Here is a 115,343-nt window from a genome sequence, read left to right on the forward strand (position 1 = left end):
GAATTCATTTATTTTTACAACGAAGACCGGGCACAACGTAAACTAAACAAGCTGACTCCGGTTGAGTACCGAAGCCAGCTTGTTGCCTGAGGCTTTTTCTGATGTCCACTAAAAGGGGTCTTGACCACATGGATTGAGGCAGGAGTTTTTCCTCGATAAGTTGCTTCTAATAAGATCAACTTCTTAAAGTTTTATTTTCCCAATCTCACAGTGAATCGTTTTGCTTCTCTGCCAAAAAGCTTACATATTTCTTCATACACAACTCTTTTAACTTTAACTTCTGAACCAATCACATAAGGAACTCGATAACTGCCTGTATCAACATCATCAAAACATACTTCCCACTTTGAATACTTCACCACGACTTCACCTTTGCTATCTATACCCACTATTCCTTCACCATTATCTGTAATATTAATTCCGAGAATATTCAGAACTTCTCCCCTAATACTTAGATAATCATATGGTCTAAATGTTAAATAAATATCCTCCTGAAACTTAAGATCGGTAGCGATTAATAGTGGTACTCTCCTCAGATCATCAAATTGTCCAAGTACATAGTTCTCATCATATAGCCTGTACTCTTTATTGAGTTTCAGTAAAGGAACAACATCCTCTTCATCTGTAAATCCTACACCTGAAATGATGATTGTTGAATCTGTATTCTCTCCATAATTATTCTTATGCCTTTCTCTTTTACTATACCAACGTTCATAGTATGCTAATGTAACCCACTCTTGGGGATTTACATCATTTATCGAGTCGTTAATTTCTTCAGGCGTAGCAATATCCGATGGACGAGGAATAATTGAATTGCAATTGGCAATTATATACTCTATATCATCAATCAATATTTCATACATTTCTTCTTCAATCATACTATAGAATGGATGTCCTACGAATCCATTGATAAACGCTTCTATTTCACGACTAATATGTTTCATGAATATATCGTAAAAATATACATTTGGCACAAGAACGCTATATGAACTGTCGTATATGATATCTTGAAGGTTTTCTTGTGTATACTTATCGGTTATTTCAAGAAAATAATTCTTAGCAATATTACCAATATCAACGCCTCTATCTCTTATCAAAGCAAACCTATTATCCGACTTAATTAATAATCCTATGAAATAATTAATTTTGTCTTCTCCACCATCATATGAGTGAACATACTCTTCATAATTTCTTTCACTTTTCAGACCAGTAATATTCCTAATCAAGTAGTCTACAGTGCCATTATCAGTGGGGTAAACACTTAGTATTTCATCTAGTAAAGTGTTTTCATGCAACTCTTCTTTAGTAAACCACTTTCTAATAAGCCACAATAAAACAATTAATGAGTAGTCAATAAACAGATCCTTTTTTTCAATATAATGCTTGAAAGATTTTATAAAACATATACGATACTCTGGCTGCTCTAACAATTTGTCTATTGAAGAAATAATCCACTTATAACGATTTGCCTCGCCATATTTTAGTCGAGTAAGTAATAGGAACATTACTTTTTCTTTAGAGGAGAGTTCTTTAGACTTTTTAACTATTTCCTCAGAGTTATAATCATATTGTCCTGAAAGTCTAAAATTTATTATCTCAAACAACGACTCCCAATACTGAATTATCAATTCACCATCATATCCAATTGCCGTTAATGCATTTATTATTTTATCTCCTACTGTCAGATTATAGTCAACCGAATAAAGATTATTATAGAAATACTCAAAAAAATGCTCTTCAGTAACTTCTCTATCATATTCTACTGCTTTAATATAAAACGCTGTTTCTGTCAATCTATGATACCACCCATCTTTGTGATTCAGAAACATCGATACATAAATATAAGCCATAACTCCTGAATCTAAAGATAAAGCATCAATAACTCTAAGTATTCTTTCTCTATTTTTATCATCGCTCCTTCTATCATATGTGTGCTTTATTAGATTACTAATAAACATTTTTGAGTCTTTGTTTAACTCATGAATCGACTGCATGTATAAATAAAGTCCTTGAATTTCACTTTCCTTTAATCCAAAGTTAACAATATACTCAAGTATTTCCTCAAGAGACATTACATCAAAACTTGAATACCTCACATGTTTATCGTAACTAATTTTATTTATTTTACCTTTATCATAATTTATATTTGTACGACCTAATTTAACTTTAGAATTAAATTCTACATTTAAATCATCGCAAAGTCTTTCTATTTCCTCATAATCATCTTCATAGATTCCATTTGGATATCTATTCAGTAATTCCCTTATGGAAAGTCTAGCCATTTCCATTTGAGAATTGGTAATTAGAACACGTATGTTGTTTAAGTAACTACGAATAGTACTCGAGCTCACTTCATTAGGTCTCGTCCTGAAAAGAGCATTTTCTATCATTGGGTCTACTTCACTATTCATAGTTTCTAAAAGGCTATCTAAACTTTCTTCCAAAATCCAATAGTTTCGAGAGTCTAATAGTTCATAACTCAGATGTGTTAGAGCAATGTCTCTGTTAGTTCTAGCTAAAACTTCGAACCACTCTTTTTGATAAGTCTTTGTACTTCTACCATCAGTATGATATACAACAGCATCGGCCAGCGGCTTAAGTCTTAAGATATTCTGAATACCAATTTCCTCATCAATTTTATAAATGCTTTCTACGCTATCGATCAGCCGACTAAGTGTACGATCCTTTCTAAATGAATAAGACAATAAATACTCTACACCTCTACGGAATTCAACTTTTGCTCTATCTAACCTTCCACTCTTCGCAAGGATAATCGCGTGTTTCAAATTATAATCAGCCAAGTATGAATAAAATCTTCGTTTATCCTCATCGCCTATTTTATCTTCAAATATTGCTGTTAGAATTTCGCAGTTTGTATCATTTGCTATTTCTAAGAACAGGTCGAAGAGTTTGTATGTTGGTAATGGACCACCAGTAGAACCATTTAGCATAGTCATAGTTTTACTTGACATCTCAGCAATTAAACCAAGTATTGTACGCCATGTAGATTCATTTGAGACTAATTCAAGCGGGGATACTATTGACTTAAATATAATTGTCTCATATTTGTACAAATCACAAGTACGGGGCTCGCCTTTGAAGCATTCCATATCCTTGGTCAACCACGAATATGCATCTATTAGTCTAGAATCATCAATCGCCTCAGTTTCCCCTATTTCAACAATTACTTTACTCACTTCATACACAAATATGAGCCAATTATAATACCAGTTTCTATTTTCAGCAGATTTAACAAACTCAATTAATTTATCTGAATGGTTTGTAATAATCCATTCAATGTTACTATAATAGTAATCTAGCGCAATTAAAGTCTCATCAGAGTATGAATCTGAGTTTAATAATTTTTCAAGTGCAGTATCAAGATATTGCTCGTCAATGACATACTCACCGAAAAATACATCTAAACTCTTTATCCAATGTTCTTGTTCTTGAAGTTGATTTACCATTTCTTTTAATTCTTCAACTAGTCCCCTTCTTGAATATTCAGTAATTATTACATCTCTGTGATCATACGCGCCTTCAACTGCAGCTTTTTCAATCTTATCAAACATGTTTCGGTCAGTATCTAAACATGCACAAATAAAGTATTTATACTCTTCTAATCGCTCATCATGACTCTTTCGTTCTACTTGATTTGATTTATTTGATTCTATGAATAACTTGATATACTCATCCCATTCAGGAATTACTTTGTTTACAGAGCAGAGATAGCAAACTTTTAATCCTTCAGTGCAACTTAGTGCGTTTCGTCCTTCATAGACTAAAATGTATTTAAGTTGTTCGAATCCATTAATAAGGCCAAGTGCATGATAATAATACTGCGAATTTTCATCAAATGAATATTCTAGACTGTAAATCATATTGCTCAATTCAGTACATATAATTACGGCACCATAGTCCTTAACCTTGCAGGAAGTCTTCATTAAAATCTCAAAATTGCCTTTTAGGGAATTAATGTTATTACCATAGATAACGCTGTCAACAACAAATTCCTTATTGCAGTATTCTAGAACTTCATCATATCGTTTCGACTCAAAGAGAAGTACAAGTAAATTAAGATACGACTTTCTATCTTCATAGAAGCCTCTATCTTTTAACCAGTCTATTAAGTATGAATAAATGGCTTTATCTATACTAACTTGATTTTTTTCTAGTAATTCAAGAATATATCTCCTAAAACTCTCATGATAAATTATGTAACCACCAGAACAACGATTGTACGATAATATACTTCTGATAACCTCTAAACTTTCAGAGACATATGCACCTAAATAAGTAATCTCTTTAAGTTCAGATTCTGTTAATGGAAATGGAGAACCAGCCAAGATTTGTGGCACCCTTTGACTTTCAGAGAGTTTTGTCATTAAAAATAAATAGTAATTTTCCAAATTGTTATTATAAGCTGGGAATCCTTCAATCAATTCTCTTGTTATCGTAACATGACTGTATTTAGATAATTCGTTCACCAAATACGTTAAATAAAGTGGATTCCCTGAACTTTTTTCAATCAATAAATCCGATAACTTGCTGTGGTAACCCAGTTCAACATCTGTTAGTCCATTATTAGTTATAAACTCTTTTACTTCACCAATATTCCATGGCTTTACAGAAAACTCCTTAAAGCCATGATCGCAAAAGTTAATAACCTCAGTAACTGGCTGAGATGCTAGAACAACTTTTACGTTGTCAGGAAATACCAAGCGTGAGATTACTTCCACAATTTCAGTGTCAATTTGTTTCATTATTTCTTTATGAAAATTATATATTCTACCAATGTGATCTAATCCATCGACAATTAATACTACTTCTTCTTGTATATGATTAATTAATACCTGTAATTCATCAAAATCCACCCCATATTTGGAAGGCTTACATGACTCCAGGTATGGAAATAGCTCAATAATGTCATTAATCAAATTTGCTAAAAATACATTTATAGTTATTCTTTCTTTTTCATATAAGTCATCAATCCCTGTATAACAATAATGCCGAACAACCTTAATGTCTTGTTCATCGAGAAAGTCTATAAAGTTTTGAATGAACCAAGACTTTCCTGATCCAGGTTCCCCAAGTAGAACTACTTTATTGTTAATTAATACGAACTGCTTGAAATCATGATAATGTGTTGAATTCAGTACATTAATTTCTCTATCAATCTTAAAACTCTGCTCGATGTTTCCGTAATTCTTCATCAGGCCGAGATCAAAAATCACTTTAGTTAGTTCAATGACTTCACCTCTCGCACGCAGTCCTTTAATGATATAGATCAAATTCATGGCCACATCAATTACTGACTTCTTGTCATTGGGAAATTTTCCAACACCAAAGAGCCTCAGACTCTTAATAACCAAATTCTCTAAATCTCCGGGATTAGCAAAATCTGTACTTGACTTCGGAAGATTCACTTCAATAGTTAAGTCATTAATAAAGTTCTCAAATTCCCTTCTATCAATCTCTGTGGATTTCCCTCTTAATCGCCGCCACGACGAATTAGGAATTCCATCTGAAGGCCATATTTTCTCAAGATTAATTTTTAGTATCTTAACATCATTACTTTGATAAATATTAATAATGTCTTGCTCTACCAAAAAATCAAGATCTTGAGAATCCTCAAGTAGTTCCCATGCTAAACAAATCCTAATATCAATATTCTTGTCTTGAGGCAACTCTTGCCATGATCTAAATAATGTATCTAGGGCTAAATCATATTTTTCAGAAGACAAATCTGCTTTCTTAAATATTTTACTTTCGCTATATTTAACCTGTCTCTTCATTATTGAATTACTTGTAATAATCGTCAGATCATCAAACTTATCATTTTCAGATTCCTTTTGATCAACCTTGAATATGGGACTATCATCAGTTAATAACATATTTATAAAATGATACGCCGTTAATAAATCTTGATATTCATATCCTTTGTGTGCATCTAATAAACTCATAATTCCACCCTCTATCAAATTTTCACATAGCAGAACCGCTCTTACTTATGATACGTCAATAATTAATTCCTATATTAATGAAATTCCTCAAAAAAAAAGATATAGTCTATTTTAAAACACTTTTTTACGCATTAATGATGAATTTTACTTTTCTAATATGCTTGGTCTCCAAAACATAACAATAGAATCGTTCATCATCAACGACCTCCATAGTACTTCTCGTCCCATCTATCAAACCCCAAACAATTTCATCAGAACAATTTTCTACATCCATTGTACCATATTTTAACATTCTCCTTTTCATATCGAATAATTCTATATAGATTCGTACAGAGCTTCATGAAAATCAGAAATTCACAACAACCATTAGTATTCGACCAGATTCTTTTAAAAAACCTATTCATACATGAAGAAGGATCTGCCTAAGCAGAGCTTGAGTACATAAAATAGTACGCATTATGTTTGACATCCAAATCGTCATAAGTTATATAATAGAGTTAGGGAAAGATTTCACCCCACATACTAGGTTTGCATAACTTAATCAAATAAATATTTATAGCAGTAGATAAATCGCGGGAGGACCGGATTATCTTGTGTGCTCTATAGCACATTGGATATCCGGTCCTTTTTTCGTTCTTGTGTTTACAGTCCATCTTCCCTAACACAATATGAAAAGGAGGGCTAAACTTGAAAACGAAGACCAACAAAGTTTCAAAATTCACAGTGAGGCAAGCTCTATATCGATGTGCGAAAAGCTGCCAAGAACACCACAACAACTAGACCTTCCTCAAGCTGATGAAAAGGCAAATTAGAAGAACAGAAGGTATAATCCCAATCTCCCCTGTCAAGTATGGTTATAAACATAAACTTGACTGGAGAGATCTAAATGTCAAAATCACGTTATAGGGAGCCTGCTTTTTCTTTAAGACCATCTGCGAGACGCACTCCACATGTGTGGAGTACGGAAACAAGATCTCGATCAATACTCTCTCTCTCCTATCAGTTATAAACTCCACAACAAAAAAACCGGCAACGCGTATAGCGTTACCGGTCTCACTAATCTTACTTCACAATAGAGTCAAGCAACATGCGGCCTGCCTCCATTTGGCTATCATACTCACGCTGGTACTCTTTCAGAATATCTGTGCTGAAGCCCTCGCTCTGCAGCGCATTCTCCGTGCTGTTCACTATATCTCTAAAGTCGGATACGCACTGAGCAAATCGTCCCGATGCTTCTTTATAAAGCGTCGACTTCTCATGGGTGGTTTGCGCCCCGGCAAACTGGAACGCATAGCCCATCAAATCTCTCTGGCAAGCGGATTTCAATGCCTGCAATTGGCGTACGGTTTCTTTATTGATGGAATCATACCGCTTATCACGATCCGCACCATTGTTGTTGCCATTGCCATTGCCGTTGTTGCCATTATTACCGTTGTTGCCGTTGCCGTTACTGTTACCGTTGCCGTTTCCGTTTCCGTTTCCATTTCCATTTCCATTTCCATTTCCATTTCCATTATTGCCTTTGTCTTTGTCCTTGTCCTGGCCATTTCCGTTATTGCCGCCGCTGTTGTGATCCTTGCCACCGGTGCCTGTGCCGCCACCCGGTTGACCACCGTTACCCGGCTGATTAGAGCCTTGTCCCGGTTCCTTATCAGGAGCAGGGGTCGGAGTCGGCTTTGTTGGTGTTGGCGTAGGTACCGGCGGCGTTGGTGTTGGTGCAGGTGTCGGCTTTGTCGGCGTCGGTGTTGGTTTCGGTGCCGGAACGGACGGACCATTCCCGTTCAGAATGGGGAATAAGAAATCATTAAAAAATCCCCATACATGATTAGCGAACTGGTCGAGATCGACACGAATCCCATAAGCTTCGACTTGCTTGGCACTGGCCTGTCCGGACGGAATCGCCGGAGACATTAGGCCCACAATCAGAACTGCCGCAAGTGCTTTATTCCGAATTTTCATCATTTCACTCTCCATTTGTGGACGATTTCAAATTATTCCTGTTTCTGCTCTTGAAGAGATTTCTGATAGCTTTTGCCCTTGCTAAGGCCATATTTGCTTGCAATGGCGATAAGCTCGTCATACTCTTCTTGAGACAGTTTGGTCAGAATAATCTCCTTCGCCTTTTTCTTTTCTTCGCGTGACACGCCATCTCTCAGCAAGTGACTTAACTGCTTCATGTCGCTTGGGTTCAGCCTTTTCACCATGACGGAGACTACTTTCGCCCGCTCGGTCCAGGAAATTTCCCCGCTCACCTTCTCCGCCTGATCGGCGGAAATGGATGCGCGGTCACTGCCGCTTCCTGCCGTTTTGCCGGAATCGCTTGAAGATGCTGACCGCCCCTTGTCCTCCTCACGGGAGGACGCCGAAGCCGGTGGGGTCTGCCCTGACGGCGCTCCATTCTGGTCCACACGATCTTTCGCCGGGCTTGCTGGATCGGCTGATGTAATCGGTGGAGCGTGTGAAGACGGCGCATCACCAGCAGCCTCAGCTCCATGCTCAGGCGGAATTTGCGAAGCGGAAGATCCCGGATCTGATGAAACGGACGACGCACCTTCCTTCTCCGCTTGCCGGGCATTTGAAGTTTCCAGCGCCTCCGAAACAGCAGAGCGCAGCACCTGCTCCGAGATCCGGTCCACGGCTATTCGCCCGGCCACTACGAGAACAAGTAAGCTAAGGCATGTCCACAGTACAATGCGGTACGTTCTGCTCATAAGTCGGCATTCCACCTCCTGGACGAGAATCGTCTGCGTACGAACCGGCTCCCCCATGGTACTACCCATACGGCTGCCCCAAGCCCCACTATGCCGCCTGCTGTATCGAGAACGACATCCTGTATTGCGCTGGTACGCATTGCTGCAGCCGATTGCACCCATTCATCGCAAAGCGCGATGGCCGTAACATACAGCAGAGAGATGATGAACATACACGGCCTCTTCATCCCATGTGGATAAAGGGCCGCATAAGCAAACAAGGCCAACACCGCGTAGACAACCAAATGCGCCGTTTTGCGGAATAAAAATTCAACGAACCGGTACGGTTCCGACTGCGAATCAATCACAGCCCGGCTATAACGAACCGTTACATCCGGTATATAAGCATGGATCTCCTCCTTTGGGACAAGTTTATGCAGAAAAGGCTGTATGCTCTGCTCGCGGAACGTTTGTTGGGACAAATCGAAGACGAGCAGCGTCCACAGCAATACAGGCAAGAGCCAGATCCCCTTATAGAGAAAGGGTTTGAGATTCCACGGCATGGATGCTTCCCACCGTAACAGCCGGACGGCCGACCGAGTAATAGTTGAAGCCTTCGTCCGCCATCTTCTGAGTCGTGAAGCAGTTGCGTCCATCGACCATGACCGGTGCTTTCAGCAGTTCTTTGACACGGGTCAGATCCATCTCTACGATTTCACTCCACTCTGTTAGAATCAGGCAGGCGTCGCAATCCTCCAACGTTTCCTCTATGCTGCCGAAATCCTCGTAATATTCCGCAATTTGATTGCGGGCGGCCTGTCTCGCGATTGGATCAAAGGCGCGCACGGATGCTCCCTGATTGACGAGTTCCGGAATGATCGTAAGAGAAGGCGCATAGCGCATATCGTCCGTGTTCGGTTTAAAAGAAAGACCCAGCACACCGATCCGCTTCCCTTGCAGGCTTCCAAGCGCTTCTCTCAGCTTGTTCACGACGACAAAACGCTGTTCGTCATTTGCCGTAATCACGGATTTCAGCAGATTGAAATCAAATCCCGCCTCCTCGGCAATGTAAGACAGCGCGAACGTATCTTTAGGGAAGCAGCTTCCCCCATAACCGATACCGGCCTGGAGGAACTTGCCCCCGATCCGGCTGTCAAGGCCCATTCCGGCGGAAACCGCGGTTACATCGGCCCCTACACGCTCACACACGTTAGCGATTCCGTTGATAAACGATATTTTGGTCGCCAGGAAGGCGTTGGCCGCATATTTGATCATTTCCGCGCTTTCGAGATTGGTCTGGAAAATACGGGTACGGAACGGCGCGTGCAGCTCCGCGATTCTTTTGGCTGCCTCGTCGCTTGTCGCACCGATTACCGCCCGCTCCATGTTCATGCAATCTTCGATAGCCGAGCCTTCCCGCAGAAATTCCGGGTTCGAAACGACGTCGAATTTCACAAACCGGTTTTTGCGGTTTTCTTTAATAATTTGTTCGACCGCTCTCCCTGTTCCTACAGGCACAGTGCTTTTGTTTACGATAATTTTGTAACGGTTCAAATGCTGACCGATGGTCCGCGCAACCTCATGCACATAGCGCATGTCGGCTTCACCGCTTTCTCCCATAGGAGTCCCGACCGCTATATAAATGATATCCGACGCTTCAATGGCATCCCCGATTTCGGAGGTGAAGAACAAGCGCTCGGCTTCGATATTTTTCTCGACCAATTCTTTGAGACCCGGCTCATAAATCGGAATTTCACCTTTGCGGAGCATGGCAATCTTGAATGGATCCACGTCACAGCAGATGACCCGGTTGCCGATATCGGCAAAACAAGTACCCGACACGAGACCGACATAACCACTACCCACAACCGTAATTTTTTCCATCTATTTCGCCACCTTATTAATCGTATTGTGAACCGCAGCATACTGCTCGTGAACGGATTGAATATAGCCAAGCAAATCCTGTTTGAGGTCTTCTCTCTGCAGGGCAAAATCCAGTGTCGCTTTGATAAAACCGAACTTGTCGCCGACATCGTACCGGACTCCGGAGAAATTATAAGCCACGACTGGCTTCTGCTCGTTAAGCTTGCGGATTGCATCGGTCAGCTGGATTTCTCCCCCCGCTCCGGGTGCCTGATTCTCCAGAATTTCAAAAATTTCCGGCGTCAGCACGTAGCGTCCCATGATCGCATGGTTCGACGGCGCCGCTTTGCGTGACGGTTTCTCCACCAGTGTCTCCAGGAAGAAGACATCCGGTTCGATCGATGAACCTCTCGGGGCAATAACACCGTACTTCGATACATCCTCATCACTGACGCGCTGCACTCCGACAACGGATGATGAATAGCGGGAATGAATGCGCAGCAGCTGCTTCAGGCACGGTTCTTCCGACTGCACGATATCGTCACCGAGAAGAACGGCAAACGGCTCATTGCCGACGAAACTGCGGGCGCACCAGATGGCGTGTCCGAGACCTTTCGGTTCTTTTTGCCGGATGTAATGAATGTTCGCCATATCGGAGATCGCCTGAATCTGTTTCAGTTCCTCATGCTTCCCTTTCTTGTCCAGCGTTTCTTCGAGTTCGAACGACTTGTCGAAATGATCTTCAATCGCACGTTTGCCGCGCCCGCTAATAATCAGAATGTCTTCAATGCCGGACGCAATCGCTTCTTCAATAATGTACTGGATGGTCGGTTTATCAACGATCGGGAGCATTTCCTTCGGTTGGGCCTTCGTAGCGGGCAAGAAACGGGTCCCGAGACCTGCCGCCGGAATTATCGCTTTACGTACTTTCATGATTCATCCCTCCTTAGTTGTCGTTACTTCTTCAAAGCGTCCTTCAGTATATCAATCACAAGATTCTGTTCCTGCTGCGTCAGGCTGGAGCCCGATGGGAGGCACAGCCCTTGAGCGAACAAACGCTCAGACACGCTTGCGCCCTCTTCGTCATGCGGATAATAATCGCAGTGACGGTACAGAGGCTGCAGGTGCATCGGCTTCCATACCGGACGGGATTCGATATTCTCGGCTGACAGCCTCGCGATGAGATCCTGCGTCGACACGCCTGCCTGGGCAAAGTCGACCGTGAGCGCCGTCAGCCAGCGGGTCGAGCGCCCGTAAGGCGCTTCCGGCATGAAGGCCACGCCTTCGATGCCGCCAAGCGCGCGCTCGTAGCGCTCGAAGACAGCCCGGCGCGCGTTCACGCGCTCATCCAGCACCCGCAGCTGGCCCCGGCCTACACCGGCGAGAATATTGCTCAGCCGGTAATTGTAGCCGAGCTCGCTGTGCTCGTAATGAGGGGCCGCGTCCCGTGCCTGGGTAGCCCAGAAGCGCGCTTTCTCCAGCGCTTCCGTATCATTGGAGACGAGCATGCCGCCTCCCGAAGTTGTAATAATCTTGTTGCCGTTGAACGAATAGACACCGAACCGGCCAAGTGTGCCGCTTGCCCTGCCATCGCAGGTGGCCCCGAGTGATTCGGCTGCATCTTCCACAACCGGCACCCCGTAGGCATCCAGCAGTTCGAGCAGGGGCAGCATGTCCGCGCTCTGTCCGTACAGGTTCACGATAATGGCCGCTTTGGGAAGGCGCCCCTCCCGCTTCATATCGGCCAAAGCCCGCTCTAATGCGGCGGAAGACATGTTCCATGTCGCTTCATCCGAGTCGATGAGTACAGGCTCCGCGCCTTGGTAGACGATCGGGTTGACGCTCGCGACGAACGTCAGCGACGAGCAGAGCACCCGGTCGCCGGGACCGACACCGAGCAGGCGCAGCGCCTGATGGATGGCGGCCGTGCCGGAGCTGAGCGCAACCGCGCCCTGCGTGCCCACATAATCCGCCAGCTCCGCCTCAAAAGCGTCGACGTTCGGTCCGAGCGGAGCGATCCAGTTCGTCTCGAACGCCTCCCGGACGAAAATTTGCTCTTCCGCTCCGATATGGGGAGGGGATAACAGGATCCGGCTGCGGATGCCTTGCGGCCTAGGCTCAGTTGGATTCGGTTGATCGAGCTCCCTGGTTACCGTACTGCTGTGCAGCGGATGTTGATTATCGAGTTGAATGGCCATGTCAAGCCTCCCTTTGTTATGTAACGAGTGTCATTTATCTGGTTTGCAGCGGCAGGCAGGAACTGCGGGATTCACCCGTTAATCCCCGTTTAAGCACGTGCTCGCTCAGTCGTATGAACAGCCTCTAATAAAATCGTTTGTTACTCGCCCTGTCACTCAGTTGCTTAGTCACTTAGTCGATTTGCCGCTCAATCGTTCCGTCCCTTGATCACCACGGCCGGCACACCTACCGCCGTGCAGCGGCCCGGGATGTCGCGCACCGCCACGGCTCCGGCGCCAAGCAGGCTCCAGGCGCCGATGGAGAGCCCCTGGATGACGGCTGCGCCGATGCCCACGTGGGCGCCTTCATACACCGTGACGCCGCCGGCGAGCGCACTGCCGGGCGACAAATGCGCATAGCTGCCCACGACGCAGTCGTGCTCCACGATGGCGCACGTATTCACAATGCCGTGCGCGCCGATGCTCGCTCCGGCATTAATGACCGCGCCCGGCATAACGACCGTGCCGGGCGCAAGTCTCGCCTCCGTGCTCACGACCGCACGGGGGTGGATCAGCAGCGCGAAGCGTTCGGGCGCTGCCTGCAGCGCCTCCGCCACCTTCCGGCGGATGGTGTTGCTGCCGATGGCGACGAAGACATCCATGCCGTCGTCTTCCCGGAGCATGTGCCGGGCCAGTTTAACCGGCCCCCGCAGCAGGCCGTCCGTACCCGGCCCGGCTTCCTCGTAGCGGTCGTCGAGGACGGCGGTCAGTTCATAGCGGTGCTCGCTAAGCGCCACATCGCGGACGACCTTGGCATGTCCGCCGTCACCGATCAGGATGAGACGCCTCATGGCGTGCTTCCGTATCCGGTACTCGCATTGCCGGTATATTTGGTCGTCGTAGCCTGACCTTCCTGGGACACGCCTTCTTTGCGGACTACCTTGACGGCCGTAAGCATCAAGATCTTCGCATACAGCTTCAGTGAGCGGTTATCTACATACCACACATCGAGTTTGAATTTCTCTTCCCACGAAATCGCATTGCGTCCGTTGACCTGCGCCCACCCCGTTATCCCGGGACGAACCCAGTGACGGCGTTTCTGCTCATCCGTATACAGCTCCAGATATTCCATCAACAGCGGGCGTGGGCCGACCAGACTCATGTCCCCTTTGATCACATTGAGCAGCTGGGGAATTTCGTCCAGGCTCAGTTTTCGCAGCAGCTTGCCGAAAGCAGTCAGCCTCACCTCATCGGGAAATAAATTTCCCGAACGGTCCCGCTTGTCTGTCATTGTCCGGAATTTGTACACATGGAAAGCTTTGCCGAGCTTACCGGGCCGCTTCTGCTTGAACAAGACGGGCGAGCCCAGCTTAAGCCGGACAAGCAGTGCGACCAGTGCATAAACCGGCAGCAGCAGAAGCGCGAGTGGAAGCGCGATGGCAAGATCTGCCGTCCGCTGCCCGGCGCGCTGCATCCAGCCCCCTAACCGCGACCTCCCGCAGCGTCCCGCACGCAGCTCGCCGTACATTCTTTGGAGACGGCCGACCACGTGCTGTTCCGTGAACTCGGCCTCTATTCTTCTGCGCCCCCCGTCACCGAGAGTTCTGCGCAGTCTGTCGTCCGCCAGAAGCGCAGCATAAGCGTCCGCCAGTGCAGCCGTACTCTTGTAAGGAACCAGCAACCCGGTTTCGTTATGCTTCACAAGTTCTCTCGTGCCGAGGACATCACTTGCCACGACTGGTTTGGAGAAGGCCATAGCTTCCATCAGAAAACGCGGGATGCCTTCTTTTTCCGAAGTGAGAGTAACGATATCCGCCATCTTGAGGAAGGAGTACAGATCCGGACGGTGCCCGATCAGAAGCACCTCTTTCTGCAAATCCAGCTCTTTAATCCGGGCCAGAATTTCCTTCTCGAGGGGTCCTTTGCCTGCCATCAGGCAGATGAAATCTTCATTTCCCCGCTTCTTGAGCAAGGCCAGTGCTTCGAGCAGGAAGTTAGGGTCCTTGACGGGCTCTAATCTGGCTCCCATCAGGAGAACCGTCTTATGCTCCGGGATACCGTAAATGCGCTTAAGCTCTAGAAGATCGGCCGGAGTCACCTTCGCAGCAGCCCCGTCCAGTTTCGCCAGGTCAACGCCGTTGCCTTCGTAATACACGACCTTATGCCGATTGAGATCCTGCAGCTTCCCGATATCTTCATGATTCTGGGAGGCAAGAGCATCGCAGAAGTAAGTTCCGATTGTCTCCAGCGTCCGGTAAATGCGGTAAACACCGGCCGCCTGTCCCTCATAGAAGGGCAGTCCGTGACTCGTGTGCATAATAACGGGCGTACCGGCAAGCCATGCGCCTATCCGGCCGATGATGCCCGCTTTGGCAGTGTGGGTATGCACGATATCGTAGCCCTCCTGCTTAATGAGGCGGCGCATGGCGAGAATCGATCTGAAATCCTGGGCCGGGCGGATCTTGCGGTTCATGTTAATAAAGCGGAGGCCGAGCCCGTAACCTTTCATCGACTGTTCATCGTATCCTTCCGGCGACGAGATGATATGGACTTCGTGACCCGCCTCTTTCAGAACCGCCATTTTATCCGCCAAAATTTTATGCGAAATTCCTGACGTGCATATATGCGCAATTTTGCTCAAAACGAAGCCCTCCTTTCTCCATCTGGATGTATGCAAGCTGGGTTCTTCGAATTTCGTCTTCCGGGATTATGAAGGACTGTCTGAGCCATAGTAGCTCACATACCAGTCCGCGAATTTGCCCAATCCTTCTTCGATGCTCGTGGATGGACGGAAGCCCACATCCCGCTGCAGATCGTCAATATTGGCGTAAGTCGCCTTCACATCACCCGGCTGCATCGGCTTGTACTCGATGTTCGCTTGGCGTCCCAGACTTTTTTCCAGCGTCTGGATAAACGTCATCAGAGGCACAGGCGAATTGTTGCCGATGTTGTAAATTTTGTAGGGAGCGTAGCTCGTTCCCGGATCCGGGTTCTCGCGGTCCCAGTCCGCATTGGCTGCCGGTGGCTTGTCCAGCAATCTGACGATGCCTTCGACGATGTCGTCGATATAGGTGAAGTCGCGCTGCATGCGTCCTTCGTTGAAGACTTGAATCGTATTGCCCTCCAGAATATTCCGGGTAAAAGAGAAGTACGCCATATCCGGACGGCCCCAAGGCCCGTATACCGTAAAGAATCTGAGGCCCGTAACCGGCAAGCCGTACAAATGACTATAGGAATGCGCCATCAGTTCATTCGCTTTCTTCGTGGCCGCATAGAGACTGACCGGATGATCCACGTTGTCTTCTGCCGCAAACGGCATCTTGGTGTTCGCACCGTACACGGAGCTCGAAGAAGCAAAAACGAGATGGTCAATTTTGTAAGTACGGCATGCTTCCAGAATGTTCAGGAAGCCCGTTAAGTTCGAATCCGCATACGCTCTCGGATTTTCCAGACTGTATCTGACACCCGCCTGCGCCGCCAGATTAACGACAATCCGGATGCCATGACCGGCAAATACTTTGTCAAGCTGCTCATGGTCGCATAGGTCGGCCGTGTAATGATGATAATTCGGATATTGTTGGAGCCGCTTTAGTCTGTCCTCTTTAAGCGTCACGTCATAATAGTCGTTCAGGTTGTCGTAACCGACCACCTCAGCCCCGCTCTCAAGCAGTCTTGCAGCCAAATGAAAACCGATAAATCCGGCAGAGCCGGTCACAAGAATGGTCATACGCTTACACTCCCCTGCTTAACATATTGGTGAAAAGACTCCCAGAACTCGCTCCGGCTCCGGTCCAGCTTCGTCTTGGTAAAGCTGCCCGCCCGGGCGAAGTTGCGGCTTGCCTGCTCCAGCATCCAGTCCCGGTTAATGATGGTGCCGGTCAGAAGCTCAGCCAGCTGCTTATCGTTGCCCGGCTTGAACAGACAGCCGGGATCAAGCAGCTCCGGGATGCCGCCTGCGGTTGAGCCGATCACTGGACAGCCCCGGCCCATCGCTTCAATCGTTGCGCGTGGCAACCCCTCCTGGAAGCTCGGCTGGATGTAAATGTCGATCTTATCGAGCCACTCGAATACGGCTTTCCCGCTGGGAAGGATTCCGCAGAATTCCACGTTCTCTTTGAGCCCGAGGCTGTCAGCCATTGCTTCCCAGCGGGACTTGTCGCCGTCTCCCAGAATGCGGAACTTAAACGGCGGTATTTGATTTTTAATTTTGGACAAGGCTTCCAAAGCTACATCTATCCCTTTGGCACGCCCGTTCAGGGAACCGATTAACCCGATCGTCACGGGTGTTGCCATGCTCCGGATTCGTTCCAGCCGGCCGGCAAGCACGTCCTCGCCCATTTCAGGCAATTCCACATTGGAACAGGATTGGGTGCGTCCGCCCGGACATGGATATCGTTTCTGAAGAAACTGCTCGGTGACATAGATCGCGTAAGGCGCTTCTTTGACATCGGTCTTCGTCTTCCAGGTGGCGATGGGCGCATACAGTTTCCCCTGCATACTTCCGTAATTCCAGAGGCCGTCCCAAGCGCAAGCCACTACTTCAACGGCGAAGGGCTTACCGAGCTTCTTGGCGATGGCAACCGCCTCGGAGCCGATCTCGCTCGGAAGCCGTGCAATAACCGCATCGGATTTCATAATGGCTTCCGTCAGAAGCCGCTCCACATACCCCTTCTTCGTAATTTTGTTCACCGGATTGCTCAGGGAAGGCAGCACGATGAAATTAACATTCTTGCCGCTCGACAAGCTCTTCTTGTCCAGGTCGCTTGCAGCGGATATTTTCTTGCCCCGGGACACGACCGTCAGGGAGTCGAACACGGACAGATACCTCTCCCACACGGCGTAAGGAAGCTTGCCGCCCGAGTAATATTTCCCCGAATCCGTAAAGTAAAACATATGATCATGAGCCCACAGAACGTTCATAAGGTCCCTCTTTTCTGATTGACTTGATGATTTTGGCCGGTACACCTGCCGCTATCGTATAGCCGGGAACCGGCTTGGTAACCACGGCCCCCGCTGCGATAATCGAGCGGCTTCCGATACTTGCGCCTGCCAAGATACGGCATCCGCAGCCGATCCAGACGTCGCTGTGCACGTGAATGCGGGCACATACAACCGGATTGTCACGGATGGGCTGCGCCTCATCTTCCCAGGAATGCTGGAAAGAAATCAGCGAACTCTGGTGCGCGATGGACACATCGTCATCGATCCGAATCTCTCCGCATGCGTCGAGATAACACTGCTTGTGAATACTTACATTGCTTCCGATATACAGCCGTTCCCAATATTTAATTTCAACCGAACGTCCGACGAATACGTTATCCCCGCAGCCGGGTATCAGACATTTCAGCAGGCAGTATCTGAGCGCTACCCCTACGATATCCGGCAGCCAATCCGTCAAGGTCCAGGCGTATTTAAGCGCCGGCTTCGGGAAGAGACGAAGGATGCGGATGGCGATGATTAGCACCGCCTTGAATTTGTGAAACCGGTCTCGGCCTCTCATGTCGACCTCTCCTTTTATTGCGAATCGTTGCCAGCCATAGTACCGTGTAACAGGCCGTATAGGCTTGAAACATGTACAGCAAAGGAAGAATCGGAAGTTTTTTGCGAACCATATTGTCTCCGATTGTTCCCAGTCCATAATCCAGATTCCGTCCGGTTACGGTCATGTAACCGACCAGTACGAGGGTGCAGGCGTAAGCCAGCAGCAGCACTATACAGAGCAGGTAGAACCGCCTCGTCTCCTTATACCGGATGTACATGAACACGGCCAGCACGAGCGCGACCAGCATGGAAACTGCTTCCAGCGAACGGTAAAATACATGAGGCTCCCAATTCTCAAAGTTGATCGGATTCGGACTCATAAACAGAAAGACCGTCAGCAGAAAAGCGTTAACAAGGCCGAGTCCGCCGATTTTGACCGCGAGCACGCCCGCCGAAACCAAGAGCATACTGAGCGCAATCTTAAACCGGCGGGTGAACAGCAGATAAAAGCAAAGCGTGTACACAATGGCGTAGTCCCGGAGGCCGGTGGCATAGAGCATCACAATCAGGAACCAGAAATACTTGCGTCTCATCAGCAGGTAGGTGCAGTAAAGGCCCAGTGCTACACAAGTGACATCTTTGGCAAAAAGGGAAGACATCATCATAAAGGACGGGCTCAGGAACAAGCCCAGAATGATCCATCCTTCGTATAGACGGCGGTTCACCAGCTCGAATCCGAAATAAGCCTTGTTCAGTGCATACAGCATGTACGCGATCCAAATCAGCATGATTGAATTGTAAGTAATGATGACAAGCGGGTCGGACACGTTCAGCAGTTTATAAAAAGGCATATACATCAGGCCGAAGATCGGATACGCCGATGAATTAAACAAATAAGTGGAAATATGCTCACCGGCGTAGCTGAGAAAATCGCCTAATCCCAAATACGACTGCACCTGCGCGTAATAGTTGTTCTCATCGGGTCCTTTTAAAGGTGTCGATGAGACGGCGTAGACGAATTTGCCGATCAGCATGGCACTGAATCCCACATACAGCAAGAAAGGCTGATCCGGCCATTTGAGCATGCAGAAGAGCGGCAGCAGTAAGATGAAAAAGAACACGATCCCGATTCGTTCGTCGATCAGAAAAGCTCCTTTGGCTGTCAGGAGCATCAGCAGGACGTAACTGATCAGAAACAGGTTCCGGAGGGGAGGCGCGCCCGCCGGCAGTCTCTTTGCGGCGGCCTTATGTCGCAGCGTACATCCGCTCCAGCCTCTGCACACTGGTGCGGATATCGTAGCCGTACTGCTGCAGCGCCTCCAGCCGTGCCGGCCAGTCCAGTCTTGCGGCTCCGGTCATGCTGCCCATCTGAGCCGCCCACTCACCCGCATCCGCCTGCAGAGGCAGCCGGCTGACCAGCCCGAGCTTCAGGTCGGCCTCTTCCGGCACCTGATCCGAGATCAGACAGGGGACCCCCGCAGCCTGGGCTTCGATCACGACAATGCCGAGTCCCTCATACAGCGAAGGCAGCAGGAACAGATCGAATGCACCGATGAGTTCCGGTATGTCCTTGCGGACCCCGAGCAGCTTCACGCTGCCTGAGATGCCAAGCTCACGGATGCGGTCTTCCATTCTGCTGCGCAGGGGGCCGTCACCAATCAGCACGAGCTGCGCTTCGGGGCGGATTCTCAAGTAGCCGGCAAAAGCATCCAGCAGGAACGGATGGTTCTTCTGCTCGCTGAACCGGCCGATGTGTCCAATAACCGGCACATCCGGGTCGGTCACACCGATTGCCCTGCGGTAATCGGTCCGGTCCGGATGCAGCTGGCTGTACGGCTGAACCTGGATCGAATTCGGGAAGACGACTACGCGTTCGTCCCGCCAGCAGTCGGCGCCGAACAGCGCCTCGCAGGCTGAACGCGAACACCCGAGCATCGATGTTGAATTGCTGCGGATAAGCCCCCGCATGTATTTGCGGTAGAGATTGCGCAGCCAGGATTCCTGCTTGCTGTCGTGTGTATTGTGACTGTGGCTGATCCGCACCGGCACGTTCATCTCTCCGGCCAGCTTCAGCACATATCCGCTGAACTGGTAAATATGACTGTGGACGGCCTGATAAGGGCCGTGTTCTTGTAAATTGTTCAAGAATGCTCTGCGGAACGCTCTCAGCCCCTTCTTCGGATGAGGCTGTCTGAAAATCCGCCCTCCCAGCTCCACGATTTCATCATCGTAGAAACCCTTCTCTTCGAACTGGACGGCAAAGTGGAATTCATACTTGTCCCGGTCAATCGTCCGGTATAGGTTCATCAGCAGGGTTTCGATACCGCCGGGATGCATTTTGCCGACGACATGAAGGATTTTGATTTTAGGCTTCATTCAAGATCCTCCCGACATAGGCAACGAGATCCCTTTTTTTATCGTTCACAATCCGGATTGCCCCTTCCTGGCTTCTGGTGTCCGGCGCCATCTGGGCCAGCACGAACCGGGGGTCACTGCGGAAATCGACGACATGCCGGGATAGTCCCAGATCTTTAAAGATACTCGCCAGTTTCTTGTCCCAGGCGATGCCGTACGTCGGTTTGCCGAACGAAATCGCCGGGATGCACGCGTGCAGGCGCTGGGCAATGACGGCATCGCAGTCCCGGATGCTGTCGACAAGGTCGCTTACATCCGCCGGATACGAAGCGAATTCCACATCCCGGACAGCTGCCAGCCTCGGCTTGATATAATGCTCGACGAAGGCGTTGTCCGTGTCAGCCCCATTCGTGAAGATACGGACGCGTCCGCCTCCTTCCACAATCCCCTGAGCCAGCTTGTACCACCAGTCGGCGCAGTCATCCCGGTCCCACAGGAAGGGAGAATGCCGCCTCATCTCATTAGGGTCCATGATCCCTAATCCGATCGTCTGCGCGGATGAATCCCCCTGCTTCGCAGCCATCCGGGATGAAACAGAGAACCGGGCGGCCGGTTCAGGGAATGCTTCCCGGGTCACCAAGGCCGGATCGGATAAGGCAACTGCTTTGCGCGCAAGGGACGCATCGAACGAAAGCAGATAAGCCAGGGAATCTTCGTCGCGTACGGAGATCGTTTTGGCATATTGAAGAATTTCGGTGAACCATTTGCGGGCCAGGAAGCTCCAGGGTCCCCTCATACCGACAAAAACGATATGCAGCGGTTTACGCTGCCTGCGGACTTCCATGACAAGCCTGCGCATGGCAATCGGAAACGACAGGTACGTGTCGATGAATAGATGTCCGCCCCCGATCAGCACCGCATCACAGTCCGCTACAAGCTGCCGGATCTGGTCATTCAGCACACGATCTTTTTTCTTGTGAACGGAATAAGACTTGACGTACCGCAGAAAATCCGGCGTCAGCTTTTTTTTCACACTGACTTCATTCAGTTTGTAGACTTTCCCCTCATTGCGGGCTGTCGTTAGTTGCGGTTCATTGTATAACCCTGCCGTAAGGTCAAAGTTAGTGATGGTATAATCTCCGCATGTGCGGATGAGCTGGTTGACCGTCATCGCGATCAGACCATCGCCCAAATTGGTTGAATGGGGCACACCCGCTAGTAAAATATGTTTCACGTTCTATCCCCCCGCTTTCTTCTGGCGCTCAGCCATGCAAACATGCCGATTGAGATCTTCAGCTTTCTTTGGATCACGACAACCATCGCCGTCTTCCAGACAATCGTACAAATTAGATTCGTGACGGCGGCTCCCACCATTCCATAAGCCGGAATCATCACCAGATTGAGAACCACATTCAGAATGGCCGATATAAGCAAAATTTTGCCGAGCGTTTGCTGCTGTCCCGTCATCGTCATTAAGGTCCCGGTCTGTCCGCTGAACGCGCTGACAAGCTGGCTTGTCGACAGAATAAGAAGCGCGAGCGATCCCTGTTTGAATTCTTCTCCGAAGAGGCCAAGGATCGGGTCATTCAGCAGCAGGAACGCTGCGTAGATCACACCGGCAAACAGGAAACCCGCCAAGTTGCTGATGCTGAGCACCTGCTGGAGCTGCCTGTCGTCTTTTCTCGCATAGCATTCCGAGATAAAGGGAGCAGCCGTCATATTAATGGCGGTCAGGCCGAAGGAAACGAGTGTCGCAATCCGCACAGCAGCGCTGTATATTCCCGCTTCCGTCGTTCCGTCCATCCAGCCGAGCATAAGTATATTCAGCTGTCCGAGCACCAGATACATGCCCGATACGAACATCAGCGACATGGAAACGTTCATCCATTCCCGTGTGTTGTAAGCTGTCCCGGCAGCTTGGACTTGTGGCGGCATTTTACGCTTCAAGACGAGTGCCCCGATAGCGTAGGAGACGGCAATGGCGGCCAGGAAGATCAGCATAGCTTCCCCTGCCCCGGCCGGGCTGCCTGCAATCCGGTTGTATCCCAGAAGCAGCCCCAGGAACAGGACGGGGCGGATGATTTTCTCGGGCAGCTGCGCGTGCAGCATTTGTTTCAGCGCCTGCAGAGAGCTCTGCCGCAGAAGCGCCAGGGCCATGACAGGAATGCCCAGCAGACCGGCCATATACGTAAAGAGCAGCTCACGGTTCATGGAATCGCTTATCAGCAGGACCACAACCATAGAAACAGCCGTTATGGCAAGAGATAACGCCATCGTAATCTGATTCGCCCGCTGAAGCAGGCCCTTCACTTCACTCCAGCGCTCATGCGCCCGGTACGAGGAGACGAAGCGGACGATCGCCGTATCGAATCCGAGCTTGGCCGGGAAGACCAGGAAGGTCACGACCGTAGTCACGAATGAGTAGTATCCGTAGCTTACGGCTCCCAGCTGCCTGGCCAGCAGTACCTGCATCAGCAGCGCCAGGCCAATACCGCCGATATTAACGGCGAACGATAAACTGCTGCTTTTCATAAGAATTCTGGATAAAGAACGTTGTGTAAGTTTGGCAGTTGTATTCATATCAGGTTCTTCCATCCCCTTGCGGCTTTACGAAACATTGCGGTATGTAGGGACCAGATGCTGCAGCAGGGCACGGATTTCCTCCGGTTCGCTGCCCAGTACGCGCTCCAGCCTGCGCATCTCGAATTCAAGCTCCGTCCGGTTAATGTTCATCGGCTTGCCGATGAAGATCCGGTCGTGCATCGTGGACGACATGCCTTCTTCACTGGTGAGAAGTTCCTCGTACAGCTTCTCTCCCTCCCGGATCCCCGAGAACTGGATATCGATATCGACATTCGGCTCATAGCCGGATAACCGGATGAGATCTGTCGCAAGATCGACAATTTTGACCGGTTTGCCCATGTCGAGAATAAATACCTCGCCCCCCTGCGCAAAAGCCCCTGCCTGGATAACAAGCTGAACGGCTTCAGGAATGGTCATGAAATATCGGACCATCTCGGGGTGAGTAACGGTTACCGGACCGCCCCGGGCAATCTGATCTTTGAATCTCGGGATTACGCTGCCCCGGCTGCCGAGCACGTTGCCGAACCGGACCGCCACAAACTTCGTTTTGCTGTGTTTGTCCAGACTTTGGATGAACATCTCGGCAATCCTCTTCGTCGTTCCCATAATGCTTGTCGGATTGACGGCTTTATCCGTCGAGATGAGTACGAAGCGCTCGGCGCCGAATTCGTCAGCACATTCCGCTACGTTGCGGCTGCCGAATACATTGTTCTTTATCGCTTCGGAAGGGTTTCGCTCCATGAGCGGAACATGTTTGTGCGCCGCCGCATGAAAGACCACCTGCGGTCCGAATTCCCGGAATACATCGGCGATCCGGGTCCGGTCCTGAACATCGGCAATGACCGTCTCGATCTGCAGTCCCGGGTGCAGGCGCCTCATTTCCATCTCAATGCCGTAAATGCTGTTCTCCCCGTGTCCGAGCAGAAGCAGCTTCCTCGGCTTGAATGGCGCTACCTGCCGGCAAAGCTCCGAGCCGATCGAGCCGCCTGCCCCGGTGACCAGGACGATTTTATTCTGCACATAGTCCGCGATATTCTCGAGGTCCGTGTCAATGGGGTCACGCCCCAGCAAATCTTCAACCTGCACATCTCTCATCTGGTTGGCTGCCATTTTTCCCTGAATGAATTCATGGATATGAGGAATGATTTTAAGACGAGCCTTTGTCGTTTTGCAAATGTTGATGATATCCGAAATTTGTGTTTTGGAAACCGAAGGCAGCGCAATGATGATGTCATCGATTTTCTGCTGTTCCACAAGCTTAGGAATATCCTGACGGGTACCCATAACGGGTATTCCGTGGAGCTGGAGCTTTTGTTTGTAAGGGTCGTCGTCAATGAACGCGACCGGCTGCATGTGGAAGCTCTCATTGTGAGCGACTTCTTTCACGAACATCACTCCGCAGCTGCCGGCACCGACAACAAGCGTCCGCTGGGCGGGTTTGCCTGCTCTCGTTTTGGAGCTTCTGGAGCTGCTCCCGTAGAATTTGTCGCAGAACACGCGCCAGATAAAGCGTGAACCTCCCAGCATCAGCAGGATGCCGTTCAGGTTCTGCAGGAACATGTACAGGGTAATTTCGCCTGCAGACAGAAACGATATAATTGCGTAAGAGATCAGACAGGAGACCACGACGGCTTTGGCAATCGCCACCATTTCACCGACGCTTGCGTACTGCCAGATCCGGTTGTACAGCTGGAAATAGAACATCGCGCAAGCCAGTGCAACTCCGGATATGAGCGTGTACAACATAATGATGCTCATAACTTCGGGCGGAATCCCGCCCCGGTAGTGCGACAGAAAAGTAAGGTAAATGCAGGCCCATACCATGATCATGTCGATCAGTACCAGCATGGGCGTCCGTTTTGAATAGCTCATCTTCTTCCCTCCTCGTAGACTTCATACAGACCGCCTGGTTACTTCAACTGCTGTAATCGTAATAAGTGTTCATCTTCGCATCTTTGCGGGCTACCTTGTTCAGTACTACACCCAGAATGCGCGCATGCACGAACTGCAGATTGTCACGCGCTTTCTGTACCAGGTCCCGCTTGACACCCCCGGCGCTTACCACAAGCAGTACACCATCGCACTGGGACGCAACTACCTGCGCATCGCTGACGGCAAGTACCGGCGGCGTGTCAATGAGAATGACATCGAACTTCTCTTTCAGCTCCAGCAGCAGATGCGCCATCCGCTGGGATCCGAGGATTTCGGATGGATTGGGCGGGAGCGTGCCGGATGTTATGACGCTGAGTCCCGGCACTTCTGTTTCTTTGAGCGCTTCGCTGATCTCGATCTGATGGGTCAGCACATCCGTCAACCCTGCACGGTTGGTAATGCCGAAAGTCCGGTGCGCCGTAGGCTTGCGCAAATCTGCGTCAATCAGCAGCACCTTCTTGTCCATCTGTGCATAAACCACCGCAAGATTATCGATCGTAGTCGACTTGCCTTCCCAGGGAGTGGCGGATGTAACCATCAGTGTACGGATGTCCCCATCGACACCGGAATATTGAATGTTGGTGCGCAGGGTCCGGTACGTTTCCGAAATAGGCGACATGGGATTGGTATGCGCAATAATAGGTCTGCCTTTATTGGACACCGGCTGCTTCACCTACCTTTCCTGAGGGTGCCCGCTTCGGTTTCATATCGCCCGGCCGGATTTCCGGCACAGCAACCAGCATGGGCAGTTCCAGGTAATGCTCAATGTCTTCTTCGCTCTTCAATGAGTCATCGAAATATTCAAGTGCGAATACGAGACCAAGGGCAAACATCAGCGAAGCAACGAAAGCGACCGCTGTATTTACGGCGACATTAGGCTCGACGGGTGCCGGTATTTTGGACGGGTCCGCCTCGTGCAGAATAAACACATTGTCGATTTTCATGATGTTCGGAATTTGCTTCTGGAACATCTGAGCGACCGTATTTACGATTACAGCGGCCTTTTCATACTTGGCATCCTGCAGGCTCAGCGTGAAGATCTGTGTATCGCTAACCGAAGTAAACTGAATGCGTTTCATGAGTTCCTCTGCAGTCAGACCGAATTCAGGATGCTGCTCCACGACCAGATTCATAATGGCCGGTGTCTTAATGATCTCTTTGTACGTGTGGATAAGACTTATATTCGTATTGATGGCGTTCATATCAAGCTGGAGCATCCCCTGGCTGTTGGCAGGAGAGTTTACGATCAGCTTAGTGGATGCCTGATACTTCGGGGTTAAATACAGGGCGCTTACCGCACCTGTAGCCGAGCATCCGACAAACACAATGAGAATGATCAGCCAGAACCTTTTACGCAGAACGGATAAATAACGTTTAATTTCAAAATCCATATTCACAACATTCAATCCCTCGCTTTCCTTGCGTTTCATCAACTAGGCGATTATTAAGGCTGTACGCACCGCATTGTTTTCACTTTGATGCATTAAAGCAAAAACCGATTACCGCTGCGTAATCTTAAAGCGCACATGGGCACGGCTCAGCGAAAAATAGCGAACAACCCTCGTGGCTTGGAAGCAACCGGCTCCCCATGCTGCAAGGGAGAGTCCTCGGCAAGCAGCCGGGCATTACTGCGGCAATATTCCGCAAAATCCCCGTCAATCCGCTCTTCTATCCGCGAATAAGCTTCCCCGAGTCTAAACGGCCTTCTTACCCGGTCATGCGCGTCCGACGCAACCAGATGAATAAGACGGCGGGAGCACAAGTCGTAGGCAAGCGTCTCAACTCTAGGGCCGAATGTGCCAAGCAGAGAGTCCGCCGTCATTTGAAAAACAGCTCCCCACTCCATAAGCTCCAGCAGCTTATCCGGATCTTCCGCCACCGCCCTATTCCGTTCCGGATGCGCAATAACCGGCACTTTCCCGAGAATAGACAGTTCGTGGCAGATCTCTGCCAGATCATCAGGGATTTCATGCGATGGGCATTCAATCAGCACATAGCGGGTTCCTCCAAGAGTAAGTAGGCCCCCGTCATACCAATCATCGATCAAGCTGCGCGTGATCCTAATCTCCTGCCCGCCTCTGACTTCAAGCGGAATTCTTTCCCCCGCAAGAGCATCGGTGAGCTTTTTTATCCCTGCTTCTATCTCCTCTGGAGAAGTGAAGTAACGGCTCGTCCTGTGATGAGGAGTGGCAAAAACCGTAGAAATTCCATTCGACACAGCCATACGCGCCATTTCGACTGAATCTTCCAGAGTCATAGGCCCATCATCCAGACCATGAAGGATGTGAGTATGCATATCAATCATTCATTTACCTCCAGATCCGAATGTTACTAAAATTATGTCACAAATCGTATGGATTGTAGGAGGGAGCTAGGTTATAAATTGGACTAGTTACTATAGCTTATTTTACCAATGGTTGTTATGAGCAGGAATTCCCGATTGGATTTTTCTGATTTTATCATTTATGTAATTTTTTGATAATCAATCAGCTTTTTCACTTGTTTTATCCTTACTTTGGAGCTCTATGCAGGTTAATAGGATGCAGACCTTTGTAACTATGCCTTTATGAAAAATTTATATCTGTTTGCCTATTAAAAAACAGGGGCAGTCTGCCCTAGGCCAGGCCCTGGGCGGTTTGAGGGGGTCGTAAGAGAATTATGAAGAGTTGATTCGAAAGACAGGTCCTAGACACGGTTATTTGGACCCGATGATTTTCGGGGTATAGGCCAGGGTAACTAGTGTAGGTCTTAGGGATGTATTTTGAGGCCATAAAATAAGTTCGACATTAAACCTATCATGTTAATCGGAATAATCAGAACAAAGACCTAGTTCTATTCAAACCCGGGACATTCAGGGTTAAAATGATCCCGGCTATCCGGGCAGATTCGTGCGATACATCAAAAAACCGTCCAAATCGGCAGTTTTTCCGGCTTCCCCTCTTCCACGGCCTTCGAATAACAAGCAAAAACCCGCTGTTTTTCATACTTTCACGGGTTTCAGAGCCCTCCGGCAGTGACCCGGGACATAATTTCAGAAAAGCCTTCCTTCTTTCAGCCCAATCTTTGCCGGACTCAAGGGCTGTTTTTGCCGCGTTTTCTCCAGGATTAACCGCTGTGTGACTCCATTTTACGCCGGACAGCACAAAAAAGAGCCGCTTAAGCAGCTCCTGGCAATAAAGAATGAATGCAGCCTTACAGGCTGACGTTATTCCCCGCTCGTTTTGGATCTCGGTATATACAGAATCTGCCCTGCATTGACATCCTGCTCTTCGAGCCGGTTGTACAGCTGCAGTTCTCTGGCGTTCACTTCATATTTTCTCGCAATCGTTTCAATCGTTTCTTCCTTCTGCACAATGCACATGGTGACTTTACGGAACTTCTGCACTTCCTGCTCCCCGTTAATAAAGAGCTTCTTCCATTCCAAAGCATCCGCTTTGGAGTCCTCCGCCACCGGAATTTCCGTTTCCCGTTCTTTACGATCCGTCCGTTCGCTTACAGCGGAGCCCGAGTAAAGGGACTGAATCCCGTTCTGGTGACTGGATGCATCATCTTCCGGCCGTCTGCTTCCGAACGCTACCTTAAGCTCCTTCGGCTCTTCCTCCGCAGCCGGTTCGGCTGAGGCTTCCGCCTGCTCTACTTCTGTATACAGCTGCGCTTCAAAGGCGAGATCGTTCTCCAGCTTCTCCTCGGTCCCCTGCGTTTCGTTCTTTTGAACATCCTGCTGCAGGGGTTCTCTGGCCGGTTTAAGCTCCGGTTGTACGTCTATCTTGGGTTCCGCCGCAGATTCCGTATCATAAGCCGGCGAAGATTCCCGTATCCGTTTGCCATCTTCTTCTTCGGATATATGGGGACCAGCCGACTCTTGGAGGCCCGGCTTCTGATCCGAGGCGACTTGACTCAGTGTCAACTCTCCGAATCTGCTGTCCGAATCGGAGAAAGACGAAGAGACCGGCTCATCCGCCGAGGTCTGCCGGCCTTTCTCTTGTACCTCCCAGGGATTAAAAGCCGTGGGTTCTGCTCTGGGCTCCTGCCGCTCTGAACGCGTCTCTCTAAGCCACGGATTATCCGCCTCAGAAGCAGCGTACAGACTGTTCCCGTAGGTCGACAGATGAGAGGCCCCGGCCGGCCCGTCCGAATATGCCGCATTTTCAGACGGGTTCCTTAGCTGATCCTGCTGCCGGTTTCCCGCGTCTTGCCGATGCTGCTGCTCCTGGCAGGCTGCCCCGGACTGGAACTGCTGCTGCTGTCGGAACGGCTGCGAATCCCCCGTATATTGGGTTTGAATAATCTGCTGGACCGGTTCTTCGTCAGCCCGGGCAGCCGGTTCGTGAACGAAGAGAACTTCTTCCTCCTCGGCCCATACCCCGCCGTCCAGAGCCGTCTCCACCCCATGCAGGGACAAGACCCCCGTTACATTTATACTGCGGGCAGACAATACATCTACGTCGAACGTCTCGATTTCCACGAGAATGTCCTCGATCCGCTGCACCCGGTTTAAAGGCAGCGTAATCTCGACCGGGATATAGTGTTCCAGCGTGCGCTTTGTTTCCTGATCATCCAGATAACTTCCATTCAGTTGCAGGTTTCCTTTAAGCAGCGCCTGTTCCTGTTGGGTAATGACCTCGATGCGCGGAACCAGTTCCACATCTTCAAGATCCCGTATGTCGGCGGCTTCGTCCGCCAAATGCACGCGTTCATAAATATCGAATCGCAGACCGTTCTGCTCTTCCGTCACGCTGCCATCCTCCCTTCGGTTGTCCCTTATTTAACATATGAATTACCGCAGGACCACCCGTTCTATCTTATATATATGGGTAGAAGGAGGACGGCATGACTGCCTTTTTAGTTTTTATACAAAAGCGATGCAAGAAGACCGTTAAAGTCATCCGGGTAAGAGGCCTCAAGATCCAGCTCTTCCCCTGTGATCGGGTGCCGGAGCAGCAGCCGCGCTCCATGCAGTGCCTGACGCCCGAACAGCTTCGGTGATCCGCCGTACAAGGTATCCCCCAGAAGCGGGTGCCCCAGGTGACTCATATGAACGCGGATCTGGTGCGTCCGTCCGGTTTCAAGACGCAGCTCCAGGAGGGCCGCATCCCGGAAAGTCTGCACCGTCCGGTAATGCGTAACGGCAGCATCTCCGCCCGGCGATACGCGCCTGCGGCTCCGGTGGTGCCTGTCCCGGCCGATCGGAGCCGCGATAGTGCCTGACGGCGGCGCAGGATGGCCTGCACATACAGCCGCGTAGATGCGCCCGACGGCTTTCTCGCGCATGGCTTCGTCCAGCAGCAGATGCGGCAGCTCGTACTTGGCGTACAGCACAGCGCCGCTCGTATCCTGGTCGAGGCGGTGGATATGCCTGACGGCGCAGCCCTGGCCTGTCGACTCGTAGTAGCCGGCGACCGCATTCGCCAGTGTGCCACCTTGACCGGGCTCCGCAGGATGCACCGCCATCCCGGCCGGCTTGTTGACGACGAGGAGATAATCATCCTCGTACACAATCTCCAGTTCCGTCCATTCAGCCGGAACGGATGGGGCTTCCTGCGGGAAGATCCGCAGCAGCAGACGAGGCCCCTGGCTCCGGATGCCTCCTTCGCGTTCCAGCTTGCGCCAGAGTTTCTGCGGGATAGGCAGAAGCGGGTACACATCCTCCCACGCCGCTTGTTCAGACGGGACCCTAAGCTCAATCCATTCTCCTTTTCGCTTGCCTGCCGCGTGCATCATGGCGTCTTCCCCCTTTCCTCATCCCGGCCGCCCAGATGGCGAGCAGCAGGACAAACACACAAACAACCGCGATTAAATCGATCGGGAAATCAAAAAAGTAATAGCGTTTCAACCGTAACTCAGCTCCGATCTTCTCTCGAAAAGTCTAGATCATTTTACCAGATTCCATTCTCAAAAGAAATGAAGCCTGCTCCTGGTCGGCTTTCTCCTCCGCAGCCTTCGCAGTCTTCACGGTCCCTATTCTTTGGCGGGTCTCTGGTTAGCCGTTTAACCGGCCATCACGGGTCCTTCACCGGCAAGTCCAGGCGGGCCAGCCGGGCCAGGCGGAATTACTGGTGTTGCCGTGGCAACAGGCAAAGAAGCGCCAACGAACCGCAATAGTTAGACAACGGTCCGCAGGCCGCAACTGACACTAAAAGACGGGGCTGTTCCAAAAGTCACTTCAAGAAAATTCAGTCCCCCACTTTTCACGTGATATTCGGTTAAAAAAGAACCTTCAGATCCACTTTTATAGTGGTTTGAAGGTTCTTTTGCACATATTATCGAGTTGTCTCAATCAGGTTTACCCTTTTGGGACAGCCCATCCATTCACGTACACGTTATAAGGATTCTAAAGCCTAACACTATTCCGTTACAGCCTTTTCAGTGCTTCACGCTGCATGTCAATTGTTTTCTCGATATCTTCGTCCGTATGAGCCGTAGACACAAACATTCCTTCGAATTGCGAAGGAGCTACAGAAATACCCAAATCAAGCAGATTGCCGAAATATCGGGTGAACACGGATAAATCCGATGTTTTGGCCGTATCGTAGTTGATGACGCGCTGCTCGGTAAAGAACGGGCATACCATCGAACCGACGCGGTTAATCGTGCTGGCAATCCCGACTTCTTTGGCATTCGCCAGGAAACCTTCCTCAAGACGGGCGGCTTTGCGCTCCAATCCCTCGTATACGCCCGGCTCTCCAAGCAGCTTGAGGGTCGTATAGCCCGCCGCCATCGCGAGCGGGTTGCCCGACAAAGTGCCTGCCTGATAAATCGGTCCGCTCGGAGCAATCTGCTCCATGATTTCTTTGCGTCCGCCATAAGCGCCGACCGGAAGTCCGCCGCCGATCACTTTCCCCATACAAGTCAGATCAGGAGTCACTCCGTATAATCCCTGCGCACAGTTCAAATGAACGCGGAATCCGGTCATAACCTCATCGAAGATCAGGACTGCGCCATATTCTGTCGTTACATCCCTGAGACCTTGCAGGAATCCGGGAAGCGGAGGCACGACGCCCATATTGCCCGCAATCGGCTCGACGATCACAGCGGCGATGTCTTCACCGTATTTCTCAAACACAAGGCGGATGGAATCAAGGTCGTTATACGGTACAGTCAATGTATTAACGGCCACCGACTCAGGTACACCTGGGCTATCCGGCAGGCCCAGAGTCGCTACGCCGGAACCGGCTTTGATGAGCAGCGCATCCGCATGGCCGTGATAGCTGCCTTCGAACTTAACGATCTTGTTGCGCTTCGTGTATCCGCGCGCCAGACGCAGCGCACTCATGGTAGCTTCCGTACCGGAGTTAACCATACGTACGATTTCGACGGACGGCACACGCTCCACTACAAGCTTGGCCATTTCCGTTTCGATTAGAGTCGGCGCACCGAAGCTCGTACCCTTCTCGGCCATGGAGCGGACAGCTTCAATCACATCCGGCTGAGCATGTCCGAGAATAAGCGGCCCCCAAGACCCGATATAATCGAGGTATTCGTTGCCATCGATATCATACACGCGAGGTCCGGCCCCGCGCTCCATATACACAGGCGTCAAGCCGACTGATTTGAAGGCGCGTACCGGACTGTTCACTCCTCCGGGAAGATACTGCTTAGCTTCGGCAAAAGCTTCCGCTGATCGGGTATCTATTCGCTTGTGGTTCATTTCCATTAGACAATAACCCCCTGGGTCATAGTTAATTCTTCTCCGTTAATATACGAGAAGACGAAAGCCGTTCTCACAAGAGAACAGCCTGGCTTCACAGCCGATACCCTTTATTATACACGGCAATCGGTTCTTGTGCTGAGCCGCGGGTTCATCCGGCAGAGATTGGTGCTTCAAGATCGCATTTCTGCTTGCATTACCGATCACATTTGATCGCATTTTGATCGCATTTGACTGCATGTTGATTGGTTTTGATTGCATGTTGATTGCATTTGATCGCATTTTGATTGCATTTGATTGCGTGCTGATTGAATTTGATCGCATTTCCGATCGTATTTCCGGTCACCTTGTGTCTTCGATTCGATCGCGCTTTGAATTCCAGCCCCGCCCTTACGATCTCGCTTGCCGCCCAGGAGCTGCTGAAGCCGCCACGCCGTCTATGCCGCCTATGGCGTCCAGGCCGTCCAGGCCGTCCACGGCAGTCGAAGCCATCAGCCGGTCTGCCGCTTCATAGGCCGTGTCGCGCCCCTGCCTGATGCAGTCCGGCAGCCCGACTCCATTGAAACCCGCGCCGGTAACGTAGACGCCCGGCATCTGTTCCGCCAGCTCGCTGCGCAGCTCGCGGATGTTGTCGAGATGGCCGACCGGGTACTGCGGCATCGAGCGGTGAAGCCGGGTCACCTCATGGAACAGAGGCTCCGCCTCTATTCCCATCAGCTCGGCGACATCTTGGCGCACCTTCGCGACCAGCTCCTCGTCGCTCAGTTCTACCCAGTCCTCCGCTCCGGAGCGGCCTACATAGCAGCGGAGCAGCACATGGCCCTCAGGAGCCGTATGAAGCCACTTCGCCGAGGTCCATGTGCAGGCTGTAATGCTGCGTCCCTCTAACCGCGGGATCAGGAACCCTGAGCCATCGAACGATACATTGGCGTCCTCCTGCCGGTAAGCAAGCACCACATTCGCAACGGATACATAGTTGATCGCTTTCAGCTTCTCTACGCCAGGCAGTTCACCCAGGAGCTCTGCCGTATGATAAGTCGGCAGCGTTACAATGACACTGTCCGCTTCTTCCGTCTGTCCGTTACCCAGCACAACCCGGTAACGTCCCCCCTGCTTTCCCATCTCCCTTACTTTCACTCCGGTACGGATATTTACTCCGCTGTCCCGCAGAACTTCCTCCAGCCGCTGCACAAGCGTACTCAGCCCGTTCTTATAAGTAAGGAACGTCGACTTCCGTCCGGGTACCGGCAAGTTTCTTGCTTCCAGCTGGGTCTGTTTGCGGTTATTCATCATTCCGTAGATGAGACTGCGATGCTCCTGCTCCAATTCCCCGAACTGCGGGAAGGTGGATTGAAGGCTCAGCGCAAATGTATCTCCCGCATAAATGCCCGCCAGCAGCGGTTCCACAACCTGCTCCAGCACTTCCTTGCCGAGCCTGCGCTCCAGGAAGTGGCCCAGGGACTCATCCCCCGGCTCCTCCTTCTTGGGGAGGATGAGATCAAGCAGCGCGCGCGCCTTACCGGCCGGAGATACGAGAGCCGTTCTCATGAACGGGCCGAGCTCCGTCGGAATGCCAAGCACGAGACCGGGAGGCATCGGATGCAGCTTGCCGTCGCGAAGGATATACGTCTTCTTCGCTTCCGGATTGGTGCCGGTCAGCTCGTCCTCAAGCCCAAGCTCCTTGCTGAGTTCAATGATCGGAAGCTTGCGCGCCAGGAAAGAATCCGGCCCCTTCTCGATCACGAAGCCGTCCTTTCTCAGCGTATTGATTCTGCCGCCCAGACTTTCCGCACCCTCAACCAGTGTGATGTCAGCCTTAAAACCGCCGGCATCCAACCTTTTTTTCAGATAGTAAGCTGCCGTCATGCCGGTGATACCTCCGCCGATAACGATCACTTTCCGTGCCTGGCTCATGGTCAACGTCCCTTTCTGCCCGGACCTCCTGGGAAATCCGGATTATAAAAATGCAAAGGGGCGCCCGAATTCAGCGCTCCCCCTGGTGATCATTCATCCTGCGATTTTAACTCGCCGTATTTGTTCCAGACCGTATCGCTGAGCGTTTCCATGTACAGAGGATCCGTATTAAGCGATTCTGTCCGTTCCAGATGCAGGCCGAGCTCTTCCGCCAATTGGCGGCATTCAATGTCGATATCGTAAAGCACTTCCAGATGATCCGAGACGAACCCGATCGGACAGATCAGGACACGCTCTACGCCCTCTTCACTTACGGAACGCAGTACATCCAGAATGTCCGGTCCGAGCCAGGGCGCAGCCGTCCGTCCGGCACTCTGCCAGGCAAACTGCCAGTTCGTTACGCCCGTCTTCTCCGCAACAGCTCTGGAAGTCTCCAGAAGCTGCTCCGGGTATGGATCGCCGAGTTCGAGAATTTTCTCCGGCAGACTGTGGGCCGAGAAAAGAATACGTACGCTGGAGCGGTCCGCATCGGCGAATTTCTCTAGTGCGCGCTCTACCCGTTCCGACAGAGCTTGAAGAAGTTTCGGATGCAGATGATAGCTGTCAACGCACGCCATCTTTATGCCATGCTCCGCTGCCTTTTCTTGCGCGCGTTTGTTGTAGCTGGCAATGCTCATGGTGGAATAGTGAGGCGCCAGAACGATTCCAACCGCTTCTTTTATCCCGCTCTCGGCCATTGAATACACACCGTCTTCAATGAAAGGTTGTGCATGCTTCAGACCTTGAAAACAAACGAACTCCACATCCGGATGTTCCTTCTGCAGCGTCTTCTGCAGACCGGAAACTTGATTATCGGTATGCTCGCGAAGAGGGAATACTCCCCCTACGATCGCTTCATAACGGCTCGCAAGCTCCCCGAGCTGCTCCGGACTCGGCTTGTTTCCGCGCCGGATGTGCGTATAATAAGCCTCCACATCATCCATGCTCTGGGGCGTACCGTAGGACATGACGAGAACGCCTACTTTTTGCTTTTCCATGTCTTAGACCCCCCTGCCCGCGTTCCGCTTTGCGATCGCTTTGGCGGAATACGAATGTATGAAATCAGTCAATTCTTTGAGTTTATCCAAAGACGCTTCCGGGAACAATCCGTGTCCGAGATTGAAAATATAACCCGGCTCTTGAATGCCGTCATCAATGATCCGCTTCGCATGCTCTTGAATGACATCCATCGGAGCCGTCAGCACAAATGGATCAAGGTTCCCTTGGACGGCGTAACGGCTGCCTAATCTGCGGCGGCCTTCCGAGATCGAAACGCGCCAGTCGAGGCCGATCACATCCGCCTGAAGGTCTGTAAGAAGCGGCAGCAGCTCGCCCGAGCTGACGCCCGGGAAGTAAATCTTGGACTGCGGCAAATCTTCTAGTCCGCGGAAAATCTTCTGGATAGTAGGAAGCACGAATACCCGGAAATCTTCCGGAGCCAGCGCCCCCACCCAGGAATCAAACAACTGGACGGCTTTTGCCCCCGCCGCAATGTGCGCCCGCAGATAAGTGATAACCATATCCCCGAGTTTATCCATCAGTGCGAACCAGATTTGCGGACTGCCGTACATCATTTCTTTGGTGCGTATGTAGTTCTTTGAAGGGCGTCCTTCGATTAAATAACTGGCAATCGTAAACGGAGCTCCTGCAAACGTAATAAGCGGTACCGTCAGCTCCCGGTCCAGAATGCGGATCGTTTCAATAACGTGGGACAAATCGGCTTCCACATCAATCGGCTTCAGACGGGCTACATCCTCGCCCGAACGAATCGGATTCTCAATGACGGGGCCAACATCTTTTACAATGTCGAAATTAATTCCCAGAGAAGCTACCGGATTCATTATATCCGAATATAAAATAGCTGCATCTACGCCAAGCTTCTTAATCGGCATCAGCGTAACCTCAGCTGCTAATTCAGGCTGCTTACAAATCTCAAGCAAAGAATACTTTTCTTTAATTTTGCGGTAATCCGGGTCGTAGCGTCCAGCTTGGCGCATATACCACACAGGCAGTTGATCCACTTCTTCCTTGCGGCTTGCTCTAATAAAACGATCGTTGTTTATCACGAGACACCTTCTCCTGATCCTGTCATGATTTGTTACCATTATGCCCTAATTATAACTCCCTCACAACCGCGCCCTGCCGGTCTTTTCCGACAAAAGTTTGACAAAGCGCCTAAATAAATGTGTTCTTATTTGTTCTTAACCCCGAGTGACGTTATACGATTATAAAAAACTCCCCGCACCACCTTGTCAGGATCATGCGGAGAGATACCATGCATACGCAAGAGGCCAGTTCTTAAGATTCTTTTAACCAGCGCGCCGCGTCTTTGGCATGGTATGTCAGAATGATATCGGCTCCGGCACGTTTGAAACCAAGCAGCGTCTCGAGCACGATTTCCTTCTCGTTAATCCATCCGTTCTGCGCGGCAGCTTTAACCATCGAATACTCGGCGCTTACATTGTAAGCCACAAGCGGGAGGTCAAAGTTCTGCTTCAGCATTTGAAGAACGTCCAGATAGGCGAGTGCTGGCTTCACCATAAGGAAGTCCGCGCCTTCGAGCACATCGCTTTCCGCTTCACGGAGTGCTTCGCGGGAGTTGGCCGGGTCCATCTGATACGTCTTGCGGTCACCGAATTGAGGAGTGGAGTGTGCCGCATCACGGAAAGGACCGTAGTACGCGGAGGAGTATTTCACCGAGTATGCCATCACAGGCACATGCTCCAGCCCCTCGGCATCAAGGCCGGTGCGAATCGCATGAACATAACCGTCCATCATATTCGAAGGGGCGATGATATCTGCCCCGGCTTTGGCCTGGGAAACTGCGGTGCGGACCAGAAGCTCCAGCGACTCGTCATTAGCGATATCGGCACAGCCGGTTTCCGGATTGTGATGAACCACTCCGCAGTGCCCCGTATCCGTAAACTGGCAGAGGCAGGTATCGGCGATCACCAGCAGATTCGGATTCCATTTTTTGATGAGACGGGTTGCCTGCTGGACGATCCCATCCTCAGCGAAAGCAGAGGAGCCTACGGCATCCTTCGTTTCAGGAACACCAAACAGCAGAATTCCTTGAATACCCAGTTCCGATATTTCATGAATTTCTTCTTCCAGGCGGTCTAGAGAAAAATGGTAAACGCCCGGCATGGACGGAATTTCACTCTTCACATTCGTTCCCGCTTCTACAAAAATCGGCTGGATAAGATCATGCACAGACAGCGCATTCTCACGCACTAAATTACGCATCGCCGCGGAACCGCGCAAACGGCGGTGTCTTACAACTGGAAAACTCATTGAAACTGCCTCCTTAGTTAAACATATGAATAGAAAGCCGCATTTGGAGAACTTTCACCCGCAACTTCCTATCCTATCGAATATTTAAAGATCCTGTCTATTTAATCGCTGTCCGGCTGTGTATAAGCCTGCAGTATCTCAGGAACCGGGAGTCTCAAGGCCCGCATAGTTTAAAGTCCTGCGTCCCGAAGCAATTGTTTCTACTAGAGAAGTAACCGTCGCTTCCGGCGGCATGTAAGCGGCAGCGATCTCATAGCGGGCCAGCGTATCTGCCGTCTTGGGACCGATACACGCGGTTTCTGTACCCTGCAGCAAAGCGCACGGGTCTTCCGCTCCAAGCCGGCTCAGCGCTTCCATCAGGTTCGTCACTGTTGACGAGCTTGTGAAGGTCGTAATGTGAATCTTCCCTTCCTGAAGAAGATTCAACACCTCTTCGCCGCCTTCCGTAGACAGCACGTTCTCGTAGACGTCTATTTCCGTCACCTCGAGTCCCAGGCTGCGCAGGCCTTCCGGCAATGCTTTGCGGGCGAGGTCTCCGGTTGCGAGCAGAGCTCGCTGCCCCGGACGAACAACTTGTCCAAGCTCTTTCAGCAGCTCATCTCCATCGAATTGTCCGGGAACCGGCGTCTGGGTATAGATCCCGTGAGCCTCCAGCGCTTCAGCGGTTTTGGGCCCGACAGCGGCAATGCTTGCCCCCGCCAATACCCGGAAATCTTGACGCAGTTCCCTCATACGACGGAAGAAGAACTCTACGCCGTTCACGCTTGTGAATACGACCCAATCAAATTCCTCAAGCCTGCCGATGGCTACATCCAGCAGGCGCCGGGCTTCGGCGCTGCTCGGCGGCTGAATCTGGATAACCGGAAATTCCAGCGGCTCCCCGCCAAGCTCTTCGATCAGCTCGACCAGCTCGCTCGCCTGGCTGCGGGCCCTCGTAACGAGAACCCGTTTGCCGAAGAGAGGCTTCTTCTCAATCCAGGCCAGCTTCTCGCGCAGCTTGACAACTTCGCCGATAATAATGACGGCCGGGGACTGGAAGCCGGCTTCCTTGGCTTTGCGGCTAATATCAGCCAGCGTTCCTACAAGCGTCTGCTGCTCCGTCCAGGTTCCCCAGCGGATTAAAGCTACCGGGAGATCGGCCGGTTTTCCATATTGAATCAGCTGCTCGCTGATTTGCTCGAGATTGGCTACGCCCATCAGGAAGACAAGCGTGCCGATCCCTTTCGCCAAATGCTCCCAATCGAGCTTCGTGTACGTTTTATTCGGATATTCATGCCCGGTAATAATGGCAACGGAAGAAGTGAAGTCCCGGTGAGTCACCGGTATTCCTGCATAGGCAGGCACAGCTATGGCAGACGTAATGCCGGGAACAATTTCAAAAGGGACGTTATGATCGGCGAGAAGCTCCGCTTCTTCCCCGACCCGGCCGAATACGCTCGGGTCTCCGCCTTTCAAACGTGTCACAATCTTACCCTGAAGGCCCAAATCGACCAGGAGCTGATTGATATTCTCCTGCTTCATCATGTGCTTGTCCGGTGTCTTGCCCACAAATATCAGTTCCGATTCCGGCTTGCGGTGCTTAAGCAGCCTGGGACTGGCCAGCCTGTCGTAGACAATGACATCGGCACGCCGAATCGCTTCCATGCCGCGTACGGTGATCAACTTAGGATCACCCGGACCTGCGCCAACCAAATAAACTTTCCCTCTCCCCACTCGCTCCACTCCTTCTCAAAACCCCATTCGTAATCTATCGATCCATCCGGACAGCGAGAGGCTGGTCAATCGCCTTGTTTCTCATAAGCCTCCGCCAGTATGCGGTCTGCGCCGCGCGCGATCAGCTTGTCCGCCGCTTCCCGGCCGAGCGCTTCCGGATCGCCGCCGCGCAGCGTCTCCTTCAGCAGCTCAGCTCCATCCGGCGATCCGACAATCGCCGTAATCGTCAGCTGAGCGCCGCCGGTTCCGTGCTCGACCGTCGCGTATGCGCCGAGCGGAACTTGGCAGCCTCCCTCGAGTCTGCCGAGGAAACTGCGCTCGGCCCGGACGGCCAGCGCCGTATCTTCATGCTGAAACTTCCCGAGAAGGTTCAGCACGAATTCATCGTCCGCCCGGCTCTCAATGCAGAGCGCCCCCTGCCCGACGGCAGGTACGCACAACTCAGCCGGCACGTAGGCGTTGATGCGATCCTGCCAGCCGATCCGGTGAAGGCCCGCCGCGGCCAGGACGATCGCATCGAACCCTTCCGTTTCGAGCTTGCGCATTCTCGAATCGATATTGCCGCGGACCGATTGGATGCGCAGGTCCGGACGGCTGTGCTGCAGCTGGCAAGCGCGCCGCAGCGAGCTCGTACCGACGAGCGCTCCCTGAGGAAGCTCGTCCAGAGAAGTCTCCCCCTTCGTGATCAAGACGTCACGAGGATCTTGGCGCTGAGGAATAGCGCCAATCACAAGCCCTTCCGGCAACTCGAAGGGCATGTCCTTCATGCTGTGTACGGCGATGTCGATCTCGCCGTCCTGCATAGCCTGTTCGATCTCTTTCACGAACAGCCCCTTGCCGCCTACCTTCGACAGCATCACATCCAGAATGCGGTCTCCTTTTGTCACAATTTTGCGGATTTCAAAGTCACATTCTATTCCATGCTGCCGGCTAAGCTCTCTGAGCTCATCCACAACTTGATTGGTTTGGGTAAGTGCCAGAGCGCTCTGTCTGGTCCCGACTACGATCGTACGCATAAGTTATATCCTCCCGTTTCTGCTAAAAGCCTTCGCTTGTAAGGAAAGTGCTTAAGGCCACAGTGCTAGGCCTAATCTTAATGCCGTTTGCTATGCATCCTTTATTATCCATCATTTCCGCTCGGATTACTATCCTTACCGAAGGACGAACCGATCGAAACGTATGCGGCTGTGAACTCTTCCGGAGAGGAAGTCTCCTGAAGCATATGCATTATTTCTTTGCGCCAACTCTCGAAATCGCCTGCTTGGATGCGTTCTGGCACATTCCATGCGGGAACCCTTCGCAGCAGCTCCTGTCGCTTCTTTGTATCCGGAATACGTTCGCGCATGGTCTCTCTGAGCTCGCTCAGAAAATCCATATAGGGAACATACTCCGGCCCGTATGCACTCTCTAACTCGCGGCGTATCTCCGCTGCCAATGCCGGACTCGCACCGGAAGTAGACACGGTCAGCGTCAGCTTGCCGCGGTGAACAACCGCGGGTACGGTCATATTGCCGGTATCGGGCTGATCGGCTACGTTCACGAACTTGCCCAGCTTATCCGCTTCGCGCCGGAGCAAATCGTTCACCTCGCGGTTATTTGTAGCCGCGAATAGGATTACATATGGAGAGAGGTCCGGAAAAACAGTTCCGCCTTTGTTAACCGGATCTTTTTCCGAACCTTCTAATTCGTAATTTTTTATTATTTCTGGAGTTCCGTAATGAAACGACAGCCAGCTCAGTCCGCCGGTTTCGGCCCAGGACCGGATCGCAGGCGTTACGGAAGGGGAGATTACCGTTACATCCGCCCCCGCTTCCAGCAGCGCTGCGATTTTTCTTTCCGCCACCGTCCCCCCGCCAACGACTAGACAGGGCCTGCCGGTCAATTTCAGCATTGCCGCATATTCACGGTTCATTGCCCCACCCCCGTCATCTCCCAGTTATGAAATCCTGAGAATACATTCGACAAAATAAAGTTCAGCAGCACAATGACAAAGGCGGCTAAATTCCACTTGGCCAGCTTCGGTCCCGATATGCTTAGTGAATGATGCTGGAAAAGATAGAACCCGTATGCGCATAAGACGAGAAGCGAGTTAATCACTTTGGTGTCCCACAGCAGAAATACATTATTCTCAATCAATACCCAAGCGACACCGAGCGACAACGCCAGCATAAGAAGCGGTGTACCGATAACTACACTAACATATGTATACCGCTCTATTTTCTCCAGCGAAGGCATCTTCTTCATGCTCGCCGTCCAGCTTTTCTGCTTCAGTTTGCGGTGAAGAAACAAGTACATCCCGGATAAAACGAATGAGACCGTATAAGCAGCATAACTGCCGACTGCCAGCGATACATGAATAAAAAGCAGCTCATCATTGATGTTCCATTGATCAATTAACGGTGATACATGTGAATCGCTGAAGAAGTTCAATGCGAGTACGGCAAGCCCGAACAAATTTACGAAGAACACCACAAGCTCAATCCGGTAAAAGCGGCTGATGACCAATGAGGCGGTGATCAGCACCCATGAGAATAAGAATAAGGTCTCAAACATAGAGAACACCCACCGGCCCAGATGCTCATACAAACTATAGCCGAGATAAGCCGTCTGCAGGACCCACACAAAATAAAGCAGCCCCGTTCCTATCTGTTTCGCACTCCGATTCGCGCGCGCAACATCAGAGAAGTAGAACAGCAGGCTCAGGGCATATAAATAAATAATCGCATCGTACCAGATGCTGCGAGTAACCATCGGTTGTCTCCTTCCTCTGTCTCGGAGAACCGTAAGATCAGGAGTGGGCGAGCGCCGGCTGAAGACTGAATCCGCTGCCGGCAAGTTCTTCCTTGGCATGCGCCTGCGCCGCTTCTGCCGCATCGGCGCGCGCATCTGCCAATGCTTCCGCTCTTTCCTGCTCCGCCATAAGTTCCTCTAACGCAAAAATCTTAGTAAACATTTCAAGCGCTTCTTCGCCTTTCTTCTCTCCGGCCATCTCTTTAATGGATAGAATCGGGTCGCGAAGCATTTGATTGACAATGCTCTTCGTTAACTTGCGAATCACTTTCATTTCCCGCTCTTCAAGATCGGGAAGCTTCTTGAACAGACTTTCCATTGTTTCCTGGTGAACCAGGTTTGCTTTGGCCTGAAGGGCATGAATTACCGGAGAAACACCCAGTGTCTTGGTCCATTGATCGAATGCGGCTATTTCATCGCGGATCATCGCCTCGATCTTGACCGCTTCTTTCTGACGTTCCTTCAAATGGCTGTCCACAATAGCCTCCAGATTATCGATATCATACAGGAAGACATCTGCCAGATCATTAATTTCAGGGTCCAAATCACGCGGCACTGCAATATCCATCATGAAAAGCGGCCGGGACTTACGCTTCGGAAGTACGGACTGCAGCTGTTTCTTCGTCAGTACATAATCACTCGATCCCGTGGAGGATATGACAATATCCGCTTCTGTAAGGCGTTCTTCCAGCTGTTCCATCGGATAAGCTCTTCCGTCGAATTTCCCTGCAAGCTCCAGGGCCCGCTCATACGTGCGGTTCAGTACGTCAACACGCTGCGCCCCGCTTGAATACAAATGCTTAACGGTCAGTTCGCTCATCTTGCCGGCTCCGACAATGAGGATCTTCTTGCCTTCATAGCTGCCAAAAATCCGTTTGCCGAGTTCTACAGCGGCGTAACTGACCGACACGGGATTGTCGCTGATGGAAGTTTCGAAATGAGCCCGTTTGGCCATCGTAATAGCCTGTCTGAATAAAGTATTGAAATACGTGCCCGTGGCGCCAAGCTGCTGGGCGGTATAATAAGCATTCTTCACTTGCCCCAGAATCTGGGTTTCGCCGATAATCATCGAATCCAGACCGCTGGCTACCCGCATCAGATGCTCAATCGCCCGGTCGTGTTCATATATATATAGATGGCTGTTGAATTCCGTACGCGGAATCTCAAACCAATCTTCCATAAACTTACGGATGTAGTGCCCGCAAATGTGTACGCGATCGACCACGGCGTAGATTTCTGTACGGTTGCAAGTGGCCACGACAACACATTCCAATATGCTTTTTGTCTCTTTCAGTTCCAAAAGCGCTTCGGACAGTTCTTGTTCGGTGAACGTGAACTTCTCTCGAATCGCTACGGGAGCTGTACGGTAATTAAGTCCGACGACGACAATATGCACAGGGCACACCTACCTTTCTTTGCAATTAACAATAATAATTATAACATAGCGTACCTTCGTTACCGACAAATATTTTGACTAATTTTTGAATGCTTCGGCTTCCAAGAAGGTCGCTATGCCTAGTGTGGTCTATGATTCCTCTAGATATACCGTTTATTGGAGAAGCTTTTTCTCCAGAAGCGAATTCAGCTTTTCATCAATTTCCGACACGGTTTTACTCTGGGAAGAAACGATACTGCCGCTTGAGGCCATCAGTTTACCGTAGGCTTCGTGCAGCCCGGCGAATAGCTTCGCCGCTTCCTGCAGCACATTCTTTTCCTCGGCTTTAAGCGCACGCTCCCCGCCGATCTGCAGGCGAAGAATATACTGCATAAACAGAGGAAGGCTGTGCAGCGGATTTACGTTATCTTTACCCAGCGCCAGAACTAATCTCTCATGCGTATAACTTGCCGAGTACAATGTTTGTTTGAGTGAATCAAGCTGCCTTGTATCCATAGGCTGGGCGGAATCCTGCAGGAAACGATTCAGCAGTTCGATCTGAAACAAAGATACCTGATACAGCAGACGCTCGGCGTCCGGGTTATCCTCGTGCCTGGTTGCGTACCCGTATAGACTAGTCAGCGGCCAGGCCAGTAGTCCGGCAAGCAGTAAGCCCACGATCAATTTCTTTTTCAATTGGCTTCGCACAATCGGCTCTCCCCTTCCAGGTCCGGTAGTTAAGACCCGTACCATTGTATGAGAGCCCCGACAAACAAATAACCACGGAATAGAACACTCCGTGGTTATCTAGCTTTTATATAAACATTTTCTTTATTTACCCGACTTATTTAACCAGTACAGCTTGCTTGATTTCCGGTGTTTCAACTTCAAACTCGCCCATTCCGCGAACCAGCTTCTTAGCAAAGACCTTCTCCGGCTTAAGCAGTGAGATCATGTGGTCGATAGCTAATTGAGGATCTACCGTTTCACCGCATGTGTAGCAATCCAGTGCAGCAAAACCTCTCTCGGGATACGTATGAATGGAAAGATGACTCTCAGACAGTAATACCAATACTGTGGCACCTTGTGGTTCAAATTGTTTGGACTGAACAGACATGACTGTTGCTCCGCATGCTTCCGCTGCATCTACCATTTGGGCTTGCAACCACTCTGCATTGTTCAAAAGTTCAAAATCTACTCCCCAAGTATCTACAGCAACGTGTCTTCCGAAAGTTGAATATTCCATCTCTCGGTTCCCCCTTCCTAGGAATAAAATTGTTCTTGCATTTCATCCGCTAGGACCTACGTCATTCACTTCCCGAGGGAATAATCTCTCGCAACATTCAATGTCCTGAGTGAATCCTGGTTCCTATATTGTTTTCAACGAGATTAAAAATAACATCTATTGACCAGAAAAGCAATAGTTTTTTTCGAATAAGCTGAAATAGTTTTGGCAAGCTCCTGATCTTAGCGATCTGTATACAATATGTTCCAGACGAAGCCAGTGTACCAAAATATTTCTTATGATTCAAGTCCGGTTGTATGGCAAAATAAAAAGAGCCGGTTACCCGGGCTCTTCTATGGTATATGGGTGCACTTATTGGGTTAGTCAATCAAGCTTCCAGAATGAATAATCGGCGGGTTAACTGAGTCAGGCGGCTGTCAATATCCAGCTTCATCGTCAGGCAGCTAACTTCATTCCTCATATCCAGCAGATGGTTGATTTGATCGTGTATCATGCTGATTTCACGTTCTATCTCTGTTCTGCGGAACAATTTCTCAAGCTGGCCGAGTGTATCTTGGTATTCGAAGACCACATTGGTATGCGAACCCTTAACCTCAACAATCTTGACCACTCTGCCGAGTTCATACGTATAAATCATGACAAACGTAGCATAGATCCGCTTCACAACCGCTGATCCTTTGAATTCGGCAATCGCTTTGCGCAGTACATTCGTCAAACGCAGACTTGTCACACGGCAGGTACCTGAGCTTATATACTGTTTACCGACCCGCTCAAACGAAAGGACAATTTCTTCCCCCGCTTCTTCCTGAAAAACAAATTCCTGGTTTCCGTTTTCAATAACTTTGACCTGGGATGTTACTTGATGATCGGCGAACATTTGGACAAATTTGGACATTTCGGCTTCCGTTAAATGCAGGCGGGTTTTGACATATTCAGTCGCTAACCTCTGTGCCATGGAAATCCCTCAATTCTATTTTTTACAACACCTTATAATCTTACCTACTACATAGTATACTACATCCGAGCTTAATATTCCTGCGTGCTTAGGATGAAAATCCGGCGAAAACGAGAAAAAACGATCGCTTGGCTGTAAAAAACAAGGATCATCCCGTAAAAGTCTTCGTTTGGCTTACAAACTCATCACTTTCCACGTAAAGATGTTAAACTTTAGCTGTCTTCTCTTTTTTACCCCTTCACCTTTTAGATAAAACAGAAAAAAGCGTGTGAACCACGCTTTTTCTTATTGACCGGCGGTTACATATCCGATTGGGATAATTTGCGGTAGGACAGGTAAGAATAAATAGTAGGGATAAGAATGCTCAACACAACGGCCGTGAATGCAAACCATGGCGGAATGATAGCTGGGATCAGCGAAACACCGATAAAGATTATACCTGCAATCATCCATATCGGTCCCGCCATTCTATGCGTACGGCGCCATACCTCTTCATTCGCTAAAGTCCAGGGTGTACGTATTCCAAACGTATAGTTGGGACGTGCTCGACCCATATAGTTCCCTACAATCATCCAAAGAATTCCTACGAAGAGCGGTACCCACATCTCGATCGAGATATCATACCCCAGGTTATACAAAAGAGTGAGGAAGAATGCTCCGCTTAGAAGAAGAGTCATCATCAACCGGAACAGATCATAAAAACCTTGGAACTTCTCGTAATTTTTGCGTCCGGGATCGAGGGAAGGCAGCAGCCATTTCATCATGAGGGGAAGAGCCAGATTCAGCAGTGAAATCAAAAAGATAAAGGACAGCTTCGATTGATAGCCGTTCGGCTGGCCGCCTGTACCGAAGTGAATGGCCATTTGATCCGGAAGCCTTTCGTACACCCATAAGGCAAGCAGAGTCGGAGACGCCGCAATAATAAGCAGAAGCGTGTCCTTCCAGGACCAGGTTGTTAATTTACGAGCCGGGTTTGTCATCCTCTTTTCCTCCTTCGTCTTTTCGGGTAAATTCCATCAGCCACCCGAGCGTATCCTGTATGACGGTCGTATTAAGCGAGTATATGATACTTTGTCCTTTGCGCTCATCCAGCACGAGCTTAGCCTGCTTCATCACATTCAGATGATGAGATATGCTGGGTTTGGACATTTGAAAATGATCGGCGATCTCTCCGGCCGATAAATCCCCCGCTTTCAGCAGCTTCAAAATCTGCCGGCGTGTCGGATCGGATAAGGCTTTGAACGTATCATTCACCGTCATCACCTCCTGTTAACTCATAATTGTCGATTAATTAGACATTTAGATAACTATCTAATTAAAGAATACCGTTCCCGGCTTTATACGTCAAGAGATGGTTGCCTATTTGTTTCTTCTATTTTCTATTACGGACTTAGCTCAACTGAGCGTTGTGTTCCCGAAATATAAAAAAAACCGTCTCTACCGTTAGAGACGGGTAAACTTTCAATCTGGACGGCCTCTTCAATCTGTCGCCGGCGATTCACTCACTTTTTCATTCGCTTCGGATTCATCCGGGCTCTCCAGCGCCTGCCCCGGCTGCTGCCAGCCGATCGCGGATTCGAGCAATTCCCACAGTTCGTCCTTGCCGAGACCCATTTCCGAAGAAAAAATAACAAACGGCTCCGAGCGGTCAAACCCCAGCTCGTCTTTAATGATTTTGGCGTGTTTTTGCCATTTGCCCTTCGGGATCTTGTCCGCTTTAGTAGCGACCACTATGACAGGCACATTCATATGCTTCAGCCAAGTGTACATAGCCTGGTCATCTTTGGAAGGCGGATGGCGGAGATCAACCAACTGCATGACCACTTTAAGTGTCTCACGCTTCAGCAGATAACTCTCGATAAATTTGCCCCATTCGGCACGCTTGGTTTTGGAAACCTTGGCATACCCATAGCCGGGAAGATCGACGAAATATAAGTCGTTATTAATGCGGTAATAGTTCAGCTGCTGCGTCTTGCCGGGCTGTGAACTGGTACGGGCAAGATTTTTGCGGGAGATCATGCGGTTAATCAGGGAAGACTTCCCGACATTGGAACGCCCTGCCAGAGCGATTTCTGGCAAGGCATCCTGCGGGTATTGTCCGGGTCCCACCGCACTGATAATAAATTCAGCCTGGTTGACCTTCATGTTTCACACTCTTTTCGTAGTTTAAGGCCTGGCGCGTTAAGCTTCATCCTTGGTTGAACCGGCCTGCAAGTCTACCGGCTTGACAAGCGCATGTTCAAGCACCTGGTCCATATGACTGACGGGGATAAACGTCAGGTCATTGCGCACACTTTCGGGAATATCCCGGATGTCTTTCTCGTTGTCCATCGGCAGAAGTATCTTGCGGATGCCTGCACGGTGAGCCGCAAGCGCCTTTTCCTTCAGTCCTCCGATAGGAAGCACACGCCCGCGCAGCGTGATCTCGCCGGTCATCGCCACTTGGCTGGAGACCGGGATATTCGTCAGCGCGGAGATCAAAGCGGTGGCCATCGTAATTCCTGCCGATGGACCGTCTTTGGGGATCGCACCTTCCGGGATATGAATATGAATATCGTTCTTCTCATGGAAATCCGGTGCGATTTCGAGCTGGCTCGCTCTGGAGCGTGTATAGCTGAAAGCCGCCTGAGCGGATTCTTTCATCACATCGCCGAGCTTACCCGTCAGCGTCAGCTTGCCGCTTCCCGGCATGACGGTGACCTCAATGACGAGCGTATCGCCGCCGACTTCGGTCCAGGCCAGCCCCGTCACGGCGCCGATCTGATCCTTCTCCTCCGCCATATTATAACGGAATTTCGGCGGACCGAGGTCTTCTTTGACGGAAGCGACGGTAACCTCCACTTTTTGCTCCGGATTAGAAACGATTTTCTTGGCGGCTTTACGGCAAATGGCAGCGAGCTGCTGCTCCAGATTACGGACGCCCGCTTCACGCGTATACTCACGGATCACCTGCAGGAGCGCATCGCGGTCCATTACCATCTGCCCGTCCTCGAGCCCGTGATCGCGCTTCTGTTTGGGCAGCAGGTAAGTATCCGCGATCTCCAGCTTCTCGATCTCCGTGTACCCCGGAAGATAGAGAACTTCCATACGGTCAAGCAGCGGGCGCGGGATGTTGTGAATGGCATTGGCCGTCGTAATGAACATTACATTAGAGAGGTCAAACGGCACTTCGATAAAGTGATCGCTGAACGTGTTGTTCTGTTCCGGATCCAATACCTCCAGAAGGGCCGAAGCCGGATCGCCGCGGAAGTCCATCGCCATCTTGTCGATCTCATCAAGCAGGAACACCGGGTTGACGCTTCCCGCCTGCTTCATCGCCTGGATGATACGGCCCGGCATAGCGCCTACGTACGTGCGGCGGTGACCGCGTATTTCGGCTTCATCGCGGACGCCGCCCAGGGAGATGCGCACAAACTCGCGGTTCATCGATTTGGCAATCGACCGTGCGATTGATGTTTTCCCCACTCCCGGCGGCCCTGCGAGGCAAAGAATAGGCCCCTTGAGCTTCTTGACGAGCTTCTGAACGGCGAGATATTCCAGCACGCGTTCCTTGGGCTTCTCAAGACCATAGTGATCCGCGTTTAGGATTTCTTCCGCTTTATGAATATCCAGATCATCATCCGTCTTCTTCGTCCACGGAAGAGCCAGCAGCCAGTCAATATAATTGCGGATTACGCTTCCTTCCGCAGAAGTGGACGGCATTTTCTCCAGACGGTCAATTTCCTTCTCGATCTTCTCCTGAACATTCTCAGGCACCTCGGATTCGGCCAATTGGCTGCGCAGTTCTTCGATCTCGCCCGCACGGCCCTCCTTATCCCCAAGTTCCTTCTGAATCGCCTTCATCTGCTCGCGCAGATAATATTCTTTTTGTGTCTTCTCCATCTGCTTCTTGACCCGTTGGGAAATCTTGCGTTCGAGCTCCAGAACTTCCCGCTCGTTATTCAAGATATTCAGCAGTTTTTCCAGGCGGCTTCTGACTTCCACCGTTTCGAGAATTTCCTGCTTGTCTTTGATTTTAAGAGAAAGATGACTGCAGATCACATCAGCAAGACGGCCCGGCTCATTGATATCGGAAACAGCGGCCAGCGTCTCAGGCGTAACTTTCTTGGACAGCGTAATATAATGTTCGAATTGATTCAGCACGGTGCGCATCAGCGCATCAATCTCCGCATCGTTTACTTCTTCCTCCGGCAGTTCCCTCGCATTCACTTCATAGAACTCGTCGTTGGCGATATATTCGGCAATCTCCGCCCGGACAACTCCTTCTACAAGCACACGAATAGTTCCGTTCGGAAGCTTCAGCATTTGACGGACCTTCGAAATCGTACCCACCCGGTAAATATCTTCCTTGGCAGGCTCTTCTATATTCACTTCGGCTTGGGAACAGAGCAATATCATGCTGTCATCGATCATTGCTTTTTCCAAGGCTTTGACCGACTTTTCCCGGCCTACATCCAAATGCAATACCATGCTCGGATAGACGAGCAGGCCTCTTAGAGGCAACAACGGCAGGCGGCGTGTCCGCGTTTTATTAGGCCCCATGTTCCGACACCTCCACTTTTTACTGGCGGGAATTTCCTTTTCGATTATAAGGTAACCCTATTTTTAATGAGGGTCCTTATCTGTAGATAACATTTTAACAAAATTGTACACAAAACACCAATTGGGCAAAAAACAGCCTCCGGAAAGGTTCCCCCTGCCGAAAGCCGCTTCTGCCCGGAGACGGTATTACGACTTTGAAGGTTCTGCACCGTCTGTCGGCCCCGCATGAAGAATGGGCATCGACCCCGACAGCATCTGCTCGCTGAAGGCGGATAGCGGGATGACATTACCGCCTGTCTGGATGCCAAGTGCAAGAGACATCACTTCTTCGATGGATTCGACTGCAATCACTTCCAGCTCCGGCAGATCCGCAAACATCTCCTGCCAGTTCTCCTTCGGTATAAGCACCCGGGTAGCCCCCGCCTGGAATGCCGCCTCTACTTTGGGAACGACCCCTCCGACAGGCTTTACTTTCCCGTGTATGCTCATCTCTCCCGTCATAGCCAGCTTGTTGTCCACGGGAATTCCGTGAATAGCCGAAGCGATTGCCGTTGCCATCGCAATGCCAGCCGAAGGACCGTCAATAGGAGTCCCGCCGGGGAAATTGATATGCAGGTCATAATCAGTCGTCTTCAGACCCAGACGTTTGAGCACAGTCAGCACATTCTCAACGGAACCGCGAGCCATGCTCTTGCGGCGAATCGTCCGCGCTCCCCCGCCCATCTCTTCTTCGTCAACCACACCGGTGATATTAAAAGTTCCGGTTCCCGGCTTGATCGTTGGAATTGCGATAACCTCAAGTTCCAGCAAGGTTCCCAGGTTGGGGCCATATACGGCTAGCCCGTTTACAAAACCGACCTGCGGCTCCGAAGGCACTTTCCGCTCCGGACGCGGAGGAATCTGAGAGCTGTTCACGACCCATTCGATATCGGCTGCCGTCACATCCTCGCGCTTATCGGTCATGGCGATTCCAGCTGCAAGCTGGATAACATTCACCGCTTCCCGGCCGTTTGTCGCATACCGCTTCACAACTTCGATCGCGGATTCATTAACTGGAAAGCCGATTTTGGTTAAAGCATTGGCTGCAATCTCTCCGATTTCATCCGGCAACAGGGGGCGGAAGAAAATTTCCATGCAGCGGGAACGGATAGCGGGAGGAATTTCGTTAGGTGTGCGGGTCGTAGCACCAACGAGACGAAAATCCGCCGGCAGTCCATTCTGGAATATATCATGAATGAAGTTCGGAATGTTATTGTCTTCCGAGTTATAGTAGGCACTTTCCAGGAATACCTTGCGGTCTTCCAGCACTTTCAATAATTTATTCATCTGGATCGGATGCAGTTCTCCAATTTCATCAATGAATAAAATCCCTCCGTGGGCTTTCGTAACTGCGCCCGGCTTGGGCTGCGGGATACCGGCAACGCCCATTGCGCCCGCTCCCTGATAAATCGGGTCGTGAACAGATCCGATCAAAGGATCGGCAATACCGCGTTCGTCAAAACGCGCCGTCGTTGCATCTATTTCCGTAAATTTGGCTTCACTGCGAAAAGGAGATTGCGGGTTCTTCTTGGCTTCCTCCAGCACGACACGCGCAGCCGCCGTTTTCCCTACACCCGGAGGGCCGTAGATGAGAACGTGCTGCGGATTGGGACCGCATAATGCGGCTTTAAGCGCTTTGAGGCCTTCTTTTTGACCGACAATATCCTGCATGCTAGAGGGCCTGGTTTTCTCGGCCAAAGGCTTCGTCAGAGAGACGGCGCGCAGCTTTCTCAGCTTCTCCAGCTCTTTCTTGGACTCTCTATCTACCGCAGACCGGTTCGTCTGCTGATTACGCAGCAAATTCCAGAAGTACATCCCAATGACAACAGCAAAAAACACTTGAATCAACATTAATATCATACTCAGGCTCATATCCATCGTCTCCATTCCTTTCCGGTCCGATCTCCTATATGGCAGTATTCCCCTCCTTGAGCGGAATAATCATCATTTCGGAATGTTTTCCGGCAAATATGAATGAGCTTCGAGATTTAGCGAATGCTAAGAATAATCGATCCAATCAGAAAGGATGGGCATGAATGTTCAACAAGTCCGTCTTGCAAACGCTTTGCGTGGTCCTGCTTCCCGCGGCACTGATTATTACCGGAGCCTGCGGAGAAAAGGCCGGAGGCCTGCGGGAGCAGGCAGATGCACCTCTGGCTTCCCAGCCGGCAGCCTCTGCTGATAAGAACCCTAGAACCGGAGACGCTTCGGCCATCTCTGCGTCCTTCTCAAAGCCCGAACCGGAGAGAACACCGGTTTTAACCAAAAAAGCCCCTCAGCATACTCTCTCCGATATTGATGTGCTGATCGATGTCGGGCACGGCGGAATTGACGGCGGCGCTGTTCATGGCGGTTTGCTTGAAAAGGATATTAATCTCGCTATTGCCAGACAGACGTATACGGCCCTCACTCAACAAGGGTACCGCGTCGTTCTAAACCGGGATAAAGACTATGCTCTCAGCGATGATAACAAATGGCTGAATACCCGCAGCCGCCATATTCGTGATCTTGCTCAGCGGATGCAGATGGCCAATGACATTAAGCCCAAAATTCTTATCTCCCTGCACGTTAATTCCGCGTTAAACCGGTCCAAGAAAGGGCCTATTGTTCTCCACCAGAATAACCCCGGCAGTTTATTACTGGCAACGCAGCTGCAAGAACACCTTAACAGTACTACCCGGACCTCGTTTATGCCTATGGTGGGTAAAACTTATTATTTACTAAAAAGAACGAAATGCCCTTCCGTCATCATAGAGGTCGGCTTCATCACGAATGTCGAAGACCGCACCCGGATGACTGACCCTACAGGCCAACGGCAAATTGCTCACGGGATCCGTGATGGCGTTACCTCCTACCTTACCCAGAGCGGGACCCTTCCAAGCACGCAAAAAAGTCACGATTCAGAACACTGAATCGTGACTTTTTGCGTCGCCTCTTGCAAGGGTTAAGTGATCGGCATACCATGGCGTGCCTGATGCTCTTTACGTCCCGGAATTTCCCCGGTCCGTTCATATTCCACCACGATATGGTCGATTTCTTTCTTCAGCTCGCTGAGCAGTTCGGCTTCAGGAATTTTGCGGACCATTTCCCCGTAACGGAAAAGCAGCCCTTCCCCTCTTGCTCCCGCGATTCCGATATCGGCTTCACGCGCTTCGCCCGGGCCGTTAACGGCACAACCGAGCACCGAAACTTTGATCGGCACTTTGATATTCGCAATGTAAGCTTCCACTTCATTGGCAATGGAGAACAAGTCGATATCCAGACGTCCGCAAGTCGGACAAGATACCAAGGTTGCTGCGTTCGTAATAAGTCCGAAGGACTTAAGGAGCTCACGCGCTACCTTTACTTCTTCTACAGGATCGGCACTGAGTGAAATACGCATCGTGGAACCGATGCCCATGCTCAGCAGCGCTCCTAGGCCTGCCGCGCTTTTGACGGTACCCGAGAAAAGCGTGCCTGCTTCCGTAATCCCCAAATGCAGGGGATAGTTGAAAGCCTGAGCCGCTTGCGAGTAAGCCGCTATAGCCATCGGCACGTCGGATGCTTTCAGAGACACAATGATATCATGGAAATCGAGCTCCTCCAGGATACCAATGTGGAACAATGCGCTCTCCACCATCGCTTCAGGAGTCGGGTAACCGTACTTCTCCAGCAGATGATTCTCAAGGGAACCTGCATTCACTCCGATACGGATTGGAATCCCGCGTTCTTTACAGGCTTTCACAACCGCTTCGACTTTCTCTCTGCGGCCGATGTTGCCCGGGTTAATTCTTACTTTATCAATCCCGTTCTCAATGGCAGACAGAGCAAGCCGATGATCGAAGTGAATATCCGAAACCAACGGAATATGAATTTGCTTCTTGATTTCCTTGACAGCCTCCGCGGCTTCTTTATTGTTGACGGTCACGCGAACGAGCTGGCATCCGGCTTCTTCCAGACGGTGGATCTCCGCCACGGTTGCTTTCACGTCCGCCGTTTTCGTCGTACACATACTCTGAATGATAACCTCATCACTGCCGCCGATTGTCAAATCTCCGACGCGTACCGGTCTCGTATCCTTTCTGTGAAACATGCGTGTCTTCTCTCCCATGAACCAAACATCCTCCAGAACCGCACAGCCGGCTATCCCGGCCTCTATTATGAAGCGGGCAGCCAGAGCCGGGCAGCTTGGAGGCTGTCGGTACCTTTATAGTATGAGCAGCCGATTATGGAAACGGACTTCCAATCAGGCGCTTTCTTCTTTTTTGTTATCAGATTGACCTTCATTCGAGGACAATACAGGTGACAGCTTGTTCTGAACGGAATCTTTCGTAACCATGCAGTTCGTTACATCGGTACGGGTTGGAACATCGAACATGACATCAAGCATAATGCTCTCTATGATGGCACGCAGTCCACGTGCGCCCGTGTTACGTTTGATGGCTTCCTTAGCGATAGCGTCCAGTGATTCAGCATCAAACTCAAGCTTGACATTATCCATCTCAAGCAGCTTCTGATACTGCTTCACAAGCGCATTCTTAGGCTCGGTCAGAATACGGACAAGCGCAGCTTCATCCAAAGGCTCCAAAGTGGAGACAACTGGCAGACGGCCTACGAATTCCGGAATAAGACCGAATTTCAACAAATCTTCCGGCAGAACCATGGACAAGTATTCGCCCGGCTTCAGGTCGGTTTTGAGACCGTCTGAGCTGAAACCGATGACTTTCTTACCAATTCTGCGTTTGATGATTTGCTCTAATCCGTCAAAGGCGCCACCGCACACGAACAGAATGTTCGTCGTATCGATCTGGATAAATTCTTGATGAGGGTGCTTGCGTCCGCCTTGCGGAGGAACAGAAGCTACCGTGCCTTCAAGAATTTTGAGGAGTGCCTGCTGCACGCCTTCGCCCGAAACGTCACGTGTGATGGACGGGTTCTCGGATTTGCGCGCCACTTTATCGATTTCATCGATATAAATAATGCCGCGTTCCGCTTTCTCCACGTCATAATCCGCCGCTTGAATAAGCTTGAGCAAGATGTTCTCCACGTCCTCGCCCACATAACCGGCTTCGGTCAAGGAAGTCGCATCCGCAATCGCAAAAGGAACATTCAGAATCTTCGCAAGGGTTTGAGCCAGAAGCGTCTTACCGCTACCGGTAGGACCCACGAGGATAATGTTACTCTTTTGAAGCTCGACATCTTCAATCTTGCTTTGGGAATTGATGCGCTTATAGTGATTGTAAACAGCGACGGAGAGCGATTTTTTCGCCTGATCCTGGCCGATTACATATTGATCCAAAATGGTGCAGATTTCTTTCGGTTTCGGAATGTCCTTCAGATCCAGCTCTTCTTCATGGCCGAGCTCTTCTTCAACGATTTCCGTGCACAATTCGATACACTCATCGCAAATGTAGACTCCCGGGCCGGCAACGAGCTTGCGAACCTGATCTTGGGACTTTCCGCAGAAAGAACATTTCAACTGACCTTTTTCATCGTTGAATTTAAACATTGGATCACTCCTTTATGATTTCAGGTCGCTTCGAGTGATGACCTCGTCGATCAGACCGTAAGCTTTCGCGTCTTCTGCGCTCATGAAATTATCACGATCCGTATCACGATCGATTTTATCGTACGGTTGACCGGTATGTTTCACGTAAATATCGTTGAGCTTCTGCTTCGTCTTGATGATCCAATCCGCATGGATTTTGATATCCGCGGCTTGACCTCTTACACCGCCAAGCGGCTGGTGAATCATTACTTCGCTGTTAGGAAGCGAAAAACGCTTGCCCTTCGCACCGGCGGTCAGCAGCAGGGAACCCATGCTTGCTGCCATGCCGACGCAGATCGTCGACACATCCGGTTTGATGTGCTGCATCGTATCGTAAATTCCGAGACCGGCCGTTACAGACCCACCCGGAGAATTAATGTATACGTGAATATCTTTCTCAGCGTCCTGCGCCTGTAAAAACAGCAGTTGGGCAATGACCAGGTTAGCCACGTCATCATCAATCGCGCTGCCGATAAAGATAATCCGGTCTTTGAGCAGGCGAGAATAGATGTCGTAAGAACGCTCACCACGGGCTTCTTGCTCCACAACCATAGGGATAAGACTCATTGGACCAACTCCTTTGCGGGGTACTTACCTTCCATTTTATCATGTTTGAAAGGTAAAGTCATATTTGGGACAGGCGCGTTGCAAATTTGTTTCTTTGCCTGTTTCCGGGTAAAACAAAGGCACGCTTTGGAGTACGTGCCCTGTATGTGTCCTATTATACAGCTTTTGTCGAGTTCATAAGGTGTTTAAAAAGGAGAGATTACTCAGCCGCTTCTTCCTTAGCTTCCTCTTTTGCTGCTTTTTTTGCTTTTGGTTCTTTCTTTGCCGCTTTTTCTTTCTCTTCTGTGCTGTTAGCTAGCAAGAAGTCAACCGTTTTGCGAACAGCCAGATCTTGCTTGATGCCTTCGAGGCTGCCATTAGCTTCAAAGATTGATTTCAGCTCTTCAACAGTCTTCTGGTACTGCTCAGCAAGACGTGCAAGTTCAGCATCCACATCTTCATCGGATGCTTCGATTTTCTCAGCTGCAGCAATGGCTTCAAGAACCAGGTTGTTGCGAACGCGTTTCTCTGCATCTTCTCTCATTTGAGATTTGAGCACGTCCACGTTTTGGCCGGAGAATTGGAAGTACAGGTCGAGTGTCATGCCTTGCATGCGAAGGCGTCTTTCGAACTCGCCTACCATCTGATCGAGTTCAGTTTCGATCATGGAAGCCGGAATTTCAACGTTCGCATTAGCAGCGGCTTTCTCGACAACAGCCGTTTCGCGTCCCACTTCTGCATCCTGTTTCTTCTTCTCTTCCAGGCTCTTCGCGATATCCTGCTTGTACTCTTCAAGCGTATCGAATTCGCTAACGTCTTTAGCAAACTCATCGTCAAGTGCAGGCAGGTTCTTGCGTTTGATGTCATGCAGCTTAACTTTGAAAGAAGCCGCTTGACCTTTAAGCTCTTCGGAGTGGTATTCTTCCGGGAAGTTGACTTCGATGTCTTTCTCTTCGTCTTTAACCATCCCGACAACCTGCTCTTCGAAACCAGGGATGAAGCTGTTGGATCCCAGTTCAAGAGAGTACTTCTCCGCTTTGCCGCCTTCGAATGCTTCACCGTTCACGAAACCTTCAAAGTCAATGATCGTGATGTCGCCGTTCTCAGCTGCGCCTTCTTCAACAACAACGAGCTCAGCGTGTCTTTGCTGCAGGCGTTCCAGTTCTTCGTCGATTTCCTGCGAAGATACAGTGCTGTCGACAGCAGGAACAGCCAGGCCTTTGTATTCGCCAAGTTCCACTTCAGGCTTCAGGGCTACTTTCGCTTTGAATTTCAAAGTTTGGCCTTTGCCGAATTGTTCTACGTCCACTTCCGGACGGTCAACAGGCTCGATGCCCGTTTCTTGCACAGCTTGCATGTAAGCTTCTGGCAGAATGATGTCCAGTGCGTCCTGGTACAAGCTTTCAACGCCAAAACGCTTCTCGAAAATAGAACGGGGCACTTTACCTTTACGGAATCCCGGAACGTTTACTTTCGATACGATTTTCTTAAATGCTCTATCGAGTGCTTCTGCAACTTGCTCCGCTTCCACTTCGATATCAAGAACGGCAGTGTTCTTCTCTATTTTTTCCCAGCTTGCTTTCATTTTATGCTTTCCCCTCCAAAAATGTACCCTGACAAGTATTTTTTCACGTTCTGACCTTGCAAAATGCAGAAAAACCCTTTTACCGGCCATTATAACCATTCTAGTATAACACAAAACCTTGTCTTTTCAAGAGAATCGAATGAATCGCCGATTTTTAACTTCCTGTGAAAAATGTCCGCATAAAAGAGTGGAGACAGCCGTAAGCTTCTGTCCATTTGCCGACCGTTCCGGCCGTAATTCCATATTGTTCAAGAAGCTCTTCACGGCCTGCTTCCCCGTACAACGTCTGAAGCAGAACCCCATGCAGCGCGCAGGCCCATGCGTCTACCTCTTCCTCGGTCGAGGCGCTCATGGCAGCGTAAACCTCGGTTCCGTAGACCGTCTTCAGGAATTCCAGCCAAGTCTGCTCCGCAAAAAAGCCGAAATCCGGCTGGTCGTTTTCGCTGAGCTGCTGAACCCGGTACAGCATCTCCCGGATCTTCTCCGGAAATTCTTCGAGTTTAAGCGGAGTGTCTTCGATCCGGATCACCATTTTGTCACCCTTGCGAGCAAGGACGGCAGGGCCCTTAACTTCCCGCTGTTTAAGCACTTGGAGGGCGCGGAACTGAATGAACGGGTGATTCTCCGCCGTGTGCAGCCACTCTTTGAGAAACTCGTCGATCCGCGGATCATCCGCATAAGCAAGCTGTTCCAGTGCGATCATCTGGCGTTCCATATCTTGCCTGTCCTCAAGCATATCAAGAAGCCGGCCGACATATTGACGGCCTTCCGCTGATTTATCGGATACGGATTGTCTCATAAGATCTTCTTCGGTTAATTCGAGGTCTTCGTCGTCCGCCTTTAATCCATCTTCGAAAATCGTTTCGGGAAACATGGTTTCCAGCCATTGAAGAAGTGCCCTCCACTGGGCCTGTTTGTCCGAATCGTCACGCGAAAATTGTAAAAGATAGCGGAGCAGGCGGGCAGCCTCTTCGTAATTTTCCTGTTCCAGCATAAGCGTCATCTGCTTCTCGTAAGCGGCCGATGTTTTGGGGAACAGTACGACATTATTATAAGAATGAGTCAAGTAATCCACCTCAGAGCCGGTCCGGAACCGGCTGATTTTGTTTGAACCTCGTCCGTGAGTTCCATAAAGTTTATCCCTAAGTGTACCGGATTAAGCCAAGGAAATCAAAGCAATGCGCACAGCAATGTGCAAAACATACAGCAAACAACCCCAATTCTCCTTAAATCACTGGGAGAACTGGGGTTAGGAACCGCCGAATCCGCTGAAGGATCAGACCAGATCGATTTCCGGAATTTCACCGGCACAGCCATTATGGCCGACAGGCTGCCCGTGCCGGCGCACCAGGGTGAAGTATTCGCAGCTTCCAATCACGGAGTAATCTCCGTTCATCACGCCCGGGTAGGCCCGGTTGACCGAAAAAACCTGGCTTTTATGCGCTTGAAGCGCCTTTCCTTTACGGCTGCGGAATTCCGAAATGTCTACGCGTGCCGTAATCGGACAACGTTCGGACGGACCATAGTCTCCGCAGTGGTCATAATAATTCGGAATGGAGACATAGTACAGATCCGGCGCGGTCTCCAGGCTGCTTTCGGTCCGGATTGCCGCAGCCAGCACCGCTTTCGAGACGGCAATGTGATCCGGGTGTCCGGTTACTCCGTCCGGGGGAAACGTTACGATGAGCTGCGGCTGAAGCTTCAAGATGAGATCCGCTATATGCGAAGCCAGCTCATCTTCATCGACCTCAGCCAGACCTCCGTCCGGGTAACGGCAGAAGCAAACCTCCTGAAGACCGAGCACGCCGGCTGCCAGCTGAAGTTCACTTTCCCGGAAACGGGCAACTTCCTCCCGGCAGGTAAACGTGTACCCGCCGGTCTTTCCTTTGCAGCCGGATGTAGCGCATACGAGATGGACGGCATGCCCCTGGTCTGCGTATTTGGCCATTGTGCCTCCGCAGGCAAAGGATTCATCATCCGGATGTGCAAAAATAAAGAGCAACGTTTTCCTCATGACGGAACCACCCTTCTATCTCCCGAGCTACGGCAGCAGACTGAGGCCCTGCGTGATCACGCCGTAAATCGGTTCTCTTTTGACTTCTTCCAGATTACATGAAGGGGCAAAATCCTGCAATTGGTTCGTCAATCTGCTGCGCATAAACATGTTATTCTGAAGGACGCCTCCCTGAAGAATAAGTGTAAAAGGTATTGCTCTCATATCCAGCCGTTCGATGACCGCTCGGGCGGCGTGGAACAATTCTTCCGCGCCGGCTTCCAGAATCGACCGGGCCGCCGGATCTCCCTCCTGCTCGGCTTCGCTCACCAGCCGGGCCAGTCTGGCAACTGTATCCACCCGGTATTCGGCGGAATACACCCAGTTGTACAGCTCTTCTTCACTGCGAAGACCCAGGAAGGGCATCACCGCGTCCGTAAGCGCCGTAGGCCCCTGGCGGCCGTCAAGCGACCTCAGCACGGCAATAAGGGCCTGCTTGCCGATCCAGTAGCCGCTGCCCTCGTCTCCGACGCGGTACCCCCATCCGCCTGCCCGGGCACTCCTGCCGTAATCGTTAATCCCGTATACGATCGAGCCTGTGCCGGCGATCAGCAGAATGCCGGGCCGGCCGTCAGTAGCTCCAAGCAGCGCAGCCAGTCCGTCATTCTCGATGACGATCCGCCGGGCCGTAATGCCTGCCTTCACAAGAGCTTCCTTTACGAAGGATTCAATCATCTCGCGATCATGCTCCGTGTCCAGTCCTGCCATTCCGAATACGGCGCAGGCGACCTCAAGCGGCTGCAATTCCTCAGCCGGATCGGCCGGATTGGCCGGTTTACCCTGAGCGCCCGAGGCTCCCTCCCCTTCAGTCTGCCGGGTGCCCGCCTGCACGACCCCGTCTTGCAATTCGTCTTTCCCGGAGGATTGCAGTTCCTGCCTCGCGGCATGTATAGCCCGTACAAGTTCCTTGGCAGCCGATTCTGCTGAGGTCGTCTGATAATTCACCGACCCTGATCTTCCGGTTCCGATAACGGTCCCTTCCTCATCCGTAAAAACCGCCAGACACTTCGTCCCGCCGCCGTCTACGGCGAGCAGCGGAATCGCAGGCCCCGTCATTGGCCCGCGCTCCAGCCTTCGAGCTCGGCGTCCAGATTGGCAAGTGCGCCCGTTGTCCGCTTCTGCGCAGCGGACAACCATGTCTCCTGCTCGTGCTGGCGCGCTCTGCGGTCCGCTATCGTGCGGCGGATCTCTTCCGGAGCCGGACCACCCGGCAGGGTGCGGATATTCACGAAGTAAACAGGGTCCAGTGAACTACGGAATTCTTCAGGAGTAATCAGCAGCTTGCGCCCGATAACTTCCAGAGCTACCTCGTTCACCAGCTCCAGAGGGATTTCGTTGGCAGCAAGTCCTTCGGCCAGCGCACGCTTCACAACACCGCTGACGATGTGGTGCGATTTGCGGAACGAGAGCTGATCGGTGCGGACGAGCGTATCGGCCAGCTCCGTAACGGTAGCGAAGCTGGCTTCTGTCCGCTTGCGCAGCACTTCTTTATTCACATCGAGTGTACCGATGACGCAGGATAGGAGACGGTACATTTGATCCAGTACGGCCAGCGCCTTCCAGGCATAAGGCTGCATGTCATCTTCGGTATCCACGATATCTCCGAACGGAGTATTGTGCATCATCGTGAGCACTGTCTGCGTATTTCCTACGCAGCTGGACAGGAGCGAGCGCATGTGTTCAAAAGATACCGGATTGCGCTTTTGCGGCATGATCGAGGAGATTTGCACGTAGGGATCGGCTACCCGCAGCACGCCGAACTCCTGTGTGCACCACAGGAGGAAATCCTGCGAAGCGCGCCCGAGGTTAATCCCCGCAAGCTGCACGGCTGCTGCGATTTCACCGACGTAATCGGCACCTCCGATGGCGTCATAGGAATTATACACCAGCTCGTCAAAGCCGAGCAGTTCCTGTATTCTCTCGCGGGATATCTTGAATCCCGATGTCGTCAGCGCCGCCGCTCCCATGCTGCTGCGGTTGCAGTTCGCGTAAGCCGCCTGCAGGCGGCGGATATCGCGGTCCAGCGAATCAGCTACGGCCATGATATAGTGGGCCAGTGTGGTCGGCTGCGCCTGCTGGGTGTGCGTATAGCCGATCATCAGTGTGTCCGCATGCTCCTCGGCAAATGTCAGCAGTTGGCTTTTGAGCGCCAGACCTCCCCGGATCGTTGTCTGAAGCTTCTCCCGGAGCACGATCCGGTAGATGGCTATTCCCATATCGTTACGGCTGCGGGCCAGATGTAAATTCCCAGCAATGTCTCCAGCCGCTTCCAGCAATTCACTTTCCACCTGGAAAAATAAATCCTCAAACTGCCCGGTGTATTCACACTGGCGGAGTTTCTCCAAATCCAGTCCGCGGATCGCACTCCCTATTTGCTTGGCTTGTTCACTGGTAACAAGTCCCTGATCCTTGAGCATGATGAGATGTGCTTTGTTGATCGCCATCATCGGCGGGAGCAAGCTTGTTTTCGCTTCATTAAAAGCCGGTTTCAGTACCGCCTCTGTATAGGTAAGGCCCGGAAATAGACCGCCTTCCTCCTGTAAAATCTGGTCACGGCTTCTCATGTTGTCCATCCTCCCATATGATTTTTTTCTAAGAATCTCCTGACTCCGTTATATCTTGACTGGACAGCCAGCTTGCAATGAGCCTGTTCATATTCGCTGTCACCTCTGCGGCAATCCATTCCCCGGTCTCCAGCGAGATCTGTTGAATATTTCCCGTATAGCCGTCCCAGCCCCGGGGGGTTCCTTCTACCAGAACATAGGGCAACTCGGACAAAGCATCCGGCGGGGTAAGTTCACGATCTCCCTTGCGGACTTCTACCAGATCGGGGCGCAAAGCTTTGAGAGCGGACATTTCATAGGGGCCTCCATGACCTCTTCCTGTAGTCCCTTGAAAAAATCCGAGCTTTTCCGGAGCATCCACGGCAGCCATCTGCCACCAGTTGATCAGGAGAAAGCTTGCATCTTTCCAGCGGGCCGTTACTTGTTCCGCAGCAGTACGGGCGGCACCCATATTGCCGTCATGGGCGTTCAGGAGTACAATCCGTTGAATTCCACAGCGGCATATACCGTCCAGCACAGCCTCCAGATACCGGTGAAAAACCGGAAGATCGATGGTGATGGTTCCCGGATAGGAGCTGGTCTTGCCCGGACATGCGCTGTAAGGCACTGCCGGATATATAAGCGGTTTTAGACTCGGATCAATCCTTTGGGCAAAGCCCTGTGCCAGATAAAGATCTGTGCCAAGCGGAGAGTGCGGCCCGTGGTATTCCAGGCTTCCGAACGGGACGACGGCAAATGCCGCTTCCCCGAACTGCTTCTTCGCATCGCGTCCATGTACTTCTCCGGCCAGCATGACCCTCACCTCTTTTTAGACTAGAAAGGAGGATCGGAAGATCCTCCCGTTCTGATTTTTTCCTTCTATAATAAAGATTCCAAAATAGATACTCCAAACCCGCTGAATCTGCGGGACAGTCTTACTGCTTCAAGCTGATCATGTTGACGAACATCCGGATGGAGCCCGGAACCAGACTCGGCATTTCACGATACCAGACGAGCGAGCTGTACGTGTACGTCCCTTTGCCGTAATTCGCGGACAGGAACGTGCCTGTAAATTCTTTCTCACCCGGATCTCCGTTAGAGATGAGTTCGGTATACTCCTTGCCCCATTCAGCCGGATTGTAAGCCGAACGGTCCTGAATCCAGTTCTGCCAGTCGGCATCCGTAATTTTGTTCGGCGTGTTGAAAATAGGATGTTCCGGCGCGAGCATCGTGACCTTGGAATTCTCGTCGGTCACCCTCCACTGGATAAGCGGGGTGCCGATCTTGATCGGATACGGTGCCAGATCCGGCGACCATTTATCCTCCGGCTTGTGGTACTGCACAACCAGATTCCCGCCATTCTTCGCGTAATCGAGCAGGCGCTGATTGCTTGGAATCAACTCCGGCCGGAATGCATACGCCCGGATGCCCAGAACTATCGTGTCGTACTGCGACAGGTCTCCGAATTGGATGGCTTTGGCATCAAGATTCGTTACGTTAATGCCCACCTGGCGCAGCACGGCATCAATGTTATCAAAGCCGCTTGATACATAACCGACTTTAAGATCTTTGGCCACATTGAGGTCAAAAGCTTCGATGGCGAGGTTCGCCGGTTTCACATAATAAGTCGTGCCAAGATGCGGATACGTGATTACCTGGACGGTACGGCTGCTATCGGTCCCGTTCTCCTTGGCAACCGCAGCAATGTTAACTTTGCCGGGTTTCACGGTTTTAGGCGCTTTAACGCTGAATTCAATCGCTTTCGTTTCATTCTTGGCCGCAAAGCTTACTTCCCGGGAAGCAGGCTCGACCGTCCAGCCCTCGGGAGCTTGGAGCGAAACCGTTGTTTTCGATGCTCCGGGAGCATAGCTGCGCGCGGTTACTTTGACTGAGACGGCCTCTTCAGGCTTAAGAGTGTTAAACACAGCCGCTTCCGGGCTCAAAGTCAAGGATGTTGCCGGAAGAACCGCAACGGCATTATCCGCAGACGCATGTACCGCTGCCTGAGTGCCATAGGCTGTGTATGTAACGTCAGCGCTGAGGAGCGGCGGGGCATACGGATTGAAGTCAGCGGATTTAGCCGGAACCGTTACTTCATATTCCGCCTTGGCGGTTTCGTTGTAGCCCAGCTTTTTAAAGGTGACTTCTCCGGCAGGTTTAGCTGTCCATCCATCCGGAACATTCAGTTTGAGTGCAAGATCCGACAGGCCTACACGGCCGCCGCTGTGCGCGGTTACGGCTACTTTCACCTTCTGTCCGGCAACCAGTTCTCCGGTCTCGGGTTTGACCTTTACGGTAACGGAAGACGCTTCCTGGCTGGCTTTATCCAGTTGTCCCGTCTTGACGCTCAATCTGTGGAGCAGATCCGTTTTGACGGAAGCTTCGAGCGAAGACTTCTGCACATTACCGATAGCCGCTCTTACATCCGCTTTCATTTCATGAACCTCACGGGCTACTTTGACGAAGTTCGGATAGGCCGCGACGACTTCATCCGCATCCTTCTGGAGTGCTTTGAGGTCCTTTACGATTTTGTTGTCTTTGCCTTTGGTATCCAGCTCCTGAGCCAAATCCGCAAAGGTAAAGGAAATGCCTTTGAAGAAGGATTCCGATTGGGCTTCCTTGCTGCTCTCCGCTCCATTTAAGCCGGCCAGCTTATAGTAAGCGTCTTTGGGGCCTTCATCTACATGGCGCCCCATTCCCTGGCTCTTATGCATAAAGCGGGACTCTTCACCCAGCTGCACATAAGATGCGCCATAGATTTCACTGTAGTCGCCTGTCGGCAGAGCTACGCTGTAGTCTTTATCGTTGGCGGGCAAATACAGCTTCTTCGGCTGCCAGACTGCCAGCCCTTCTTTCAATTGCTCCGGAAAAATAGCCGGATTGCCCGCATCTTTAAACGCTCGGACGGTCAGTACGTTGATAGCCCGGTGATGGCCGTGGGTAGACTCTTCGTTCAGGAATGCCGGGATGAGCACGTCCGGCCTCTTCTCACGGATTTCACGGATCAACCGCTGATACGCGGTCGTTTCGCCCCATTTCTTAAGCGTTTCTTCAGGACTTTTGGAGAAACCGAAATCATAAATCGCATCGTCAAGCTTGGTGCTGAGATTCGCTAAGGTAACATTCGTAATCTTGGAGGCTTCCTGCAGTTCGCGGGTACGTATGATGCCCAGTGCATTGCCGAGTTCGCTGCCGATTTCGTTCTGCCCGCCTTCTCCGCGGTTGGCGATGACACTGTAGGTGTCTACACCCTGTCCGAGAGAGACATACGCAAGTGCAGCACTGTGCTCGTCATCGGGGTGCGCCCCCGTATTCATGGCACTGGCGACTGTGGTAAGCGGCTTGATCGATTTCCACAGGTCGACGACTCCCCTGTCGGCTGCTGCGGGTTGCGGGAGCGCCGGCACGGCAAGTGTTCCTACAACCGTCACAGAGACTACTGCTGTCACCCATTTCTTCATCCATCTGCTTGCATTTGTTCGATTCAATCGCTTCTCCTCCTTGACGCAAAAGTGGCGGCAGGAATAGAATCCTCTCCTGCCTTTATCAGCATCGGGGCAGGCGTTCGTCCCGTATGAACATGACGCCCGCCCCGATAATGAACGGTAGGCGTGGGTCAGATCGCCGATCCGGCATTGCCGCCGGTCAGCTTCCGGGAAACAAAGAGAACGAGAATAATCATCACAATCTGCAGGACGCCGTAAGCGCAAGCTGTACCGAATTCAAAAGCGTACATCCGCTGGAATATTTCAACCGACATTGGTGTCGTGTTACTCGTGTACAAAAGAATGGAAGCGACGAATTCCCCCAGCCCTTCCACCAGAGCCAGCAGCGTACCTGCCAGGATGCCGCTGAGTGCCATCGGAAAGACGATCCGCCGGAAGCTGTACCACCAGGAGGCGCCAAGGTTACGCGCCGCCTCCTCAACGGAACTGTCCATCTGCATCAGGGTCGAGGAAGTCGACCGGAAAATCAGCGGCAGATGACGGACGAAATAGGCGAGCGGCAGAATCCAGAAGCTGCCGATCAGCACCTGATTGAACGAGAACACGTTCGGTTCGCTGAACGCGGTGATCAGATTCACCGCGACGACTGTACCGGGCAGTGCCCACGGAAGCATAATCAGGATGTCCAGCATCGTTTTACCTTTGAATTTCATGCGTACCATGGCGTAAGCCGCAGCAACACCGAAGAGAAGGTTCCCAATCGTGGCCACGATGCTCATCTGGAAGCTGTTTACAATCGGGCGCCATGTTTTCTTATCCGTAAACAAATCGATATAGTGCTGGAATGTATATTCAGGCGGCAGGACCTGGACCGTCCAGGTGCTGTCCTCCGAGAAGGAGAGCAGCACGATAACGAGAATCGGCAGCATCAGAACAATCGTAGCGATGAAAGAAAGCACCATGGTCGTGTATTTACCGGCCTTGCTTTTGACCTCCGTCCGGTGAACGCTGACGCCTTTGCTCATGTTCTGATAATTACGCGCATTCTGATACCAGCGCATCGCGATAAGGAACACGATCGACACGATCGACAGCAGCGTAGATTGGGTCGCCGCCATATCCAGATCGCCGTTTGTCCGGGACAAATAGATCTGCATGGTCATCGTCCGGTCAATTCCGAAGACCAGCGGCGCCGTATACGAAGCCATCGAGATCATGAACACCAGCAGGGAAGCCGCAATGATCGCCGGGGTCAGCATCGGCAGAATGACTCTCCTCCAGATGAGGATTCTTCCCGCTCCGAGATTAGCGGCCGCTTCTTCCAGCGAAGGGTCCAGTCCTTTGATCGCCGAGGATGCCGTCATATAGAAATAGGTGTACATCGTGAACGTGTGAACCACAATAACACCCCATATTCCTTTCAGGGCAAAAGGCGCATGATCCAGCTCGAACAGCTTCTGCAGCGCCCGGGGGAAGATCCCGCTGTCTCCATACAAGAAGGAAAAGGACAAAACGCCAATCAGCGGAGGCAGTGCCATAGGAACGATAGCCAGCACGGACAAAATTTTGCGTCCGGGAAACTCGTACCGCTCCAGCAGGAACGCCATCGTAACTCCTACGATACCGCAGGAAATTACACTCAAGATCGAAATGTACACACTGTTCCATAAGGCTTCCAGATTAGAGGTATGCTCCAGACTGAAAAACCTGGCATAATTTTTGACAGAGAAGATCCCTTCCATTTTCACACTCTGCAGGAAAGTCTGGAAGAACGGATAAATGACATAAGCAAGCAGAATCAGAAATAAAGGTGCAATGAGGACGTAAACAAATTTCGGTGACGTTGTCATGGATGTCCACCGGCTGTTCGGACGGATGACCGGCGGCCGTTTAGTCTGCTTATTCGTTTGCACAGCTCATCCTCCTTTACTCTACGAAATAGACGCTTTCCTTCGGAATCGCAAACAGAATATCTTCATCCCGGCCTCGCATACGCTGACCCGGCCCGATAAACATCGCTTTGATCGGCATACTGCCAATCTGCGCGACATAATTGACGCTGACGCCCGTAAATTCGGACATGACTACCTTGGCGGCCAAGACATTCTCTTGTCCCCGTTCTTCGGCCCGTGCTTCGCGGATCGATTCAGGCCGGACAGACACCGTCACCTGACCTCCCACGGACAGACGGCACTCCGGCGATGCATTCTCCGCGAAGCCTGTAACCAGACTTCCAGAGCCGGTGCGGACGTGGACGGTGCCGCCTTCGACACGCTCGACCGTTCCTTCCCACAGGTTCGATTCACCGATAAAAGAAGCAACGAAGCGGTTGAGCGGCTTGTTGTAAATATCATGAGGCGTGCCGACCTGCTGTACGACGCCATCCTTCATGACCATAATCCGGTCGGACATCGACATGGCTTCCGCCTGGTCATGTGTAACGTAGATCGTGGTTATGCCGAGTTCGAGCTGCAGGCGCTTAATCTCTAAGCGCGTTTCTTCCCTCAGTTTGGCATCCAGATTCGACAGCGGTTCATCCAGGAGGAGAATATTCGGTTCGATCACCAAAGCGCGTGCCAGCGCAACGCGCTGCTGCTGTCCGCCGGACAACTGATCGATCCGGCGGTCGCCGTAGCCGTCCAGATGAACGAGCTTCTGGGCGCGCGCTACCTTCTCTCTGATTTCCGCTTTGGACTGTTTGCGGACTTGGAGACCGAAAGCAATATTCTCAGAGACCGTCATATGCGGGAATAAAGCGTAATTCTGGAACACCATTCCGGTGTTGCGCTTGTTCGGAGGCGTAAACGTCACGTTATTCTCACCGAACATAATGCGTCCCTCCGTCGGATAGTAGAATCCGGCGATCATTCGCAGCGTGGTCGTTTTGCCGCAGCCACTCGGTCCGAGAAAGGTGAAGAATTCACCGGGTTTAATGTGGATATCGACATTTTCTACTCCGCGTGCTCCGCCAAATTGCTTGCTGACTTTATCCAGCCTGACTTCTATCAATGGAATCCCTCCCCAAAATTAAGCCTTTACTGCTATCCGTCACTTAGTTAAAAGTATTTAATATAATTAATAATACTAAACTTATCTGTAAACTTGGTTTAAAGAGGATCGGGTGGTGCTGTCCCACCCGATTCGCTCGTAAACCTTTTACTTATGTGCCAAGACGGTTTTTCATGCTACCCGCTTAAGCTTGCTTACTTCTTGTTTTTCCCCTTGATGTTCTCATCCCAATACTGCATCCATTCTTTTTCTTTCGAAGCGAGAACCTTCCAGTCCAGCTGAAGCGGTTTGGTGTCCAATCCTTTCAGCCAAGCCGGGAACTCATCCTTGTTAATATCCGTCCGGGTCGGGATCTGGAACAACGACTCGGATTTCTTTTTCAGCTCGTCTTTATCGAACAGGAACTCATAGAATTTCTTAGCGTTCTCCATATTCTTGGCGCCTTTGACGATCCCGACGGCATCCACTAGAATAGGTGCGCCGCTGGCCGGATAAATATAGTCAAACGGCTGTTTTTTCATTTCCTTTTGAATCAGAATATCCTGTAAGTTCCACAGGGACAAAGTGCCTTCCTGACGGGCCAGTTTCAGATAAAGGTTGGTCGGGTCTTGAGTATACTCTTTCGTATTCGCATCCAGCTTCTTCAGCCAGTCATACCCTTTCTGAGGGTCGGCCGGGTCCTGACGATAAATCATCGAAGAATAAATGGTGCGCATCGTACCGGACGCAAGCACGCCGCGGATCAGCAGCTTATCTTTATATTTGGGATCCAGAAGTTCATCCCAGTCTTTAGGAGCATCTTCTTTCTTGAGTGCTTGAGAGTTGTACATAATGACTTCCGGCAGAAGCATTTCCCCGTACCAGCGGTCCTGGGCATCTTTGTTCTCCGCCGCCACATTTGCCGCGAAAGTCGGCTTGTAGGTCTCCAGAAGCCCTTCTTCAGCCCCCGTTATAAAAGAAGACTGGGTGCCTCCCCACCAGAAGTCTGCCTGGGGATTCGTTTTCTCACCGCGGATACGCTCCAGCACCTGCTGGGCTCCCATCGTCATCACTTCGACTTCGATGCCCGGGTTTTTCTCTTTGAATCTCGGCAGAATTTCATCCACCACGTTCTTGTCACGGGCCGTGTAAATCACGAGTTTCTTAGATCCGCCTGCATCTGCCCCGCTGCCGCCTTCCGCTGCGGGCTTAGTATCGCCGCCTCCGCAAGCCGATAATCCCAAAGCCATTGCCGCAATCAGGGTTAAACTGGTCCACTTGGTCAACTTCTTTTTCACTTGAACTCCCCCTAATCTAAAATATATCGTTTAATCCGCTCCAGTTAGTCAGTTCGACCTGCCTGGCTGGGCAGAAGGAAACGCTTCCAGCACGCTGTGAACCGCGCCTAGCAAACCGGCCCGCTTCCTTAGAAAGGCAAGCCGGATCTCGGGCACAACCGGTACCCACTCGGTTAGCAGCTGTTGGATCCGCTGCAAACCTTCCTCGCTCAGATTGACCATTTCACCGCTCAGAATGAGCAGCTCGGGGTCGAGTACGCTGACGGTATTGGCTATACCCGAAGCCCAGCTGCTATAGACATCTTCGAGAAGCGTCCGCGCCTCTTCGCTGCCCTTTAAATCCAGCTGGTACAACTGCTGCAGAACACTGCGCTCCGCATCTAATACCAGCCCTAGTGCTGCGGCTTTCTCACAAATCCCGGCTGCGGAGTAATTTTTCTCGAATAAGCCGAAGCCGTCCTGCTTACGGCTGCGCTGGCTGCCGATCAGCATATAGCCGATTTCACCGGCTGCCTCCTTGCTGCCCCTGTAGAACTGCTTGTCGATGATAATACCGGCACCGATGCCGGTTCCGACATACATATACACCAGACTGGAAACTCCGGAGCCTGCTCCGCCGTAGAACTCGCCGAGCGTCATCATGTTGACGTCGTTATCCAGAATGACGGGAATGCCCAGCCGCTCTTCAATTTCTCGTCCGACCGGCAGATTCATCCATCCTGTACTCGGAGCATAACTCACCGTACCGCTTCGCTTCTGCGTAATCCCTGGCAGTCCGACGCCCATTCCTATGACCCGGTCCCGGTCAAAACCGCTTTTTTTCAAAAGTTTATCCAGGTTAAACTCCAGCGCTCTCAGAGCGGAGTCCCCGTTAACCGGCTGGTTCAGGCGGGAATGCACGCTATGCAAAAGCTCTCCCTTCAGATCGGCGATTGCCATTTCCAGTTCACTGCCTTCAAACACGGCGCCTACAACCGTATAAGCCTGCACATTATATTCAAGGAGAATCGGCTTACGTCCGCCCTTGGACTCTCCCGCTCCCACCTCATGAATCAGACCTTCATGAATCATTTCATCCACAAGCGATGAAACACAAGGCCTGCTGAGCTTTGTACGCACCGACAGTTCAGCCCTCGACAAGCGGGGGTGCTGGCGCAGCTGATACAGAATACCTTCGCGATTCATCTGTTTAACCAGCTTCGTATTGCCGGTTTTTCCTTTGCCGTTCACAAGCCTACCACCGCCTTACTTAGTTAGAATGACTAACAAACTAATTAAACCTAGTATATGTATACGCTTTCAGGTTGTCAATATTATCCGGTGAAATTTTCCTTTATTTATTTTTTGAATTGGATATTAGCTCTTATATAGCTTTTTTCCTTCATTTCATTCCATTTTCAAGTAAAAACCCCCTGTTTCCCGCTTATACGGCTTCTTAACTACGCAACACTACATCTTGATATGCCTATATCCATTTTCACGCGCACAAAAAAACCCGCTGCAAACGCAGCAGGCTTTCTTCGTTCTTCACCATTATTTTCCTACCCCTTGACTGGGATTGTTCTGGGCTGCATGCTTGACGTTTTTGGCTTCCATCTCTTCGGCAAATTCCGCGTTGACCTCGTACTTTTTGCCTTTGGTCTGTTTAACCTTCGCCATGTTTATCACCTCCGCCCGGATTCCAAGAGTCCTTACTCCGGCTGCTTTGCGGCAGCCAGCCTGTTCAAACCGCGCTTGGTTTTAATCAATGCTGTTTGTTCGGGAGCCTTTTCTCCGGGTGCTTCTTGCCATGGGTCCTCTGATTGCGCTGTGCTTTCAGCTGAGTATCATGCAATTTGGAGATAAAATGACTGTCCATCTTCGCACGCCTCCTCGGCATATAATGTAAGTGAAGCCGTCTTAGTATGCCCCTATAGGCTCGATTTGAATTCCTTTGTCACAGAAAAAAAGAGCCCGCGAAAGGGCCCTTCCCAGATAAAAATAAGTGCATTATTCGATTGCTTCCAGTCTCATAGCCATATCAACCAGCACGGCACGCGATTCCGGCTTCGTCTTCACTTCTTGATAGAGCTTCTCAAAAGCGGCCTTATTGTTCTTGAATTCGCCTTCATTCTTAATCGAGAAATGGCTCCATTCGATCAAACGGTTCTCCGCCTGACGAAGTTCATTGAAAGCTTTATGGAAACCGCTGCGCTCAATCGCATCTTCCATTTCTTTCTGACCGATTTCCGCACCGTTTTGTCTCATATCGTTTAATTTCTTATCAGCCTGCTGACTTGCTGCAAGGAAGTGTTCCTTGGCCGCCAAATAATCGGTCTGCGCCCGGGAGTATCTACGTTTCATCAATAACAGTCCACCTTTAACATAATTTCCCGCTCACGCTTGAAGAGGGATACGTTCTATCTAGCCCCTATTGTAACAAAATTTCCGAAGAAACAAAACCGGATTAAGCCATCCCATCTTCCAGGCTCCTGAGTTCAGATGGACAGACATTTTCAGCTCTGTCTCCGCATACCCTTTAATCATCGCAATAAACGTTCTTCTCCCGCTTGCCTAGAAATGTATACCGAAAGGGTGAACTCCATGTGCGGAATAACAGGATGGATAGATTGGCGTAAAGACTTAACCACTTCCTCATCCATTCTCGAAAATATGACAGAAACTCTTACGCATCGCGGACCTGATGCTTCCGGCACCTGGATTTCCCATCACTGTGCATTCGGCCACCGCCGGCTCAGCGTAATGGATCCCCAGAACGGGGCGCAACCTATGATCCGCAGAGACGGCGACCGTCTCTATTCGATCGTCTACAACGGAGAGCTGTATAACGCAGTGGAGCTGCGCAAAGAACTCGAACACCGGGGACATAGATTCAGCAGCACGTGTGACACCGAAGTACTGCTCGCCTCGTTCGTTGAGTGGGGCCGCAGCTGTGTCGACCGGCTGAACGGCATTTTTGCGTTTGCGGCCTGGGACCAGCAGGAGCAGACGCTGTTTCTTGCCCGGGACCGCCTGGGGGTGAAGCCGCTCTTCTACAGCCTGCTGAACGGCGTGTTCCTGTTCGGCTCTGAGCCGAAGGCCATTCTCGCCCACCCCGATATGAAGGCCGAAGTCGGCGCGGAAGGCCTCGCCGAAGTGTTTGCAATCGGACCTGCACGAACGCCCGGTCACGGGATCTACCGGAATCTGGCGGAGCTTAAGCCCGGCCATTATATGGTGTATGACCGCAGCGGACTGACCGTCCGGCCATACTGGAAGCTGGAGAACCGTCCTCACACGGAAAGCGTAGAGGAAACGGCCGTCCATATCCGGGAGCTGCTTACGGATACGGCCCGGCGCCAGCTCGTCTCCGACGTTCCCGTGTGCACCCTGCTATCCGGAGGGCTTGATTCCAGCGCCTTGACCACGCTGGCCGCCAACCATTACCGGGACAGCGGCAAAGGCACGCTGGATACGTATTCCGTGGATTATGCGGATAACGATAAGCATTTCAAAGAAAATGCGTTCCAGCCGAATTCCGACGCACCGTGGATCAAACGCATGTCCGATTATCTCGGTACGGAGCATCACTATGTCGAATTCGATACGCCTGAGCTCGTAGAATCACTCCGGTCGGTCGTACTCGCCCGTGATATGCCGGGCATGGCCGATGTCGACGGTTCCCTGTACCTGTTCTGCCGCGAAATTAAGAACAATGCGACGGTAGCCCTATCCGGCGAAGCGGCCGATGAAATCTTCGGCGGGTATCCCTGGTTCCATCGCGAAGATGCTCTAAATGCGAACACCTTCCCCTGGTCACTGTCACTGCCTCAGCGTGCGGGCATTCTGGCGAGGGACTTCGCCGACTGGATCAAGCCCTTAGAGTATGTGCGCAGCCGGTATGAGCAGGCACTCTCCGAGGTGCCCCGGCAGGCTGGCGAGACGCAGCAGGAGAATAGGATGCGCGAAATGTCGTATCTGAACATTACGCGTTTCATGCCGACCCTGCTTGACCGCAAAGACCGGATGAGCATGGCCGTCGGACTTGAAGTCCGCGTGCCCTTCTGCGATCACAGGCTGGTGGAGTATGTATGGAACATTCCATGGGACATTAAAACAGCCGGAGAACGCGAGAAAGGTATTCTGCGCAAAGCGCTGGCCGGCGTGCTTCCGGAAGATGTGCTCACCCGCAAGAAGAGTCCATACCCCAAAACCCACAATCCGAGCTACTCGGCAGCGGTCAAGCAGCGGGCTCTTGATATTCTCAGCGATTCCAGTTCCCCTCTTCTCCCTTTCGTAGATGCTGAGAAATTACGGGCAATGGCGGCTCCGGGAGCCGAATCCGCCGAGTTCCCCTGGTTCGGCCAGCTGATGTCGGGGCCTCAAATGTTCGCTTATTTAATCCAGGTGGATACCTGGCTTCGCGAGTACAAGGTGTCCATCCGGTAGCCAAGTTCTTACGCAAACGGACCCAGTAAAAAGGGTCGGCAACACGCTAAGGTATATGCTGAAACTGAATCATTGACTCCAGCCTTTCCTTTCGTGGAAAGGTTATTTTTACACCTTATCAGGTGAATGTCTCCTGTGAGTGCTTTACCCGGGGAAGAGTATACCTGTGTTATGTCCACCTTTGTAAAGACATTTTCTTAATTTGTCCACTCTACAAGGACAAAAAATGACAAGTGATCGAAAAAGGCTGGATGCGTGTTGTATCGTGCGATGACCGTGTAATAAATCGTGTGTGCCGTACCGGGTGTGCTGTATCATGTGTTGTATTGTGTGATGTTTCGTGTGATGTTTCCTGTGGTGTTTCGTGTGATGTTTCCTGTGATGTTTCCTGTGATGTTTCGTGTGATGTAACGTGTGTGTTGTATTGTGTGTTGAATCATGTGTGTTGAATCATGTGTGTTGTATCGTGCGATGTACCGTGTAATGAATCGTGTGTGCCGTACCATGTGTGTTTGTTGTATCGTGTGTGTTTAATCATGTGTTATATCATGTGTTGTATCATGCGATGTACCGTGTGTTGTATCGTGTCTGCTGTACCATGTGCGTTGTACCGTGTGTTGTATCGTGTCTGCCGTACCATGTGCGTTGTACCTTGTGTTGTATCGTGTCTGCCGTACCATGTGCGTTGTACCTTGTGTTGTATCGTGTCTGCTGTACCATGCGTATTGTATCGTGCGTTGTATCGTGGCTCCATAAAAGTAGTTAAGAAGCAGAATCCACTATCCGCTCTAGAACCATGATCTGGAAATGCCAGTTGTGGTTAGCTTTCTTCTATAAACACAAAAAACCGGCTTCGCTTGTTAAGCGAAGCCGGTTGCTCTAGCCAAAGACCCGTATCCCTATAAGATCAGATTAACCTCGTCGCATGGCTCTCAAAAAACTGCTGAAGCGCCGCTGCTCTATGACTGATACGGTTCTTCTCCTCCAGCGGAAGCTCAGCCATTGTCATTCCTTGTTCTGTAAGATAGAACAAAGGATCATATCCGAAGCCGCCTGCACCTCGCGGCTCCGCGATCACGAACCCTTCGCATGTGCCCTCCGCTTCCAAGGTGTCCCCGCGAAGCGGGTCCACCAGAGCCAGCGCGCAGACGAAGCGGGCAGGACTCAGTAAAGCAGGGTCCTGCTCCCCAGGCTCTGTGACAGCAGAGGCGCTGCCACTGCCTGCTTGCCCGGTACCGGCAGCGCCGGACCCGGAACCGTCTTCCTGGCGGGCTGCGTCCATGTCCTTGCCGGCAGGGTTACCGTCAACGCGGACGGGGTTACCGTCAAGACGGGCAGGGTTACCGTCAACGCGGACGGAGTTACCGTCAACGCGGACGGGGTTACCGTCAACACGAGCGGGGTTACCGTCAACACGGACGGGGTTACCATGAACACCGCCGGGGCTGCCGCCATGCTGCTCAGGCTCCGTGAAGCTGTCGACAGGGGTCAGGCTCGCATAGCCGGCTGTCCCGCCCGCCTGAGCGGAAGCCATCGCGCCAAGCTCACTGAGCAGCTTGGCGTTGTTCTCGGCATCTGACGCGTGCTCTCCGGCATACCGGGCAGAGTATACGCCCGGGTCCCCGCCGAGCAGGTCTACGCACAGTCCGGAATCGTCCGCGAGTACCGGCAGATTCAGATGCCGGGCAATGATGGACGCCTTGATCCGGGCGTTGTCGGCGAAAGTCGCGCCGTCCTCAATGATTTCGGGCATCGCATCGAAATCATCGAGACTGCGCACTTCCTTGCCGTAGCGGGCAAAATAATGGGCAAATTCGCGAACTTTGCCCTTGTTGCGCGTAGCGATAACAACTACGCCGCCGCTCTCCTCAGGCACGTGCGCCCGTTCCGATCAGCGCGCTCACATGACCCAGTGCTTTACGCTGCTCCTCGATCATTGTGGCAATCCCGCCTTCTGCCAGAGCAAGCAGGCTGTCGAGCTCTTCACGCGAGAAAGAAGCCTCTTCTCCGGTCCCCTGCACCTCTACGAATTTACCGTCCCCCGTCATGACGACGTTCATATCCACATGGGCCTGGGAATCTTCGGTGTACATTAAGTCAAGCAGCGGGCGCCCGCCTACGATTCCAACACTGACGGATGCCAGATAGTCCGTAATCGGAAGACTTTTCAGCTTGCCGTTGTCCACCAGCTTCTGCATCGCCAGAGCCATAGCCACGAAAGCTCCTGTAATGGAAGTCGTCCGTGTACCGCCATCCGCCTGGATCACGTCACAGTCCAGCGTAACCGAACGCTCACCGAGCGCTTCCAAACTTACAACCGAACGCAGGGCCCGTCCGATTAAACGCTGAATCTCCATCGTCCTTCCGCCTAGTTTGCCTCTTGCCGCCTCACGCTGATTACGCACCTGGGTCGCACGGGGCAGCATCGAGTACTCGGCCGTTACCCAACCTTTGCCTTGTCCTTTCATAAAAGGAGGGACTCGCTCTTCTATACTTGCCGTACAAATGACTTTCGTCTCTCCAACTTCTATGAGAACCGATCCTTCGGCATGTTTGATATAATGAGGCGTAATTTTCATATCTCTTAGCTGGTCATTCTGTCTTCCATCGGCTCGCATTATTTGTTTCCTCCTGTTTGGTCGCAGCATCTTTCGTGCAGTATCCACTTCTATCCTTCCTATTGTAGCAAAGGAGCCGGGCAAAAGCACACACAAGTTCAGACAAAAAAAGGGAGAGCAGCCTCTCCCGTGTTTCATGCAGATAGCGGAATCCGCAGCTTCTACGCTTACAACTTCTCCGGATTCGGATTCAAATGCAGCGGCCGGGCAACCGGTTTGCTGTAAGTCTGGTCGTCAGTGGCCTCGACTTTGGCGTTTCCGTTAACCGTAATTTGAACCTGGGACGCTTTGGTGTTCTCGGTCAGGGACAAGATCACTGACTGGAGGCCGTCCGCAGGGGCTTTGAGATTCTCATCCAGCAGTTTATCGGAGAAATTAACCGTCATGACCGAGTCCGAGCTGCTTTTCACATCCAGTACTTGAGCAGATGCATTCAACACGGGCTGAAGTCCTTTGGAGATATTCGGTCCTTTAACAAGCTCCTCCATGACAGTTCGTGCGATATCATCCGTCCGTTTGACCAGACGGGTTACCGGTACATAATATTTGCCTTTATCTGCAGTTCCATTCGTGAAATAAAGCGTGACCGGTGTCGATTGTCCATAATCGATTCCCTGCTGGATTTCCAGATTAATCCCCAGCTTACGGGACAAAGGCTCGTCGAGCGGAGTCCGGGCGACCGGCATCTCTTTCAATTCCTGGCCGTTCAATTTGAGTTTAACCGCGTCAATCGTGGAGAATCCCGTCAAAGCCCATGTAACGCCCTCCATGATTTTTCTTTCTTCTTTGGCCTCGTATTTTTTGAACGCCTGATTGAAATTAACGGTTGCGGTCTTTTCCTTAATATCTACTGAAAGCGTTGTCCCTTCGGGTAGCAGCGCGCTGAAGCCTGCAGGAAGCTGGCTAGCTCCGGGGCCGCCGGCTACCATGTATTCAAGAGTCGTTTTGGCGACGGATTGTGTTTTGGGAAGATCCAAGCTGACCGGAACCACATAGCCCTGCGGATCTTTCGCATAGACGGTCATTTTTGCGGTCTGGGTCGTCTGGGCAGCCGCCCCCTCTTTGCCTGTGCTTACACCCAGCGATGTTTCGATGCCAGCCGGCGGAGCGTCAATCGGCTGAGTCTCCGATGTCCATAGACTGCAGCCGGTACCCACAAGCGCAATAGCTCCCGTCATGGCTGCAGCCTGCACCCAGCGATGTTTTCTCATGTCCAACCCCTCCTAATCAATATGGTACTGCGCAAACCGGTTTGCCGGAGAACAAGCGGAATTTCACGCTGCTCCTGCCCCTCTTCCAGTGCTCCACAACCATTCCAGGACTTCATACCCCTTCTTCCGGCAGCCTCGTCCGCCATCAGATTTGTCCTTCGTAATTCTATGTATACAAGCATGCACCGCGCTTTATGCCGATGTTGTCCGAAAAAGGTGGACGGTCCCAAGACCTGACGCCAGTCCGCTTCCAGTTGTACTTGTTCCTAAATAGTGGGTATACTAGGGTATCGCATCTGAATTGATCATGGAGGAGAGACTAACGTGAAATATGCGCTTGATAGTGAAAAGGTGGCTGTGGCGACCCGGGAGATGCTTGAGAAAAGAGGAGTCTCCACTACAGATATCGCAGAATTGACCTTTTTTTTGCAAAAAGATTATTTCGAAACGTTAACTCTTGAACAATGTCTTGCAAGCGTCGAAGCCGTACTCGGCAAAAGAGAGGTGCAGAACGCGATCCTGACCGGAATTCAGCTGGACATGCTGGCGGAAGAAGGCAAGCTGATTTCTCCGCTGCAGGAAATGATCCAGCATGATGAAGGTTTATACGGATGTGACGAAATTCTGGCCCTGTCCATCGTGAATGTATACGGAAGTATCGGGTTCACGAACTTTGGCTATATTGACAAATTAAAACCCGGCATTCTGAAAAGGCTCAATGATAAAAGCACGTACGAAAAGCATACATTCCTTGATGATATCGTCGGAGCCATTGCGGCGGCAGCCAGCTCCCGGATCGCTCACCGCAAACAATCGGAGGCGGAGCAAATCTTATAATTCACTGCAGCCTGCGGGATGCACAAAAGAACCTTACAGAACCACTTGAATAAGTGATTCTGTAAGGTTCTTTTTAATCAAGTAACCGTACGTACTTTAATAATTTCCGTCCAGTATCATCCATGAAGAGCGGAGCATTTCTTAAGCCGAGTAGACGGTCATGCCGCCGGCTTCTCCCGCACGGACACGTCCGCCCAACTCCAGGCGGACCGTGTGGGCGATGGTCTCGGCCATCGCGAAGCGCAGCTGGTGCAGCGACAGACGGTCGCCGAACGTCGCACGGCACAGCTCGTATGCGGTCATCGGCTGCCCGCGCAGCTTCTCCGTCATGCTCGCCAGCCGCTCCTCATGGTGGCGGATCAGCTCCAGCGCCCTTTCGCTGAAGCCCGCGAAAGGATCGCGATGGCCTGGATAAGCCATTCGGACCTTGAGCTTGCCTATCTCTTCCAGGCTGCTCAAATACGCGCCGAGCGGGTCCGCTTCCACGCCGGGCATGAAGCTGATGTTCGGCGTGATCCGCGGCAGCACATGGTCGCCGCAGAAGATTTCTTCCGCCCCCGCGTCGTAGAAGCAGAGATGCCCCGCCGCATGTCCCGGCGTCTCGATCGCTTCGTACTCCGCATCTCCGAGGCGGACGCGGTCACCGGGCCGCAGCGCCGTCATCGACGGCTGCGGCGATACAAGCGGGACGAAGCTGTCCATATGCTTCGTCAGCTGTTCGCACAGCGCGGCATCCATGCCGTGCTGTGCGAACAAATCCGTGAGCAGCCGCGTCATCGGCTGCCCGGGCCCCCACAGGAGCGCAGCTTGCTCTATACCGGTTTCCGACAAGTAAACCGGCGCATCCGTGCGCTCCTGCAGCCACCCCGCCATCCCGTAATGGTCGGGATGGTGGTGGGTCAATACGACCTGCCCGATGCGGTCGTACGGGATGCCCAGCTGCGGAAGAACGGTGGTCCACAGTTCTTCCGCAGCTTCCGTGCGCAGTCCGGGGTCCAGGATCGTGACCCCGCCGGCGCTGCCTTGCAGCACGTAGCTGTTGACCCAGCGCAGCGGGAACGGCAGCGGAACCTTGACCTGCCACAATCCGCGGCGGAGCTCCTTCACGGGTGCAGATGCCGGTGTGTTCATTGCGGCACGCTCCCTGTCCGGCTGCCTACAAAGATCATCCGGGCTGAAGTCTCTGGCTCGTAAGCACTGCCGTCATAACCGCCATACACATGGTCGACTCTCAAACCGGCTTCTTCAAGCATCTTCAGGAAAGCATCCCGCTCGTACAGCCGGACTTGTTCGGAATAGTCCCGCTCGCCATGCTCTTCGTCCTGGATCGAAATTTTTTTGCGCACATACCCGTCTTCTATGTATCTCGTTTCTTCTATACGCTGTCCTTCTTCTTCACGCAGAGAATGCGGAACCAGATTCTGCTTTACAAAGTCCGGATTCAGGAAGTCAATAATAAACCGGCCTCCGGGCTTGAGCAGCCGCGCAATCTCTCCCGGGACGCGCCCGTTCTCCTGGTCATTCTCGAAATAACCGAAAGAAGTGAACAGATTGACGACCGCGTCGAAAGTGCGGTCCACCGGCACACAGCGCATATCTCCCTGCATCCAGGCGACGCGGCCTTCCTGATCCTGTTTGCGTGCTTCCTCCAGCAGGACTTCCGACAGGTCCACCCCTGTCACGTTGTAGCCCAAATCAGCCAGCGCCAGCGAATGACGGCCCATGCCGCAGCACAAATCAAGTACTTCAGCGCCCTTGGGCAGATCCAGCCAGTCGATCATTTTTTTAACCTCCGCATAAGCCCCCTCAAAATTACGGTGTTTGTACACTAGCAAATAGTCTTTGCCGAAGCTTCTGCGGAACCATTCTTCGTTCAAATTCTCATCCCCGTTTCTCTGTGATTAAGTCCATCTCCCGCTTAATCGAACCACCCTTTACGTTTAAACCAATAAAACATCATAGCGGCCACTGCCAGCATAACTCCAAGCACAATAAAGTAACCGGACTGCCAGTGAAGCTCCGGCATATTGTCAAAATTCATTCCATAAATTCCAGCCATGAAGGTCAGCGGCATAAAAATCGTCGTAATTACCGTCAAGGTTTTCATAATATTATTCATCCGGTATGAGTTCAGAGAAACGAAATTCTCCCGCATATCCGCCGTCGTATCCCGGACGGAATCTATCATTTCCGATAGTTTTAAGAGGTGATCGTGAATATCCGAGAAATAAACATGCTGCTCTTTGATGTGCGGAATCCTCTCCGAACTTAAGACCCGGTAGAGCAAATCTCTCATCGGTACAATGGTGCGCCTGAGCTGGACAAGCTTAGTCCGAATGTCAAAGACGCGCCTCATCAGCGTATGGATGGAGTTGCCTTTCTGATCGGAATCGAATTCGTTCATTTCATCTTCAAGCTTATGCACACTCGGAAAAAAATCATCCACCAGTTTGTCCATAATCAGGTACGCCCCGAAGGACGCCCCCTTGTCCCAATAGGCCGCGTTCTGTTGGAACTTGCGCCAGGCCCCGTCAATCTCCTTCAGTTTCGTAAAATGAAACGATACCAGAAACTTTGGCGCCAGAAAAAGATCGACCTCATATGCAGCCAGTGTCGAGGGATGAATAGAATGCAGGACAAAAAAGTGTACGTCCCCGTAATGATCCAGCTTGGGTCTCTGGAGCCGGTGCATGCAGTCTTCCACAGCAAGCGGATGAAAATGAAAATGCCGGTCCAGCAAGAGAGCCTCTTCCTCCGTAGGGCAGTCAAAGTCTACCCAGTACCACTCTATATGATCTTGATCCAGTTCATCCAAAGGAAGGTCGAAGAGCAGCTCCATGCTGCGTGTAACAGCCATTGTGCGGATCATAGCGCTCCTCATTTCATTCAAAATCTCTTATACAAAATTTTGAAAACATTTCTATTATCGTATCATGTTTCATTAGGAAACAAAACCGATAAACCACTTCTTTATTACGCCTTAACATTCAGGTTTAAACAGCCATTCCCTGGAAAATCTCAGCCACTCCCTGGCAGCGAAAGAAAGGTATCCATCCTTGCGCCAGATCATTGCCAGATGCCACTGTATGCTCGGGGACACCAGAGTAATGTCTACGACTTTCGCAGGGTCAAGCCTCCGGCAAATAGTTTCGGGCAGCAGCGCTACACCCAGACCCGCACCGGCCATGGCGCTCAGGAAGTCCCACTGTGAGCTCTCATAGATAATATCCGGTTTGAATCCGGCCTGAATGCACGCCTGCGGTATTCTTTCATATAGAGTAAAGTCCTCCTGGAACATGAGAAAAGGTTCGCGGCTCAGCTCGGCCAGGCGTACGGATTTCCGGTTCGCGAGCCGGTGCTCCTTGTGAACCACCAGCCGCAGTTCTTCTTTGACAAAAGAAAACTGGTCGAACTTCAGCGGATCAACGGGAAGAACCGCAACGCCAAGATCCAGGCTGCCATTCTCGACTTCCTGCTCCACCGTCCGCCCTCCCTCCTCGATTAGACGGATGCCGATCCCCGGATACAGACGGTGGAAGGCCGCGATCAGCTCCGGGAAGAACGGAGCCCCGATCATCGGAGGCAGACCTATGCGGATCTGCCCCTTGCGCATCGACACGACATCCCCCAACTGGACGGACAGCTGTTCTACGGAACGGACGATCTGCTGCGCCTGCGCCAAAACGGCTTCGCCCGCGTCAGTCAGCACGATTTGACGGGATGACCTGTCGAACAGATCGACCCCCAGCTCCTCTTCCAGCGTACGGATCATTTTGCTGATCGTCGGCTGCGTTACATGGAGCGCTTCAGCCGCTTTCGTAAAGCTGCGGCGTTTGGCCGTCTCCAGAAAATATTGCAGGTGACGAACGTCCATGAGTATTTTCTCCTTTGCTGCATACGTTGTTACCCCTTCCATAGAGAAAAGGAATGAAAGCCATTCGATATATGTATTTTACCTATCTAATTCCCGGAAGTATACTCATGGAACAGGAAGGGGTTTTCCGGATGACACAAGGATGGAAAGTACTACAACCGCTGACCCGAACGATCAGTCAAATTGCTCTTTTGTTCGGCTTTGCTTATTTCGGCAGCCTGCTGTCGAAGGTGCTGCATCTCCCGGTACCCGGCAGTATTGTAGGCATTGCACTAGTATTTGCCGCTCTGCATTTGGGCTGGGTGCGGCTGGAGTGGATTGAACAAGGAGCGGATTATCTCCTCTCGAAGCTGCTGTTATTTTTCGTGCCGCCTGCGGTCGGCATTCTGGAATATAAAGAAATGTTCACCATGTCGGGAAGCCGGTATGTGCTGATTATCATTGTCAGCACGTTCGCCGTCATGGCCAGCACGGGCCTGGTAGCCGAATTTATAGGAAAGCGCCGCGGTACGAAAGCCGAGAAGGAGGATGCCGCAGCATGAATGCTACCGGACTAATTTATTTAATCGTTACCATAGCGGTATTCTGGGGAGCGAATAAGCTGTACCAGCGTACGCGCAAAGCTTATCTGACCCCGCTGCTCGTAGCGCCTGTGCTGCTGATGGCTATGCTGTACTTCACCGGCACGCCGGTTGAAGTATATAGCGGCGGCACCCGCCCGCTTACCGAACTGCTGCAGCCGGCGACGGTGGCCTTCGCCATCCCGCTGTACCGCCAGTTCAAGCTCCTCCGCAAGCACGCGGTGGTGCTCGTAACCGGCGTCCTGTGCGGTTCGGTGGTCGCTGTGCTGACCTCGGTCCTGCCTGCGGGGTGGATCCATGCGAGCCCGCAGATGATCGAGAGCGTCGCGCCGCGGTCGATCACCACTCCGATCGCGATGGAGATATCGCGGTCGCTCGGCGGTATTCCCTCGATCACCGCAGTCTTCGTGGTGATCACCGGCGTCTGCGGCTCGATCATCGGGCCGCTGGTCATCCGCTCGCTGCATATACGCAGCGGCATATCCCGCGGCCTGCTGCTCGGCATGGGCGCCCACGGGGCCGGCACGAGCAAAGCCCGCGAGCTCGGCAGCGAGGAAGGCGCCGTCGCCAGCGTCGCGATGATTCTCGCCGCGCTGTTCACGCTGGGGCTGATCCAGCCGATGATGGCGCCGTTCTCGTAAGCGGCGCTGAACGGCATGGCGCCGCTGTGCAGCCTTTCCGAGAGGATCAGCCGCTGCACAGCAAGTGCAGATGATCTTCCAGTGCCGGGATCTCTTTGGGAGGTCGGTCACTGCTGTTGTGAGTGCATAAGCGGCGGGGTGTTCTGATGGCGGGACACGGAGCGCTGGTACATGAAGTTTTATTTCCTATAGGTATCTCAGAACCACACTCTAAACACTGCTAATAGCCGTTTGCTGTATGTTTTTTTGTAACAAAGTAATAAGCTCTTTACCTAAAAGACTTCCCTATCCACCTGAGTGGGTACGGAAGTCTTTTTGAGGTTAGGGTTCGGTTATGCAGTTCACGGTTCAAGAGTTCACAGTTTCATAAGTTCATGGTTTAAGGTCTCATAGTTTATGGTTTATGGTTTATGGTTTATGGTTTATGGTTTATGGTTTATGGTTTATGGTTCACGGTTCATGTTTCATGTTTCATGTTTCAAGGCTCATGAGTTAGTATTTCATGGCTCACAGTTCCATAAGTTCATGGTTTCATGTGCTCCTGGGAGTCCCAGTATTCCAATTATCCATACGTTTACTTTAATCTATCCAAGCTCATGAAACTTCCGGCATCTAGGAGGCTTTAGCCGTTAAAGCACCTGTCGGAGCTCCCGCCGTTATTTTACCCGCTGCCCCGTTGGTTCCGGGTGTATAGGTGTAGGTTCCCTTGTTAAAGAAGTAATTGGCGGCGTTGTTGCTGTCCCAGCTGCTACTGCCGTCGTTAAAACAAGCTTCCAATTGGGCGGCCGATCCGATAGGGAGCGTAATTTTGGCATAACCGCTGACTTCCGAGTCATTCATTCGTACTCCCGGAACATTCGTCCATGTTCCGCCTGCGGGGCGATAGTGAATGTAAGGCGTACTGAAGCCTTTCTTGTAATACAGCGTTACAGATCCGGTTGTGCCGTCAGCCGGTTTGGCATGAGTGATCACATACTGTTTGAAATTAGCCATTTCCCCTGTGACGGAACCGTCCGGATTGACCACGTTAGCCAGACGAAGCAGCGTAAATCCGCTGTAGCCGTATTTCGTAATCTTATCTTCAATCTTCTTGAAAGCGGCAGTGCCCGATGCCGGGAGAGCATTTTCTCCGTTAAGGCGTACTCCTTTGGCTCTGGCAATAGCCGAGACTTGATCGACCAGCGTAGAAGGCATGGAATAGTTCGGCGCCGAACCGCTGTCGGACATTTCCAGACAAGTGAAGGTCAAATCCAGGTTGTTGTCTTTAAATTTCTGAATAAGCCGGTTGTAATCATAATACCCTGCTGCCTGTTCCGCGCTGTGCGGCATGGAAGGACTCGTCATCTGCCAGTGCACCCCGGATACTTTGGCACCGATCGGTACGCCGAATACCGGGTCCAAACTTTTGTGAGCTGCGCTGCCGATGACCCCGAGATGATTTTCCAGAACGCTCTGGTACCAGGACAAAAAATCTTTGCCGTAGGCCGTCTTATATCCGCCTCCCGTGTAGAAACCGTCTCCGTCACCCGGAGGATTAATCTGGCTTGCTTTCGTTAAGCTAAGTCCCCATGCCTGATTGACTCCGCTTAGTGATCCGTATTTGGCCAGCATGGCTTGACGGAATGCATTCTTCGCCGTTTCCGTATACGTCTGGAATTTACCTCTCGAAGGATAGCTCCAACCCGCCGCCGCATTATAGGATGGGAACCGGAGCTCTCCGGCTGGGCCCCCGCTCAAATAAATTTTGGGAATAATCGCTTTATATGTAGCAAAATTAGCTGCAAAAGAACTGTACAGCTCCGTGTACTGCTTACCGGTCCCGCTCCAGAAGGGCGATACGGCCTCATTGTTGACATAGCCGGTTTCGTTCTTGAACTGCATTTCATCCGCGGTTCCTTTGCTCCACAACCAGTTCGGAAGCGGAATATTGCAGTCGTCACCCACGTTGCCTCCGCATTTATGAGTCGAGAGAATAGGAACCCATTTCAGGCCCACTTCTTGTACGGCACTCGCATAGGTCTTGTAGTAGCTCCAGTCAAACTGGTTATCTCCTGCGCTTTCGACCATTCCCCACCAGACATCGGTTGTAATGGCGTACACTCCGTTACTTTTCAAAGTACGCAGCTGGTTCTTGAACGCATTCCAATCCGTTACTTTGGTCAAAGGCCCCATCACCGAAGCCTGAAAATCATTGGCTGGCGCCGCTTCCGTCTTCACGGTTCCGAAACCCAGAACGGAAGCAACAATAAGAATGAGGCTCAGAAGCTGCAAAGCGGCTTTTTTTAATTCTTTTGTGGTTGCTGCCATTGTATGCACCCTTTCTTGTTTAATATATCCCACTTACTACTATAGGATCATCGAGCCGGAAGTATGAATTCTCTCCTTTTGTTGAAATCGCTCACAATTAAATATATGAAAATGGAGGGGTTCAGAACGACCTCTTCAATTGTGGAACTAGTGGATAATTTTGTGGAAATTCCTGAACTCCTTTTTTTCGTAACAAAAAAAAGCATCCGGTAAAGACGTGTTGTTACACACTCTTACTCACATGCTCTTCTCTCGAATGGGTTAGTGGGTTATACATCTTCTATTTGTTATTTCTCTGTCAGGTTCAGATAGTAGTTTTGCAGACTCAGCCAGGCGCTTAGATCCTCGTAGCCTTTGGCATCCCGCGTACCTGCCTCCAGGTCGGGCTTCTCCGCTTTTACGACGGTATAGACATATTGCCCGCTCTGTTTAAGCACTGCGCCTGCGCCCGGCTCCGTTTTCTTCTTCTCCCAATCCGCCGCCTTGTAGACTTCAATTCTAGCGATCTCATCATGCAGCCGATGGACATTCTCATCCTGAATCATGTACTGCACGAACACAACGGATTGCACCCGCTTATCCAAACTGCTGTCTTCTTGAATGGTTTTCAAATTCTCATCCGACAAAATGTCCAATCTAAGATTGTGAACCCAGGCAGGTACTTGAAAGGTATATCCGTATTGATTCAGAACTTCTGCCTCATCTTCACTAACTGTTATGTAAGGGCTGTCTGTAAGCGTAACACGATTGTTCGCGCCGTCCCATGAAACTTCCATATCCAGCGAATTTGCAATAGATCTTGCCGGCAGATAGGTGTTCCCTTCGTACGTGATCGGCTGCAGAACATTACCCTGCTCATCTTTCATCACGGAGACAATTCCGTTCACTTCCACTTGCAGAGACTTGTTCAAATAAGCCTGAATGACGTCCAGATTCGATGCTGCATAAGCTCCGACCGATGCTCCGACTAACAAGGCGGCGCTAAGGCCCCCTGCAAGGATCCATTTTTTCATAGGTACAGCTAGCCTCCTCTTTACTACCTTTCTTCATTTTACATTTTTAATAGAAAAGAGTAGTTACAGACAATTAACAATTGGATGCCTGAGGAAGACTTGCAGGCAAACACAAAAGCCCTCCCCCGTCAGGGGGAAGGCCGGAGCTGACTACGTGATGCAATTGCCGGAATAGATCGGTTCCTTACTTGTCATTACGGTATACATTACGTGTTACGGTCGTTGTTTTACCGAACTTATTGGAAGCGACAACTTTGAACTCGTTGACTCCTTTTTTGAGAGAGAGCTCTTCCGAGAAGGAACCGCTGTAAACATAAATTTTACGATCATTGAAATAAACGACCGGGTAATTGTCATTCTTGTCAGAGATTGTCCCCGTAATCGTTACTGAATTCAGCGCCGTATTCACCGGGAAGTAATTTAATGTGATAAGGGGAGCGTCTGGCTCGAACGTTATGGTTTTGGTCACGCTGCTGGTCTTGCCCGCTTTATTGGTAACCTGAATAGTAAATGTATTCACACCATCCGCTAAGGTCACTTGCTCCGAGAAGGCTCCGCTGTACAAGTATATCTTCTTTTCATTGAGATAAACCACCGGGTTGCTGTCGTTCTTATCCGTCACGTTCCCGGAAATCGTTATGGACTTTGTTGTAGATCTCTCAGGCAAGCTGTTGACCTTAATGACAGGGCCTCCCGCGTTTAAGGTCACGCTTTTGACGATCGTGGTCGTTTTGCCGATCTTATTCTCCGCTCTAAAGGTGAGCGTGTTCTCACCCTCTTCCAAATATACTTTCTGGGAGAAAGAACCGCTGTAAGAAGTTACAAAGAGTTCCGTGCCATTCAAGTAAACCACGGGGTAACTGTCGTTCGAGTCCGTAACCGTACCGGATACTGTAATGCTGTCAAGTTGAGTAGACTCCGCCAAGGCATTAATCTTGAGTACAGGTCCGCCGGCATTAAACGTGACTTTCTTAACCACTGTCGTTACTTTGTCATTCTTATTCTCTGCGGTGAAGGTCAGGATGTTCTCTCCTTCAGAGAGTTTAACCTTCTTGGTAAAAGAACCGTCATAAGAGAATACGAATAGCTCCTCATCGTTCAGGTAAACGACCGGGCTGCTGTCATTCGGGTCTGTAACGGTACCGGATACTGTAATGATGTCGGATTGGGTCGTGTCTGCTACCGAATTAATCTTCAACACGGGGCCTCCTGCACGGAGCGTCACGGTCTTGGTGATTACGGTTTCTTTATCCGCTTTGTTCTTAGCTTTAATCGTGAAGGTATTTTCTCCATCTTTAAGGGTTACCTTGCGGGTAAAAGAATTGTCCCACGAGCTTACATACAGCTTCTCGTCGTTAAGATAGACCGCGGGGCTGCTGTCATTCACATCTTTGACCGTACCCGAGATTGTAAAGGATTCGTTGGTGACGGTCTCCGGAGTATCGTTTAATTTGAGAACCGGACCACTCGTCTTATACGTAATCGTTTTGGTCACGCTGCTCGTCTTGCCGCTCGGAAGCTTGGCCACGATATGCACATCGTACGTACCTTCTTCCTCCAGTTTGAAGCCTTCTTTAAAGGCACCGTCAACGACTGCTGTACTTTCATCGTTAATCTTTACTTTAGCATCCCGGTGCGTTTTGCCCGAAATATAGAACGTGCCGTTCTCCGTTTTCTCCGGCATGCTGACTTCCAGCATCGGTCCATCTGCCTGATCCTGGGCGGAAGACTTGATAACGCGGAACAGTAAAGTCGCTACCTCAGCCCGGGTAATCGGCTGCTGCGGTCTGAATGTAGCATCATCATATCCGCTGATCAGCTGTTTCTCTGTCGCAATGGCAACATAGTCTCTGAGTGCGTACGAAATCTCATCGGTATCGTAAAAATTATGGGAAAGGGTATTGCTGTCTTCCACATCATTGGGGGAATAACCCAAAGTTTTGACGAGCGCGACTGCAACATCTTCCCGGGTCGCCTTAGTTTCCGGGCTGAAGAAAGCTTTCCCTTTAGGGGGATAGTATCCTGTCAAGAATTCCTTGGTTCCTTCAATGTATTCATAAGACCATTTGTCCGGAAAAACATCCGAGAAAGTCGGTGTTCCCGGTTTCTGCAAATCGAGGGAAAATGTAAGTGCAATAAGCTTGGCAAATTCTTCTCTGGTGATGGATTTCTCAGGCTGGAACGAGGAGTCTTCGTAACCGCTAATGATGCCTTTCTTCGCCATATCATAGATTGCGTCGTTAGCCCAGTGGTTGTTCACGTCAATAAATACAATGTTCTGATTGATCGTGCCGCCATTGACGGCCTGGTTCTGCAGGATGTTCTCCGCATAAGCATTCGTGCTTAGCATCAGCATACACACCGCAAGAAAAACACTCATTACCTTGTGTAAGGATTTCATATACAACCTTCTTTCTCTAGTCATTACGATAAAATAGGTACTAATACCTATATTATAGAGGAAAATGCTGGATTCATGTAGAACTTTCGAACGTTCCAGTTGTCATTCATATGACTTTTTGACTAATACTGAGATATCTGGTAGAATCGCGCCTTTAAGTACTAAACTCTACATTCAAAAAGACACCCGGAACAAAAGCATGACTAGCACATGCCTTTATTACGGGTGTCCGGAATACATTATTCTAGCAATCTACTCTATGTTTCAGAGCGAATCCGCTTTGCTTATCACTAATCGAACAAATGAATATCTGCAAGCTGCAGAATCGTGCCGCTGTTATTGCTTAAGTCAAATTTGTAATAACTATAAGCAGTGGTGTTGTTAACGGCAAAGGTTCTGGTCTCCATGCGGTTGGCAAAATCTTCATTGCTGCGGGTGTCAACCACGCTCCAGTTCACGCCATCATTAGAGCCTGATACGATCCAATTCAAAGGATCCCGATCCGGCTCGTCATTAGCCGACGTAATGGAATAAGACTTAACGGCATAGGCGGTATTCCCTGCAAACTGATACTGAAGGGATGCACTGCTGTTAAAAGTCAGCCACTTCGTCGCTTCGTTGTTATCGAATGCATTCTCTTTGGTCTCGCCTGCAGGACTGTCATTCGTACTTGCCGTGACAGTTCCGCCGGTGGTCAAACCGGGAGCTTTCTTGTACATCCGGAAAAACGGGCTGTTATTCAAGGCAGGCGCACTCACCGGGTCCCATGCCGGAAGCTCATTCTCACCGAAGACATAGCCGGACGCATCCTTTGTGACAACAAACCGGTGCAAGTAATCGAAGCCCCGCTGCATAATGGAATTGGGTCCACCCTCATGCGGAAGACCGAAAGCATGGCCTAGTTCATGCAGAGCTGCGCCGTAACCGACGGATAACCCGGCTTGTACGGTAGAAACATTCTCGCCCAGGAACTTGGCGTCTACCGGACTCGCGCTGCTAAATTTACTCGTGATCTGAGTTTCGTTGTCCGGATACAGCCAGACCGTCGAGCCTCCGAACACACCGTAATCCCCGCCCCCGAGCGCAATGTGCGCATACATATAATCCTCAGCCGCATCGTATTTAGTAAAACCGACGAAGGCTAGATTCTTAGTGCCTGCCTGAGGATACTGCTGCGGAACTGCGGCTGCAACTTCCCAATAGAGATTATCCTTGTTATAGGTTTTGTTATAATAATAAGAAGTCGGGTAAAGGCTCCTCAGCACATGTACGTCCACTTTCCCGGTCGTCTCATTCATTTCCAGATTGAACGTTTTGCGGCCGTTCCCGTTGCGGTTCATAGAATCAGCCGTAAAAGATTGCACCATTTTCATATAAGTACTGAGCTTGGCTGCATAATTCTGCGGATCGTTCGGAAGCTGAGTCTGGTACTGTGTACTGCCATCTTCAGGAACATACCAGAAAATACGCGTCACCGCATCATTCGTTTGAGGCTCATAGATTAATTTGAGTGTAATCTGGCTGGCTCCGCTTTGGATCACCAGATTGTTCTCTCCGGGCACCAGATCGGCAAACACTTTGAAATTGCCCTGCGCCGCATCCCCTTGCATAACCTTGGTGTCACGGGTGGAAGACGTATTCGTCAAGGTGACCGACGTAGCCGTCGTATTGTTGAGCGTTCCGCGAATAAGCGGCAGCGCGTACCCGATTGACTCGTTATCGGTAAAGTTCGTTACTTTGAATACCGGAGCAGGTCCGGGAGGGTTCGATCCCGTCGTCACTGTAACGGTAACCGGCTGACTGGAGGTCACTCCGCTGCTGTTAATCAGCTCGACTTTGTATGTATAGGTCCCGGCCGGCTTGTAGCTGATCGCCTTGGCAGCGTGCTGCGCCTGCGGCGAATTAGCTGTCAGCGCCTGCGTGTCGATCAAACTATTATTCTCGTAAAATTTGACCGACGTTCCGTTCTCTCCCCACCACATGTTCATGGTGATCGTGTAGTTGCCGTCTCCATCCGTGTTATCATGCGTTAATGTCGGTGTTCCCGGCGCACCGCCAGCGGCAAGGACCGGACTTACCGGTGTACCTGCTGCTAACAGCACGATCAAGCAGCTCATCATGATCCATTTCAGTACTTTCATTGCTCTCTCCCACTTCCTGTTTCTCTATTTGTATAAAATCGTTACATTCCCTTCCTGTACATGTACCGTCAACAGCTCTGCTAGTACGAGCCCCTGTCGTGCACGTATTCAAAATGCGCTTCAAAAAGGAAATGATAACCATTTCAGTTTATGCGCAATAGATATGGCAAGCAAGATAATAATTGGATTTCTCTATTAACATTTGGTAAAAATGAACATAGCAGACACAAAATATACCAAGTATTCCTCTGCGAATTATAAAAATTATCTTCTGATCGATAAAAAACCTCTGCAGAACCATCCGGAAAAGGATGATTCTAAAAAGGCTCACTTGCGCACCTGTTACATTAGCTAGCGGATTGACCATCCCGAACGTTCAATAAGTGAGGTGATTTGGGCAAGATGATGCCGCCCATGCCAGGCATACCTGTGAACGGCCGTATCCAGATTCATTTCACCGTGAGCGGGACTTGTGAAGGTTCTTTCGAATTATGAGGGGTGTAAAGAATGAAGTAAAACTGCAAACCGGCTGTGAAGTGATTCCAGCAGAACCAGCGAAGTTTCGACAGGTGCGGAATAGTCGTTTAGTTCCGCCCACAGATCCTCCCTGTAAGAACTCGCAGCAGGAAGATCCTCGGTCAGTGCTCTTTTGAAACGAAGAAAAGCGTTCATGTCATTATCCGCCATGTGATGAATGACCTGCTGGACCGTCCAGCCGCCTGGCCGGTAAGGTGTAAGCAGCTGCTCGGAAGTTAAATCGTGTACGGTGTGCCTAAGGATTCCCGGGATTGCCGCAATATCTTCTATCCACTTCTTACGCTGCTGTGACGTTGGATTCGGTACCGGTTCGAATAGCCCGATCGGATAACGGAAACGATCCATCCTGCTTCTCCCCCTTAGTGATCCATGAATCCTTTATACATTCTGGGATCGCTTCTTTTTTCCTCCTGGTATAACTAAAAAAAAGCCCACCATTGAGTGAACTCTTTCCGTTATTTCCAGCGGCTAGGGTTGTTGAGGTGTTATATCTTCTGTGAGCACTTCATAAATTAGTTCCCCCGGAATCTGGTCCTCACTTTTAATGGATGACATAAACACAACCGTCATTTTCTGTTTCCAGTGTCCTCCATTCACTATGATTACATTCTCATGCTGAGTCACAACCGTTTCTGGTGAACTGTACATGGAAATCATCATGAAGACTTTAAAAAGTATCTGTTCGACCGTCACAATGCACTACCCCTTTTAGTTATTGAAATTGTTTTTCGAGTTTGACAGTTCGGCATTCGCCGCTCCCTTTGTATGTATGCTCAGCAACAGATTGACTGCCCCTGATAACTAACCCTTTATCAATTCCTTTTCTCTCAGGTCCAGGTCCTTTTTCATTAAATCAAGTTCTAAAATCTTTAAATCCAGCTCCCTATTTCTCAATTCTAACTCTCTCTTGCCTGGAACTGCCATGTTCATTACTACAAATGCATTAAATAAGGTACTGAAGAAAAAAACATAAACCATGTTATCCTTTATCGCCTCATTGAAAAATGCAGCAATGGATACCCCAACAACAATTGCATTCATTATCACTAACGATAAATGTCTCACCATGTTCTCCCCCCTAACACACATCCACCTAAATAATGGGCATTATTTTATGGTATTCGCCATGCACTTCAATGATCCTTCATAATTTAGGACTAAGGACCTAATTTTTCGGTTTATAATCATCTTATTTGGTGTTTCTGTATGGATTGTCATAGATTATTTCGTCTGTAATAGATAATTGAAGTCTTTCATGTTTATTACAACCCTCATCCCTTTACTACAGCCCCCATCGGACAATTTTAAAGTTACCTCGCAAACCATAAAAAAACCTCTTCAGGATCATCCGGTAAGCGGATCATTCTAAAGAGGGTTTCCCCTGGCAAGGGCTGCTTCGTCAGATTTTAAGTTCGCCGAGCTTAATTAGTTCGACTACCGCCTGTGAATGACCTTTTACGTTCAATTTTTGCATGACATTGGAGATATGGTTATCTGTCATAAAATACGTTATGATAATATGCTTATCATCAGAAGTGTATCGGTTTCTCCACATTTTCCCACAAATTTCTACGAATTATGATAAGATTATTAAAAAAACCAACGGTGGTGACTGTATTGAAACTTAAGTGGTTTCAAATTAAAAACTTTAGGTCTATTGTTGATTCAGGTAAATGCTATGTGAACAACGATATCACTGTCTTTGCTGGTAAAAATGAATCTGGAAAAAGCAATATTCTACAAGCATTAAAAGCTTTCCATGATGGAGAATTTGATGAAGAGTATGATTTTAATATGAATGATAGCAATCCCGAGTTAATCCAATGTTACTCGGTTAGCGAAAAAGAAATACATAAAATATATATGGATATCCTCAAGTATAAGTCAGATTATGAATTTGAAAGAAAAATTGGAGAATTAGAATACGACCTTATTATTCATAAAGACCATCAATCCATTGTTAATGTTGAAGGCAATTGGTTAGAAGTAATTGAAGAAATTAGGCAAGGAGAATTACAGTTTTGGGAAAGAAAAATTTCAACTTCAGTTATAAACGTTATTAAGAACAACAAGGATCTTCCCGATTCTGTTATTGAAGAATTAAAAGTACTCCAATTAGAAAATAAAGATACCTATGGCGCTGCAAAGCTATTGTCAGAGAAATTTCAAGATCAGTCTGTTTCTGACGCAAACATCAAAAAAATACTCGATGAATATTCCACAGCTTCAGATTTTGAAGATAAAATCAGTGATTTCGACAATATAATATTACCAAAGGTAATTCTCTTTTCCTCATTTACAGATCTACTCCCAGAGAAGGCAGATAAAGACACAGCAAAAACAAGTAACATAATTCAAAGTTTTTTTAAAATTGTTGATATTTCAAGCGATAGCATCTTCTCTGAATCCTCCAGACAAAAAAGAACTTTGTTAGTTAACCAAGCATCAACAAGGATATCGGGGGATTTTTCAAATTTTTATAAACAAAATGAAGTAAATATTCGTCTTGATGTGGATGGAGATGAACTTAGTTTTTACCTTTACGATGGTGCTAATGTAACCCCTTTCAAGCCTGAACAAAGAAGTCAAGGATTTCAATGGTTTCTATCGTTTTATATTACGTTAGTTGCAGAAAAACTATCAAGTTCGTCAATCATTTTGTTAGACGAACCTGGCTTATATCTGCACGCAAAAGCGCAACAAGATATGTTAGAAGTGCTCGAATCATTAGCAAAAACAAACCAAATATTATTTACCACACATAGTCCCTATTTAATTGATACCAATAGATTAGATAGATTAAGATTGGTAATAAAAAATGAAAATACCACTTACATAGAGAATAAGTTCCATAAAGTCTCGGATAGAGATACATTAACACCGATTATCACTGCTATTGGTTATGATCTTTCTACAGGTATATCTTTAAACAGTGATCTTAATGTCATCGTTGAAGGAATTTCAGATTATTATTATCTTCAAGCAGTGAAATCATTCATTGAATTAAAAACAAGATTCACTATTATCCCTTCTATTGGGGTAGATCAAATTCCTAACATAGCGTCGATTCTCTTCGGATGGGGAGTTCCATTTGTGTGTTTACTTGACAATGATCAACAGGGAAGAAGTGTAAGTCGAAAGCTAACAAGATTTGGTTATGAGGAGAATAGAGAATTTATGTTTATTTCGGATAAAAAACTAATAATCGAGGATTTGTTCTCAACCAATGATTTTTACGAGCACATACTACTTGAACCTAAACCAGAAAATCAATCAGAAAGCAACTCCTCACTTTCGGCGACAGGTGGTAAGGTTCTTTTAGCAAGACGTTTCTTCGATAGAATATCCTCAAAACAAGAGAACATAAGTCTTGATGTGACTACAATTAAGAACTTCCAAGCTCTTTTTCACAAAATTGATCAACGTTCTTTCCCAAATCTAATTGCAAATTAAACTTACAATAGCAAAACCCAAAGGGTGGTGTCTACCACCCTTTAATTTTAAATCAGTTCTATACATCACACGTGAAATGTTCATATTGTCCATAAAATGTCCATACTTAAGCAAGAATACCGAACAAATTATAAACATCAATATTCCCTTCTGAATCCACGGTTATTTCCTTTATCAACTTGCTGAGTATCGCCCTGACCTTATCCACTTGGTCATAGTTGTTGAAAGTGGATAGTTCATTCAATGTAGCTTTGATTCGTGACCGTTCTTCTTCGTAATCCATTTGTCGAACCGATTCGCCTTGAACTTTCTCCAACTTCGCTTCAAGACCAGCAATTTCCTTTTCGTACATACCCTTGTCAAAATTGTATTGGGCGTCATCCACCTCCCCAAGCATGTGGAACCGTCTTAACTTGAATAATAATTCCCTGTTTTGTTCGATTTGCTTTTGAATCTTCTTGATTTCCTTCTCCGAACTTTTTGCCTTCTTCTCTTGCGACTTCATTTGACTGATAACCGAATCCGCGCACGTTTCAACGTCCAATTGTTCGCTTATCTTCTTGCCGATCCATCCGATCAATTCATCTCTCATTTCTTGATAGGGAACCCATTTACCGTTTTCACACCCCGCCACGCCCGCTCGACGCCTTCTTGAACGCATCAGATATTGATATTTCTTGCCCCTCATCTTGGAACTCATGGTGACCATCGCAGAACCGCAGTGCTTGCAGAAGATGATTTTACGGAAACGTTGACGGGTTGCTTATGACTTCCGCGTGTACCGCCTCCTCGAAACTGACGAAGCTCCTTTGACCATTCAAACACTTCTTCGTCGATGATTGCTTCATGTGTCTTGAAGTCGGTTCGTTGCCATTTCTTCTTTTCTTGTTGTACCATCTTCTTTCTGCGGTCTTGAAGGTTATTAAGATCGTTATAATGGACGGTATTGGTGTACTTGCTGAATACGTTATAACCCATATAGGCTTCGTTTTGTAAGATCCGATGAATCGTTGTTATACCCCAAACGCCTTTTTGCTTCGGGGAAGGAATCGCCACATCGTGGGAATTCAAATAATTAACGATTGCCTTTTCGCCCATCTTGTGGTTCACGTACAGATCGAAGAACATTTTGACGACCTTTGCCGCTTCGTCATCAATGACAACTGTTTTCCGTCCATCGATTTCAGCTTTTTTGTATCCGTAGGGTGCGAATGAACCTGTGAAATTTCCCTTTAATGCCGATTGTTGCAGTCCACGTCGAGAAGATACGCTTATCTGTTCGCTTAATTTCTGATTGACCGCAGACACGATGCCGAACAATAATTCGTTGTTGTCCGTTGCGGTATCGTATACCTTATCTTGTACACGAACGTGTCAGGAAGGCGTCATTTTGTTCGTCTGACGACACATCTCGATTACCTCACATTTGAGAGATTTTCTGTTATTAACTTTTTTATTTCTTCAATCGTGTAACATGGGTATTTACTGTGAATCATGCTATGACAATTTGAGCAGACCATTTTGATGTCATCAATGCTTATTTTTGTTTCTCTTGTTAGACCACTAATAGGCTTTGTATGATGACCTTCGATAAAACTTTTACCAATATCACCATATGCTTTTTGAAAACTAAAACCGCATGCTTCACAGGACAATAATGGATCTTTTTTTGCATATAAATCCTTACATTTTTTCATAAATACAACATCTCGTTCTTTTCTAAAATGCAAGAACAGTTTTTTTTTACCTTCAAAAGTACTTAACGATTCTGTCGAATCGTTATGAAGTATTATCGATGTGACTACTTCATCTCCCTGTTTTACGAGATTCCCGTTTATATCATAGATATCCAAAACTGATTCAACTGGTATAAATTCGAGGATTTCCATTTAAGATTGCCCCTTACAACTTGAACAAAATAGTTGCATTTCGTTATTATAATTTGTCTTTACTAATGCCCAATTGAATGAAAGGTTTTCTCTTTTTTCATCACAATGCGGACAAATAAAGAAAAATCGTTTATGCGACTTAATTATATCGTTGTATGTTAATGTTTGGCCTTCTTCCAGCATATTATTTTCACTTAAATGTGTCTGAATTCCTCTTAGATGATCAGTAATCATATGTGATGTTGCCTTGAAATTTGGTTCTAACGATACCCGAGTTAAAAGTTCCTCTATTACAGAATTATACTTAATTAAGATATTATCTTTAACGAAAGCATGTTCTTCTTCAACCACATTATCAAGAGAACATATATGAAAATTCTTTTTATCAATTCCCAATTGGTAAAATACTTGAAATATGTATTCAGTCTTTATATTGGATTTAATATATTGTTTGGTAAGAACTAATTGTTTGTATGTTAAAGGACGAGATTCCGCATACTTTTTCTCCTTCGTCCCTATCTTTAAGCTTAGGATATTGTTTAGAAAGCTTTGATTGAAATTATCCGGATATTGTTCAATTAAAAAGTTTTTAAAAGATGAAAGGTGCGATATAAGAGAATCAATTAAATTTGGTGCATAATCATTATCAAATAAAACTTTAATGTATTCTTCAACATCTTTTTGGACAAATAAATTAAAAGGTTTATTGGTGAATTTATGAAACTTGAAAAAATTTTCAAGTTTTTGATAATAACCTTTGTCAAAATCAGTCATCGCTTTGTACTGGTCTATCCAATTCTTGTTATTGGATTCAATTTCTTTAGCAGTTAGCTCTTTCGGAAACGATGCTTTTCCCATAAAACACACCTCTTAACTACCTTCATTTTCTAACTTTTACCATCCAGTATTATTCTGTTTGTAACCTCCAAATCCTTTTTTTAATGCTTAAAAAACAAAAAGACGCCGTTTTTCAGGCGCCTTTCCCATTACTCTTCCTTTATGACGGTTTTATACATCACATTGGAGATATGGTTTCGCACAGTCTTCTCGCTGATAAAAAGCTGCTGTGCAATATCCTTCGTCGTCGTTTTGTGCTGTAAGTACTGTTATAACCAAAAAACTTCAAACTAAAAAAAGGCGGCTTATGGGCTGCCTTCTTTGGTTTATTTTCAGAAACTATGATGCCATGCTTACCCTGGCAAAACACCTTTATCTTTTTCTCGATGGCAGTGTGCTCTACCCCATCTGCCCATCTCATTCCCTGTAGCTCACACTGTTTAAATTTATTCATGTGATTCCACCTTTATCACGGCTATGTTGAGGATGAGGGATAATTTATAGAATGTCTTCCATCTGATCCTAGTGTATGTTTCCTTACTTATCGGAGGATTTAACTTAATCATTGATTTGCTCGCTTAATCTTAATAATCCTTCAGGAGAGATCGGACAATTATGTCCTTTCTCCTAAAATTCGTAATAATTCCATTCTTATGTTACTCGAAAATAAGCTATCCTATTATCTTCTGAAACCATAAGATCTACGCTTTCAGCATGCTCTACAAAATACCTTAAGGCGATAGAATCGGTTAATGATTCTTCAAATGTCCAACCTATTGGGCTGATGTTTATCTCACCTTTAGCCACTAGAATTGTTCTCCGGAAAAACTCCCAAAGATCTGACGGTATAGATTCAACATCTGCTTTGTGCTGCAAAAATTCTTTTGTCTGCACCCTGTAACGTTTCAATTTTGAAATGGGAGTATCTGCATTACGATCTCTGAAATACATATCATGCGTAAATGTGTCTAAGTGATTTTTAATTGCTTTGTTCAACTCTTCTTGAGCAGCTACCTTTAAGTTCAAAAATTTAATACTTGTAAGATGATTATTTTCAAAAACCTTATGTGCCAGTTCAAAATACTGAAGGAATTTCTCTACTACTATTTCGGAATATTCAATATTGGTCACTGGAATATACAGTTCTTTCCTATTGCCCGTGTTTTTAAGTACAGGAACAAGGAAAAACAAATGAATAAGATCAAAATGGTATGACTTATGATCTGTGGAAGAATTATGAATCTTCTCTATTCTAAAATCTGTGACCGTTTCATGTTCGAATTGCTCAGTAATTAATGTTAATGTTTTTTCTTCTTTTGCCCAATCCATGATACTCCTCCTAAATCAAAAATCGGAAAAGAGGAGTTTAATTTACTCCTCTTGATTTAATATTTTATTTAATTGTAACTTCTGCAGATTTAACTGGCAAAATACCGTAAATCCGCTCGCCATGTATAGCACTTATACCTGCAATGGCTCCGGTCACTCCTGCATAGTATTTTCCTGGAGCATAAAGGGGTTCTTATTCTTATATGTATGTAATCAGCTCGTACAGCTTTCATTTCTCTTAAATCACCAACGCCTCTAAAGTAAAATGTACCACGGCAGAGGTTTAATCCTTGTGTGATTCAAACTATATTACATTGGAGATATGATTTCGCACCGTCTTCTCGCTGATAAAAGCTGCTGTGCTATATCCTTCGTCGTTTTGTTCTGTAAGCATTGTTAAACAAAGTAAATCCCCATGCCTAGTGGCCCCCCAGTTACTCGTCATCACGTGGTAATGCTCATCTTTTCTTGTCCAAATATAGAAGATAACAGAATTTACAATCCCTCACGAACTTTAAAATAAATCCGATGAACCCCCTGCTTTGAGGACTGCTTTTGAAGCATTTATACCGGAACGGCAAAGAGCATACATTCATCTGAACCCCAACAATCCAAAACTCAGGGATTAAAGATTAAAAAAACCTCTTCAGGATCATCCGGTAAGCGGATCATTCTAAAGAGGGTTTCCCCTGGCAAGGGTTGCTTCGTCAGATTTTAAGTTCGCCGAGCTTAATTAGTTCGACTACCGCCTGTGAACGACCTTTTACGTTCAATTTTTGCATGACATTGGAGATATGGTTTCGCACAGTCTTCTCGCTGATAAAAAGCTGCTGTGCAATATCCTTCGTCGTTTTGTCCTGTACCAGCAGTTCGAAGACTTCGCGTTCGCGATTTGTCAGTAAGAATTTGTTTTTATGGTCGCTTCCCTTCAAGTTGCCATCCCTCCTTGCTCGGGTTTTTGGGGTCATTACAAGGGTAAGGGATACAGTCAACTTAGTGTATGAAGGGCGGTTACCAATGGTGCAGTGGCGGAGGGAAAATAGGCGATTGGGTGGAAAGTGCTAATTTGTTACGTGAATATTTTAATAATTCAGCATTACTGACCATTAAGAAAATAAAAAAAACATGGTGTTCAGTTATTACCAAACACCTTATCTTAATACCAACTATTTAAATTTACTAAATGCAGATTCCTGTAGATTTTTAAACCTTTCATTACGCGCTGCTTCGTTTTTTTCTTTTTCATCATGTCCATCCATATTGATTTTCCCCTGATTCAAAGCATGAATCCAATAGGCCTGTTTTTCTTCAGACCAATTCAAAAATAGGATGTATCTATTTCCAGGTATCAAAGGGGTATACTCATCAGCTATTATTTTTGTTCTTCCGGGTTTTATACCATTATCAACCGTGAAAAACCTCTCAATAACAGGAAGTATTTGAGGAACTTCTGCCTTATCAGTAGAGTTTTTTAATACTTTATTGACCTTAACATCTGTTAAGGTGTAAGAGTCCACATATTCCTTCTCTTTGACTATTTCTTTGTTAGTTGATGTAGGAATCACTTCAACGACTAATGATACATCACTGATCAATTTATCTACGTCCTCATAGACTTCATGATTATAAACTGCTCCTGTTTCTTCCCCAATAACTCTTTGATCTGCTATATAATAACCAGAACCCATAATGCCTAAAGTTAAAACACAAGTTATGAGCAACCTTCTATTTTTCATCTGTTCATCTCCTTAAAATTTCACCATTTATTTGCTAAGTGATTCGCATCTTCTGAGGTAGGGGAAGATAAATTAAATTTACCAGATTTCATCCAATGAGAACCCGAATGTGCAGGAGCAATCTCAAAATGACTTATTCCTAGAGCATGGCCAATTTCATGTCCTGTATTCATAGATCTTTCTGCCCAGCTCCACTGTGACATGCTCCCAGCATCCAACTGAATCCTCGCAAAGTTGTAATTAGATCCATTGTTGATATCGGAGATGTACACTGTAGAAAGTGCTCCATTCGATAATCGATTATAATAATCTGCTGCACCGTATACACCACTTCCTAATGACCCATAAACAACATAAATTTTTATTTGCGCAAGTGATGCATATGCATCTGAAATCTCCCAAAGCTTTGCTGTTGAGCCTGATACAGCATTCCAATTAGTCTCGGCATTCTTAACAATGTCAGTATAACCATATGATGCAACAGATGAGTCCAACCAATATTGGAAATCAGGACCATTAGTGTTACTTCCTTTTTTTACATGTGCAATGCCATAATCCGCATAACTATTCGAACTCCCAGTTAGCATTGACATAGCAATAGATGTTGCCAGTAGAATAGTCCTTTTTTTCACGCAATTATCTCTCCTTATATTTTTCTCATAAATTACATATTATACCTTATACAACTATACATTATATAAATTAAAAAACAAACAAAATATTACACTTTTGAAAATAAATAAAAGAGCGTGATCGGATTAATCGCTGACAGCGATTAATCCGATCACGCTCTACACCTAGGCCCTATGCAGCCAAAGCTGATTCGCAGCCATGGACAGCATGATCGGCACTTATTCTTCTAGGACAGCGACGCGCCCCATCAGGCCATCAAGCCTGCATAAACTCAATAATGAGACCGGCCGTCTCCTCGATAGCTTTGTCGGTCACGTCTATGACCGGGCAGCGCAGACGCTTCGCAATGGCGATAGCATGCTCCAGCTCCTCGTTGATCCGTCCCAGGGTTGCGTACTGGGAGCCGAATGGAAGCCCCAGCGTCTTAAGCCGCTCGATACGGATTTTGAACAGCTTCTCGGCGTTCATCGTCAACGCGACGATGCGGCTGCCGGGAAACTCGAACAATTCCGGAGGAAGCTTCACTTCCGGCACAAGCGGGAAGTTCGCCACTTTGTATCCCTTGTGCGCAAGGAAGATGCTAAGCGGTGTCTTTGAAGTGCGCGACACGCCGATCAGTACAATATCGGCATTCATCATCGATGTCGTATCGCGGCCGTCGTCGCATTTGACAGCGAATTCAATGGCCTCGACACGCCGGAAATAAGCATCGTCCAGCTCGTGCATAAGACCCGGCTTACGGGTTGGCGCGCCATCGAATGTATCAATATAAGCCTGCATCATCGGCCCCATGATATCAATGGCACGGACCCCGAGGCGAATCGCTTCTTCCTTCATCATTTCCCGAAGTTCAGGCTGAACGAGCGTATAGGCGACGAAGCCGCCCTCACGATGCACTTCTTCCATAATCTCACGGATTTCATCTTCATGTTTAATATGCCCGATCCGCCTCATCTTGACATCTTGGCCGTTAAATTGGCGAATCGTGGCACGAACGACCGTTTCCGCCGTCTCTCCAACGGAATCGGAGCAGATTGTGATCGTTTGTTGTTGTGCATCCTGAACCATCCGGTATGTGTTCCCCTTCCTTACCACTTCCGGGCCGCATCAAGCAGCACTCGGGTCATTGTCGTTTTGGAAATGCGCCCGACCACTTCAAGAGACGGCTGGTCGCTCCCGTTCTCATGTGGAATAACTACAGGCAGCATATCGATCTGGTGCTCCGACATTTTGCGTGCCGCTTCAATGACATCATCATCCGGCGTAACAGTGATGAGCTGAGGTTTACGCGTCATGACTAAGCTGACCGGCATGGAAGCAGCTGCAGGATTGCCAAGCGTCACCTTAAGCAGGTCCTTCGGCGATATGACGCCAAGCAGCATGCCTTCCTCATCCGCAACGACCAGTCCGCCGACGTTATCGACGAACAGGGCGACGACTGCGTCCCCTACTGTGGCGGTCTTGCGAACGATGACCGGCATCGACTGAACCTGCTTCACCTTAAGCTTGAGACCGTTTGCTTGTTCTTCACGAAAAGACTTGTTCGGAAAATAGCCGACCTTCGGCTTGGCATTAATATGGCCGAGCATCACGAGGAGAGAAAGATCCGAACGAATAGTCGGACGGCTGACACCCAGCTGTTCTGCGATCTGCTCTCCTGTGATGGGTGCCTGTTTATGAATAAAATCCAGAATTTCCATCTGGCGCTGCGACAACTGAATAGCTCTCACTCCTCACGGGCGGATTCCCGCAGGTGCAATCGGGTATAATTCCATGATATATAAAATGCCGTTACGATACAATCTTTTGCTGTTCGGCCAAGCTGTTTTTCTCCGCTTCGGCCGCTTCGATTTCCGCCTGGGCAGCGGCAATTCTGGCAATCGGAACCCGGTAAGGTGAACACGAAACATAGTCAAGACCCATCTCGCGGCATAACCGGATCGATTTCGGGTCGCCTCCATGCTCACCGCACACGCCTGTCTTCAGCTTGGGCTTCAGCGCGCGGGCACGTGTGACCGCGAGGTCGATCAATTGCCCCACGCCGTCACGGTCAAGTACCTGGAAAGGATTGTCCGGCAGCAGCTTATTGTCTACATAGTGTGTCAGGAACTTGCCTTCCGCGTCATCACGGCTGTAGCCGAATGTCATCTGCGTGAGGTCGTTCGTACCGAACGAGAAGAAATCGGCATGCGCCGCAATCTGAGGCGCAGTCAAAGCGGCCCGCGGCACCTCGATCATGGTGCCCACTCGGTAAGGGACCGCATTCCGGTTGTCACCCAGCATCTTCTGCGCGACTTGGTCGACTAACTCTCGCATGATGCGAAGCTCGTTAGCATGCCCGACAAGCGGAATCATAATCTCCGGCGACACCTCGATGCCATCGCGGATGCAGTCCTGCACTGCGGCAAAAATCGCCTCGATCTGCATGCCGTAAATCTCGGGGAAAAGAATCCCCAGACGGCAGCCCCGCTGACCGAGCATCGGGTTCACCTCATGGAGCCCGCGAACTTTGCGGATCAACGCTTCCAGCTGTTGAAGCTCCAAGTCCGATTCGGGAGATTGGCGCCCTCCGGCAGGAATTGATTCTCTGGAAACGTCCGAACGTATCACTGGTCCGGAGCTGCGCTCATTGCTGTTTGCTGCTGCCGGAATCCCCGGACTCTCATCCGTCTCCGGCGTAGAAGCGGCTCTTTCTTTGCGTGCAGCAGACAAGTGCGCATGACGCGTGAGAAGATCCTCCAGATTCGGCAGGAACTCGTGCAGCGGCGGGTCCAGCAGCCGGATCGTCACCGGCAACCCTGCCATCGCGCGGAAGATCGCGGCGAAATCGCTTCTCTGCATCGGCAGAAGCTCCCCGAGCGCCTCAGCACGGACAGCTTCCGTATCGGCCAGAATCATCTTCTGGACGATGGGCAGGCGCTGCGGCGAGAGGAACATGTGCTCCGTCCGGCACAGGCCGACGCCTTCGGCACCGAAGCTGCGGGCTTTAGCCGCATCTTCCGGATTGTCCGCGTTGGCATACACTTTCATGCCGCGCACATCGTCCGCCCACTGCAGCATCTCCAGCAATTCCGCGGACATGTCTGCCTCCTTCAGCGGCACCTCGCCGATCATGACGCGGCCGGTTGCCCCGTCAATCGTCAGCCAGTCGCCTTCGGCGATCGTCTGTCCGCCGATTACGGCCCGGCGCTGCTTCGCGTGAATGACAAGCGCTTCACAGCCGCAGACGCACGGCTTGCCCATTCCGCGGGCAACGACAGCCGCATGGCTGGTCATGCCGCCGCGGGAAGTCAGCACCCCGCGGGCTGCCAACACACCATGGATGTCTTCCGGCGTCGTCTCCGTGCGGACAAGGATAACGGCTTTGCCGCTTCGCGCCTGCTCCTGCGCCTCATCCGCGGTAAACACAGCTTGTCCGCAAGCCGCACCCGGTGAAGCGGGCAAACCGGTGCCCAGCGCGGCAGGAGCGGCGCTTTCATCCAGGCTCGGATGAAGCAGCTGGTCCAGGTGCGAGGGCTCTACCCGCATCAGCGCTTCTTCTCTCGTAAGGATGCCGGCCCGCACCAGCTCGACGGCAATCCGCATAGCGGCCTGGGCGGTACGTTTGCCGCTGCGTGTCTGCAGCATGTACAGCGTGCCGTTTTCAATGGTGAACTCGATGTCCTGCATGTCCCTGTAATGCTTCTCCAGAAGACCCGCCATTGCGACAAGCTGCTCATAGATGGCAGGCATGTCCTGCTGCAGTCCGGCGATAGGCTGAGGCGTGCGAACACCGGCCACTACATCTTCCCCCTGGGCGTTTGTTAAGTATTCGCCGAACAGCACTCCCTCACCCGTACTTGGATTTCTTGTAAAAACAACCCCTGTCCCGCTTGCCTCGTTCAAGTTGCCGAAAACCATAGCCTGTATATTAACCGCCGTGCCTTGTTCATCGGGAATCCCGTTCAGACGGCGGTATATTTGCGCTCGTGAATTATTCCAGGACCGGAAGACGGCTTCGACCGCCATATGAAGCTGCTCGTACACATCCTGCGGAAAGGCAGTCCCCGCTCTTTTGAGGATAAGGGATTTGTACGTGCCGATCAGTTCCTGCCAGGCCTCCGCCGTAACGGATTGATCCGAATGCGCTGCGTGCGCTTCTTTTAAGGCGTGCAGTTTCTTCTCGAACCAGGCGCCCTCTATTCCGAACACTACGGTCCCGAACATTTGAATAAGCCTCCGGTAACAGTCATAAGCGAACCGGGGATTATTCGTAGCCGCCGCCAGTCCCTGCACGGTCTCGTCATTCAGGCCCAGATTGAGAATGGTATCCATCATGCCCGGCATCGAAGTAACCGATCCCGAACGGACGGAAACGAGGAGCGGCGCAGCCGCATCCCCGAAACGCTGGCCCTTGCGGACCTCAAGTACCGTCATCGCTTCACGCACTTCCCGGAAGAGTCCCCCTGGCAGCCGGCTTTCTAAGTAGTAAGCCCTGCAGGCTTCCGTCGTGATCGTAAAACCCGGAGGAACAGCCAGACCTGCTCTTGTCATCTCGGCAAGATTCGCCCCCTTGCCCCCCAGTAATCCTGCTAAAGATTGGTTTCCTTCTTCAAAGTGCATTAGCCACTGCTTGCTCATTCGTTTCCACTCCCTTGTTATCTGCTGCCCCTGTACAGGCTCTGTCGCTGCATTCCATGTAGTAGACCATCACTCTGTCCGTATCCAACTCACCCAAAATCCGGTCGCACCACTTACAAAGCAGAGTGCCCAGCAGATTATCCGATTTCACTTTCTCCATCGTTCATCGCTCCTCTTATTGGATAATGGTACTTACTGAGATATATGACGTCATAATACCAAACATGTATGAACACCTTTTCATTCTTTTAAAAAAAGAGAAAAGTTTGTTCATCAGCAGCTCACAAAGATACCTTTGGACCGGCGTCATCTGCAATCATCCTCAAATAAGGATTGATTTCTACTTTTTTATATCATATATTATTATTAAGTACAACACATTGGATTATATATGACTCATAATTGGCCTGTGGAGGGAAATGGAATGCAAAGAGAATTGTCCTTGGAAATTGTACGTGTAACGGAAGCGGCGGCACTGGCTGCAGCTCACTGGATGGGCCGCGGCAACAAGAATGAAGCAGACGGCGCAGCAACAGCTGCGATGCGGGATTCATTCCGCTCTGTGTCTATGAAGGGAACGGTTGTCATCGGCGAAGGGGAAATGGATGAAGCCCCCATGCTGTACATAGGGGAGCAAGTAGGCAGCGGGGACGGTCCGGAAGTGGACATTGCAGTCGACCCGGTTGAAGGAACCGAGCTGGTTTCCAAATCCTTAAACAATGCGCTGGCTGTTATTGCTGCCGCCGATAAGGGCAAACTGCTTCATGCGCCTGACATGTATATGGAAAAGCTCGCGGTAGGACCTGCTCTGGAAGGCAAACTGAGCCTGGACGAGCCTCTGGAGGAAACATTGCTCAAAGCCGCGCGGCTGCTGGACAAGAATATATCCGACCTGACGGTCTCCATACTCGACCGCGACCGCCATGAAGAGCATATCGCCGTGCTGCGCAAAGTAGGCGTGCGCCTGAAACTCCTCAGCGATGGTGATGTCGCTGGAGCAATGGCGCCGGCTTTCCCGGAATCCGGCGTGGATCTCTACATCGGCTCCGGCGGCGCGCCGGAAGGCGTTCTTGCAGCTGCCGCGCTGCACTGCCTGGGCGGGGAGCTGCAGGGCCGCCTCATGCCGGGCAGCGACGAAGATGTCGCCCGCTGCCGGACCATGGGCATAGACGATCCGGCGAAGCTGCTGCGTCTGGAGGATATGATCGGCGATGACGATGTCATCTTCGCCGCGACCGGCATCACGCCGGGCGATTTCCTCGGCGGCGTCAGATTCCTGCCGGCCGAGCGTGCGGAGACGCATTCGATCGTGATGCGCGCCAAGACGCGTACGATCCGGTACGTCCGCTCGATCCATCATCTGCCGAGCAAGCCCAGCGCCTGCTGAGTATGCCCGTGACCGGGGCGTAACCCGGACCTTGAGCCGTGGTCTGATTCAGCGCATGGCAGCGTGTCCATGTGAAGCATAAGCATCGTTCACACAGTCAGCCTCCCGGGTATATAGCTTCACATCAACCGGACAACCTGCCTGCATGAGAATAAGCCGGGTATCCTCGGCCGCTCCGGTCCACAACAACAAAACCTCACTTCCTTGTATCGGAAGTGAGGTTTTTGCTCTAGTCAGAACTGCCGCTTGATCCGGTAAACGGATCAAGCGGATCAAGCGGATCAAGCACCCAATGGCTTTACGTCATTAAGGATGATCGGAATGAAATTCCTTATTTCGATGCTGCAGCTGTCACCTTGTAGCCGGCTTTGACCGTTGTGGAAGCTTCCACCTCCGTCATAACGGCCGGGTACATCTTCGTAGGGTCCGGCGCACGAAGCGTGTAATATACAACGGCCTCATCTGCCGATACGTAATCAACCCGGTCAATGGAAATTCCGTAACCCGGATTAGGCATCAGCCCGCGTGAGAGCGTCACTTTGTTAAACTCTTCGCTATCCTTCGTCACGCTGATCTTGATGTCTTCCGCCGGTTGCGGTGCTGCCGGTGCGCCGGCGTCAGCTTTGTGCTTAGCCACAAACTCCATCGCGTTATAAGCCAAGACTGCCGCCTCGTAGCGGTTGATCGGCTTCTTCGGCTGGAAGTTGCCTTTCTCATCCAGCTTCGCGATCTTCGTCAGAAGAAGAACCTGAATCGCATTCATGCTGCCGGGTGTAATCTGATCTTCATCCCCGATTAGCTGGAACATTTGGATAACCGGGTAAGGTCCGGTCTTCTCGACAGCGGCATAGAGCCATTCCGCGAACTGCTCTTTCGTGATGATCTGCTGAGGATCAATCTCACGATCGACGGGCAGGTTGTTCACGCCCGCGATTATGAAAGACTCCGAATACCAGACATCGTCCTTCGCTTTGGGGAAGCTGTCGCTTGCTTTAGGCGCTCGAATAAACCGGACTTTACCTGTATCAAGTTCAAGTGCCTTCACGATGAGCTGAATGCCTTGTGCAGCCGTCATGGTTGCATTAGGGGCAAAGCGCTGCGCATCAATGCCGTCCACAATTCCTTTCTCTTTGAGAGAAAGAATGGCCTTCTCTTCCGGTTTTCCTTTGATATCCGAAAAAGCTAGCGCGGAGGAACCGAGTGAGAATACTAGCATTGCAGCCAACAGGGTCGTTGTTAATTTTTTCATGATGTTCACCTCCACTTTCATTGACGGAACTTTTATTCATTATGTTGCATCCGTGTTTCCTGATTTATCCGGACTAAGCCGATCTGTATGTAGGGCTCGTGTAGGGCTCTTCCTATAAAGTAACGGCTTATCCGGCTTTTGACAACAACATAAAAAAAGAATAGCCCTGCGCAGATTCACGATAATTTCTACCGGGTACTACTGAGTAGTGAGTAGATCCAAATTTTGGAGGGGAGTGAGTAAATGCGACCATTACAAACCGCAACCTGGACCGTCTGTACCTTATCTGCGCTCGCTCTCCTGGTTTCAGGATGCGCAAAACCTTATGAAGCAGCTCCGCTTCCTGCGGCCCAATACGGCAAAACCGTGGTGAATTTCTGGAGTTCATGGAATTCAGACAGTCAGGGAGCGGCGATCCGGCAGATGATCGAGAATTTTAACCAGGCGCAAGACACCATTCTCGTCCGGCATACGTTTGTTGCTGCGGATGAAATGGAGCCGGCAAATTCCGATGCTATCGCTTCCCGCCAGCCGGCGGATGTGATTGTAAGCGATCTGGCTTCCGTTGAGAAGAGAGCCTTTCATAACCAGAATACGAACTTATCCAGATTCATCGAGCAGGACCCTGCTCTGAAGGACCGTTTCTATCCCCGGCTCTGGGAAGCCGTGCAATACCAAGAAGAAGCTTACGCCCTCCCTTTCCTTACGGATACGCGGCTTCTTTTCTATAATAAGAAGGCTTTCCGTGAAGCCGGACTTGATCCGGACACTCCACCGAAAACCTGGGATGAGCTGGAACAGGCTGCCATAAAGCTGGACCGCCGGAATGACGCGGGCGGGTATGAGAGGATCGGTTTTTATCCGCTGTGGGGAAGCTTTGGCGAAGAAAGCTGGATGATGAATGCGGACGGAGGAAGGGGATTCTTCGACGATAACGGACAACTTGTCATTCATACGGAGGCCAAGACGGAAGCACTGGAGTGGCTGGCCCGTTGGGATGATAGACTGGGACAGGATACGATAGCGGCTGTAAATGAAGAGTATAGAGAAAATCAGACTAACCCGTTCCTGACCGGAAAAGTCGCTATCATGACCGAAAAACCTGCATTTGCCTCGCTAATTCGGGAATTCAGCACGGAGCTGGACTACGGGGTCGCACCAATCCCCGAAAGAAAAGCCGGAAGCGGACACTGGAGCACGGGCAGCGGCTATGCTTTGGAGATTCCTCAAGGGGCCAAACACCCGGAGGCGGCATGGAAGTTCATCGAGTACCTTACAAGTGCACAAGCGCAGCAAGTCTGGTCTCTGCGTAATATGGAAGTCCCCGCCAACAAAGATGTCTTGCCCAATAATCAAATGGCAGACAACCCGGTCTCTCAAGCAGTCTCCAGCAACTTGAAGGTCACCCGATTGCTAGCAGAACCGCTGACGGCGCCGGATTTCAAGAGTGTGATCGCTTCTCAAATTGATGAAGCTCTGCTCGGAATCCGCAGTCCGGAGGAGGCGCTTCGGAACGCGCAGTCGGAAGTCATTCATCTGATGGAATTGAACCGCGAGGCCGATCCGGCGGAACATACAGCCGGCGGGGCAGGGATCGCCGGACTTCCCAGACCCAGACCGATGTAGCGGTATAGGGACAGCCCGCCCGGGCATCGGGGCCGGCTGTGCCCGCCTAACCTGTCGCTCAAGTAACACGTGCCTCCCCAAAAAACCTTCGTCTGCCGGATTAGGATATAATCCCGTGACAGACGAAGGTTTTTTGCTCCTGCCGGATCTGACTATATTCGCTCAGCCTACCCGCTTGTTCATAGTATCCGCTTCATCATAGTTTCCTCTTCTTCATTATTGCGCACCTTTAACTTTCTGTCCCTGCAGCGGATCCATACCACCCTTGAATTTAATCCGAATGGAGCTGGCCTCAAACAAATCAGGGCCGTCGGATACATGATAATGAATATGAGGTTCGCTGGTATTGCCGGAATTGCCGACCAGCCCAAGCTTCTGCCCCGGTGCAACCCGGTCCCCCGCCTTCACAAGGATGGAGCCCTGCTTAAAGTGCGCCAGATGACTGAACTCACCGTTCCCATGATCGATAACGACGTGATTCCCGGCAGGATTCTCAGCATCGGTCTGTCCGATCGGGTTATCGGGCTTGCCATTCTCCACTCTTACGATGGTACCTGGAGCCGGGGCGAGCACTTCTTGACCAAACGCATAGTAACTTTCCAGTTGGGCCGCGTCTCCGGAGTAACTGGAACCATCTTTCATTCTTACCAGATCATAAGCGTAGCGCTGGGATTGATGTTCGTAATGGTAGTTAAGCAGTACGTTGGTCCCGCCCCATACGACATCCCATTCCCCCCGGAATGGAAGCTCGAACTCCGTTTGGCTCCATGCCTGATCCGTATCCGGGTAGGTTTGCAGCGGAAGCGCTTGGAGTCCGTGAATTATCTTATCCGCACCGATTATCGCTACGATCCCCTTGGAGTTCGATTCGTCTGTCCATACATAACGGTAAGCTCCGTCCATCCTCATTTTGCTCTGCAAGGTATACGACTTAACTCCCCGATTAAACGTTTGTCCCAGCTTCTTCACGTCTTTCAAGCTCACCTGCTCTTTAAATTCAGGACTGAAGCGGTTGTAGATAGCCTCGAATTTTCCTTCTAAAAAAAACTTGCCAAGCTGCTCCGGTCTCATTGCGGCGCCTCCTTTATCCTCCGGTTTGCTTACGGCAGGGGGCTTACTGCCACCGCCTCCATCTGCGGGCCCGCATCCCGTCGCCCATGACGAAAAAATGAGCAGGGCTGCCATCGTCCAACTACTTGCTATCATCCTTATCCCATCCCTTCTCCGGTCCGTTTTCCGCTGCGTGAATTCGTTCCTTGTTAAACAGCTTAACAGACTGTTGTTATCCCACGCGTAACACCGCCTTACGTCTTCCTTAATTTTTCGATAAAAGGTCACCCCGGTTCGTAAGCTTCTGTTAAGATTGCGTTTCTTTCACGTTCAGCCTTTCATGGTATGATGACGGTAAGCAAGCAGCAATGGGACTCTAAGAAGGAGTGTGTCAGACGTTATGAACGAAGCCGGCATTCTGGTCGTGGATGATGAAGCGGCTATTCTACATATGCTCATAAAAGTACTCGGAAAAGAAGGTTTTACCGACATAGACACCGCTGCAACCGCAGAAGAGGCTCTTGAAGCCTGCCGGCGGAAGCCTTACGCGCTTATTCTGCTGGATGTTATGCTGCCCGGTAAAAGCGGATTCGATATTTGCCCTCTTATACGTGCAATAACGGATGCGCCTATTCTTTTTCTGACGGCAAGGGGGTCGGATTTAGACAAACTTACGGGATTCGCACTGGGCGGAGACGATTATATAACGAAACCCTTCAACCCGCTGGAAGTAGCGGCCCGCATTAAAGCCAGGCTCCGCAGGCACGTACAGACTCACGGTGACAGGCATCCGCGGAATCAAGGACCCTTATCCGCAACACGTGAATCCCCCTCTTGCCCGGACCTTGTTCCGAATGAGCGGTACGATTACGGCCGTTTTCAGCTGGACGCGCTGGCCGGGGATCTTATTGTAGAGGGACGCAGCCAATCCTGTCCGGCTCAGGTATACCAGCTCCTGCTGTTTTTGTGCCGCAATCCTAACCGGATTTTCAGCAAGCAGCAGCTGTATGAGAAAGTCTGGGGGACCGACAGCCTCGGTGACGATAACACGGTGATGGTGCATGTTCACCGCATCCGGGAGCGGATCGAGAAGAATCCCGGAGATCCGAAGCTGCTCGTGACCGTTCGCGGGCTCGGTTATAAGCTTGTGCGGCCGGCGCAGCAGGAGGAGACTGGCTGTGGACGTTAGAAAACGGCTCATACTCCGGTTTATCACTCAGCTCGTAACGATCGGATTCCTTATTCTGCTGCTGGTCGGCGGCGCGGTTTCTTATTTTTTCAATGAGATTACCCGTATCGAAATGAATCAGGATTTTACAAATGCCGGGATGACGAAACTAGTGGATTCGATCCGCACGGACGACGAACGCATCACATTTGACAGTAAGCTTCTGGAGCAGGCTCTCGGCCAGGGCGGCTGGCTCCAAGTTCTGGATGATCGCGGCTCGGTCACCCATTCATACGGAGTACCTGCCGATGTGCCAGACCGCTATCTCCCGGGTGAATTCACGGATTACTGGTCAGGCCGCAAACCTTTTCCCTATAGGCTTTATTTGTGGATCGAAGAGAAGGACGGGAATACGTACACCCTCCTGTACGGCAAAAGAAGCATCGAACGAATTCTCGTCGAAGAGGTGGCCAAGGCTGCAGCTGCGGCGGGCGCAGCGGATAAAGCTCCGGGGGCCGGCAGTGAAGCGGCAGGAGCGGAGGAAGGCGCAAAGGAAGGAGAGCAAGAAACGGATTCTTTAGATGAAGCTTCGAAGAACGAACCTATCGAGACTGGAGTCAGGGATCGAATTTCCGTCTACGAGAACGGGCAGCTCCATCTTCCCCAGGCGCTGCAGCAAAAGCTCATTGCAGCAGGCGCAGCCGTCCAGCTGCTGAGCCCGGAAGGCGAAGAACAGGCGGCCTTCCGCAAGCCGCCCGCTCTTCCTTCGGCTTACAGCCTGCAGGAACTGGCGCTCCGCTCCCAGCACAGCGAACGCTACGGCTACGATCTGGCGTCCCTCAGCGAAGCCGATGGACGCACCTGGATCGTTTCGGTCCCGCAGCGAAGTGCCGGCACGGGCACCTTCCCGCAGACGGTGCCCCAAGCGGCGGTTGCCGCGTTCTTCGGCTTGTTCGCCGGGATGCTGCTGCTGCTTGTCGGCGCCGCCTTCTGGTACGGCCACCGCTTCGGCACACCGATGCTGCACATCCTGGCGTGGCTCAGGCGCCTTAGCCGAAGCAACTACGATGAACCCGCCGGCAGCGGCGGGCAGCCCCGGAGCCGCCGCAAGGACGGGCGGCTCAAGAAGCGCTTCCGCTTGTACAGCGACGTCATGCAGACGCTGCAGCAGCTCTCGGAAGCGCTGCGCCAG

98 protein-coding genes and 3 pseudogenes (1 of these 101 running past the window's edge) are annotated in these 115,343 nt (G+C 50.1%); 11 read left to right on the plus strand and 90 right to left on the minus strand.

Annotated elements, in window-relative coordinates; all coding sequences use genetic code 11:
• The first annotated feature begins 6 nt into the window (after positions 1 to 6).
• Entirely contained in the window at positions 7 to 90 is an 84-nt protein-coding gene (locus tag EDM21_RS25535) for an IS3 family transposase (RefSeq protein ID WP_338043979.1), read from the plus strand.
• 101 nt (positions 91 to 191) lie between these two features.
• On the opposite strand, the gene EDM21_RS13235 is transcribed toward EDM21_RS25535, so the two are convergent.
• From EDM21_RS13235 to lonB, 41 genes are all read right to left on the minus strand, one after another.
• Entirely contained in the window at positions 192 to 5,963 is a 5,772-nt protein-coding gene (locus tag EDM21_RS13235) for an NACHT domain-containing protein (RefSeq protein ID WP_157336201.1), read from the minus strand.
• Between the two features lie 1,062 nt (positions 5,964 to 7,025).
• Complete coding sequence (locus tag EDM21_RS13240) at positions 7,026 to 7,922, minus strand: hypothetical protein (RefSeq protein ID WP_157336524.1); 897 nt, start codon at positions 7,920 to 7,922, stop codon at positions 7,026 to 7,028.
• A gap of 32 nt (positions 7,923 to 7,954) precedes the next feature.
• Entirely contained in the window at positions 7,955 to 8,674 is a 720-nt protein-coding gene (locus tag EDM21_RS13245) for a hypothetical protein (RefSeq protein ID WP_157336203.1), read from the minus strand.
• Positions 8,671 to 9,171: a VanZ family protein gene (locus EDM21_RS13250; protein WP_235918178.1), complete on the minus strand. Its 501-nt coding sequence runs from the start codon at positions 9,169 to 9,171 to the stop codon at positions 8,671 to 8,673. The genes EDM21_RS13245 and EDM21_RS13250 overlap by 4 nt, the downstream gene beginning before the upstream one ends.
• A 13-nt stretch (positions 9,172 to 9,184) precedes the next feature.
• On the minus strand, positions 9,185 to 10,537 hold the full coding sequence (gene tuaD / locus EDM21_RS13255; RefSeq protein ID WP_068774102.1) for a UDP-glucose 6-dehydrogenase TuaD: 1,353 nt from the start codon (positions 10,535 to 10,537) through the stop codon (positions 9,185 to 9,187).
• Positions 10,538 to 11,449: a UTP--glucose-1-phosphate uridylyltransferase GalU gene (galU, locus tag EDM21_RS13260; RefSeq protein WP_068774101.1), complete on the minus strand. Its 912-nt coding sequence runs from the start codon at positions 11,447 to 11,449 to the stop codon at positions 10,538 to 10,540. It abuts the gene before it with no gap.
• Between the two features lie 23 nt (positions 11,450 to 11,472).
• Entirely contained in the window at positions 11,473 to 12,714 is a 1,242-nt protein-coding gene (locus tag EDM21_RS13265; RefSeq protein ID WP_157336204.1) for a DegT/DnrJ/EryC1/StrS family aminotransferase, read from the minus strand.
• Between the two features lie 188 nt (positions 12,715 to 12,902).
• On the minus strand, positions 12,903 to 13,544 hold the full coding sequence (locus tag EDM21_RS13270; RefSeq protein ID WP_157336205.1) for an acetyltransferase: 642 nt from the start codon (positions 13,542 to 13,544) through the stop codon (positions 12,903 to 12,905).
• On the minus strand, positions 13,541 to 15,334 hold the full coding sequence (locus tag EDM21_RS25540; protein WP_420850660.1) for a sugar transferase: 1,794 nt from the start codon (positions 15,332 to 15,334) through the stop codon (positions 13,541 to 13,543). Before EDM21_RS25540 ends, EDM21_RS13270 begins: the two co-directional genes overlap by 4 nt.
• Before the next feature lie 66 nt (positions 15,335 to 15,400).
• Positions 15,401 to 16,420, minus strand: coding sequence for an NAD-dependent epimerase (locus EDM21_RS13280; RefSeq protein ID WP_157336206.1), 1,020 nt, complete (start codon positions 16,418 to 16,420; stop codon positions 15,401 to 15,403).
• On the minus strand, positions 16,417 to 17,613 hold the full coding sequence (locus EDM21_RS13285; RefSeq protein WP_157336207.1) for a glycosyltransferase: 1,197 nt from the start codon (positions 17,611 to 17,613) through the stop codon (positions 16,417 to 16,419). The genes EDM21_RS13280 and EDM21_RS13285 overlap by 4 nt, the downstream gene beginning before the upstream one ends.
• On the minus strand, positions 17,591 to 18,193 hold the full coding sequence (locus tag EDM21_RS13290; RefSeq protein WP_157336208.1) for an acyltransferase: 603 nt from the start codon (positions 18,191 to 18,193) through the stop codon (positions 17,591 to 17,593). Before EDM21_RS13290 ends, EDM21_RS13285 begins: the two co-directional genes overlap by 23 nt.
• The gene (locus EDM21_RS13295; RefSeq protein ID WP_338043981.1) at positions 18,105 to 19,457 is read right to left on the minus strand and encodes a hypothetical protein; all 1,353 of its coding nucleotides are present in this window, start codon (positions 19,455 to 19,457) and stop codon (positions 18,105 to 18,107) included. Before EDM21_RS13295 ends, EDM21_RS13290 begins: the two co-directional genes overlap by 89 nt.
• Positions 19,420 to 20,550, minus strand: a complete 1,131-nt coding sequence (locus tag EDM21_RS13300) for a glycosyltransferase family 1 protein (RefSeq protein WP_157336209.1) — start codon at positions 20,548 to 20,550, stop codon at positions 19,420 to 19,422. The genes EDM21_RS13295 and EDM21_RS13300 overlap by 38 nt, the downstream gene beginning before the upstream one ends.
• Positions 20,540 to 21,763: a polysaccharide pyruvyl transferase family protein gene (locus EDM21_RS13305; RefSeq protein WP_166541993.1), complete on the minus strand. Its 1,224-nt coding sequence runs from the start codon at positions 21,761 to 21,763 to the stop codon at positions 20,540 to 20,542. Before EDM21_RS13305 ends, EDM21_RS13300 begins: the two co-directional genes overlap by 11 nt.
• Entirely contained in the window at positions 21,760 to 23,109 is a 1,350-nt protein-coding gene (locus EDM21_RS13310; protein WP_157336210.1) for a flippase, read from the minus strand. Before EDM21_RS13310 ends, EDM21_RS13305 begins: the two co-directional genes overlap by 4 nt.
• A gap of 27 nt (positions 23,110 to 23,136) precedes the next feature.
• Positions 23,137 to 24,984: a polysaccharide biosynthesis protein gene (locus EDM21_RS13315; protein WP_157336211.1), complete on the minus strand. Its 1,848-nt coding sequence runs from the start codon at positions 24,982 to 24,984 to the stop codon at positions 23,137 to 23,139.
• 43 nt (positions 24,985 to 25,027) lie between these two features.
• Positions 25,028 to 25,663, minus strand: a complete 636-nt coding sequence (locus EDM21_RS13320) for a CpsD/CapB family tyrosine-protein kinase (RefSeq protein ID WP_157336530.1) — start codon at positions 25,661 to 25,663, stop codon at positions 25,028 to 25,030.
• A 31-nt stretch (positions 25,664 to 25,694) separates the two neighbouring features.
• The gene (locus EDM21_RS13325) at positions 25,695 to 26,441 is read right to left on the minus strand and encodes a Wzz/FepE/Etk N-terminal domain-containing protein (protein ID WP_166542016.1); all 747 of its coding nucleotides are present in this window, start codon (positions 26,439 to 26,441) and stop codon (positions 25,695 to 25,697) included.
• A gap of 140 nt (positions 26,442 to 26,581) precedes the next feature.
• Complete coding sequence (locus EDM21_RS13330) at positions 26,582 to 27,349, minus strand: tyrosine-protein phosphatase (RefSeq protein WP_157336213.1); 768 nt, start codon at positions 27,347 to 27,349, stop codon at positions 26,582 to 26,584.
• A gap of 900 nt (positions 27,350 to 28,249) precedes the next feature.
• On the minus strand, positions 28,250 to 29,779 hold the full coding sequence (locus EDM21_RS13335; RefSeq protein ID WP_166541994.1) for a LysM peptidoglycan-binding domain-containing protein: 1,530 nt from the start codon (positions 29,777 to 29,779) through the stop codon (positions 28,250 to 28,252).
• A 107-nt stretch (positions 29,780 to 29,886) separates the two neighbouring features.
• The gene (locus EDM21_RS13340; protein WP_235918180.1) at positions 29,887 to 30,765 is read right to left on the minus strand and encodes an RluA family pseudouridine synthase; all 879 of its coding nucleotides are present in this window, start codon (positions 30,763 to 30,765) and stop codon (positions 29,887 to 29,889) included.
• Positions 30,725 to 30,877: a hypothetical protein gene (locus EDM21_RS24600; protein ID WP_166541995.1), complete on the minus strand. Its 153-nt coding sequence runs from the start codon at positions 30,875 to 30,877 to the stop codon at positions 30,725 to 30,727. The genes EDM21_RS13340 and EDM21_RS24600 overlap by 41 nt, the downstream gene beginning before the upstream one ends.
• Positions 30,878 to 31,396: 519 nt before the next feature.
• Positions 31,397 to 32,698, minus strand: coding sequence for a glutamate-1-semialdehyde 2,1-aminomutase (hemL, locus tag EDM21_RS13345; RefSeq protein ID WP_157336214.1), 1,302 nt, complete (start codon positions 32,696 to 32,698; stop codon positions 31,397 to 31,399).
• Positions 32,699 to 33,082: 384 nt separating this feature from the next.
• Positions 33,083 to 34,606 (minus strand): protoporphyrinogen oxidase, encoded by a 1,524-nt coding sequence (gene hemY, locus EDM21_RS13350; RefSeq protein ID WP_157336216.1) that lies wholly within the window; start codon positions 34,604 to 34,606, stop codon positions 33,083 to 33,085.
• A gap of 89 nt (positions 34,607 to 34,695) precedes the next feature.
• A complete protein-coding gene (gene hemH, locus EDM21_RS13355; RefSeq protein ID WP_157336217.1) occupies positions 34,696 to 35,643 on the minus strand; it encodes a ferrochelatase in 948 nt (315 codons plus the stop codon).
• A gap of 3 nt (positions 35,644 to 35,646) precedes the next feature.
• A complete protein-coding gene (hemE, locus tag EDM21_RS13360) occupies positions 35,647 to 36,711 on the minus strand; it encodes a uroporphyrinogen decarboxylase (protein ID WP_166541996.1) in 1,065 nt (354 codons plus the stop codon).
• 232 nt (positions 36,712 to 36,943) lie between these two features.
• Complete coding sequence (hemB, locus tag EDM21_RS13365) at positions 36,944 to 37,939, minus strand: porphobilinogen synthase (protein ID WP_157336219.1); 996 nt, start codon at positions 37,937 to 37,939, stop codon at positions 36,944 to 36,946.
• A 138-nt stretch (positions 37,940 to 38,077) separates the two neighbouring features.
• Positions 38,078 to 39,652 (minus strand): uroporphyrinogen-III C-methyltransferase, encoded by a 1,575-nt coding sequence (gene cobA, locus EDM21_RS13370; RefSeq protein ID WP_166541997.1) that lies wholly within the window; start codon positions 39,650 to 39,652, stop codon positions 38,078 to 38,080.
• 65 nt (positions 39,653 to 39,717) lie between these two features.
• Positions 39,718 to 40,668, minus strand: a complete 951-nt coding sequence (gene hemC, locus EDM21_RS13375) for a hydroxymethylbilane synthase (RefSeq protein WP_157336220.1) — start codon at positions 40,666 to 40,668, stop codon at positions 39,718 to 39,720.
• A 104-nt stretch (positions 40,669 to 40,772) separates the two neighbouring features.
• Positions 40,773 to 41,564 carry a precorrin-2 dehydrogenase/sirohydrochlorin ferrochelatase family protein gene (locus EDM21_RS13380; RefSeq protein WP_157336221.1) on the minus strand — a complete coding sequence of 264 codons (792 nt, stop codon included), beginning with the start codon at positions 41,562 to 41,564 and terminating at the stop codon, positions 40,773 to 40,775.
• Positions 41,561 to 42,403, minus strand: a complete 843-nt coding sequence (locus EDM21_RS13385) for a cytochrome c biogenesis protein (RefSeq protein ID WP_157336222.1) — start codon at positions 42,401 to 42,403, stop codon at positions 41,561 to 41,563. Before EDM21_RS13385 ends, EDM21_RS13380 begins: the two co-directional genes overlap by 4 nt.
• 37 nt (positions 42,404 to 42,440) lie before the next feature.
• Positions 42,441 to 43,838, minus strand: a complete 1,398-nt coding sequence (hemA, locus tag EDM21_RS13390) for a glutamyl-tRNA reductase (protein ID WP_166541998.1) — start codon at positions 43,836 to 43,838, stop codon at positions 42,441 to 42,443.
• Positions 43,839 to 43,991: 153 nt separating this feature from the next.
• The gene (locus tag EDM21_RS13395) at positions 43,992 to 44,525 is read right to left on the minus strand and encodes a hypothetical protein (protein WP_166541999.1); all 534 of its coding nucleotides are present in this window, start codon (positions 44,523 to 44,525) and stop codon (positions 43,992 to 43,994) included.
• 136 nt (positions 44,526 to 44,661) lie between these two features.
• The gene (gene speD, locus EDM21_RS13400) at positions 44,662 to 45,063 is read right to left on the minus strand and encodes an adenosylmethionine decarboxylase (protein ID WP_068774076.1); all 402 of its coding nucleotides are present in this window, start codon (positions 45,061 to 45,063) and stop codon (positions 44,662 to 44,664) included.
• Positions 45,064 to 45,430: 367 nt separating this feature from the next.
• Complete coding sequence (locus EDM21_RS13405; protein WP_157336224.1) at positions 45,431 to 46,018, minus strand: non-ribosomal peptide synthetase module; 588 nt, start codon at positions 46,016 to 46,018, stop codon at positions 45,431 to 45,433.
• A gap of 299 nt (positions 46,019 to 46,317) precedes the next feature.
• Positions 46,318 to 46,998 carry an SdpI family protein gene (locus tag EDM21_RS13410; protein WP_157336225.1) on the minus strand — a complete coding sequence of 227 codons (681 nt, stop codon included), beginning with the start codon at positions 46,996 to 46,998 and terminating at the stop codon, positions 46,318 to 46,320.
• The gene (locus EDM21_RS13415) at positions 46,979 to 47,278 is read right to left on the minus strand and encodes an autorepressor SdpR family transcription factor (RefSeq protein ID WP_157336226.1); all 300 of its coding nucleotides are present in this window, start codon (positions 47,276 to 47,278) and stop codon (positions 46,979 to 46,981) included. Before EDM21_RS13415 ends, EDM21_RS13410 begins: the two co-directional genes overlap by 20 nt.
• Before the next feature lie 219 nt (positions 47,279 to 47,497).
• A complete protein-coding gene (gene yihA, locus EDM21_RS13420) occupies positions 47,498 to 48,163 on the minus strand; it encodes a ribosome biogenesis GTP-binding protein YihA/YsxC (RefSeq protein WP_157336227.1) in 666 nt (221 codons plus the stop codon).
• 36 nt (positions 48,164 to 48,199) lie between these two features.
• Positions 48,200 to 50,560 carry an endopeptidase La gene (gene lon, locus EDM21_RS13425; RefSeq protein ID WP_157336228.1) on the minus strand — a complete coding sequence of 787 codons (2,361 nt, stop codon included), beginning with the start codon at positions 50,558 to 50,560 and terminating at the stop codon, positions 48,200 to 48,202.
• A gap of 186 nt (positions 50,561 to 50,746) precedes the next feature.
• The gene (gene lonB, locus EDM21_RS13430; protein WP_157336229.1) at positions 50,747 to 52,471 is read right to left on the minus strand and encodes an ATP-dependent protease LonB; all 1,725 of its coding nucleotides are present in this window, start codon (positions 52,469 to 52,471) and stop codon (positions 50,747 to 50,749) included.
• A 164-nt stretch (positions 52,472 to 52,635) separates the two neighbouring features.
• Here lonB and EDM21_RS13435 point away from each other — a divergent pair, with 164 nt between their 5' ends.
• On the plus strand, positions 52,636 to 53,511 hold the full coding sequence (locus tag EDM21_RS13435; RefSeq protein WP_157336231.1) for an N-acetylmuramoyl-L-alanine amidase family protein: 876 nt from the start codon (positions 52,636 to 52,638) through the stop codon (positions 53,509 to 53,511).
• A 32-nt stretch (positions 53,512 to 53,543) separates the two neighbouring features.
• Here EDM21_RS13435 and ispG read toward each other — a convergent pair whose 3' ends face one another.
• The 17 genes from ispG to EDM21_RS13515 all read right to left on the minus strand — a co-directional run bounded on the left by ispG (position 53,544) and on the right by EDM21_RS13515 (position 72,928).
• Complete coding sequence (ispG, locus tag EDM21_RS13440; RefSeq protein ID WP_157336232.1) at positions 53,544 to 54,671, minus strand: flavodoxin-dependent (E)-4-hydroxy-3-methylbut-2-enyl-diphosphate synthase; 1,128 nt, start codon at positions 54,669 to 54,671, stop codon at positions 53,544 to 53,546.
• Between the two features lie 153 nt (positions 54,672 to 54,824).
• Entirely contained in the window at positions 54,825 to 56,087 is a 1,263-nt protein-coding gene (gene clpX, locus EDM21_RS13445) for an ATP-dependent protease ATP-binding subunit ClpX (protein WP_068774069.1), read from the minus strand.
• 12 nt (positions 56,088 to 56,099) lie between these two features.
• A complete protein-coding gene (gene clpP / locus EDM21_RS13450; RefSeq protein ID WP_068774068.1) occupies positions 56,100 to 56,693 on the minus strand; it encodes an ATP-dependent Clp endopeptidase proteolytic subunit ClpP in 594 nt (197 codons plus the stop codon).
• Positions 56,694 to 56,892: 199 nt separating this feature from the next.
• Positions 56,893 to 58,257, minus strand: coding sequence for a trigger factor (tig, locus tag EDM21_RS13455; protein ID WP_157336233.1), 1,365 nt, complete (start codon positions 58,255 to 58,257; stop codon positions 56,893 to 56,895).
• Positions 58,258 to 58,411: 154 nt separating this feature from the next.
• Positions 58,412 to 59,323, minus strand: a complete 912-nt coding sequence (locus EDM21_RS13460) for a hypothetical protein (RefSeq protein ID WP_157336234.1) — start codon at positions 59,321 to 59,323, stop codon at positions 58,412 to 58,414.
• Positions 59,324 to 59,533: 210 nt separating this feature from the next.
• Positions 59,534 to 60,271 (minus strand): PIG-L deacetylase family protein, encoded by a 738-nt coding sequence (locus tag EDM21_RS13465; protein ID WP_157336235.1) that lies wholly within the window; start codon positions 60,269 to 60,271, stop codon positions 59,534 to 59,536.
• 27 nt (positions 60,272 to 60,298) lie between these two features.
• Positions 60,299 to 61,366 (minus strand): N-acetylglucosamine kinase, encoded by a 1,068-nt coding sequence (locus EDM21_RS13470; protein ID WP_157336236.1) that lies wholly within the window; start codon positions 61,364 to 61,366, stop codon positions 60,299 to 60,301.
• Entirely contained in the window at positions 61,363 to 62,874 is a 1,512-nt protein-coding gene (gene argH / locus EDM21_RS13475; RefSeq protein ID WP_157336237.1) for an argininosuccinate lyase, read from the minus strand. The genes EDM21_RS13470 and argH overlap by 4 nt, the downstream gene beginning before the upstream one ends.
• A 28-nt stretch (positions 62,875 to 62,902) precedes the next feature.
• Positions 62,903 to 63,667 (minus strand): creatininase family protein, encoded by a 765-nt coding sequence (locus tag EDM21_RS13480; RefSeq protein WP_157336238.1) that lies wholly within the window; start codon positions 63,665 to 63,667, stop codon positions 62,903 to 62,905.
• A gap of 121 nt (positions 63,668 to 63,788) precedes the next feature.
• Positions 63,789 to 66,314, minus strand: coding sequence for a PIG-L family deacetylase (locus EDM21_RS13485; RefSeq protein ID WP_201280797.1), 2,526 nt, complete (start codon positions 66,312 to 66,314; stop codon positions 63,789 to 63,791).
• A gap of 155 nt (positions 66,315 to 66,469) precedes the next feature.
• A complete protein-coding gene (locus EDM21_RS13490) occupies positions 66,470 to 68,149 on the minus strand; it encodes an ABC transporter permease (protein WP_157336535.1) in 1,680 nt (559 codons plus the stop codon).
• A 76-nt stretch (positions 68,150 to 68,225) separates the two neighbouring features.
• The gene (locus tag EDM21_RS13495; RefSeq protein ID WP_157336240.1) at positions 68,226 to 69,308 is read right to left on the minus strand and encodes an ABC transporter ATP-binding protein; all 1,083 of its coding nucleotides are present in this window, start codon (positions 69,306 to 69,308) and stop codon (positions 68,226 to 68,228) included.
• Between the two features lie 194 nt (positions 69,309 to 69,502).
• The gene (locus EDM21_RS13500; RefSeq protein ID WP_166542001.1) at positions 69,503 to 70,585 is read right to left on the minus strand and encodes an extracellular solute-binding protein; all 1,083 of its coding nucleotides are present in this window, start codon (positions 70,583 to 70,585) and stop codon (positions 69,503 to 69,505) included.
• A gap of 48 nt (positions 70,586 to 70,633) precedes the next feature.
• Positions 70,634 to 71,815, minus strand: a complete 1,182-nt coding sequence (locus tag EDM21_RS13505; protein ID WP_166542002.1) for an ROK family protein — start codon at positions 71,813 to 71,815, stop codon at positions 70,634 to 70,636.
• 303 nt (positions 71,816 to 72,118) lie between these two features.
• Positions 72,119 to 72,244: a hypothetical protein gene (locus EDM21_RS25250; protein ID WP_268893079.1), complete on the minus strand. Its 126-nt coding sequence runs from the start codon at positions 72,242 to 72,244 to the stop codon at positions 72,119 to 72,121.
• Between the two features lie 85 nt (positions 72,245 to 72,329).
• Positions 72,330 to 72,443, minus strand: a complete 114-nt coding sequence (locus EDM21_RS13510; protein WP_084783497.1) for a DUF4023 family protein — start codon at positions 72,441 to 72,443, stop codon at positions 72,330 to 72,332.
• A gap of 131 nt (positions 72,444 to 72,574) precedes the next feature.
• Positions 72,575 to 72,928, minus strand: coding sequence for a hypothetical protein (locus tag EDM21_RS13515; RefSeq protein ID WP_157336241.1), 354 nt, complete (start codon positions 72,926 to 72,928; stop codon positions 72,575 to 72,577).
• A 240-nt stretch (positions 72,929 to 73,168) separates the two neighbouring features.
• Between EDM21_RS13515 and asnB the strand changes: the two genes are divergently transcribed.
• Positions 73,169 to 75,013, plus strand: a complete 1,845-nt coding sequence (asnB, locus tag EDM21_RS13520) for an asparagine synthase (glutamine-hydrolyzing) (protein ID WP_157336243.1) — start codon at positions 73,169 to 73,171, stop codon at positions 75,011 to 75,013.
• Positions 75,014 to 75,920: 907 nt separating this feature from the next.
• On the opposite strand, the gene EDM21_RS25545 is transcribed toward asnB, so the two are convergent.
• The 4 genes and pseudogenes from EDM21_RS25545 to EDM21_RS13540 form a co-directional block, all read right to left on the minus strand.
• The gene (locus EDM21_RS25545; RefSeq protein ID WP_420850663.1) at positions 75,921 to 76,547 is read right to left on the minus strand and encodes a non-canonical purine NTP pyrophosphatase; all 627 of its coding nucleotides are present in this window, start codon (positions 76,545 to 76,547) and stop codon (positions 75,921 to 75,923) included.
• A pseudogene (locus tag EDM21_RS13530) lies at positions 76,533 to 76,889 on the minus strand (non-canonical purine NTP pyrophosphatase); the annotation flags it as partial. The gene EDM21_RS25545 and the pseudogene EDM21_RS13530, both read right to left, overlap by 15 nt.
• Positions 76,882 to 77,631: a ribonuclease PH gene (rph, locus tag EDM21_RS13535; RefSeq protein WP_157336244.1), complete on the minus strand. Its 750-nt coding sequence runs from the start codon at positions 77,629 to 77,631 to the stop codon at positions 76,882 to 76,884. The gene rph and the pseudogene EDM21_RS13530, both read right to left, overlap by 8 nt.
• Before the next feature lie 167 nt (positions 77,632 to 77,798).
• Positions 77,799 to 78,842: a GerMN domain-containing protein gene (locus EDM21_RS13540; RefSeq protein WP_157336245.1), complete on the minus strand. Its 1,044-nt coding sequence runs from the start codon at positions 78,840 to 78,842 to the stop codon at positions 77,799 to 77,801.
• Between the two features lie 372 nt (positions 78,843 to 79,214).
• Between EDM21_RS13540 and EDM21_RS13545 the strand changes: the two genes are divergently transcribed.
• The gene (locus EDM21_RS13545) at positions 79,215 to 79,679 is read left to right on the plus strand and encodes a phosphatidylglycerophosphatase A family protein (protein ID WP_157336538.1); all 465 of its coding nucleotides are present in this window, start codon (positions 79,215 to 79,217) and stop codon (positions 79,677 to 79,679) included.
• A 141-nt stretch (positions 79,680 to 79,820) separates the two neighbouring features.
• On the opposite strand, the gene EDM21_RS13550 is transcribed toward EDM21_RS13545, so the two are convergent.
• The 4 genes from EDM21_RS13550 to EDM21_RS13565 all read right to left on the minus strand — a co-directional run bounded on the left by EDM21_RS13550 (position 79,821) and on the right by EDM21_RS13565 (position 83,553).
• The gene (locus tag EDM21_RS13550; RefSeq protein ID WP_157336246.1) at positions 79,821 to 80,810 is read right to left on the minus strand and encodes an MBL fold metallo-hydrolase; all 990 of its coding nucleotides are present in this window, start codon (positions 80,808 to 80,810) and stop codon (positions 79,821 to 79,823) included.
• Complete coding sequence (locus EDM21_RS13555) at positions 80,807 to 81,556, minus strand: class I SAM-dependent methyltransferase (protein WP_235918181.1); 750 nt, start codon at positions 81,554 to 81,556, stop codon at positions 80,807 to 80,809. The genes EDM21_RS13550 and EDM21_RS13555 overlap by 4 nt, the downstream gene beginning before the upstream one ends.
• Positions 81,557 to 81,597: 41 nt before the next feature.
• The gene (gene corA, locus EDM21_RS13560; protein WP_157336247.1) at positions 81,598 to 82,548 is read right to left on the minus strand and encodes a magnesium/cobalt transporter CorA; all 951 of its coding nucleotides are present in this window, start codon (positions 82,546 to 82,548) and stop codon (positions 81,598 to 81,600) included.
• A 111-nt stretch (positions 82,549 to 82,659) separates the two neighbouring features.
• A complete protein-coding gene (locus tag EDM21_RS13565) occupies positions 82,660 to 83,553 on the minus strand; it encodes a LysR family transcriptional regulator (RefSeq protein ID WP_157336248.1) in 894 nt (297 codons plus the stop codon).
• A 131-nt stretch (positions 83,554 to 83,684) separates the two neighbouring features.
• On the opposite strand from EDM21_RS13565, the gene EDM21_RS13570 reads away from it, so the two are divergent.
• Both EDM21_RS13570 and EDM21_RS13575 read left to right on the plus strand, forming a co-directional pair.
• Positions 83,685 to 84,095 (plus strand): CidA/LrgA family protein, encoded by a 411-nt coding sequence (locus tag EDM21_RS13570; protein ID WP_157336249.1) that lies wholly within the window; start codon positions 83,685 to 83,687, stop codon positions 84,093 to 84,095.
• Entirely contained in the window at positions 84,092 to 84,775 is a 684-nt protein-coding gene (locus EDM21_RS13575) for an LrgB family protein (protein WP_157336251.1), read from the plus strand. Before EDM21_RS13570 ends, EDM21_RS13575 begins: the two co-directional genes overlap by 4 nt.
• A 612-nt stretch (positions 84,776 to 85,387) precedes the next feature.
• Here EDM21_RS13575 and EDM21_RS13580 read toward each other — a convergent pair.
• The 8 genes and pseudogenes from EDM21_RS13580 to EDM21_RS13615 form a co-directional block, all read right to left on the minus strand.
• A complete protein-coding gene (locus EDM21_RS13580) occupies positions 85,388 to 87,082 on the minus strand; it encodes a family 14 glycosylhydrolase (protein ID WP_157336252.1) in 1,695 nt (564 codons plus the stop codon).
• A 287-nt stretch (positions 87,083 to 87,369) separates the two neighbouring features.
• Positions 87,370 to 88,095, minus strand: a complete 726-nt coding sequence (locus tag EDM21_RS13585) for a stalk domain-containing protein (RefSeq protein WP_157336253.1) — start codon at positions 88,093 to 88,095, stop codon at positions 87,370 to 87,372.
• A 184-nt stretch (positions 88,096 to 88,279) separates the two neighbouring features.
• Positions 88,280 to 90,496, minus strand: coding sequence for an S-layer homology domain-containing protein (locus EDM21_RS13590; RefSeq protein ID WP_157336254.1), 2,217 nt, complete (start codon positions 90,494 to 90,496; stop codon positions 88,280 to 88,282).
• A 290-nt stretch (positions 90,497 to 90,786) separates the two neighbouring features.
• Positions 90,787 to 92,637, minus strand: coding sequence for a discoidin domain-containing protein (locus tag EDM21_RS13595; RefSeq protein WP_157336255.1), 1,851 nt, complete (start codon positions 92,635 to 92,637; stop codon positions 90,787 to 90,789).
• Between the two features lie 489 nt (positions 92,638 to 93,126).
• Positions 93,127 to 93,519, minus strand: coding sequence for a DinB family protein (locus EDM21_RS13600; protein WP_338043983.1), 393 nt, complete (start codon positions 93,517 to 93,519; stop codon positions 93,127 to 93,129).
• A 123-nt stretch (positions 93,520 to 93,642) separates the two neighbouring features.
• Positions 93,643 to 93,867 (minus strand): hypothetical protein, encoded by a 225-nt coding sequence (locus tag EDM21_RS13605; RefSeq protein WP_157336256.1) that lies wholly within the window; start codon positions 93,865 to 93,867, stop codon positions 93,643 to 93,645.
• Positions 93,868 to 93,975: 108 nt separating this feature from the next.
• Positions 93,976 to 94,242 (minus strand): hypothetical protein, encoded by a 267-nt coding sequence (locus EDM21_RS13610; protein ID WP_157336258.1) that lies wholly within the window; start codon positions 94,240 to 94,242, stop codon positions 93,976 to 93,978.
• 331 nt (positions 94,243 to 94,573) lie between these two features.
• Positions 94,574 to 94,666: pseudogene (locus tag EDM21_RS13615) on the minus strand (helix-turn-helix domain-containing protein); the annotation flags it as partial.
• A 125-nt stretch (positions 94,667 to 94,791) separates the two neighbouring features.
• On the opposite strand from EDM21_RS13615, the gene EDM21_RS13620 reads away from it, so the two are divergent.
• Positions 94,792 to 96,627, plus strand: a complete 1,836-nt coding sequence (locus tag EDM21_RS13620; RefSeq protein ID WP_157336259.1) for an AAA family ATPase — start codon at positions 94,792 to 94,794, stop codon at positions 96,625 to 96,627.
• A gap of 106 nt (positions 96,628 to 96,733) precedes the next feature.
• Here the strand turns inward: EDM21_RS13620 and EDM21_RS13625 are convergent, their stop codons facing one another.
• From EDM21_RS13625 to EDM21_RS13685, 13 genes and pseudogenes are all read right to left on the minus strand, one after another.
• Positions 96,734 to 97,315 carry a hypothetical protein gene (locus EDM21_RS13625; RefSeq protein ID WP_235918182.1) on the minus strand — a complete coding sequence of 194 codons (582 nt, stop codon included), beginning with the start codon at positions 97,313 to 97,315 and terminating at the stop codon, positions 96,734 to 96,736.
• An 8-nt stretch (positions 97,316 to 97,323) separates the two neighbouring features.
• The gene (locus tag EDM21_RS13630) at positions 97,324 to 97,947 is read right to left on the minus strand and encodes a recombinase family protein (protein ID WP_157336261.1); all 624 of its coding nucleotides are present in this window, start codon (positions 97,945 to 97,947) and stop codon (positions 97,324 to 97,326) included.
• Between the two features lie 95 nt (positions 97,948 to 98,042).
• Positions 98,043 to 98,516 carry an HNH endonuclease gene (locus tag EDM21_RS13635; RefSeq protein WP_157336262.1) on the minus strand — a complete coding sequence of 158 codons (474 nt, stop codon included), beginning with the start codon at positions 98,514 to 98,516 and terminating at the stop codon, positions 98,043 to 98,045.
• On the minus strand, positions 98,517 to 99,374 hold the full coding sequence (locus EDM21_RS13640) for a hypothetical protein (protein ID WP_157336264.1): 858 nt from the start codon (positions 99,372 to 99,374) through the stop codon (positions 98,517 to 98,519).
• A 128-nt stretch (positions 99,375 to 99,502) separates the two neighbouring features.
• Positions 99,503 to 99,601: pseudogene (locus EDM21_RS13645) on the minus strand (LuxR C-terminal-related transcriptional regulator); the annotation flags it as partial.
• A 403-nt stretch (positions 99,602 to 100,004) separates the two neighbouring features.
• On the minus strand, positions 100,005 to 100,682 hold the full coding sequence (locus EDM21_RS13650; RefSeq protein WP_157336265.1) for a hypothetical protein: 678 nt from the start codon (positions 100,680 to 100,682) through the stop codon (positions 100,005 to 100,007).
• 707 nt (positions 100,683 to 101,389) lie between these two features.
• Positions 101,390 to 101,614: a helix-turn-helix domain-containing protein gene (locus EDM21_RS13655; RefSeq protein WP_009672290.1), complete on the minus strand. Its 225-nt coding sequence runs from the start codon at positions 101,612 to 101,614 to the stop codon at positions 101,390 to 101,392.
• Between the two features lie 234 nt (positions 101,615 to 101,848).
• Positions 101,849 to 102,418, minus strand: coding sequence for a hypothetical protein (locus tag EDM21_RS13660; RefSeq protein ID WP_157336266.1), 570 nt, complete (start codon positions 102,416 to 102,418; stop codon positions 101,849 to 101,851).
• 20 nt (positions 102,419 to 102,438) lie between these two features.
• Positions 102,439 to 103,050: a hypothetical protein gene (locus EDM21_RS13665; RefSeq protein ID WP_157336267.1), complete on the minus strand. Its 612-nt coding sequence runs from the start codon at positions 103,048 to 103,050 to the stop codon at positions 102,439 to 102,441.
• A 256-nt stretch (positions 103,051 to 103,306) separates the two neighbouring features.
• Positions 103,307 to 104,119: a pyruvate, water dikinase regulatory protein gene (locus tag EDM21_RS13670; protein ID WP_157336268.1), complete on the minus strand. Its 813-nt coding sequence runs from the start codon at positions 104,117 to 104,119 to the stop codon at positions 103,307 to 103,309.
• A 20-nt stretch (positions 104,120 to 104,139) separates the two neighbouring features.
• A complete protein-coding gene (locus tag EDM21_RS13675) occupies positions 104,140 to 104,751 on the minus strand; it encodes a helix-turn-helix transcriptional regulator (RefSeq protein WP_157336540.1) in 612 nt (203 codons plus the stop codon).
• Between the two features lie 91 nt (positions 104,752 to 104,842).
• The gene (ppdK, locus tag EDM21_RS13680; RefSeq protein WP_157336269.1) at positions 104,843 to 107,671 is read right to left on the minus strand and encodes a pyruvate, phosphate dikinase; all 2,829 of its coding nucleotides are present in this window, start codon (positions 107,669 to 107,671) and stop codon (positions 104,843 to 104,845) included.
• Positions 107,643 to 107,831 carry a hypothetical protein gene (locus EDM21_RS13685; protein ID WP_157336270.1) on the minus strand — a complete coding sequence of 63 codons (189 nt, stop codon included), beginning with the start codon at positions 107,829 to 107,831 and terminating at the stop codon, positions 107,643 to 107,645. The genes ppdK and EDM21_RS13685 overlap by 29 nt, the downstream gene beginning before the upstream one ends.
• A gap of 264 nt (positions 107,832 to 108,095) precedes the next feature.
• Here EDM21_RS13685 and glpX point away from each other — a divergent pair, with 264 nt between their 5' ends.
• A complete protein-coding gene (glpX, locus tag EDM21_RS13690) occupies positions 108,096 to 109,058 on the plus strand; it encodes a class II fructose-bisphosphatase (protein WP_157336272.1) in 963 nt (320 codons plus the stop codon).
• Between the two features lie 48 nt (positions 109,059 to 109,106).
• Here the strand turns inward: glpX and EDM21_RS13695 are convergent, their stop codons facing one another.
• Both EDM21_RS13695 and EDM21_RS13700 read right to left on the minus strand, forming a co-directional pair.
• Complete coding sequence (locus EDM21_RS13695; protein ID WP_157336273.1) at positions 109,107 to 109,250, minus strand: hypothetical protein; 144 nt, start codon at positions 109,248 to 109,250, stop codon at positions 109,107 to 109,109.
• A 139-nt stretch (positions 109,251 to 109,389) separates the two neighbouring features.
• The gene (locus EDM21_RS13700; RefSeq protein WP_235918183.1) at positions 109,390 to 110,307 is read right to left on the minus strand and encodes an S-layer homology domain-containing protein; all 918 of its coding nucleotides are present in this window, start codon (positions 110,305 to 110,307) and stop codon (positions 109,390 to 109,392) included.
• Positions 110,308 to 110,550: 243 nt separating this feature from the next.
• On the opposite strand from EDM21_RS13700, the gene EDM21_RS13705 reads away from it, so the two are divergent.
• Positions 110,551 to 111,933, plus strand: coding sequence for an ABC transporter substrate-binding protein (locus EDM21_RS13705; protein WP_157336275.1), 1,383 nt, complete (start codon positions 110,551 to 110,553; stop codon positions 111,931 to 111,933).
• 216 nt (positions 111,934 to 112,149) lie between these two features.
• Here EDM21_RS13705 and EDM21_RS13710 read toward each other — a convergent pair whose 3' ends face one another.
• Positions 112,150 to 113,139: a M23 family metallopeptidase gene (locus EDM21_RS13710; protein ID WP_157336277.1), complete on the minus strand. Its 990-nt coding sequence runs from the start codon at positions 113,137 to 113,139 to the stop codon at positions 112,150 to 112,152.
• A 244-nt stretch (positions 113,140 to 113,383) separates the two neighbouring features.
• On the opposite strand from EDM21_RS13710, the gene EDM21_RS13715 reads away from it, so the two are divergent.
• Both EDM21_RS13715 and EDM21_RS13720 read left to right on the plus strand, forming a co-directional pair.
• A complete protein-coding gene (locus EDM21_RS13715) occupies positions 113,384 to 114,172 on the plus strand; it encodes a response regulator transcription factor (protein WP_157336278.1) in 789 nt (262 codons plus the stop codon).
• Positions 114,162 to 115,343, plus strand: the 5' portion of a protein-coding gene (locus tag EDM21_RS13720; RefSeq protein WP_338043984.1) for a sensor histidine kinase. It continues 729 nt past the right edge of the window; 1,182 of the gene's 1,911 nt are visible here — the first part of the coding sequence; its start codon is at positions 114,162 to 114,164; its stop codon lies beyond the right edge, outside the window. The genes EDM21_RS13715 and EDM21_RS13720 overlap by 11 nt, the downstream gene beginning before the upstream one ends.

Source organism: Paenibacillus lutrae (assembly GCF_009757775.1).
GTDB classification, from domain to species: domain Bacteria; phylum Bacillota; class Bacilli; order Paenibacillales; family NBRC-103111; genus Paenibacillus_F; species Paenibacillus_F lutrae.

What these genes read in the sequence shown, in the direction of transcription:
- EDM21_RS13235 (WP_157336201.1), bottom strand. Translation starts at nt 5,963, where the DNA reads ATGAGTTTATTAGATGCACACAAAGGATATGAATATCAAGATTTATTA.
- EDM21_RS13240 (WP_157336524.1), bottom strand. Translation starts at nt 7,922, where the DNA reads ATGAAAATTCGGAATAAAGCACTTGCGGCAGTTCTGATTGTGGGCCTA.
- EDM21_RS13245 (WP_157336203.1), bottom strand. Translation starts at nt 8,674, where the DNA reads ATGAGCAGAACGTACCGCATTGTACTGTGGACATGCCTTAGCTTACTT.
- tuaD (WP_068774102.1), bottom strand. Translation starts at nt 10,537, where the DNA reads ATGGAAAAAATTACGGTTGTGGGTAGTGGTTATGTCGGTCTCGTGTCG.
- galU (WP_068774101.1), bottom strand. Translation starts at nt 11,449, where the DNA reads ATGAAAGTACGTAAAGCGATAATTCCGGCGGCAGGTCTCGGGACCCGT.
- EDM21_RS13265 (WP_157336204.1), bottom strand. Translation starts at nt 12,714, where the DNA reads ATGGCCATTCAACTCGATAATCAACATCCGCTGCACAGCAGTACGGTA.
- EDM21_RS13270 (WP_157336205.1), bottom strand. Translation starts at nt 13,544, where the DNA reads ATGAGGCGTCTCATCCTGATCGGTGACGGCGGACATGCCAAGGTCGTC.
- EDM21_RS13280 (WP_157336206.1), bottom strand. Translation starts at nt 16,420, where the DNA reads ATGACCATTCTTGTGACCGGCTCTGCCGGATTTATCGGTTTTCATTTG.
- EDM21_RS13285 (WP_157336207.1), bottom strand. Translation starts at nt 17,613, where the DNA reads ATGAACGTTCTGTGGGCTCATGATCATATGTTTTACTTTACGGATTCG.
- EDM21_RS13290 (WP_157336208.1), bottom strand. Translation starts at nt 18,193, where the DNA reads ATGAGAGGCCGAGACCGGTTTCACAAATTCAAGGCGGTGCTAATCATC.
- EDM21_RS13300 (WP_157336209.1), bottom strand. Translation starts at nt 20,550, where the DNA reads ATGAAGCCTAAAATCAAAATCCTTCATGTCGTCGGCAAAATGCATCCC.
- EDM21_RS13310 (WP_157336210.1), bottom strand. Translation starts at nt 23,109, where the DNA reads ATGAATACAACTGCCAAACTTACACAACGTTCTTTATCCAGAATTCTT.
- EDM21_RS13315 (WP_157336211.1), bottom strand. Translation starts at nt 24,984, where the DNA reads ATGAGCTATTCAAAACGGACGCCCATGCTGGTACTGATCGACATGATC.
- EDM21_RS13320 (WP_157336530.1), bottom strand. Translation starts at nt 25,663, where the DNA reads ATGTCGCCTATTTCGGAAACGTACCGGACCCTGCGCACCAACATTCAA.
- EDM21_RS13330 (WP_157336213.1), bottom strand. Translation starts at nt 27,349, where the DNA reads ATGATTGATATGCATACTCACATCCTTCATGGTCTGGATGATGGGCCT.
- EDM21_RS13340 (WP_235918180.1), bottom strand. Translation starts at nt 30,765, where the DNA reads ATGATGCACGCGGCAGGCAAGCGAAAAGGAGAATGGATTGAGCTTAGG.
- hemL (WP_157336214.1), bottom strand. Translation starts at nt 32,698, where the DNA reads ATGGAAATGAACCACAAGCGAATAGATACCCGATCAGCGGAAGCTTTT.
- hemY (WP_157336216.1), bottom strand. Translation starts at nt 34,606, where the DNA reads ATGAGCCAGGCACGGAAAGTGATCGTTATCGGCGGAGGTATCACCGGC.
- hemH (WP_157336217.1), bottom strand. Translation starts at nt 35,643, where the DNA reads ATGGAAAAGCAAAAAGTAGGCGTTCTCGTCATGTCCTACGGTACGCCC.
- hemB (WP_157336219.1), bottom strand. Translation starts at nt 37,939, where the DNA reads ATGAGTTTTCCAGTTGTAAGACACCGCCGTTTGCGCGGTTCCGCGGCG.
- hemC (WP_157336220.1), bottom strand. Translation starts at nt 40,668, where the DNA reads ATGCGTACGATCGTAGTCGGGACCAGACAGAGCGCTCTGGCACTTACC.
- EDM21_RS13380 (WP_157336221.1), bottom strand. Translation starts at nt 41,564, where the DNA reads ATGAACCGTGAATATGCGGCAATGCTGAAATTGACCGGCAGGCCCTGT.
- EDM21_RS13385 (WP_157336222.1), bottom strand. Translation starts at nt 42,403, where the DNA reads ATGGTTACTCGCAGCATCTGGTACGATGCGATTATTTATTTATATGCC.
- speD (WP_068774076.1), bottom strand. Translation starts at nt 45,063, where the DNA reads ATGGAATATTCAACTTTCGGAAGACACGTTGCTGTAGATACTTGGGGA.
- EDM21_RS13405 (WP_157336224.1), bottom strand. Translation starts at nt 46,018, where the DNA reads ATGGCACAGAGGTTAGCGACTGAATATGTCAAAACCCGCCTGCATTTA.
- EDM21_RS13410 (WP_157336225.1), bottom strand. Translation starts at nt 46,998, where the DNA reads ATGACAAACCCGGCTCGTAAATTAACAACCTGGTCCTGGAAGGACACG.
- EDM21_RS13415 (WP_157336226.1), bottom strand. Translation starts at nt 47,278, where the DNA reads ATGACGGTGAATGATACGTTCAAAGCCTTATCCGATCCGACACGCCGG.
- yihA (WP_157336227.1), bottom strand. Translation starts at nt 48,163, where the DNA reads ATGAAGGTCAACCAGGCTGAATTTATTATCAGTGCGGTGGGACCCGGA.
- lon (WP_157336228.1), bottom strand. Translation starts at nt 50,560, where the DNA reads ATGGGGCCTAATAAAACGCGGACACGCCGCCTGCCGTTGTTGCCTCTA.
- lonB (WP_157336229.1), bottom strand. Translation starts at nt 52,471, where the DNA reads ATGAGCCTGAGTATGATATTAATGTTGATTCAAGTGTTTTTTGCTGTT.
- EDM21_RS13435 (WP_157336231.1), top strand. Translation starts at nt 52,636, where the DNA reads ATGTTCAACAAGTCCGTCTTGCAAACGCTTTGCGTGGTCCTGCTTCCC.
- ispG (WP_157336232.1), bottom strand. Translation starts at nt 54,671, where the DNA reads ATGTTTCACAGAAAGGATACGAGACCGGTACGCGTCGGAGATTTGACA.
- clpX (WP_068774069.1), bottom strand. Translation starts at nt 56,087, where the DNA reads ATGTTTAAATTCAACGATGAAAAAGGTCAGTTGAAATGTTCTTTCTGC.
- clpP (WP_068774068.1), bottom strand. Translation starts at nt 56,693, where the DNA reads ATGAGTCTTATCCCTATGGTTGTGGAGCAAGAAGCCCGTGGTGAGCGT.
- tig (WP_157336233.1), bottom strand. Translation starts at nt 58,257, where the DNA reads ATGAAAGCAAGCTGGGAAAAAATAGAGAAGAACACTGCCGTTCTTGAT.
- EDM21_RS13465 (WP_157336235.1), bottom strand. Translation starts at nt 60,271, where the DNA reads ATGAGGAAAACGTTGCTCTTTATTTTTGCACATCCGGATGATGAATCC.
- EDM21_RS13470 (WP_157336236.1), bottom strand. Translation starts at nt 61,366, where the DNA reads ATGACGGGGCCTGCGATTCCGCTGCTCGCCGTAGACGGCGGCGGGACG.
- argH (WP_157336237.1), bottom strand. Translation starts at nt 62,874, where the DNA reads ATGAGAAGCCGTGACCAGATTTTACAGGAGGAAGGCGGTCTATTTCCG.
- EDM21_RS13480 (WP_157336238.1), bottom strand. Translation starts at nt 63,667, where the DNA reads ATGCTGGCCGGAGAAGTACATGGACGCGATGCGAAGAAGCAGTTCGGG.
- EDM21_RS13485 (WP_201280797.1), bottom strand. Translation starts at nt 66,314, where the DNA reads ATGAAGAAATGGGTGACAGCAGTAGTCTCTGTGACGGTTGTAGGAACA.
- EDM21_RS13490 (WP_157336535.1), bottom strand. Translation starts at nt 68,149, where the DNA reads ATGACAACGTCACCGAAATTTGTTTACGTCCTCATTGCACCTTTATTT.
- EDM21_RS25250 (WP_268893079.1), bottom strand. Translation starts at nt 72,244, where the DNA reads ATGGCGAAGGTTAAACAGACCAAAGGCAAAAAGTACGAGGTCAACGCG.
- EDM21_RS13510 (WP_084783497.1), bottom strand. Translation starts at nt 72,443, where the DNA reads ATGGACAGTCATTTTATCTCCAAATTGCATGATACTCAGCTGAAAGCA.
- EDM21_RS13515 (WP_157336241.1), bottom strand. Translation starts at nt 72,928, where the DNA reads ATGAAACGTAGATACTCCCGGGCGCAGACCGATTATTTGGCGGCCAAG.
- asnB (WP_157336243.1), top strand. Translation starts at nt 73,169, where the DNA reads ATGTGCGGAATAACAGGATGGATAGATTGGCGTAAAGACTTAACCACT.
- EDM21_RS25545 (WP_420850663.1), bottom strand. Translation starts at nt 76,547, where the DNA reads ATGGCTTCCGCTCAGGCGGGCGGGACAGCCGGCTATGCGAGCCTGACC.
- rph (WP_157336244.1), bottom strand. Translation starts at nt 77,631, where the DNA reads ATGCGAGCCGATGGAAGACAGAATGACCAGCTAAGAGATATGAAAATT.
- EDM21_RS13540 (WP_157336245.1), bottom strand. Translation starts at nt 78,842, where the DNA reads ATGAGAAAACATCGCTGGGTGCAGGCTGCAGCCATGACGGGAGCTATT.
- EDM21_RS13545 (WP_157336538.1), top strand. Translation starts at nt 79,215, where the DNA reads ATGCTTGAGAAAAGAGGAGTCTCCACTACAGATATCGCAGAATTGACC.
- EDM21_RS13550 (WP_157336246.1), bottom strand. Translation starts at nt 80,810, where the DNA reads ATGAACACACCGGCATCTGCACCCGTGAAGGAGCTCCGCCGCGGATTG.
- corA (WP_157336247.1), bottom strand. Translation starts at nt 82,548, where the DNA reads ATGATCCGCACAATGGCTGTTACACGCAGCATGGAGCTGCTCTTCGAC.
- EDM21_RS13565 (WP_157336248.1), bottom strand. Translation starts at nt 83,553, where the DNA reads ATGGACGTTCGTCACCTGCAATATTTTCTGGAGACGGCCAAACGCCGC.
- EDM21_RS13570 (WP_157336249.1), top strand. Translation starts at nt 83,685, where the DNA reads ATGACACAAGGATGGAAAGTACTACAACCGCTGACCCGAACGATCAGT.
- EDM21_RS13575 (WP_157336251.1), top strand. Translation starts at nt 84,092, where the DNA reads ATGAATGCTACCGGACTAATTTATTTAATCGTTACCATAGCGGTATTC.
- EDM21_RS13580 (WP_157336252.1), bottom strand. Translation starts at nt 87,082, where the DNA reads ATGGCAGCAACCACAAAAGAATTAAAAAAAGCCGCTTTGCAGCTTCTG.
- EDM21_RS13585 (WP_157336253.1), bottom strand. Translation starts at nt 88,095, where the DNA reads ATGAAAAAATGGATCCTTGCAGGGGGCCTTAGCGCCGCCTTGTTAGTC.
- EDM21_RS13590 (WP_157336254.1), bottom strand. Translation starts at nt 90,496, where the DNA reads ATGAAATCCTTACACAAGGTAATGAGTGTTTTTCTTGCGGTGTGTATG.
- EDM21_RS13595 (WP_157336255.1), bottom strand. Translation starts at nt 92,637, where the DNA reads ATGAAAGTACTGAAATGGATCATGATGAGCTGCTTGATCGTGCTGTTA.
- EDM21_RS13600 (WP_338043983.1), bottom strand. Translation starts at nt 93,519, where the DNA reads ATGGATCGTTTCCGTTATCCGATCGGGCTATTCGAACCGGTACCGAAT.
- EDM21_RS13610 (WP_157336258.1), bottom strand. Translation starts at nt 94,242, where the DNA reads ATGGTGAGACATTTATCGTTAGTGATAATGAATGCAATTGTTGTTGGG.
- EDM21_RS13625 (WP_235918182.1), bottom strand. Translation starts at nt 97,315, where the DNA reads ATGAGGGGCAAGAAATATCAATATCTGATGCGTTCAAGAAGGCGTCGA.
- EDM21_RS13635 (WP_157336262.1), bottom strand. Translation starts at nt 98,516, where the DNA reads ATGGAAATCCTCGAATTTATACCAGTTGAATCAGTTTTGGATATCTAT.
- EDM21_RS13640 (WP_157336264.1), bottom strand. Translation starts at nt 99,374, where the DNA reads ATGGGAAAAGCATCGTTTCCGAAAGAGCTAACTGCTAAAGAAATTGAA.
- EDM21_RS13650 (WP_157336265.1), bottom strand. Translation starts at nt 100,682, where the DNA reads ATGGATTGGGCAAAAGAAGAAAAAACATTAACATTAATTACTGAGCAA.
- EDM21_RS13660 (WP_157336266.1), bottom strand. Translation starts at nt 102,418, where the DNA reads ATGAAAAATAGAAGGTTGCTCATAACTTGTGTTTTAACTTTAGGCATT.
- EDM21_RS13670 (WP_157336268.1), bottom strand. Translation starts at nt 104,119, where the DNA reads ATGGTTCAGGATGCACAACAACAAACGATCACAATCTGCTCCGATTCC.
- EDM21_RS13675 (WP_157336540.1), bottom strand. Translation starts at nt 104,751, where the DNA reads ATGGAAATTCTGGATTTTATTCATAAACAGGCACCCATCACAGGAGAG.
- ppdK (WP_157336269.1), bottom strand. Translation starts at nt 107,671, where the DNA reads ATGAGCAAGCAGTGGCTAATGCACTTTGAAGAAGGAAACCAATCTTTA.
- EDM21_RS13685 (WP_157336270.1), bottom strand. Translation starts at nt 107,831, where the DNA reads ATGGAGAAAGTGAAATCGGATAATCTGCTGGGCACTCTGCTTTGTAAG.
- glpX (WP_157336272.1), top strand. Translation starts at nt 108,096, where the DNA reads ATGCAAAGAGAATTGTCCTTGGAAATTGTACGTGTAACGGAAGCGGCG.
- EDM21_RS13700 (WP_235918183.1), bottom strand. Translation starts at nt 110,307, where the DNA reads ATGAAAAAATTAACAACGACCCTGTTGGCTGCAATGCTAGTATTCTCA.
- EDM21_RS13705 (WP_157336275.1), top strand. Translation starts at nt 110,551, where the DNA reads ATGCGACCATTACAAACCGCAACCTGGACCGTCTGTACCTTATCTGCG.
- EDM21_RS13710 (WP_157336277.1), bottom strand. Translation starts at nt 113,139, where the DNA reads ATGATAGCAAGTAGTTGGACGATGGCAGCCCTGCTCATTTTTTCGTCA.
- EDM21_RS13715 (WP_157336278.1), top strand. Translation starts at nt 113,384, where the DNA reads ATGAACGAAGCCGGCATTCTGGTCGTGGATGATGAAGCGGCTATTCTA.